Annotated in this window: 95 protein-coding genes and 1 tRNA gene (1 of these 96 only partly in view); 55 read left to right on the top strand and 41 right to left on the bottom strand. The window is 67.0% G+C overall.

Annotated elements, in window-relative coordinates:
* The 6 genes from RH91_RS18385 to RH91_RS18410 all read left to right on the top strand — a co-directional run.
* Window positions 1-937 carry the 3' portion of a type II and III secretion system protein family protein gene (locus tag RH91_RS18385; RefSeq protein ID WP_010164616.1) on the top strand. Its footprint begins 662 nt before the window's first position, so only the last 937 of its 1,599 coding nucleotides appear in the window; its start codon lies off the left edge, out of view; the stop codon is at window positions 935-937.
* A gap of 14 nt (window positions 938-951) precedes the next feature.
* Entirely contained in the window at window positions 952-1,683 is a 732-nt protein-coding gene (locus tag RH91_RS18390) for a CpaD family pilus assembly lipoprotein (protein WP_010164619.1), read from the top strand.
* The gene (locus RH91_RS18395; protein WP_010164620.1) at window positions 1,680-2,969 is read left to right on the top strand and encodes an AAA family ATPase; all 1,290 of its coding nucleotides are present in this window, start codon (window positions 1,680-1,682) and stop codon (window positions 2,967-2,969) included. The genes RH91_RS18390 and RH91_RS18395 overlap by 4 nt, the downstream gene beginning before the upstream one ends.
* A 57-nt stretch (window positions 2,970-3,026) precedes the next feature.
* The gene (locus RH91_RS18400; RefSeq protein WP_010164621.1) at window positions 3,027-4,001 is read left to right on the top strand and encodes a type II secretion system F family protein; all 975 of its coding nucleotides are present in this window, start codon (window positions 3,027-3,029) and stop codon (window positions 3,999-4,001) included.
* A 2-nt stretch (window positions 4,002-4,003) separates the two neighbouring features.
* Window positions 4,004-4,996 (top strand): type II secretion system F family protein, encoded by a 993-nt coding sequence (locus tag RH91_RS18405; RefSeq protein WP_010164622.1) that lies wholly within the window; start codon window positions 4,004-4,006, stop codon window positions 4,994-4,996.
* Between the two features lie 68 nt (window positions 4,997-5,064).
* Entirely contained in the window at window positions 5,065-5,376 is a 312-nt protein-coding gene (locus tag RH91_RS18410; RefSeq protein ID WP_010164623.1) for a hypothetical protein, read from the top strand.
* Window positions 5,377-5,476: 100 nt separating this feature from the next.
* Here RH91_RS18410 and ppdK read toward each other — a convergent pair whose 3' ends face one another.
* From ppdK to RH91_RS18430, 4 genes are all read right to left on the bottom strand, one after another.
* On the bottom strand, window positions 5,477-8,143 hold the full coding sequence (ppdK, locus tag RH91_RS18415; RefSeq protein ID WP_010164624.1) for a pyruvate, phosphate dikinase: 2,667 nt from the start codon (window positions 8,141-8,143) through the stop codon (window positions 5,477-5,479).
* 68 nt (window positions 8,144-8,211) lie between these two features.
* The gene (glyS, locus tag RH91_RS18420; protein WP_010164625.1) at window positions 8,212-10,680 is read right to left on the bottom strand and encodes a glycine--tRNA ligase subunit beta; all 2,469 of its coding nucleotides are present in this window, start codon (window positions 10,678-10,680) and stop codon (window positions 8,212-8,214) included.
* Window positions 10,677-10,949: a hypothetical protein gene (locus RH91_RS18425; protein WP_029624059.1), complete on the bottom strand. Its 273-nt coding sequence runs from the start codon at window positions 10,947-10,949 to the stop codon at window positions 10,677-10,679. The genes glyS and RH91_RS18425 overlap by 4 nt, the downstream gene beginning before the upstream one ends.
* Window positions 10,937-11,833: a glycine--tRNA ligase subunit alpha gene (locus RH91_RS18430; protein WP_010164628.1), complete on the bottom strand. Its 897-nt coding sequence runs from the start codon at window positions 11,831-11,833 to the stop codon at window positions 10,937-10,939. Before RH91_RS18430 ends, RH91_RS18425 begins: the two co-directional genes overlap by 13 nt.
* 120 nt (window positions 11,834-11,953) lie before the next feature.
* On the opposite strand from RH91_RS18430, the gene RH91_RS18435 reads away from it, so the two are divergent.
* The 4 genes from RH91_RS18435 to pth all read left to right on the top strand — a co-directional run bounded on the left by RH91_RS18435 (window position 11,954) and on the right by pth (window position 15,358).
* Window positions 11,954-12,889, top strand: coding sequence for a TraB/GumN family protein (locus RH91_RS18435; protein WP_010164630.1), 936 nt, complete (start codon window positions 11,954-11,956; stop codon window positions 12,887-12,889).
* Window positions 12,889-13,743 carry a TraB/GumN family protein gene (locus RH91_RS18440; RefSeq protein ID WP_010164632.1) on the top strand — a complete coding sequence of 285 codons (855 nt, stop codon included), beginning with the start codon at window positions 12,889-12,891 and terminating at the stop codon, window positions 13,741-13,743. The genes RH91_RS18435 and RH91_RS18440 overlap by 1 nt, the downstream gene beginning before the upstream one ends.
* A 133-nt stretch (window positions 13,744-13,876) precedes the next feature.
* Window positions 13,877-14,569 (top strand): 50S ribosomal protein L25/general stress protein Ctc, encoded by a 693-nt coding sequence (locus RH91_RS18445; RefSeq protein WP_010164634.1) that lies wholly within the window; start codon window positions 13,877-13,879, stop codon window positions 14,567-14,569.
* A gap of 219 nt (window positions 14,570-14,788) precedes the next feature.
* Window positions 14,789-15,358 carry an aminoacyl-tRNA hydrolase gene (gene pth, locus RH91_RS18450; RefSeq protein ID WP_010164636.1) on the top strand — a complete coding sequence of 190 codons (570 nt, stop codon included), beginning with the start codon at window positions 14,789-14,791 and terminating at the stop codon, window positions 15,356-15,358.
* A 156-nt stretch (window positions 15,359-15,514) separates the two neighbouring features.
* On the opposite strand, the gene RH91_RS18455 is transcribed toward pth, so the two are convergent.
* Entirely contained in the window at window positions 15,515-16,717 is a 1,203-nt protein-coding gene (locus RH91_RS18455; RefSeq protein ID WP_010164637.1) for a JmjC domain-containing protein, read from the bottom strand.
* A 65-nt stretch (window positions 16,718-16,782) separates the two neighbouring features.
* On the opposite strand from RH91_RS18455, the gene RH91_RS18460 reads away from it, so the two are divergent.
* Window positions 16,783-17,397 carry a TIGR02466 family protein gene (locus RH91_RS18460; RefSeq protein WP_010164638.1) on the top strand — a complete coding sequence of 205 codons (615 nt, stop codon included), beginning with the start codon at window positions 16,783-16,785 and terminating at the stop codon, window positions 17,395-17,397.
* Between the two features lie 165 nt (window positions 17,398-17,562).
* Here RH91_RS18460 and RH91_RS18465 read toward each other — a convergent pair whose 3' ends face one another.
* Window positions 17,563-18,231: a hypothetical protein gene (locus RH91_RS18465; protein ID WP_010164639.1), complete on the bottom strand. Its 669-nt coding sequence runs from the start codon at window positions 18,229-18,231 to the stop codon at window positions 17,563-17,565.
* Between the two features lie 187 nt (window positions 18,232-18,418).
* On the opposite strand from RH91_RS18465, the gene ychF reads away from it, so the two are divergent.
* From ychF to RH91_RS18495, 6 genes are all read left to right on the top strand, one after another.
* Window positions 18,419-19,519: a redox-regulated ATPase YchF gene (gene ychF, locus RH91_RS18470; RefSeq protein WP_010164640.1), complete on the top strand. Its 1,101-nt coding sequence runs from the start codon at window positions 18,419-18,421 to the stop codon at window positions 19,517-19,519.
* Between the two features lie 38 nt (window positions 19,520-19,557).
* Window positions 19,558-19,875: a hypothetical protein gene (locus RH91_RS18475; RefSeq protein WP_232283553.1), complete on the top strand. Its 318-nt coding sequence runs from the start codon at window positions 19,558-19,560 to the stop codon at window positions 19,873-19,875.
* A 530-nt stretch (window positions 19,876-20,405) separates the two neighbouring features.
* Window positions 20,406-21,578 carry a hypothetical protein gene (locus RH91_RS18480; protein WP_232283554.1) on the top strand — a complete coding sequence of 391 codons (1,173 nt, stop codon included), beginning with the start codon at window positions 20,406-20,408 and terminating at the stop codon, window positions 21,576-21,578.
* A gap of 42 nt (window positions 21,579-21,620) precedes the next feature.
* The gene (locus RH91_RS18485) at window positions 21,621-22,928 is read left to right on the top strand and encodes a nucleotide pyrophosphatase/phosphodiesterase family protein (protein WP_037478962.1); all 1,308 of its coding nucleotides are present in this window, start codon (window positions 21,621-21,623) and stop codon (window positions 22,926-22,928) included.
* A 244-nt stretch (window positions 22,929-23,172) separates the two neighbouring features.
* Window positions 23,173-23,991, top strand: a complete 819-nt coding sequence (locus RH91_RS18490) for a lectin OAA family protein (RefSeq protein WP_010164645.1) — start codon at window positions 23,173-23,175, stop codon at window positions 23,989-23,991.
* Between the two features lie 103 nt (window positions 23,992-24,094).
* Window positions 24,095-24,547 (top strand): MaoC family dehydratase, encoded by a 453-nt coding sequence (locus RH91_RS18495; RefSeq protein ID WP_010164646.1) that lies wholly within the window; start codon window positions 24,095-24,097, stop codon window positions 24,545-24,547.
* Between the two features lie 83 nt (window positions 24,548-24,630).
* Here the strand turns inward: RH91_RS18495 and RH91_RS18500 are convergent, their stop codons facing one another.
* The 5 genes from RH91_RS18500 to petA form a co-directional block, all read right to left on the bottom strand.
* A complete protein-coding gene (locus RH91_RS18500; protein WP_010164647.1) occupies window positions 24,631-25,083 on the bottom strand; it encodes a hypothetical protein in 453 nt (150 codons plus the stop codon).
* An 84-nt stretch (window positions 25,084-25,167) separates the two neighbouring features.
* On the bottom strand, window positions 25,168-25,698 hold the full coding sequence (locus RH91_RS18505; protein ID WP_029624060.1) for an adenine phosphoribosyltransferase: 531 nt from the start codon (window positions 25,696-25,698) through the stop codon (window positions 25,168-25,170).
* Between the two features lie 154 nt (window positions 25,699-25,852).
* Entirely contained in the window at window positions 25,853-26,671 is an 819-nt protein-coding gene (locus RH91_RS18510) for a cytochrome c1 (RefSeq protein ID WP_010164649.1), read from the bottom strand.
* 14 nt (window positions 26,672-26,685) lie between these two features.
* Window positions 26,686-27,990 carry a cytochrome b gene (locus RH91_RS18515; RefSeq protein ID WP_010164651.1) on the bottom strand — a complete coding sequence of 435 codons (1,305 nt, stop codon included), beginning with the start codon at window positions 27,988-27,990 and terminating at the stop codon, window positions 26,686-26,688.
* 10 nt (window positions 27,991-28,000) lie between these two features.
* Window positions 28,001-28,576, bottom strand: coding sequence for a ubiquinol-cytochrome c reductase iron-sulfur subunit (gene petA / locus RH91_RS18520; protein ID WP_026046706.1), 576 nt, complete (start codon window positions 28,574-28,576; stop codon window positions 28,001-28,003).
* 186 nt (window positions 28,577-28,762) lie between these two features.
* Here petA and RH91_RS18525 point away from each other — a divergent pair, with 186 nt between their 5' ends.
* The 3 genes from RH91_RS18525 (at window position 28,763) to RH91_RS18535 (ending at window position 30,905) form a co-directional block, all read left to right on the top strand.
* Window positions 28,763-29,218 carry a tRNA (cytidine(34)-2'-O)-methyltransferase gene (locus RH91_RS18525; RefSeq protein ID WP_010164653.1) on the top strand — a complete coding sequence of 152 codons (456 nt, stop codon included), beginning with the start codon at window positions 28,763-28,765 and terminating at the stop codon, window positions 29,216-29,218.
* A 237-nt stretch (window positions 29,219-29,455) separates the two neighbouring features.
* Window positions 29,456-30,301, top strand: a complete 846-nt coding sequence (gene hemF, locus RH91_RS18530) for an oxygen-dependent coproporphyrinogen oxidase (RefSeq protein WP_010164654.1) — start codon at window positions 29,456-29,458, stop codon at window positions 30,299-30,301.
* Between the two features lie 13 nt (window positions 30,302-30,314).
* Window positions 30,315-30,905, top strand: a complete 591-nt coding sequence (locus tag RH91_RS18535) for a GNAT family N-acetyltransferase (protein WP_010164655.1) — start codon at window positions 30,315-30,317, stop codon at window positions 30,903-30,905.
* On the opposite strand, the gene RH91_RS18540 is transcribed toward RH91_RS18535, so the two are convergent.
* Complete coding sequence (locus RH91_RS18540; protein WP_232283555.1) at window positions 30,878-31,615, bottom strand: hypothetical protein; 738 nt, start codon at window positions 31,613-31,615, stop codon at window positions 30,878-30,880. The genes RH91_RS18535 and RH91_RS18540 overlap by 28 nt on opposite strands.
* A gap of 8 nt (window positions 31,616-31,623) precedes the next feature.
* Window positions 31,624-32,457: a hypothetical protein gene (locus RH91_RS18545; protein WP_010164657.1), complete on the bottom strand. Its 834-nt coding sequence runs from the start codon at window positions 32,455-32,457 to the stop codon at window positions 31,624-31,626.
* 157 nt (window positions 32,458-32,614) lie between these two features.
* Between RH91_RS18545 and lipB the strand changes: the two genes are divergently transcribed.
* From lipB to RH91_RS18560, 3 genes are all read left to right on the top strand, one after another.
* Window positions 32,615-33,301, top strand: coding sequence for a lipoyl(octanoyl) transferase LipB (gene lipB / locus RH91_RS18550; RefSeq protein ID WP_010164659.1), 687 nt, complete (start codon window positions 32,615-32,617; stop codon window positions 33,299-33,301).
* 88 nt (window positions 33,302-33,389) lie between these two features.
* A complete protein-coding gene (locus RH91_RS18555) occupies window positions 33,390-33,656 on the top strand; it encodes a hypothetical protein (RefSeq protein WP_010164661.1) in 267 nt (88 codons plus the stop codon).
* Between the two features lie 214 nt (window positions 33,657-33,870).
* Entirely contained in the window at window positions 33,871-34,545 is a 675-nt protein-coding gene (locus RH91_RS18560; RefSeq protein ID WP_010164663.1) for a hypothetical protein, read from the top strand.
* 74 nt (window positions 34,546-34,619) lie between these two features.
* On the opposite strand, the gene queE is transcribed toward RH91_RS18560, so the two are convergent.
* From queE to RH91_RS18600, 8 genes are all read right to left on the bottom strand, one after another.
* Entirely contained in the window at window positions 34,620-35,252 is a 633-nt protein-coding gene (gene queE, locus RH91_RS18565) for a 7-carboxy-7-deazaguanine synthase (protein WP_010164664.1), read from the bottom strand.
* A gap of 4 nt (window positions 35,253-35,256) precedes the next feature.
* Window positions 35,257-35,955 carry a 7-cyano-7-deazaguanine synthase QueC gene (queC, locus tag RH91_RS18570; protein ID WP_010164665.1) on the bottom strand — a complete coding sequence of 233 codons (699 nt, stop codon included), beginning with the start codon at window positions 35,953-35,955 and terminating at the stop codon, window positions 35,257-35,259.
* Window positions 35,956-36,130: 175 nt separating this feature from the next.
* The gene (locus RH91_RS18575) at window positions 36,131-36,553 is read right to left on the bottom strand and encodes a DUF3617 domain-containing protein (protein ID WP_010164666.1); all 423 of its coding nucleotides are present in this window, start codon (window positions 36,551-36,553) and stop codon (window positions 36,131-36,133) included.
* 84 nt (window positions 36,554-36,637) lie between these two features.
* Window positions 36,638-37,585 carry an Hsp33 family molecular chaperone HslO gene (gene hslO, locus RH91_RS18580; RefSeq protein WP_010164667.1) on the bottom strand — a complete coding sequence of 316 codons (948 nt, stop codon included), beginning with the start codon at window positions 37,583-37,585 and terminating at the stop codon, window positions 36,638-36,640.
* A 291-nt stretch (window positions 37,586-37,876) separates the two neighbouring features.
* Window positions 37,877-38,794, bottom strand: coding sequence for an ornithine carbamoyltransferase (gene argF / locus RH91_RS18585; RefSeq protein ID WP_010164668.1), 918 nt, complete (start codon window positions 38,792-38,794; stop codon window positions 37,877-37,879).
* A gap of 159 nt (window positions 38,795-38,953) precedes the next feature.
* On the bottom strand, window positions 38,954-40,153 hold the full coding sequence (locus RH91_RS18590; RefSeq protein ID WP_010164669.1) for an aspartate aminotransferase family protein: 1,200 nt from the start codon (window positions 40,151-40,153) through the stop codon (window positions 38,954-38,956).
* Between the two features lie 112 nt (window positions 40,154-40,265).
* Window positions 40,266-40,532, bottom strand: coding sequence for a hypothetical protein (locus RH91_RS18595; RefSeq protein WP_157136970.1), 267 nt, complete (start codon window positions 40,530-40,532; stop codon window positions 40,266-40,268).
* The gene (locus RH91_RS18600) at window positions 40,514-41,368 is read right to left on the bottom strand and encodes an ABC transporter permease (RefSeq protein ID WP_037478966.1); all 855 of its coding nucleotides are present in this window, start codon (window positions 41,366-41,368) and stop codon (window positions 40,514-40,516) included. Before RH91_RS18600 ends, RH91_RS18595 begins: the two co-directional genes overlap by 19 nt.
* 83 nt (window positions 41,369-41,451) lie before the next feature.
* Here RH91_RS18600 and RH91_RS18605 point away from each other — a divergent pair, with 83 nt between their 5' ends.
* Complete coding sequence (locus tag RH91_RS18605; RefSeq protein WP_010164675.1) at window positions 41,452-42,195, top strand: GcrA family cell cycle regulator; 744 nt, start codon at window positions 41,452-41,454, stop codon at window positions 42,193-42,195.
* Window positions 42,196-42,373: 178 nt separating this feature from the next.
* Here the strand turns inward: RH91_RS18605 and RH91_RS18610 are convergent, their stop codons facing one another.
* Window positions 42,374-43,207, bottom strand: a complete 834-nt coding sequence (locus RH91_RS18610; RefSeq protein ID WP_010164677.1) for an outer membrane protein — start codon at window positions 43,205-43,207, stop codon at window positions 42,374-42,376.
* A 162-nt stretch (window positions 43,208-43,369) separates the two neighbouring features.
* On the opposite strand from RH91_RS18610, the gene parE reads away from it, so the two are divergent.
* Entirely contained in the window at window positions 43,370-45,352 is a 1,983-nt protein-coding gene (parE, locus tag RH91_RS18615; RefSeq protein WP_010164678.1) for a DNA topoisomerase IV subunit B, read from the top strand.
* Window positions 45,353-45,380: 28 nt separating this feature from the next.
* Window positions 45,381-46,592 carry a hypothetical protein gene (locus RH91_RS18620; RefSeq protein ID WP_010164679.1) on the top strand — a complete coding sequence of 404 codons (1,212 nt, stop codon included), beginning with the start codon at window positions 45,381-45,383 and terminating at the stop codon, window positions 46,590-46,592.
* A 3-nt stretch (window positions 46,593-46,595) separates the two neighbouring features.
* On the opposite strand, the gene RH91_RS18625 is transcribed toward RH91_RS18620, so the two are convergent.
* From RH91_RS18625 to metZ, 5 genes are read right to left on the bottom strand one after another with little or no spacing between them, the layout of a single operon-like run.
* On the bottom strand, window positions 46,596-46,859 hold the full coding sequence (locus RH91_RS18625; protein ID WP_010217859.1) for a hypothetical protein: 264 nt from the start codon (window positions 46,857-46,859) through the stop codon (window positions 46,596-46,598).
* On the bottom strand, window positions 46,856-47,386 hold the full coding sequence (locus RH91_RS18630; RefSeq protein ID WP_010164681.1) for a GNAT family N-acetyltransferase: 531 nt from the start codon (window positions 47,384-47,386) through the stop codon (window positions 46,856-46,858). The genes RH91_RS18625 and RH91_RS18630 overlap by 4 nt, the downstream gene beginning before the upstream one ends.
* Window positions 47,383-48,189, bottom strand: a complete 807-nt coding sequence (locus tag RH91_RS18635; protein ID WP_010164682.1) for a LysR family transcriptional regulator — start codon at window positions 48,187-48,189, stop codon at window positions 47,383-47,385. Before RH91_RS18635 ends, RH91_RS18630 begins: the two co-directional genes overlap by 4 nt.
* 10 nt (window positions 48,190-48,199) lie before the next feature.
* A complete protein-coding gene (gene apaG / locus RH91_RS18640; RefSeq protein WP_010164683.1) occupies window positions 48,200-48,598 on the bottom strand; it encodes a Co2+/Mg2+ efflux protein ApaG in 399 nt (132 codons plus the stop codon).
* Window positions 48,599-48,611: 13 nt separating this feature from the next.
* The gene (gene metZ / locus RH91_RS18645) at window positions 48,612-49,817 is read right to left on the bottom strand and encodes an O-succinylhomoserine sulfhydrylase (protein ID WP_010164685.1); all 1,206 of its coding nucleotides are present in this window, start codon (window positions 49,815-49,817) and stop codon (window positions 48,612-48,614) included.
* 68 nt (window positions 49,818-49,885) lie between these two features.
* Between metZ and RH91_RS18650 the strand changes: the two genes are divergently transcribed.
* Window positions 49,886-51,205, top strand: coding sequence for a phospholipid carrier-dependent glycosyltransferase (locus RH91_RS18650; RefSeq protein WP_010164686.1), 1,320 nt, complete (start codon window positions 49,886-49,888; stop codon window positions 51,203-51,205).
* Between the two features lie 285 nt (window positions 51,206-51,490).
* On the opposite strand, the gene RH91_RS18655 is transcribed toward RH91_RS18650, so the two are convergent.
* Both RH91_RS18655 and RH91_RS18660 read right to left on the bottom strand, forming a co-directional pair.
* A complete protein-coding gene (locus RH91_RS18655) occupies window positions 51,491-51,760 on the bottom strand; it encodes a hypothetical protein (RefSeq protein WP_010164687.1) in 270 nt (89 codons plus the stop codon).
* A 155-nt stretch (window positions 51,761-51,915) separates the two neighbouring features.
* Entirely contained in the window at window positions 51,916-52,917 is a 1,002-nt protein-coding gene (locus tag RH91_RS18660; protein ID WP_029624062.1) for an NAD(P)H-quinone oxidoreductase, read from the bottom strand.
* A 96-nt stretch (window positions 52,918-53,013) separates the two neighbouring features.
* Between RH91_RS18660 and RH91_RS18665 the strand changes: the two genes are divergently transcribed.
* Both RH91_RS18665 and clpA read left to right on the top strand, forming a co-directional pair.
* Window positions 53,014-53,211: a DUF1192 domain-containing protein gene (locus RH91_RS18665; RefSeq protein WP_010164689.1), complete on the top strand. Its 198-nt coding sequence runs from the start codon at window positions 53,014-53,016 to the stop codon at window positions 53,209-53,211.
* A gap of 126 nt (window positions 53,212-53,337) precedes the next feature.
* Window positions 53,338-55,653, top strand: a complete 2,316-nt coding sequence (gene clpA / locus RH91_RS18670) for an ATP-dependent Clp protease ATP-binding subunit ClpA (RefSeq protein WP_010164690.1) — start codon at window positions 53,338-53,340, stop codon at window positions 55,651-55,653.
* 78 nt (window positions 55,654-55,731) lie between these two features.
* On the opposite strand, the gene RH91_RS18675 is transcribed toward clpA, so the two are convergent.
* Entirely contained in the window at window positions 55,732-56,085 is a 354-nt protein-coding gene (locus RH91_RS18675) for a UrcA family protein (protein WP_081469562.1), read from the bottom strand.
* Between the two features lie 262 nt (window positions 56,086-56,347).
* On the opposite strand from RH91_RS18675, the gene RH91_RS18680 reads away from it, so the two are divergent.
* The 12 genes from RH91_RS18680 (at window position 56,348) to RH91_RS18735 (ending at window position 69,380) form a co-directional block, all read left to right on the top strand.
* Window positions 56,348-58,057, top strand: coding sequence for a GGDEF domain-containing protein (locus RH91_RS18680; protein ID WP_037478973.1), 1,710 nt, complete (start codon window positions 56,348-56,350; stop codon window positions 58,055-58,057).
* 30 nt (window positions 58,058-58,087) lie between these two features.
* Entirely contained in the window at window positions 58,088-58,285 is a 198-nt protein-coding gene (locus RH91_RS18685) for a hypothetical protein (RefSeq protein WP_010164694.1), read from the top strand.
* Window positions 58,286-58,351: 66 nt separating this feature from the next.
* Window positions 58,352-60,040 carry a long-chain-fatty-acid--CoA ligase gene (locus RH91_RS18690; protein WP_010164696.1) on the top strand — a complete coding sequence of 563 codons (1,689 nt, stop codon included), beginning with the start codon at window positions 58,352-58,354 and terminating at the stop codon, window positions 60,038-60,040.
* A 250-nt stretch (window positions 60,041-60,290) separates the two neighbouring features.
* Window positions 60,291-61,193, top strand: a complete 903-nt coding sequence (locus RH91_RS18695; RefSeq protein WP_010164697.1) for a UDP-2,3-diacylglucosamine diphosphatase — start codon at window positions 60,291-60,293, stop codon at window positions 61,191-61,193.
* 5 nt (window positions 61,194-61,198) lie between these two features.
* On the top strand, window positions 61,199-62,236 hold the full coding sequence (locus RH91_RS18700; protein ID WP_010164698.1) for a glycosyltransferase family 4 protein: 1,038 nt from the start codon (window positions 61,199-61,201) through the stop codon (window positions 62,234-62,236).
* A 59-nt stretch (window positions 62,237-62,295) separates the two neighbouring features.
* Entirely contained in the window at window positions 62,296-62,538 is a 243-nt protein-coding gene (locus tag RH91_RS18705; RefSeq protein ID WP_010164699.1) for a type II toxin-antitoxin system ParD family antitoxin, read from the top strand.
* Between the two features lie 14 nt (window positions 62,539-62,552).
* Window positions 62,553-62,861, top strand: a complete 309-nt coding sequence (locus tag RH91_RS18710; RefSeq protein WP_051116701.1) for a type II toxin-antitoxin system RelE/ParE family toxin — start codon at window positions 62,553-62,555, stop codon at window positions 62,859-62,861.
* A gap of 107 nt (window positions 62,862-62,968) precedes the next feature.
* Window positions 62,969-63,649 (top strand): DUF1013 domain-containing protein, encoded by a 681-nt coding sequence (locus RH91_RS18715; RefSeq protein WP_010164704.1) that lies wholly within the window; start codon window positions 62,969-62,971, stop codon window positions 63,647-63,649.
* 202 nt (window positions 63,650-63,851) lie between these two features.
* Window positions 63,852-65,003 carry a tRNA guanosine(34) transglycosylase Tgt gene (tgt, locus tag RH91_RS18720; protein ID WP_010164706.1) on the top strand — a complete coding sequence of 384 codons (1,152 nt, stop codon included), beginning with the start codon at window positions 63,852-63,854 and terminating at the stop codon, window positions 65,001-65,003.
* A 9-nt stretch (window positions 65,004-65,012) separates the two neighbouring features.
* On the top strand, window positions 65,013-65,201 hold the full coding sequence (locus tag RH91_RS18725; protein ID WP_010164707.1) for a hypothetical protein: 189 nt from the start codon (window positions 65,013-65,015) through the stop codon (window positions 65,199-65,201).
* A gap of 233 nt (window positions 65,202-65,434) precedes the next feature.
* Window positions 65,435-68,260, top strand: a complete 2,826-nt coding sequence (locus RH91_RS18730; RefSeq protein ID WP_010164708.1) for a M16 family metallopeptidase — start codon at window positions 65,435-65,437, stop codon at window positions 68,258-68,260.
* Window positions 68,261-68,417: 157 nt separating this feature from the next.
* The gene (locus RH91_RS18735) at window positions 68,418-69,380 is read left to right on the top strand and encodes a cell wall hydrolase (RefSeq protein ID WP_010164709.1); all 963 of its coding nucleotides are present in this window, start codon (window positions 68,418-68,420) and stop codon (window positions 69,378-69,380) included.
* A gap of 39 nt (window positions 69,381-69,419) precedes the next feature.
* Here RH91_RS18735 and RH91_RS18740 read toward each other — a convergent pair whose 3' ends face one another.
* From RH91_RS18740 to RH91_RS18750, 3 genes are all read right to left on the bottom strand, one after another.
* Window positions 69,420-71,330 carry a S9 family peptidase gene (locus tag RH91_RS18740; RefSeq protein ID WP_010164710.1) on the bottom strand — a complete coding sequence of 637 codons (1,911 nt, stop codon included), beginning with the start codon at window positions 71,328-71,330 and terminating at the stop codon, window positions 69,420-69,422.
* A 104-nt stretch (window positions 71,331-71,434) separates the two neighbouring features.
* Complete coding sequence (locus tag RH91_RS18745) at window positions 71,435-71,848, bottom strand: holin family protein (RefSeq protein WP_010164711.1); 414 nt, start codon at window positions 71,846-71,848, stop codon at window positions 71,435-71,437.
* 17 nt (window positions 71,849-71,865) lie between these two features.
* The gene (locus RH91_RS18750) at window positions 71,866-72,405 is read right to left on the bottom strand and encodes a glycoside hydrolase family 108 protein (RefSeq protein ID WP_010164712.1); all 540 of its coding nucleotides are present in this window, start codon (window positions 72,403-72,405) and stop codon (window positions 71,866-71,868) included.
* A 142-nt stretch (window positions 72,406-72,547) separates the two neighbouring features.
* On the opposite strand from RH91_RS18750, the gene RH91_RS18755 reads away from it, so the two are divergent.
* Window positions 72,548-76,495 (top strand): PAS domain S-box protein, encoded by a 3,948-nt coding sequence (locus RH91_RS18755; protein ID WP_010164713.1) that lies wholly within the window; start codon window positions 72,548-72,550, stop codon window positions 76,493-76,495.
* Window positions 76,496-76,499: 4 nt separating this feature from the next.
* Window positions 76,500-77,219 (top strand): response regulator, encoded by a 720-nt coding sequence (locus RH91_RS18760; protein ID WP_010164715.1) that lies wholly within the window; start codon window positions 76,500-76,502, stop codon window positions 77,217-77,219.
* Window positions 77,220-77,238: 19 nt separating this feature from the next.
* Here the strand turns inward: RH91_RS18760 and RH91_RS18765 are convergent, their stop codons facing one another.
* Entirely contained in the window at window positions 77,239-77,865 is a 627-nt protein-coding gene (locus tag RH91_RS18765; RefSeq protein ID WP_029624064.1) for a response regulator, read from the bottom strand.
* Window positions 77,866-77,998: 133 nt separating this feature from the next.
* Here RH91_RS18765 and RH91_RS18770 point away from each other — a divergent pair, with 133 nt between their 5' ends.
* Window positions 77,999-79,357, top strand: coding sequence for a hypothetical protein (locus tag RH91_RS18770; RefSeq protein WP_010164718.1), 1,359 nt, complete (start codon window positions 77,999-78,001; stop codon window positions 79,355-79,357).
* 7 nt (window positions 79,358-79,364) lie between these two features.
* Here RH91_RS18770 and RH91_RS18775 read toward each other — a convergent pair whose 3' ends face one another.
* From RH91_RS18775 to RH91_RS18790, 4 genes are all read right to left on the bottom strand, one after another.
* Window positions 79,365-79,760, bottom strand: a complete 396-nt coding sequence (locus tag RH91_RS18775) for a hypothetical protein (RefSeq protein ID WP_010164720.1) — start codon at window positions 79,758-79,760, stop codon at window positions 79,365-79,367.
* A gap of 170 nt (window positions 79,761-79,930) precedes the next feature.
* A tRNA-Pro gene (locus RH91_RS18780) sits at window positions 79,931-80,007 on the bottom strand.
* Between the two features lie 43 nt (window positions 80,008-80,050).
* Entirely contained in the window at window positions 80,051-80,746 is a 696-nt protein-coding gene (locus RH91_RS18785) for a hypothetical protein (protein ID WP_010164721.1), read from the bottom strand.
* Window positions 80,747-80,800: 54 nt separating this feature from the next.
* Window positions 80,801-81,112 carry a putative quinol monooxygenase gene (locus RH91_RS18790; RefSeq protein WP_010164723.1) on the bottom strand — a complete coding sequence of 104 codons (312 nt, stop codon included), beginning with the start codon at window positions 81,110-81,112 and terminating at the stop codon, window positions 80,801-80,803.
* Between the two features lie 138 nt (window positions 81,113-81,250).
* Between RH91_RS18790 and yajC the strand changes: the two genes are divergently transcribed.
* From yajC to RH91_RS18815, 5 genes are all read left to right on the top strand, one after another.
* The gene (yajC, locus tag RH91_RS18795; protein ID WP_010164725.1) at window positions 81,251-81,592 is read left to right on the top strand and encodes a preprotein translocase subunit YajC; all 342 of its coding nucleotides are present in this window, start codon (window positions 81,251-81,253) and stop codon (window positions 81,590-81,592) included.
* A 4-nt stretch (window positions 81,593-81,596) separates the two neighbouring features.
* Window positions 81,597-83,183 carry a protein translocase subunit SecD gene (secD, locus tag RH91_RS18800; RefSeq protein ID WP_010164726.1) on the top strand — a complete coding sequence of 529 codons (1,587 nt, stop codon included), beginning with the start codon at window positions 81,597-81,599 and terminating at the stop codon, window positions 83,181-83,183.
* 13 nt (window positions 83,184-83,196) lie between these two features.
* On the top strand, window positions 83,197-84,150 hold the full coding sequence (gene secF, locus RH91_RS18805; protein WP_010164728.1) for a protein translocase subunit SecF: 954 nt from the start codon (window positions 83,197-83,199) through the stop codon (window positions 84,148-84,150).
* Window positions 84,150-84,530 (top strand): Mth938-like domain-containing protein, encoded by a 381-nt coding sequence (locus RH91_RS18810; RefSeq protein WP_010164730.1) that lies wholly within the window; start codon window positions 84,150-84,152, stop codon window positions 84,528-84,530. The genes secF and RH91_RS18810 overlap by 1 nt, the downstream gene beginning before the upstream one ends.
* A gap of 120 nt (window positions 84,531-84,650) precedes the next feature.
* Window positions 84,651-85,832 carry a DUF3089 domain-containing protein gene (locus RH91_RS18815; RefSeq protein ID WP_010164732.1) on the top strand — a complete coding sequence of 394 codons (1,182 nt, stop codon included), beginning with the start codon at window positions 84,651-84,653 and terminating at the stop codon, window positions 85,830-85,832.
* Here RH91_RS18815 and RH91_RS18820 read toward each other — a convergent pair.
* Together RH91_RS18820 and RH91_RS18825 are read right to left on the bottom strand one after the other, a co-directional pair.
* A complete protein-coding gene (locus tag RH91_RS18820) occupies window positions 85,818-86,990 on the bottom strand; it encodes a glycosyltransferase (protein WP_010164734.1) in 1,173 nt (390 codons plus the stop codon). The two genes, RH91_RS18815 and RH91_RS18820, sit on opposite strands and share 15 nt — an antisense overlap.
* An 82-nt stretch (window positions 86,991-87,072) precedes the next feature.
* Window positions 87,073-87,897 carry a class I mannose-6-phosphate isomerase gene (locus tag RH91_RS18825; RefSeq protein WP_010164736.1) on the bottom strand — a complete coding sequence of 275 codons (825 nt, stop codon included), beginning with the start codon at window positions 87,895-87,897 and terminating at the stop codon, window positions 87,073-87,075.
* Between the two features lie 170 nt (window positions 87,898-88,067).
* Between RH91_RS18825 and RH91_RS18830 the strand changes: the two genes are divergently transcribed.
* Together RH91_RS18830 and recN are read left to right on the top strand one after the other, a co-directional pair.
* Complete coding sequence (locus RH91_RS18830) at window positions 88,068-89,012, top strand: outer membrane protein assembly factor BamD (RefSeq protein ID WP_010164738.1); 945 nt, start codon at window positions 88,068-88,070, stop codon at window positions 89,010-89,012.
* Window positions 89,013-89,094: 82 nt separating this feature from the next.
* Entirely contained in the window at window positions 89,095-90,759 is a 1,665-nt protein-coding gene (gene recN / locus RH91_RS18835; protein ID WP_010164740.1) for a DNA repair protein RecN, read from the top strand.
* Between the two features lie 158 nt (window positions 90,760-90,917).
* On the opposite strand, the gene RH91_RS18840 is transcribed toward recN, so the two are convergent.
* Entirely contained in the window at window positions 90,918-91,247 is a 330-nt protein-coding gene (locus RH91_RS18840) for a hypothetical protein (RefSeq protein ID WP_010164741.1), read from the bottom strand.
* Between the two features lie 365 nt (window positions 91,248-91,612).
* Here RH91_RS18840 and RH91_RS18845 point away from each other — a divergent pair, with 365 nt between their 5' ends.
* The 4 genes from RH91_RS18845 to RH91_RS18855 all read left to right on the top strand — a co-directional run.
* Complete coding sequence (locus RH91_RS18845) at window positions 91,613-91,819, top strand: cold-shock protein (protein ID WP_010164742.1); 207 nt, start codon at window positions 91,613-91,615, stop codon at window positions 91,817-91,819.
* Window positions 91,820-91,860: 41 nt separating this feature from the next.
* Window positions 91,861-92,121 carry a hypothetical protein gene (locus tag RH91_RS21775; RefSeq protein ID WP_037515284.1) on the top strand — a complete coding sequence of 87 codons (261 nt, stop codon included), beginning with the start codon at window positions 91,861-91,863 and terminating at the stop codon, window positions 92,119-92,121.
* Window positions 92,122-92,159: 38 nt separating this feature from the next.
* Entirely contained in the window at window positions 92,160-94,229 is a 2,070-nt protein-coding gene (ligA, locus tag RH91_RS18850; RefSeq protein ID WP_010164743.1) for an NAD-dependent DNA ligase LigA, read from the top strand.
* A gap of 165 nt (window positions 94,230-94,394) precedes the next feature.
* Window positions 94,395-94,937 (top strand): carboxypeptidase-like regulatory domain-containing protein (locus tag RH91_RS18855; RefSeq protein ID WP_029624065.1); only part of this gene is annotated, 543 nt, incomplete at its 3' end.

Genomic DNA, 94,937 nt, shown 5'->3' on the forward strand with positions numbered 1-94,937 from the left:
CCCGGGCGTGCCCGGTCTGCCGAATGCCCCGGTCGACGAGAACGGCGCGCGCCCTGGCAACTCCCTGTTCAAGTTTCCGGGCGGGACGGCCGCCGGCACGAGCTTCGGTCTGGCCGGACATCTGCTCGGCATGGATCTGCTGACGTCGCTCGACCTGGGCGAAACCGACGGCCAGGTCTCGACCCTCGCCAACCCAAATATCACCGCGATCTCGGGCGAAACCGGCTCCTTCCTCGCAGGCGGCGAAATCCCGATCCCGCTGAGCCAGGGGCTTGGCGCGGTCTCGGTCGAGTACAAGCAATATGGCGTCAGCCTCGCCTATACGCCGACGGTGCTCGCGGACGGGCGCATTTCGTTGCGGGTCCGCCCCGAGGTGTCGCAGCTGACCTCCGATGGCGCGGTGACGATCGCGGGCACGACCATACCCGCGCTGACCACCCGCCGGGCGGAAACGACGGTCGAGCTCGGCTCGGGCCAGAGCATGATGATCGCCGGCCTGCTCCAGAACAGCCACAACAACACGTTCACCAAGGCACCGGGTGCCGCCGACGTCCCGATCATCGGTGCGCTGTTCCGGTCGAACGCGTTCCAGCGGAACGAGACCGAACTGGTGATCGTGATCACGCCGTATCTGGTCAAGCCGGTCAACGCGAACGACATCGTCCTGCCGACCGACGGGATCAAGGCACCGACCGATCTCGATCGCGTGCTGTTCGGGCAGCTCGGCGGCGGGACTACCGGTGGGGAACGTCCCAAGCCCCGGATGGCGCCCGCTGCGCCGACCTATTCGGGCCCCGGCGAAATGGGCGCGGTTCCACCACCCGCCAAACCGGCGGACCCGCGTCCGGCGGCAACGGTCCCCGCCCTGCCCGCCGCGCCGACGCGCGCCCCAGCCAAGCGGGGCGAATCCGCCGCCCCCGGCTTCAACCTCAATTAAGGGCTCCCGAGATCATGATCACGGATACGCGTCCACGCGCGCTCGCAGCCGCCCTGCTACCGGCACTGCTCCCCGCACTCCTCCTCACGGGGTGCGCCGGAACGAAGAACCGCGGGCTAGAATCGGTCCACCAGCCGGTCGTGAGCCGGTCTAGCTACGCGCTCGACGTCACCACGACGCCGGACGGTCTCGCCCCCGGCGAACGCCAGCGGCTTGCGAGCTGGATGGCATCGCTCCGGCTTGGCTATGGCGATACGGTCGCGATCGAGGATCCCGGCTCCTATGGCCCCGGCGGCTATGGCGATACGGTCGCGATCGAGGATCCCGGCTCCTATGGCCCCGGCGGCTATGGCGACACCGTGCGCGATGTCGTTGCCGCCGAAACCGCGCGCTACGGCTTGATGGTGACGGGCGACACACCGCTCACTACCTCCCCGGTCCAGCCCGGCACGGCCCGCATCGTCATCAGCCGGATGACCGCGACGGTCCCGGGCTGTCCCGATTTCAGCCGCGTGCGCTCCCCCGAGTTCGAGAGCAACACCTCCTCCAACCAGGGCTGCGCGATCAATTCGAACATCGCCGCGATGGTCGCCAGCCCGGCTGATCTGGTCCGCGGCCAGACCGGCCATGCGATCACCGACCAGGCAACCGCCGGCCGCGCGATCGACCTGTATCGCAAGGCCGCGCCGACCGGTGGCGGTGGCACGATCATCAAGGCGGAAAGCAGCGGAGGCGGCAGCAAGTGAACGCACCCTTCAACCCAGCGCGCGTAGGAACGCGCGATCCGTTCGCCGCCTATGTCTGCGACGAAACCACCGCCGAGACGCTGCGCCCGGTCGCGGTCGAAATGGGCTGGCCACCCGAAAAGGTGAACAAGGGCGGCCTGCGCAACGCGGTCCAATCGCTGTCGGTCTCCGCCTCCCCGCAGATCCTGTTCGTCGACCTGTCCGAAAGCGGCGATCCGCTCAACGACATCAACGCGCTCGCCGAAGTGTGCGAGCCCGGCACGGTCGTGATCGCGGCGGGCCAGGTCAATGACGTGCGCCTGTACCGCGACCTCGTCGTCAGCGGCATCCAGGACTATCTCCTCAAGCCGCTCAGCCCCGACATGCTGCGCGACGCCTTCACGCACGCGCAGGCGATGCTCAATGCGCCCAAGACGGTCGAGGCATCGACCGAGCGCCCGCATATCTCGACGTGCTTCATCGGCGCGCGGGGCGGGGTCGGCGCATCGAGCGTCGCGACCTCGATCGCGTGGATGATGAGCGAGAAAGGCGCGCGGACGACCGCGCTGCTCGATCTCGACGTCCATTTCGGGACGGGCGCGCTCGCGCTCGACCTCGAACCCGGGCGCGGCCTGACCGACGCGATCGACAATCCGAGCCGGATCGACGGGCTGTTCATCGAACGCGCGATGGTCAAGGCGAGCGAGCGCCTGTCGGTGCTGTCCGCCGAGGCACCGATCAGCGTCCCCGTGATGACCGACGGCACGGCCTTCTACCAGTTGCAGGAGGAGATGCGCGCCGCGTTCGAATGCACGATCGTCGATCTGCCGCGCGGCATGCTCGTCCAGCATCCGCATCTGATGACCGACATCCAGGTTGCGGTGATCGTCACCGAGCTGACGCTTGCCGCCGCGCGCGACACGATCCGGCTGCTGTCGTGGCTCAAGTCGAACGCGCCGCAGACGCAGGTCGTGGTCGTCGCGAACAAGCTCCAGGTCGCCGCCCAGCTCGAGATCAGCCGGAAGGACTTCGAGGGGTCGATCGAACGCAAGATCGATTTCGCGATCCCGTTCGACCAGAAGCTCGCGGCGCAGGCCGCGAAGCTTGGAAAGCCGATGGCCGAGGTGGGGAAGAATTCGAAGACGGTCCAGCCGCTCGCCGACCTCGCGACCAAGCTGATGGCGGTCGGCGATTCCGCTGAATCGATCGACAGCGCCGGCAACGCCAAGCCCGCCGCAAAGGGCACGTCGCTGATCGGCAAGTTCGACCTGAAGGCGATGCTGTCCAAGCCGGCGAAGAAGAAATGACGCCGATCCCAGGCGCCGTAAACGCGATCGTAACGCTGCGGGGAGCTTGATAGCGCCATGCAACTGATGCCGGTCCTATCGCTGGGTATAGGTGCGATCGTCGTGCTTCTGCTGATGGCGTTCGCCCTTGCCGGGCCCAATGCGGAACGCGCGGGTTCGCGCCGCCTCGGCGCTTTGCGCGCGCGCCACAGCGGGTCGGCCAACGTCCTCGCGGATGCGCAGTTGCGGCGCATCTCGCAGGCGCGCAGCAACCGGATGGACGTCGCCGCCGCGCGGTTCCTGCCCAACCCGGCACTGCTCAAGAAGCGGCTCGCGATGACCGGCAAGACCTGGACGGTCGGCCAATATGGCATGGCGACGCTGGGCGCGGTGGTCGGGATCACGCTGCTGTTCGCGATTCTCGGCCTGCCGCTCCTGCTCGCGCTGCTGCTCGGCGTGGTGGTCGGCGCGGGCGTGCCGCACATGGTCGTCGGCTTCACGATCAAGCGGCGCATCAACAAGTTCACCTCGAAATTCCCCGACGCGATCGAATTGCTCGTCCGCGGCCTGCGCTCGGGCCTGCCGATCACCGAGACGATCTCGGTCGTCGCGAACGAGGTCGACGGCCCGGTCGGGGTCGAGTTCAAGGCGATCACCGACAAGATGAAGATCGGCCGGACGATGGACGCGGCGTTGCAGGACACCGCCGACCGGCTCGGCACGCCTGAATTCCAGTTCTTCTGCATCACCATCGCGATCCAGCGCGAGACCGGCGGCAATCTTGCCGAAACGCTCGCCAACCTCGCCACGGTGCTGCGCATGCGCGGGCAGATGAAGCTCAAGATCAAGGCGATGTCGTCGGAATCGAAGGCGTCCGCCTATATCGTCGGGTCGCTGCCGTTCATCGTCTTCACGCTGATCTGGATGATCAATCCGCCGTACATGGCGAACTTCTTCATCGACCAGAGGCTGATGGTGACCGGCGGGATCGGCATGCTGTGGATGGGAATGGGCGCGTTCATCATGAGCCGCATGGTCAGTTTCGAGATTTAACGATGAACCCAGCTTCCTCCGCCGGCCCGATGGTCCTCGGCATCGACGTCTATACCGTGGCGACGCTGCTCGCGGGGGTTGCGGCGTTCATGGTGTTGCTCGCGATCTACGCCGTCACCACCGTGCGCGACCCGATGACCAAGCGCGTCAAGGCACTCAACGACCGGCGCGAACAGCTGAAGGCGGGGATCACCGCCTCGACCAAGCGCCGCGCCAAGCTGGTCACCAAGAACGAGACGACCGACCGCATCAAGAGCGTCCTGTCGAACCTCAAGGTGCTGCAGGACAGCCAGGTCAAGGCCGCGCAGATCAAGCTGATGCAGGCCGGGATCCGCTCGAAGGAATATGCGGTCGCGGTCATTTTCGGCCGGCTGGTGCTGCCGCTGACCTGGGGCGTGCTGGTGCTGTACCTCGTCTATGGCAGCGGCATGTTAGCAAACTGGACGCCGTGGAAGATGTACGCGATCGTCGCGATCAACTTCGTCGTGTCGTACAAGGCTCCCGACCTCTATCTCGACAACAAGATCTCGAAACGCTCCAAGGCGATCCAGAAGGGCCTGCCCGACGCGCTCGACCTGCTCGTCATCTGCGCCGAGGCGGGCCTGACCGTCGACGCCGCGTTCAACCGAGTCGCGCGCGAACTGGGCAAGGCCTACCCCGAGCTCGGCGACGAGTTCACGCTGACCGCGATCGAGCTCGGCTTCCTTGCCGAGCGGCGGCAGGCGTTCGAGAACCTCGCCTCGCGCGTGAAGCTCGATGCGGTCAAGGGTGTGGTCACGACCATGGTGCAGACCGAGAAATACGGGACGCCGCTCGCCTCGGCGTTGCGCGTGCTGTCGGCCGAATTCCGCAATGAACGCATGATGCGCGCGGAGGAAAAGGCCGCGCGGCTGCCCGCGATCATGACGATCCCGCTGATCCTGTTCATCCTGCCAACGCTGTTCATCGTCATTCTCGGCCCGGCGGCCTGTTCGATCGCCGACGCGTTCAAATAGCGGCGCTTGCTCCCGGCGGCGCACGTCGTCAGGATCGTCCGCGAAACTGAACCGGGAGAGGATCCGCGATGCCCTTCACGACGCCAGAACAGTTCGTGCTGCTTGCCGTTGTCCTGCTTGCCGGCTGGCTGATCGGCTATGCGAGCGCGCCCAGCCCGCGCAAGTACAAGCGCCGGCTGCGTGAGCAGGCGGACAGCTACACCACCTATCACGACGATGCCGAGGACCGGCTGCGCGCCGCCAACCAGCGCGCGACCGACCTCGCGCGCGAGGCGGAAGTGCTGCGGCACGACCAGGCCGATGCCGAACGCACGATCGCCGCGTTGCGGGCATCTGCTGCGGCCCGCCCGGCGGCGCTGCCCCCGCACGACGGGATCTGACGGGCTTAAGAAGGCGGGGGCCGCAGGGTCTCGTCAGGAACGCCGGCAACGCGAACTATCCGGCCGGCCCCGGCCTTCACCGGGGTGACGGGAGCAAGCCTCAGTCGCGCTTCGCCAGCGCCGCCTGCGCCGCCGCCAGCCGCGCGATCGGCACGCGGTACGGCGAGGCCGAGACGTAATCGAGCCCGACCTTCTCGCAGAAGGCGATGCTCGCCGGATCGCCGCCATGCTCGCCGCAGATGCCGAGCTTGATGTCCGGCCGCGTCTTGCGCCCGCGTTCCGCCGCCATCGCGATCAATTGCCCCACACCCTCGACGTCGAGGCTGACGAACGGGTCGCGCGCGTAGATGCCCCGCTCGACATAGGTCCCGAGGAACCGCGCCGCATCGTCACGGCTGACGCCCAAGGTGGTCTGCGTCAGATCGTTGGTCCCGAACGAGAAGAATGCGCCGACCTCGGCGATCTCGTCCGCCATCAGGCAGGCGCGCGGGAGCTCGATCATCGTCCCGACGTGATAGTCGAGCGTCGTGCCGGTCTGCTCGAACACGATCTGCGCAGCCTTGTCGACGACCGCCTTCATCAGCTCGAGCTCGCGCCTTGTGCCGACCAGCGGGATCATCACCTCGGGGATCGGCGCCGCGCCCGAGCGCTGCGCGACATCGACCGCCGCCTCGAAGATCGCGCGCGCCTGCATCTCGTAGATTTCGGGATAGGTCACGCCCAGCCGGCAGCCGCGATGCCCGAGCATCGGGTTGAACTCGTGCAACTCCTGCGCGCGCCGCTTGAGCACGTCGACCGCGATCCCCGCCGCCGCCGCCACGTCGGCGAACTCGGATTCCTCGTGCGGCAGGAATTCATGCAGCGGTGGATCGAGCAGCCGGATCGTCACCGGCAACCCCGCCATCACCTCGAACAACTGGACGAAATCGGCGCGTTGCTCCGGCAACAGCTTGTCGAGCGCGGTGCGGCGGCCCGCTTCGTCCTCGGCCAGGATCATCTGGCGGACGTTGGTGATGCGCTCGGCATCGAAGAACATGTGCTCTGTCCGGCACAGGCCGATCCCTTCCGCACCGAACTCGCGCGCGACCTTGGCGTCGAGCGGGGTCTCGGCGTTGGCGCGGACCTTGAGACGGCGGACGCCGTCCGCCCAGACCATCAACGCCGCGAAATCGCCCGACAGTTCGGGCTGCACGGTCGGGACTTCGCCCGCCATCACCTCGCCGGTGGTGCCGTCGATCGTCACCATGTCGCCCGCCTTGATCATGCGCTCGCCGACCCGCATCGTGCCCGCCTTGGCATCGATCGCAATCGACCCCGCGCCCGAGACGCACGGACGCCCCATGCCGCGCGCGACGACTGCCGCGTGGCTGGTCATCCCGCCGCGCGCGGTGAGGATGCCGCGCGCAGCGTGCATTCCGTGAATGTCCTCAGGCGACGTCTCGGTACGGATCAGGATCACCGAATCGCCAGCATTCGAGCGCTTCTCGGCGGTGTCGCTGTCGAACACCGCATGGCCCGAGGCGGCACCCGGCGATGCGGGCAACCCCTTGGTCAGAACGTCGCGCGTCGCCTTGGGGTCGAGCGTCGGGTGGAGTAACTGGTCGAGCGCCATCGGGTCGATCCGCGCGACCGCTTCCTCGCGCGTGATCAGCCCCTCGTTCGCCATGTCGACCGCGATCTTGAGCGCGGCCTTGGCGGTGCGCTTGCCCGAGCGCGTCTGGAGCATCCACAGCTTGCCCTGCTGCACCGTGAACTCGATGTCCTGCATGTCGCGGTAATGCGTCTCGAGCAGGTCGAACACCTTGGCGAGCTCGCCGTACACCGTGGGCATCGCCTCTTCCATCGAAGCGGGCTTGGCACCGGCGGCCTCGCGAGCGGCGACGGTCAGATATTGCGGGGTGCGGATGCCGGCGACGACGTCCTCGCCTTGCGCGTTGATCAGGAACTCGCCGTAATAGGCGCGCGTGCCGATCGAGGGATCGCGGGTGAAGGCGACGCCGGTCGCCGAAGTCTCGCCCATGTTGCCGAACACCATCGCCTGGATGTTGACCGCGGTGCCCCAGCTTGCCGGGATGTCGTTGAGGCGGCGATAGACTTTCGCGCGTTCCGACTGCCACGAACCGAACACCGCGCCGACCGCGCCCCACAATTGGTCATGCACGTCCTGCGGGAAGGGCTTGCCCCATTGCTGCTCGACCAGGCCTTTGTACTCGGCAACGAGCGCCCGCAGGTCGTCCGCGCTGAGATCGGTGTCGAGGAAATAGCCGCGATCTTCCTTTGCGATTTCAAGCGCTTCCTCGAAGGCGCCGTGGTCGAGTTCGAGCACCACGTCCGAATACATCTGGATGAAACGGCGGTAGCTGTCCCACGCGAAACGCGCGTCGCCCGATGTCGCGGCGAGGCCCTCGACGGTCTGGTCGTTGAGCCCGAGGTTGAGCACCGTGTCCATCATCCCCGGCATCGACGCGCGCGCGCCGCTCCGGACCGAGACGAGCAGCGGGTCCGCGGCGTCGCCGAAGACCTTGCCGGTGATGCCCTCGATATGCGCGATCCCGGTCGCGACCTCGTCGCGGAGGCCCTGCGGGAACTGGCCGCCTTCATCGTAATAGACCGCGCAGAAATCGGTCGAGATGGTGAAGCCCGGCGGGACCGGCAGGCCGATCGATGCCATCTCCGCCAGATTCGCGCCCTTGCCCCCCAGCAAATTCCGGTCGCCCTTGCCACCGTCGGATACCCCGCCGCCGAAGCGGTATACGTACTGAGTCATGCGTCTTCCCTCTAACAGGTTGCATTCGCTGGGGAGGCGATTGGAAAGATAGGTCTAACGCGTTCGCATCATCCCTCGATCCGCGAAAAGTCTGCGACATTGTGCACTGCAGCGCGAACGCGTGCGAGCAGCGCGAGACGGGCCGTGCGCTTTTCAGGGACAGGGTCGTTGACGATCACGGTTTCAAAGAACGAATCGATCGGTGCCCGCAAGCTCGCGAGTGCTGCCATCGCGGCTTCGAAGACCTCGCGTTCGATCGCGGCTGTGGCAGCGGGTTCGGCGGAGTCGAGGGCGGTGGCGAGCGCGGTTTCTGCCGGTTCGGACGTGTAGGACAGCGAAACCTTCTCCCTCTCCCCTTCAGGGGAGAGGGTCGGGGAGAGGGGCTGTACTGCGTTATCGAGCGAAACGCGGGCGGATGCGTCCCCCTCTCCCCGGCCCTCTCCCCGGAGGGGAGAGGGAGAAGAAGGAACGCCCTCTTTCTTCAAGATATTCGCGGCGCGTTTGTAGCCTGCGAGGAGGTTGGTGCCATCCTCGGTGCCGATGAACTTCTGCAACGCATGCACCCGCGCGAGCAGGCGAACAAGATCATCCTCCCCACCGAGCGCGAACACCGCGTCGATCAGGTCGTGACGGACGCCGGCTTCGCGTTGCTGCACCTTGAGGCGGTCGGCAAAGAAGTCGACCGTCGCAACAACTGACTTGGCCAATCTCTCTGATACCTTGATCTCGTCCTGCTCGACCTCCTCGGCAGCCGCTTCCAATTCAGCTCTAAAAAATGCCTCAGCCGCTTTGGCATCCGGGTTCAAAAGTCGCCGAAGTTCGTCAAAACGTTGGGACGCGCGACCAACCTGGTTTCGTACACTAGCCATAGGCCACTGCCACGTAGCAGCGGCGACAGCATCGTTCAGCGAAAACCGAATATTGCCCGTAAGCAAGGTCGATATCACGCCCAATGCAGCGCGACGAAGCGCGAAAGGATCTTTGGATCCCGTCGGTTTCTCACCAACGGCGAAAAACGCTGCAATCGTATCCAGCTTGTCCGCCAGCGACACCGCCACCGTCACCGGATCGGTCGGCACGTCATCGCCCTGCCCGACCGGCTTATAGTGATCGCGGATCGCGGCGGCGACGCGGGGGTCTTCGCCTTGGGCGGCGGCGTAATAGCCGCCCATCAGGCCTTGGAGCTCGGGGAATTCGCCGACCATGCCGGTGACGAGATCCGCCTTGCAGAGCTGGGCTGCGCGGTAGGCGAGGTCTGCCAGTTCTGCCTTTAGCCCCTCCCCTTCAGGGGAGGGGTTGGGGTGGGGCAGTTCAGCAGGCATGCCGCTGGAAGAAGGCACGGCCCCACCCCCAACCCCTCCCCTGAAGGGGAGGGGCTTTACGATGCCCTCTTCAACCAGCCATCTTGCCAGTTTCGCTACTCGGGCGACCTTGTCCGCCACCGTGCCAAGCTTTTCGTGGAAGACGATATTGTCGAGCTTCGGCAAGAGCTCGTCGAGCTTTTTGCGGCGTTCCACGATCTTTCGTTCTGCGTCAGCGAAAACGAACTGATCTTCATCCCAGAAGAACTTCGCATCCGACAGTCTTGCCGCGAGCACCTTGCGGTTGCCCTCGACGATCTTCTCGCCGCCATCTACCGCATCGATATTGGCGGTACACACGAACGCATCCGCCAGCGCGCCACCGGCATCCCGGCACACGAAATACTTCTGGTTCACGCGCGCGGTCAGCTGGATCACCTCGGGCGGCACGCTCAGGAACGACGCATCGAAGCGCCCAAGCAAAGGCACCGGCCATTCGGTGAGGCCAGCATTCTCGGTCAACAGCCCCTCGTCCTGGACCAGCTCGAGCCCGGCCTTGCGCGCGGCCATCGTCGCGCCGAGCGCGATGATCTGGCGGCGTTCGGCCTGGTCGACGATCACATAGCAGGCGCGCAGCTTCTCGACGTAATCGTCCGCCGAGCCGATCGTGATAATCCCCGGATGGTGGAAACGATGCCCGACGGTGGCGGCACCGCTGGTGATGCTGGCGATCTCTACGGGCACGATCTCCTCGCCGAACAGCGCGACGATCCCCCGCAACGGGCGGACCCAGCGGAGCGATTCCATCGTGGTCGAGGCCCCGCCCCAGCGCATCGCCTTGGGCCAGGGGAAGGCGCGGATGATTGCGGGGATCGCGTCCGCGAGCACGCCGGTGGTGGCGCGGCCGGGCTTTTCGATCACCGCGAACAGCACGCCGTCCCGCTCGACCAGCTGCTCGCGCGTGAGGCCGGCCTTGCGGAGGAAGCCTTCGAGCGCCTGCGGCGGCGCGCTGGCCTTGGGGCCCTTGGTTTCCTCGGACACCGCGGCGGTCTCGGTCGGGAGCCCGCGGGCGATCAGCGCGAGGCGGCGGGGGGTGGCGTAGGTGACGAGCTCGGTCGCGGCGAGACCGGCTTTCGCCAGTTCGGCGGCGAACAGCTTGGCGAGGTCCTCGCGGGCGCAGTCCTGCATCCGGGCGGGGATTTCTTCCGAGCGGAGTTCGAGGAGGAAATCGGTCATGCGGGCACCGTTGGGAGGGGTTTGAGCAGGAAGGATTTGATCACGCAAAGGCGCAAAGACGCTAAGAGAAAGGAAAAGAAGGTTTGATAGCCTTTGGCAGGCTTGCCCGAGCGAAGCTCAACAAAACCATAGCCGGCGCGCAAAACGGCAGCTGCGAAACGCAAGCTCTTCGCGTCTTTGCGCCTTTGCGTGATCAAACCCTTCTTCTCACACAAAGCCACAAAGCCACAAAAAGAGAACATGCCTGCGGCGCGGATCACGCCGTCCACCCCGGATAGGCTTCCTGCCACGCGGGCGTGTGCTTTTCGATCCACGCCTGGCAGCTGCCCTTCGCGAGATCGCGCACGCGCCCCATATACGCCTGCCGCTCGGCGACCGAGATGACCCCGCGCGCCTGCAACAGATTGAACACGTGGCTCGCCTTGATCGCCTGCTCATAGGCCGGGATCGGCAGCCCCGCAGCGAGGCTGTTCTCGCATTCGGCGACATGCTTGCGGAACGAATCGAACAGGCCGTCGGTGTCGGCCACTTCGAAATTCCAGGTCGACATCTCGACCTCATTCTCGTGGAACACCTCGCCGTAGGTCACGCCCGCGTCGTTGAACGCGAGGTCGTAGACGCTGTCCTTGTCCTGGATGTACATCGCGAGCCGCTCGAGCCCGTAGGTCAGCTCGCCCGCGACCGGCTTCATGTCGAACCCGCCCATCTGTTGGAAATAGGTGAACTGGGTGACTTCCATCCCGTCGCACCAGACTTCCCAGCCAAGACCCCATGCGCCCAGCGTCGGCGACTCCCAGTCGTCCTCGACGAAGCGGATGTCGTGGCGGGTGAAATCGATCCCGATCGCGGCGAGCGACCCAAGGTACAGCTCCTGCAAATCGGCCGGACTCGGCTTCAGGATCACCTGATACTGGTAATAATGCTGCAGCCGGTTGGGGTTCTCGCCATAGCGGCCGTCGGTCGGGCGGCGGCATGGCTGGACGAAGGCGGCGTTCCACGGCTTAGGGCCGAGCGCGCGCAGCGTCGTGGCGGTATGGAAGGTCCCCGCCCCCATTTCCATGTCATAGGGTTGCAGGATCAGGCATCCCCTGTCGCTCCAATAGTCATGGAGCGTCAGGATCATCCGCTGGAAGCTCATCGGGCGATCGGTCATGATGCGGTGGCTTTGGCGCAGTGCCGCAAGGGGGTCAACGCCTCATCGGAGGCTGTTAACGGCTGCGCGTTTAGACGATAGCACGGCGGCCACCGCCGGACACGCATCGGGATCAACGTCATGACCATCACCCGCCCCCTTTTCGCGCTGACCGCGCTGTTGCTCGCTGGTCCCGCCGTGGCGCAGACCGCCACCGCTCCCATTACCCCGCCCGTCGCGATGCCCGCCACCCCGCACGCGGCGACGATCCCCGCCGACCCCGCCTTGTGGGTCGTGAAGGACAAGGACACCACCGTCTATTTGTTCGGGACGGTCCACGCGCTCAAGCCCCATTTGGGATGGTTCGATTCGGCGGTGAAGAAAGCGTTCGATTTGAGCGGCCAGCTGATGCTCGAGATCCCGCTGCCCGATCCGGCCACCGCGCAGCGCGTGATGCTCCCGCTCGCGACCGATACGTCGGGCGTACCGCTGACGCAGAAGCTGCCTGCGGGGGACCGCGCCGCTTATGCCGCGGCGATGACCAGGCTCGGCATTCCGCCCGCCGCGCTCGAAAAGTTCGAGCCGTGGTTCGTCGCGGTGACGCTGTCGCAGCTTGCGCTGCAAAAGGCCGGGTTCAGCGCCGCCAATGGCGCCGAGGCGGAACTCACCGCCGCCGCCGCCGCGCAGCGCAAGCCGGTCGCGGGCCTCGAAACGCTCCAGCAGCAGCTCGGCTATTTCCACAATCTCTCGCAAGGCGACCAGATCGCGTTCCTCGTGTCGAGCGTGCAGGACATCGACAAGTTCGACGGCATGATCAACGCGATGCTCGATCGCTGGAAGGCGGGCGACGCCGAGGGGCTGAGCGCGCTGATGAACGAGGACCTGACCAGCCAGCCCAACCTGTACCGCGTCCTGCTGGTCGAGCGGAACAAGCGTTGGGCGACGTGGATCGCGCAACGGATGAAGAAGCCGGGGACGGTGTTCATCGCGGTCGGCGCGGGGCATCTCGCGGGCAAGGACAGCGTGCAGACGCAACTGGCGAAATACCGGCTCAAAGCCGTGCGCATCCGCTATTGATGCGGTGGCTGCTTGCTCTGGCGCTTGCGCTGCTCGCGGGATGCGACCGCGCGCCACCCGTCGATGCACGACCGGCGCTGTGGCGGGTCTCGGATGGCGACACGACGATCTGGCTGCTCGGGACGATCCATGCGTTGCCACCCGGCGTTCGCTGGGAAACGCCCGAGGTCGCCCGCGCGATCGCCGCGGCGGATACGCTGATCCTCGAGGTCCCGCCCGCGACCGCGGACGCCCATGCGCAGTTCGAGACGATCGCGCGCCGGCCGGGCCTGCCGCCGCTGGCCGCGCGAGTCACACCGGCGGACCGACAGGTGCTCGCGCGCGGCATCGCGGCGGCGGGGCTGACGGAAGCGGACCTGCAGGGGTATAAGACCTGGGGCGCGGCGCTCGTGATCGGCGCGGCGGGCGGGCATAGCAGCGACGCCTCGGCGGATCGCGGGATCGAGCCCGTCCTCACCGCACGGTTTGCGGGCAGGACGATCGGCGCGCTCGAAACGCGCGAGGGGCAGTTGCGCCTGTTCGACCGGCTGCCCGCAGCGGCGCAGAAGGCGCTGCTGCGCGACGCGGCGCGCGACGCGCTTGATCCTGCGCGAGGATATCAGACGCTGCTGGCGGCGTGGGTGAAGGGGGATGCCGCTGCGCTGGCGGCAACGCTCGATTTGGTCCGGGGCGACCCGACGCTGGCGCAACCGCTGATCGCCCAGCGCAACAGACGCTGGGCAAGTGCGATCCTGCGGCGGATGGCGCGGCCGGGGCGCGTGCTGGTGGCGGTCGGCGCGGGGCATCTGGTGGGGCCGGGGTCGGTGATCGACCTGCTGCGCGCGCACGGCGTGCGGGTGGCGCGCGTGGAGTAACGGCACGACGCGGCACCGCCCACCCGCCATCTTGCCTTTTGCCGCGCCTTCCCCTATGCGGTCGCGCTTCGGTCAGGGTCATCCCTGGAGGCTTGGCCGGAACATACCACATCAAGTATTTCGGAGCATTGCAATGAGCGAACAGATGACGCTCGCAGCCGAGACGCGCGAACAGGTTGGCAAGGGAGCCTCCCGTTTGCTTCGTCGTGAAGGCCGCGTCCCCGCCGTAATCTACGGCAACAAGCAGGAACCCCTGTCGATCCACGTCGAGGAAAAGGCGCTGATGCGTCTGCTCAACACGGGTCACTTCATGAATTCGGTCGTCATGCTCGACGCCGGTGGCCAGCAGGTTCGCACCCTGCCCAAGGACGTCACCTTCGACGTCGTCACCGAGCGTCCGGTCCATGTCGACTTCCTGCGGATCGGCGCGCATTCGACCGTCACCGTCGCGGTTCCCGTCGTGTTCGTCGATGAAGACGACGCCCCTGGCATCAAGAAGGACGGCGGCGTGCTCAACGTCACGCGTCACGAGATCGAAGTCGTCTGCGACGCAGCCGAGATCCCCGGCGAGATCACCATCTCGCTCGCAGGCCTCGAAGTCGGCGCATCGATCCACATTTCGGACGTGAAGCTGCCCAAGGGCGTCGAGCCGTCGATCTCGGATCGCGATTTCGCGATCGCCACGATCGTGCCGCCGACGGTCCCGACCGCAGCGGACGAGGAACTGGAAGCAGCGGTTGCCGAAGCGCAGTCGGCTGAAGCCGAAGCCGAAGCTGCTGACGACGCTGCCGAGGACGACAAGTCCGCGGACGACAAGGCCGAATAAGCCTGTCTGCCCCTCCCTGCTTGCGGGGAGATGGCTGGAAATGGGGACAGTCTGCGGCGCGAGCGTCCGGCGGACTGTCCCCTTTTTTTTGAGTTTAGGATGTAGCATCTCCCTGCCCGTTCGTTTCGAGCGCAGTCGAGAAACCTGGCACTACGCGGGGTTGCTCGGCTTGGCGCGAACCGAAGGGGCGAGAGATACAGCGGGCGGACGGAACACGACATGCAACTCTGGGCCGGTCTCGGAAATCCCGGTGCGCAATATGCGCTCAACCGGCACAATGTCGGGTTCATGGCGGTCGACACGATCGCCGAGATGCACGCCTTCGGCAGCGTCAAGAAGGCGTTCCAGGGCTGGACCCAGGACGGCCGGATCGGCAGCGAGAAGATTCTGCTGCTCAAGCCCGCCACCTTCATGAACGAAAGCGGCCGCAGCATTGGCGAGGCGATGCGCTTCTACAAGCTCACCCCCGCCGACGTCACCGTCTTCTACGACGAGCTCGATCTCGACCCGTTCCGCGTCAAGGTGAAGACCGGCGGTGGTGCCGCCGGGCATAACGGCATCCGCTCGACCGCGCAGCATATCGGCGAGGAGTTCCGCCGCGTGCGGATTGGGATTGGACATCCCGGGCACAAGGACAAGGTGTCGCCCTATGTGCTCGGCAATTACGCCAAGGTCGAGATGGACCCCTTGAGCGACGTGCTCGGCGCGATCGCGGCGGAGGCGTCGTGGCTGGCGGCGGGGGATGACCAGCGGTTCATGAGCGACGTGGCGTTGCGGCTGGCGCGGTAGGCTCGCCTCTCCCGCCTCTTGCGTTCGCTCTTCCCCGGCGAAGGCCGGGGTCCAGTAACGAGCGGTTCATGGCGAGGGCAGCGCTCCGATCCGTCGACCTGCGCTGCCGGGCCCCGGCCTTCGCCGGGGAAGCGGACAGGATTTCAGCCGTTCCAGTTAAACCTGCGGCGTGTACCGCTCGAACAGTCGCTCGCGCACCAGTAGCGCAAGCAGCGCCGCATGCTCCTCCGCCGGAACATGCGCGAACCTTGCGCGCAATTCCTGCGCCGAGAAGGCCGGCCGCGTCAGCGCATAGTCCGCCACCGTCCCGAACGTGCCGAGCGCATGCGTTCCGCTCTGTGTGCGCAGGACCATACCCGCGTCGTGCCATTCGATCTGCGCCGGACGCTGCGTGCGCGCATAGCTGTCGAGCGTTAGCCGCTCGGGCAGCGTGAAGGCATAGTCCGACCGCGTCCGCGCGCGTTGCGCGTCGATCACCGCATCACGAATCAACGGGCTGGCGGCGAGCTCCCCGAGCCGCGAAGCCAGCGCCTGCAACTGCGCCGCGAGCGGCCCGCCCGCGTCGCTCCGCGCATCCGCCAGATACGCGCGGAACGCGGGCTCGCGCAGCGCCGCTTCTTCCAGTGCGCGCAGCAGCGCCATCGCGCCGAGCGGCGCCACCGCGAAACTGACGTGCAGCGACGCCCCCGCCTGCGCCAGCGCATCGTGATAGCAGCCGCGCGGCAGATACAGCACGTCGCCCGGTCGCATCCGGACTTCGGCCATCAGGTCCCCCCGCGCCGCGTCGATCTGGCGCTGGACCTCCTCGCCGCCATGCGGTGCGCTGACCGGATTCTCGGCGCGGTTGCGGTAGATCCGCCAGACCTTCTCGCCTTCGCACTGGAGCGCGAATACGTCGTGCAGGTCGTAATGCGTCGCGAACGCCTGCACGCCCTTGAACGAGCAATAGACGTTGGCGTTGGTCAGCGCCGCGAACTCCGTCCCGAGCAGCGTCGTCCAGCGCCGCAGCTCGGGCGCGATCCGCTCGACGTCGTCCGCGACGAGGCTCGCGCCCATGCCGAGGAAGACATCGACCCGCGCCGGGTCCGCGCGGCGCGTGTCGATCGGCGCGGCGGGATCGCCGTCGAGATAGAAGTCCGGCAGGATCGGCCGACTGTTGAGGATCAGCTTGAGGTTGGCCGCGGTCCAATGCCCGCCGGTGCCAAGCAGTTCGGAAAACCGGTCCCAGTTCAGCAGGCCACCCCTGCCCCCGGCAGAACTCGGCAAATGGACCGGCTGCCGGTCCCAATAGTGCGAGCGGAAGGTCTCGACGTCGAGCGGGGCGACGAGATCGGGCAAGGCGACGCGAGAAAAATCCACGCGCGAAGCCTAGGTTGCACCGCATCCCTTGGCAATTGCGGCGCGCTGGAGGATAGGCGACAGCCATGAAAACCTCCCCGGTCCGCAGCCTGTTCGCCACGCCGTTCTACGACGGCAAATTGAAGGACGCGGCGCTGGTGGCCGAACTCGACCGGTCGTGCCGGATGCTCGCGGAGGACGATCGTGCGGGGCGGACCTGGTCCAAGGCGCACGGCTATCGCGGCTACACCTCTTACGCCTCGCTCGACGACCTGCCGATGCGCGACCCCGCGTTCGGCGATCTCGTCAAATTGCTCAACAAGCATGTCGCGAAATTCGCGGAGGCATGCGCGTTCGATCTGCAGGGCGGCAAGCTCAAGCTCGACAGCCTGTGGGTCAATGTGATGAAGCCGGGCGGCACGCATTCGGGGCACGTCCACCCGCACAGCGTGATCTCGGGCACGGTCTATATCGCGGTGCCCGAGGGCGCGGGCGCGCTCAAGCTCGAGGATCCGCGGTTGCCGATGATGATGGCCGCGCCACCGCGTCTGCCCGATGCGCGCGAGGACCAGCGGACGTTCGTTTATGTCGAGCCCGAGGCAGGGAGCGTGTTCCTGTGGGAAAGCTGGCTGCGCCACGAAGTCGCGCCGGGGACGGCAAAGGCCGAGCGGATCAGCATCAGCTTCAATTATCGGTGGTGATGGTTTGGCGGAGCAGCCTTAGCGTCATTCGCGCCCTTTCCCCTCCCCCGTCCTTCCCGGTAACGCCGGAATCCAGCGATACTAGCGGTTCGTAAGGCAAGCTCAGCCAGCCAGTATGGATCCCCGCCGTCGCGGGGATGACGGATGAGGGGATGGGTGGCCGCGTCAGAACGCGTAAGTCATCACCACATCCGCAACCGGATTGCGCGCGGTCCGCTCCGCACTGCCCGCGCCCGGCATGGTCTCGTCCGCATACATGGCGGTCGAGCGACCGACCATCATACCGCCCTCGACCCCGATCTTCATCCGATCGCTGACGAACCGGTCGTATCCGGCGAGCGCGACCGGGGCATAGCCCTCGTAGCCGTCGCGCAGATTGACCGCGCTCGACCCACGCCGGGCAGCCATTCTCGACCCGGCCATCCGCGACGTGGCGCGGTAGCTCATATGGTAGCTGCTGCCGACCGACACGCGCAGGCCGCTGTCGCCGTCGAGGTATGCGTCGCGCGTGCCGGACCCACGCGGGCGAAGCCGCCGTTTGAGCGACGTTCCGAGACTGCCGTCATCGCGCTTCGCGACGCGCAGATCGTAGGGCACTTGCCGGGGCTGATGCCCAAGCGCGGTTTCACGCGCCGGGTCCGTCAGGACGGTGCGCATCGCGCCCGGCCGGACCGGCATGGTGGCCGCTTCCATTGGAGAGCCGATCCCCTCCACGGAGGGTTCCGCCTGCATCGGCAGAACGACCGCCTTGAAACGGGGCGCCGGCGCCGCACCCACTGTGGTCGACGTCAGGGCAAACCCAAGCCCGACATACCAGATCGATGGTCCCCGCATCACGCCATCCCTGTCGAAATTCCACGCCGTCCGCGTCCGGAGGACATGAACTAGCTGATGTAAATCAATCGCATGACCGGAGGGTTGGTTCCGCCACGCGGGCACTTGCGTGCGACATGCTGGCGTTTCCGTCCGCAAGGCCCTATCGCGCAGGCTTCACCTTCAAAACTGCGCTTCAAGGACCATCATGGGATTTCGCTGTGGGATCGTCGGGCTGCCCAATGTCGGCAAGTCCACCCTGTTCAATGCGCTGACGCAGACGGCGGCGGCGCAGGCTGCCAATTACCCGTTCTGCACGATCGAACCCAACGTCGGCAACGTCGGCGTCCCCGACGAACGCCTCGCCAAGCTGGCGGGGGTCGCGGGGTCGGCCAAGATCATCGAGACGCAGCTCGGGTTCGTCGACATCGCCGGGCTGGTGCGCGGCGCGTCGAAGGGCGAAGGCCTTGGCAACCAGTTCCTCGGCAACATCCGCGAGGTCGACGCAATCGTTCACGTGCTGCGTTGCTTCGAGGATGACGACGTCACGCATGTCGAGGGCAAGGTCGACCCGATCGCCGATGCTGAGACGGTCGAGACCGAGCTGATGCTGTCCGATCTGGAGAGCCTGGAGAAGCGCGTCCCCAACCTCGCCAAGAAGGCGACGCAGGGCGACAAGGAAGCCAAGATCGGCGCGGCCGTGCTCGGCCAGACGCTCGAGCTGCTGCGCGAGGGCAAGCCCGCGCGGCTGACCGTGCCGAAGGACGAGGACGAGGCCCGCGTCTTCGCGCAGGCGCAACTGCTCACCGCCAAGCCGGTGCTTTACGTCTGCAACGTCGAGGAAGCGAGCGCCGCCGAGGGCAACAGCCAGTCCGCGCGCGTGTTCGAAAAGGCCAGGGCCGAGGGCGCGCAGGCGGTCGTCGTCTCCGCCGCGATCGAGGCCGAGATCGCGACGATGGACGCCGAGGAACGCGGCGAGTTCCTGTCGGAACTGGGGCTCGCGGAAACCGGCCTCGCCCGCGTCATTCGTGCTGGATACAAGCTGCTCTCGCTGCTGACCTTCTTCACCGTCGGCCCCAAGGAAGCGCGCGCCTGGACGGTCCATGCCGGGGCCAAGGCCCCGCAGGCGGCAGGCGAGATCCACACCGATTTCGAGCGCGGCTTCATCCGTGCCGAGACGATCGCCTATGACGACTATGTCGCGCTGGGTGGCGAAACCGGCGCGCGCGACGCGGGCAAGCTGCGACAGGAAGGCAAGGAATATGTCGTCCACGACGGCGATGTGCTCAATTTCCGCTTCAACGTCTGATGGTGCCGGGTGGGCCTGGACGGCGTAGATCCGCCTCCGTGCTCGCCCGGTTGATCCTTGCGCTGTTGCTCGCCGCCTTCGCCTTTCCCGCGATGGCGAACGGGCCGTGTCATGATGCGCCCGCGATGATGCCGATGGCGCATCACGGTGCAGCAAAACACCGGATGCCCGGATCCGACGAACGTGGGTTGGCGCCGCATGTCTGCATCGGCTGCATTCCGCCCGCGACGATCGCGCCCCGCCCCGTCGCGACGCCCTTCGCCTATGCCCCGATGCGCCGCGCGATCGTTGCCAGCGCGTTCGCGCCCGGATTGCGCGCGCCCCCGATCCTGCCCCCTCCGCGACTGTCGGCCTGACTTCGCGCGGCGCGTCCTGCGCCGCGACGCCGTTACCGACACGCGAAGGACTTCCAATGAACCGACCCTTTCTGGTCACGGCCTGTACCGTGGCCGCGCTGCTGCCGTTTGCGGCACGCGCGCAATCTTCCATGCCTGGCATGGATATGCCGATGCCGAAGGCAAACGCGAAACCCGCTGGCATACAGTCAGCCCGTCGCACCACGACCACTCGCACGTCCCCCGCGAAGGCTGCGGCGCCGTTGCGCAGCGTCGTTCCTCATGCCGGGCACCCGACGCCCAAGGACACCACCACTGGGCCCCGGCCTGCGCCGGGGAAGGAAGAAGGGGAAACAACCCCGAAGCCCACGGCAATGCAAGCCATGCCGGGAGTGACGGACGCCGCCCCTTATCGCTCTTCCCCGGCGGAGGCCGGGGCCCAGTCGCGCAGCGTTGATCCTCATGCGGGGCATACGATGCCCGTGGACACGACGACTGGGCCCCGGCCTGCGACGGGGAAGGAAACGGGGGCCGGCCATGCCAGCGACGCAATGTCCGCCATGCCCGGCATGGCGATGCTCCCGATGAACGGCGCGTACGGCGAAGGTTCGGGCACCTCGCGCAACCCGGGCAACGCCGGGCAGATGCTCGGCGAGCATGTCATGGCGGGCGAGTGGGCGCTGATGCTCCACGGCTATGCCTGGGCGACCTATACCGACCAGGGCGGTCCGCGCGGCGACGCCGACCTGTTCGTCCAGTCGATGGCGATGCTGTCGGCGACCAGCGACCTTGGCACGGGCGCGCGGCTGCAATTGCGAACGATGCTGAGCCTCGAGCCGGCAATGGGCGCGAAGGGCTATCCCAACCTGTTCGCGACCGGCGAAACCGCCGACGGGGTCACCCAGTTGGTCGATCGCCAGCATCCGCACGACCTGTTCATGGAGCTGTCCGCGCGGATCGACGTCGACGCCGGCAAGGGTGCGGCGTTCCTCTACGGCGGCCCGGTCGCCGAGCCAGCGCTTGGCCCCTCGGCGTTCATGCACCGCGCGTCCGCGACCTATCAACCGATGGCGCCGATCACGCATCACTGGTTCGACAGCACGCACATCACCTATGGCGTCCTCACCGCGGGCTATGCCGCCCCGCGCTGGCAGCTGGAGGCCTCCGCATTCCGCGGCCGCGAGCCAAACCAGTATCGCTGGGGGATCGAGCGCCCGAGCCTCGATTCGTGGAGCGTCCGCGCGACCTGGACCCCCTCGCCCGCCTGGGCGCTCCAGGCGAGCCACGGTCGGCTCAAGAGCCCGGAACAGCTCGAGGCCTTCCGCGACGAGGCGCGCACCACCGCGAGCGTGCAATATGCCAGCGGGAGGATCGCGACGCTGCTCGCCTATTCCGCCAAGCACAAATTGCCCGGCCGCGTGCTCAGCGCGTGGCTGGCGGAGGCGAACTGGGATCTCGACGGGCACAACACGCTGTTCGCGCGCGGCGAGAGCGTCGCCAATGACGAGCTGTTCCCCGACCCGCGCGATCCGCTCCATGACCGCAAATTCCGGGTCAACAAGCTGGAAGGCGGCTATGCCTATCGCCTGCCGCTGGTCGGGCCGTTCGATGCGGCGCTGGGCGGCGCGGTCGGGGTCTATGCCAAGCCCAAGGCGCTCGACCGGGCTTATGGCACGTTCCCGGTCAGCCTGAGCCTGTTCGCGAAAGTGTCTCTCGCACGGTGACATTGTCATTGAAGTGACGCGGTTTTGGCGCAAGGGCGGGCGATGCGTTGGACCACCCGTATCGTCGCCGCCGCGCTCTGCGCCGCCCTGCCAGCCTGCGTCACCGCCCCGATCAATGCCCCCCGCCCCGACCAGGCCCGAGCCAACCCGGTCGTGGCGGCGGAGCAGCGCGCGCCGGTCACGATCCTGATCTCGATCGACGGCTTCCGCCCGGACTATCGCGACCGTGGGGTCACCCCGAACCTCGACGCGCTCGCGACGGGCGGGATCAGCGCGGCGATGCGGCCGAGCTTCCCGTCGATCACCTTCCCCAACCATTATACGCTCGTCACCGGCCTGCGCCCCGACCGCAGCGGGATCGTCGGCAACCGCATGGAGGACGCCCGCCGCCTGGGCGAGGTCTTCACGATGCAGACCGACGACCCGTTCTGGTGGACCGAGGCCGAGCCTTTGTGGGTGACCGCCGAAAAGGCCGGGATCCGCAGCGCGACGATGTTCTGGCCGGGCTCGAACGTCGACTGGAAGGGCGTGCGGCCCGACGACTGGCAGCAATATGCGCATGCGGTCGACGATCGCCAGCGCGTCGATGCGGTGATCGACTGGCTCCGTCGCCCGGCGGCGACACGGCCACGGTTCCTGACGCTGTATTTCGATGCGGTCGACAGCGCTGGCCACAAATACGGCCCCGCCGACGCGCATGTCACCGCGACGGTCAAGGACATCGACACCGCGATCGGCCGGTTGCGCGCGGGGCTCGCCGACCTCGGCCAGCCCGCCAATCTGGTGATCGTCGCGGATCACGGGATGGCGGCGATCAGCGCGGACCGCGTCGTGCGGATCGACCGGATGCTCCCGCCCGCGAGCTTCCATGCGATCACCGATGGCCCCTATGTCGGGCTCGACCCCATGCCCGGGCATGAGGCCGACGTCGCGCGCACGTTGCTGGGCGCGCACGATCACCTGCAATGCTGGCGCAAGCGCGAGATCCCGGCGCGCTTCCATTACGGCCAGAACGCGCGCGTCCCGGCCTTCGTCTGCCTTGCCGAGACCGGCTGGCTTACCTTGACCAAGGAGGCGCCGATCGACCACCCGACCTCCGGCGGCACGCATGGCTTCGACCCAGCGGCTCCCGAGATGGCGGCACTGTTCATCGCCAACGGACCTGCGATCAAGCCGCTCGGGGCGCTTGCGGGGTTCGACAATGTCGACGTCGCGCCGCTGTTGCGCGACCTTATCGGTTTGCCGGCAGATCCGCGGCTGGACGGCGACGACGCACCGTTCCGCGCGGCGCTCTTTTCGGCAGTCGCTGCGGACGGCAGCCGAACGGTCCGTAACGCGGCGAACATGTAAAATACGGGATACCGTATCACTACGGTATCGTTGGATTCACGTCTTATTATGGTCCGACCGCGTTGAGGCCGTGATGGTGCCGTAGTAATTTACGCCTCGCTCGAATCGGTACTCCGACGGGCCTGTACTTCGCTTTTACTGGATCGATTCCCAGCGCCCTGGCTCCACTGTCTTTGCCACTGGTGAAGGGCACTGTCGTCTGGCGCCGGCTCGATCCGTTAATCAGCAGGAGAGGCGACAAGCCATGACCGTATACAGCATCCAGAATCAATGGGGCGGCCCGTCCGCACCGTGGCATGACGGCGGAATCGTCAACATCGGCAACCGGGGCAACCAGCTTCCCGTCGCGCTGCATATCCGCTCGGGCGATGGCGGCCTGAGCTTCAGCGGCACGATGGCGTATAAAGGCGAAGGACCGATCGAGCTTCGCGCGAAGCACGTCACCGAAAACTGCTATCACGCGGAAAATCAGTGGGGCGGCAAGGACGCGCCCTGGCATGACGCCGGGCTGTTCCTGCTCGGTGCACGCGATGGCCAGAATGCGGTCGAGTTCGACCTCTCCGGGCCCGACGGCACCACCCTGGAAGGCACGATGAAATATGCGGGCGAAGGCCCGATCGGCGTCAAGGCGCGCGAGACTGCCGGCCTCGCCTTCGACGCGACCAACCAATGGGGCGGCGTCGATGCGCCCTGGCATCAGGGCGGGCAATGGGTGATCGGTTGCCGCCCGGAGCAAGCCGTCACCGCGCTCGAGATTTCGAGCCATGACAACGGCCTGACCCTGTTCGGAACGATGAATTATGCCGGAGAGGGGCCGATCGGGTTCAAGGCCACCCGAACCATGGCCAATACCTACAGCGTCGTGAACCAATGGGGCGGGTCTGACGCACCCTGGCACCCGGGCGGGACCTGGGTGCTTGGCTGCCGCGGGAAGCAGGGGATCGCCGCGCTCAGCGCGAAGGGCGACGCGCACGGCCTGCACGGGACGATGCTGTACACCGGGGAGGGGTCGATCGGCCTGAAACTCGCGCCGAGCGTGGTGAAGGTTCTCCAGCCCGCCTGAGCCGAGGCGTACCGTCGGCCGGGGGACCGGCCGACGGTATCCCTGCCCTGCCACCCCCTTAATTCGGGCTTGCCCTCCGCCTTGCGGCGTCCGACAAAAGCGCATGCAATATTTCGAAGACATCACGGTCGGCACGAAGCAGGCGTTCGGCCGGTACGAAGTTCAGCGTGACGAGGTCATCGGCTTTGCCACCGCCTATGATCCGCAGCCCTTTCACCTTTCCGACGAGGCCGCCGCCGCGACGCATTTCGGTCGGCTATCGGCGAGCGGCTGGCACACCTGCGCAATGACGATGGCGATGGTCGTCGCGAACCTGGAAGCGAACCAGCAGGCCGGCCTGGGCTCCCCGGGGATCGACGAATTGCGCTGGCTCAAGCCCGTTTATCCGGGCGACACGCTGCGGTGCGAAACCGAGATCCTCGACAAGCGCGCCTCGCGCAGTCGGCCCGAGATGGGAAGCTATCGCAGCAAGATGACGGTGCTCAACCAGGATGACGTGGTGGTGATGACGTTCGTGTCGACCGGGCTGATTCGGACGCGACCGACCGCCGCATAAATTTCTCTGACGTCCCCCCGGGACGCGCTTCGAACACCCCCGGCGCAAGGCCGGGGGCATCGAAGATCATGCCGTCGCGTTGATCACCGGTGGCCTCGGCCACCACCCGGGCGGCCGCCACCGTGACCACCGAAACCGCCGCGGCCACCGAAGCTACCCCGACCGCCGCCGCCCGGGCGTCCCTGCACCCCGTAATCGCGCCACATCGGACGAATCTCGCGGTGCGCGCCACGCCAGCCCTGCGAGCGACCCTGCCAATAGCCCCGCTGCTGGTCATTCCAGCGATACCGACGGTTCGACCGGTCGAACACGTAATAGCCGGTGCCGGGATAATAATAATCGTTGTTCCAGCCCCAATACGGATCGCCGGTGTAACCGCCGTAATAGGGGTCCCACGCAGCGCTGTTGTAGCCGAGGCCAACGCCGCCATAGCCGTACCCCTCGTTGCAGGCGGACAGACCCATCGTTGCGGTCAGCGCGGCGGCCGCCAGCGCGACCTTCGTAAAACGGGGGGAAAGCTTTGAAACGAACGACATGACGCGACTCCGGGCACGGGCCCGGCAGTGGTCGAGCTTCACCCGCATTAACCGCCGGAAACGCCGCGCGTTCCGTGGCGCGCCTCAATGCCCCTCGAACGCGACCAGCGAATCGACCACGATCCCGTCCGCGCGGAGCGCCGCCGCACCGCCAAGATCGGGCAGGTCGACCAGGAACTGCGCCTGTTCGACCACCGCGCCGGCCTTGCGCAACAGCCGGACCGCCGCGCGCGCGGTGCCGCCGGTGGCGATGAGATCGTCGACCAGCAAGACGCGCTTGCCCGGCGCGAACGCGTCCTGGTGGATCGCGATCCGGTCGGTGCCATATTCGAGCGCATAGTCTTCCGCGATGGTGACGCCGGGCAGCTTGCCGTCCTTGCGGATCAACAGCACGCCCGCCCCAAGCGGTGCCGCAAGCGCGGCTGCAAACAGGAACCCGCGCGCCTCGATCCCGGCGATCAGGTCGACCGCGCCGTGCGTCGCCGCCGCCATGCGGTCGATGCTGGTCGCGAACCCCCTTGCGTCGAGCAGCAGCGTGGTGATGTCGCGGAACATGATCCCGGGCTTGGGGAAATCCGGAATCGTGCGGATCAGCGCCTTCAAGTCATCGTTCACGGTCGGAAGCCCCTCGTCAGTCCGGCGAAGGCCGGGGCCGCCTCGTAACCGGAAGCGAACCGGCTTTCACGCAAAAACGGGCGGTCCGAGCCTTTGCCCGGACCACCCGCCGCCATTTCGGAGGCTTTCGCCCCGTGCCTCGGAGCGTCCGGCCTCAGTGCTTAATGTCGCGCCAGATATTCTGGTACGCACCGTAGGCGAGTGCGCAGAAGACCAGCAGGAACAGGATCACCGCGATCCCCGCGCCATGCCGCGCGGGCAGGTTCGGTTCCGCCGCCCAGGTCAGGAACGCCGCGACGTCCTTGGCATTCTGGTCGACCGTCGACTTGGTCCCGTCGAGATAGGTCACCTGGCCGTCCTGCGTCAGCGGGGGCGGCATCGCGATGTTAAGGTTCGCGAAATACGGGTTGTAATACAGACCGTCGGGCGTCTTCGCGTCGGGGAACTTCTTGAGCAAGTCGGCGGGCTGCGCGGCATAGCCGGTCAGCAGCGAGTAGACATAGGGCGTACCCTCATGCCGCGCCTTGGTGATCAGCGACAGGTCTGGCGGGTTGCCGAGGCCGGGGTAATAGACCGTCGGGAACGGATCCGCGGGCGTGTTGGGCCGCTCGGTCTTGTCGCCCGTCTTGGGGTCGAACACCTGCGCCTTGACCGCCCAGTCCGCCGCGAACTTCTTTACCTGGCCCGCCGAATAGCCGAGCTCGGTCAGGTCGCGGAATGCGACATGCTTGAGCGAGTGGCAGTTCGCGCAGACTTCCTTGTAGACCTGCAAGCCCCGCTGGAGCTGACGCTGGTCGTAGGTGCCGAAGAAGCCGTTCGACGCGAGTTCGAGCTCCTTCGGATGCTTGTGGAATTCCTCCGCCGCGGTCGGGGCGACGGGGTCGGTGATGAGCCCTGACACCGAGCTGAACAGCGCCAGCGCGAGGACAAAGACGAAGGCAGCGCCGACGGCCCAGGAAATAAAGCGGATCATGCTCGAAGTGCCCCTTATTCGGCCGGAAGCGGGCTACCGCTCACCGCGCTGTGCATCGGGCTGGTGCCCCCCTTGCCCGCCAGCACCGCCTCGGTGATCGAGCCCGGCAGCGGCAGCGGACGCTCGGTCCGCGCGATGATCGGCAGGATGATCAGGAAGTGCGCGAAATAATAGGCCCCGCAGATCTGGCTGAGCACCACGTACACCGGCTCGGCCGGCGAGCCCCCGCAATAGCCAAGGATCAGTACGTCGGCGACGAGCACCCAGAAGAAGGTGCGATACACCGGGCGATAGTTGGACGAGCGCACCGGCGAGCTGTCGAGCCACGGCAGGAAGAACAGCAACAGGATCGACCCGAACATCGCGAGCACCCCCCACAGCTTGGCCGGCAGGATGAAATCGACCGTGAACGCGCGCAGGATCGCGTAGAACGGCCAGAAATACCACTCCGGCACGATATGCGCGGGCGTCTGCAGCGGGTTGGCCGGGACGTAATTGTCCGGATGCCCCAGATAGTTGGGCGCAAAGAAGATCAGGCCGGCGAAGATCAGCAGGAACACGCCGAGGCCGAACCCGTCCTTCGCGGTGTAATAAGGATGGAACGGCACTGTGTCCTGCTCGCCCTTGACGTCCACCCCGGTCGGGTTGTTCGACCCCGGGATGTGGAGCGCCCAGATATGCAGGATGATGACGCCCGCGATCACGAACGGCAGGAGATAATGCAGCGAGAAGAAGCGGTTGAGCGCCGCATCATCCGGCGCATATCCGCCCAGCAGCCAGATCCGGATCGTCTCGCCGACCACGGGAATCGCCGAGAAGAAGCCGGTGATGACCTGCGCGCCCCAGAAGCTCATCTGCCCCCAGGGGAGCACATAGCCCATGAACGCGGTCGCCATCATCAGCAGGAAGATCGTGACGCCGAGCAGCCAGATCATTTCTCGCGGGGCCTTGTACGACCCGTAGAACAGTCCGCGGAAGATGTGGATGTAGACGACGATGAAGAACATCGACGCGCCGTTCGCGTGCGCATAGCGCAGGAACCAGCCGCCGTTGACGTCGCGCATGATATGCTCGACCGAATCGAACGCCACGCCACCGTTGGCGGCATAATGCATCGCGAGGACGATGCCGGTGATGATCTGGATGCCGAGCGCGGCCCCCGCGAGCACCCCGAAGTTCCAGAAGTAATTGAGGTTGCGCGGCACGGGATAGCCCGCGCCGACCGCGCCATAGACGAGGCGCGGGAGCGGCAGGCGCTCGTCGAGCCACTTGGTGAACCCGCTTTGCGGTGCGTAATGCTTGGCCCAGGGAAAACTCATCGTTCTATCCTCAACCCACCGTGACCGTCGTCGCCGACGTGAACTTATAGTCCGGGACCGCAAGGTTCTTCGGCGCCGGGCCTTTGCGGATGCGCGCCGCGGTATCGTATTGCGAACCGTGGCACGGGCAGAAATAGCCGCCATACTGGCCGCGGTTCTCGCTCGAGACGATCCCCTGCGGGATGCACCCGAGATGCGTGCAGACGCCCAGCGTGATCAGCCAGTTCTTCTTGCCCTTGGTCCGCTGCTCGAGCGTCTGCGGATCGCGCAGTTCCGACAAGGCGACCTTGTCGGCCGCGGCGATTTCCGCCGGGGTGAGGTTGCGGACGAACAACGGCTGCTTGCGGAAGGAGGTGACGATGCCCGATCCCGCCTCGATCTTCGACAGGTCGACCTCGGTCGTCGACAGCGCGAGCACGTCGGCGGAAGGGTTCATCTGGTTGATCAGCGGGACGATCGCGATCGCGCCGCCAATGCCCGCGGTCGCGACCGCGGCGATATTGAGGAAGTCGCGACGGCGCGGCACATCCTCATGAAAGGGAACGGGATCTTCCCCAAGTGGCACGGCGGAATCGACTGTTGCCATTGACTAGCCCTTGTACCTCTGCCTTCGCCCATCTGCTTCGCGGCGACAGGCGTTCGTTCATTTTGGGTGGACCCGGCGTTTTACGCCTGCCCGCCACGGTCTTCGGCGCATCGCCGCAGACGCGACTAGTTAGACGGCACGACCCGCTTTTGCCAACTGCAATTTAAGCGTGGTAGCGGGACGTCCATGCGTATTGCCCTCTACCAGCCCGATATCGCCGGAAACGTCGGCGCAATTCTCCGTCTCGGCGCGTGCCTCGGCGTTCCGGTCGATGTGATTGAACCGACAGGCTTCACCTGGAGCGACAAGGCGCTCGCGCGTTCGGGGATGGATTATGCCGACGTCGTCCAGGTGACTCGCCATGCCGATTGGGTGGCGTTCCTGCCGACCGTGCCGGGGCGGATCGTCCTCCTGACCACGCGCGGGGGGACGCGGCTCGATGCGGCGACCTTCGAGTCGTCCGACACGCTCCTGCTCGGATCGGAGGGGAGCGGGGTGCCCGATACGGTCCATGCGCTGGCGGACGTCGCGGTGCGGATCCCACTCGCGCCGGGGATGCGCTCGCTCAATATCGCGGTCGCCGCGGGGATCGGCATCGCCGAGGCACTGCGACAGACCGGCGGGTGGCCCGAGGCGGTGTGACGTTTCCGAGTCCACCCTCCCCCGCTCCGTCATTCCCGCGGAGGCGGAAATCCATTAGCGCAACCTTTGGTCTTAGCAGGCCTGGCCAGCCAGTATGGCTCCCCGCCTTCGCGGGGATGACTTAGGAAGAAAATGGCATGATCGAACGAGCCGCCCCCTAAGCACTTCTACCAATGGCTCGCCGCCGACGCCGTGACGAGTACACCTCCCTTCCCACCACAACAGGACAAGCCACCCGTGGACATCGCCCTCGACCCCGAACAAGCCCGCGCCCGCCACTGGTTCGAGGACCTGCGCGACCAGATCTGCGCCGAATTCGTCAGCATCGAACGCGAGGCCGGATCGGATGCGGACTTCGATTACACCGCGTGGGACCGCACCGATCCCGACGGCTCCCCCGGCGGTGGTGGCGTGCGCGGGGTGATGAAGGGCAAGGTGTTCGAAAAGGTCGGCGTCAACGTCTCGACCGTCGGCGGCACGTTCGAAGGGGACTTCGCCAAGTCGATCCACGGCGCCGCCGAGAACCCGCAGTTCTTCGCGACCGGAATCAGCCTGGTCGCGCACATGGCGAACCCGCATGTTCCCGCGGTCCACATGAACACTCGTTTCCTCGTCACCACCAAGCGCTGGTTCGGCGGCGGCGCGGATCTCAACCCGCCGTTGCCCTATGCCGAGGATACCGACGAATTCCACGCGGTGCTCAAGGCCGCCTGCGCCCCGCACGGCGAGGATTATTACGAGCGCTACGCCAAATGGGCGGACGATTATTTCTACATCCCGCATCGCAAGGTGCACCGTGGCGTCGGCGGAATCTTCTGCGACCATCTCGAGGGCAATTTCGAGGCGAACTTTGGGTTCATCCAGGATATCGGCCGCGCGTTCCTCGACGTGTACCCGCGGATCGTGCGGCGGCGGATGGACCTGCCCTTCACCCCGGCCGACACCGCGCAGATGCTGGAATGGCGCGGGCGCTATGCCGAGTTCAACCTCGTCTATGATCGCGGCACGCTGTTCGGGCTCAAGACCGGCGGGAACATCGACGCGATCCTGATGAGCTTGCCGCCGCTTGCGACCTGGTCCTGAGGCGCAGGGCACGATGGGGCTGATCCCGGTCCGCGACACCGACGTCGCTACCGTCGTCACCACGCTGGAGATGACGCAGCGCCCGCCGCTGCGTCCGATCCCCGCCGCGCCGCTCCGGCTGGTGCAATGGCATCAGCCGGACGCGAATAAATACCGCGCGCTGTTCCGCCGCGTCGGTGCGCCGTGGCTGTGGTTCTCGCGGCTGGTGATCGACGATGCGGCGTTGCTGCGGATTATCCACGATCCCGCGATCGGCGTGTTCGCGGCGGTCGATTCGAACGGAATCGAGGTCGGGCTGGTCGAACTCGATTTCCGGACGTCGGGCGCGTGCGAAATCTCCTATTTCGCGCTGATTCCCGAACTGGCCGGCCGCGAACTCGGGCGCTGGATGATGGCGGAGGCGCTCGCGCGCGGCTGGGCAAAGGGGATCAAGCGGGTGTGGCTCCACACCTGCTCGCTCGATCACCCATCCGCGCTCGCTTTCTATCGCAAGCAGGGGTTCGTCGCCGTCCGCCGCACGGTCGAGACCTTCGCCGATCCCCGGCTGACCGGGCATCTCCCGCCCGATGCGGCGCCTCACGTGCCGCTGTTGAGCCGCCGGTAGAGCGCGACCTGGATCAGCAGCGTGGTGACCATCCCGATCGTCACGCCCGCCGCCGCGCCGACCTGCAGGATCGCCGCGACCACCGGATTGGCGAGCGGCGCGCCCGCCAGCGCGGCACCGATGCTGCGGAACGGCAGCGCGAGGATATCCCCGAGCAGCACCGTGATGCATGCCAGCCCCATCAGGATCAGCCCATGCCCGCGCGTGAGCTTGAAGCTGCGCGTGAACGCGGTGACCACGCCGATCGACGGCGTCGCGATCAGTAAAGGCAGCGCGAGCAAAAGCCGTCCCTGCAGATAGATCCCGGGCAGGAACAGCATGAGCGTCCCGATGCTGATCGGGAACGACATCAGCAGCGACAGCAGCACGACCCGCGGCAGCAGCGCCAGCGCGTGGAGCAGCGCCGCCTGCACCGTCGGGCGCGCGCGATCGAGATACAGCAGCAGGATGCTCGCCGAACCGAACAGCAGCACGATGGTGAGCGCAATGACCGGCAGGCTGTAGAGCTGCGACCAGGCCTGCACCGCCGCGAGCCACGCCGCGGTCTGGTCCGCGTTCGCCGGCAGCGCGGGCGGCTTGGCGACGAACATCGCCAGCGCGATTTGCGGCACCAGCAGCAACAGCCCGGCCACACCCGCCAGCGCGTCGCGGTCGCGCTTCGCCATGCCCCACGCATCACGCAGCACCGCGGGGACATCGAGCCTGATCATCGTCTGTTTCATGCGACCTCGACATGGGCCGCGCGCGCATCGCGCGTGGCAAGATAAAGCTTGGCTAGGAACGCCACCGCCAGCACCGAAAAGATCGTCGATACCACGGCCACGACGGTCGACGTGAGGATCGCGGCGAGCGAGACCGGCCCGTCGTTCGACAGCAGCAGCCCGAACACGCTTCCCGCCACCATCCGTGTCGCCAGCCCGGCGACCTGCGACACGATCAGATACAGCAGGATCACCCCCATGATCCTGAGCGCGAGGCCCCGCGTCAGCGCGAACGCGCGCCCGAACGCGCCGAACCCGCGCCGTTCCGCGACGACCGCGGGGGTGATTACCGCCAGCCGCGCGACCACCCACAACAGCACCGGGAGCAATACCAGCGAATACAGCGAGGCGAACAGCACCGCCGGACCATTGATCTGGTCGAGCGACGGCTGCGCGCCGCCCGCCTGGTTCATCGGGATGCCGCTGAGCGAAAACCCGATGAACGCGGGCGCGAACAGCAGGAACAGGATGACCAGCACGAGCAGGTTGACCCCGATGACCGGGAGGAAGCGCCGGTTGGCGGTGCGGATCGCCACGCTACGCCCGGCCGCGGGTTCGAGCCCGAGTGCGGTCACCGCGATCGCGCCCCAGTTGCTCGCGAGCGAGAGCAGCACGATCAGCGCGCCGACCACCGTATTGCCGACGACCCCGGACGCCCCCATCAGCGGCATCAGATTGCCGATCAACGCGACCGGCACGAACATCCCGACCAGGACGATCGGGGTCAGTGCCGCAATATTCCCGCCGACGAACTCGGTCGTGCGGTCCCAGACCGTGCTCATCGTCACCATCACGTCGCACTCTCCCCGTCCGTTGCACCAGCGGCCCTGCACATCGCCCCCGGGGCACGACCTTCCGGCGCTGTTAGCGCATGGCTCGTCCGCTTGCCAACGCCTTGACCAAACCGCACTCTTGCGTGGAACCGCGCAGTGGCGCAATCGGCGTGGCGTGGATCATCTGCCCGACGATATCGAGTGGCGCATCGCCGCCGCCCCCGTTCCGTACGCGACCGCGCTTGCCGAAATGGAAGCACGCGCGACCGCGGTTGCCGAGGGGACCGCGCGCGAGCTCGTCTGGCTGCTCGAACACCCCCCCGTCTATACCGGCGGCACCAGCGCCGATCCGGCCGATCTGCGCGATCCGCAATTCCCGGTGGTCCAGACCGGGCGCGGCGGGCGCTATACCTATCATGGGCCCGGGCAACGGATCGGCTATGTCGTGCTCGACCTCACGCGGCGCGGGCGCGACGTCCGGCAGTTCGTCCACGCGCTCGAGGGGTGGGTGATCGATACGCTGGGGGATCTCGGGATCGCCGCCTTCCGCGCGCCGGGGCGGATCGGGATCTGGACCAGCGTGCCCGATCCGCTGTCCCCCGGCGGTACGGCGGAGGCCAAGATCGGCGCGATCGGGGTGCGCGTGCGGCGCTGGATCACGCTCCACGGCTTCTCGGTCAACCTCGCGCCCGACCTCGCGCACTTTGGCGGGATCGTCCCGTGCGGCCTCGCGGATTTCGCGGTGACGAGCGCCGCGGCGCTTGGCGCGCCGACCGACTTTGCAACTTTCGACGCCGCCCTGGCGTTGCGTTTTTCAACGTTCCTGGAAACTCATTCTTTGGGGCGGAAAAACTGGGCTTGAGGGCCGGACCATATCCGACTAATGTCCACCACGGTTTGGGTATTAAAGGTCTCGAGGCCAACCAAACATATATCTAGGGAGCTTTCCAATGCGTGCATTCATTTCCAAGGTCGCTGCTGGTTCGATGATCGCTGTTGCAGCAATCGCGATCTCGGCTTGCACTCCGAAGACCGAGACGACGACCACCGACAACACGATGGTCACCGACATGAACTCGACCGACACGATGTCGACCACGACCGCGAACGACACGATGACGTCGACCGACGGCGCGATGGCCAACGACGGTGGCATGATGGCGAACGACACCACGATGATGTCGAACACCACGACCACGACCACGAACGCGATGTAATCCTTCCCTTTCGGGAAAGAGAAGATCCAGGGCCGTCCGGGAAACCGGGCGGCCCTTTCGATTCCGGGGCCCTTCGCTTCCGTTTTGCGGGAAAAGCGATCTTTTGAATCGTCCCGCCGATTTCCGGTTGGTTTGGGACGGGCCGATTGGTTAAAAGAGTTGGGATGCTACGCGAAAAGCCGTAGGCGCTGAATCGTGATTTGAGAGGGATTGAATGACCGTGTTGCGTATTCTGGCCGCGCTGACCGCCACTTGCGGCGTCGCGCTGGCAACCCCCGCTTCGGCGCAGTTCTTTTTCCAGTCGCACGACATGACGGCCCCGCCGATCGAGGGCGATGAACCCGGCCAGCTCGCGCTGCCCGGCGCGACCCCAGCCGAAGTCCGCGCCAATCTGGTGTGGAACCTGCGCTCGGCGCTCAACGTCGCGGCGCTGCAATGCCAGTTCGAGCCGACGCTGCTCAACGTCGAGAATTACAATGTGATGATCAACAATCACAAGGACGAGCTGAAGACCGCGTTCGACACGCTGGTCAAATATTTCAACCGCACCAACAAGACCCCCAAGGCCGGCCAGGCTGCGCTCGACCGGTTCGGCACGCGGACCTATTCGTCGTTCACGACCGTCGGGGCGCAATATGGCTTCTGCCAGACCGCCGCACAGATCGGCACCAACGCGGCCTATGCCAAGCGCGGTGAGCTGTACAAGGTCGCGATCAACGACATGGGGACGCTGCGCAACTCGCTGACGCCGTGGGGCGAACAGCGCTTCGCACGCCGTCCGCGGATCGAGACACGCGTGTCGGTGCCGCGGTTCGACGCGATGTGCTGGGGCAAGAACGGCGAATGGAACCAGCGCCGCTGCGGTGCCTATACGTTGACGCCGCGCTGAGGCATTCCCGACCCTGGATCAAAAAGGGGGAGCGCAACGGCCGTTGCGCTCCCCCTTTTTGTCTGAAGATTGCTTCAGCGCAGTCCCAGCGTCTTGTGCGCCTGCAACGTCAGCCGCCATTTCGGCCGCGCCATTACCAGGTCGATCGCCGCCTGAAGGTTTGCCGCCGCCGCCGCGCTGTCGAGCGGCTGGATCAGGTGATGCCCGAAATCCCAGGTCTCGAGTTCGGCGACGTCGCTCCCCGGCTGTGGCCAGACGAGCTTGAGCTCATTCCCCGCCCGTTGCACCACCACGCTCCCCGCCTTGGGGCTGATGCAGACCCAGTCGATCCCGGGATGCGCGGGCAGCGTCCCGTTGCTCTCCATCGCGATCTCGAACCCGGCGGCATGGAGCGCATCGACCAGCGCGTCGTCGATCTGGAGCATCGGCTCGCCGCCCGTGAGCACGACGAAGCGATCGCTTTCCCCCGCCCCCCAGAAAGCCGCCGCCGCCGTCGAAAGCATCGTCGCATCCGCAAAGCGTCCACCGCCCGCGCCATCGGTGCCGACGAAATCGGTATCGCAGAACTGGCAGATCGCGCTCGCGCGGTCCTGCTCGCGTCCCGACCAAAGATTACACCCGGCAAAGCGCACGAACACCGCGCGCCGCCCCGCCTGGACTCCCTCGCCCTGGAGCGTCAGGAACATCTCCTTGACCGCGTAGCTCATCGCCTCAGACCGCGTAGCGGGTGGGGTCGGGCAGGCCGGCGTCCTCGAACCCCTTCTTGCGCAGGCGGCAACTGTCGCACGTCCCGCAATGCAGCCCCTCGGGGGTCGGATCGTAGCACGACCAGCTCATCCCGGCGTCGAGACCGAGCGCGGCGCATTCGCGGACGATATCCGCCTTGGTCATGTGCTGGAGCGGGGCGTGGATCCTGAACGGCTCGCCCTCGACCCCGGCCTTGGTGGCGAGTTCGGCAAGACCTTCGAACGCGGCGATGAATTCGGGACGGCAATCGGGATAGCCCGAATAATCGAGCGCGTTGACGCCGATGAACAGGTCCCGCGCGCCCGCCGCCTCGGCCCAGCCGAGCGCCAGACTGAGAAAGATCGTGTTGCGCGCAGGCACATAGGTGACCGGGATGCCGGGCTCGACCCCGTCCTTCGGCACCGCGATGTCCGCAGTCAGCGCGGAGCCGCCAAACGCCGAAAGGTCGAGCGGCAGGACGATATGCCGCTCCGCCCCCAGATGCGCGGAGATCCGCGCCGCGGACTCGAGCTCGAGCCGGTGGCGCTGGTTGTAATCCACCGAAAGCGCGAACAGGCGGTAGCCGTCGGCCTTGGCACGCGCGGCGGAAACCATCGAATCGAGGCCGCCCGAGACGAGCACCACGGCTGCCGGGGCGACCTGCTTGGTCGTTTGATCTGTCATGATGCGCCGTTAGGTAGGCTCCGCCTCTGCGTTACGCAAGCAGACGAAAAAATGGGCCGCCCGTAAGCGACCCAGGGGGTTGCCCATCGAAGGGCAGATCAGGAGGAAAGCCTTCCGTCACGGAATGCAGCTCCCCTCCTACCCCCCAAGTGTAAACGAACGTTTAACGATACGATCAACGGGGTTTTGCGGGCGTGCAACTGCCGATCAGGCGGGCCTCATATTCATCCTCGAACGGCGCGCCGTTGATGATGCCCTGCGTCTCGAGGTTGAACGACCGCGGCGTCGCGACCTTGACGGTGGTCTGGCCGTGGCTGCCCCGGCATGCGTAATGCAGCGTCGTCGTGTTGGTATCGTTGGTGATCACGCTATGCTGGCATTGCCCGACGTCGTGACCGTAATGGATCAGGACACGCGGGTCGGTAATGCAGAGGGTGCGCGTGGCATCGTTCGAGCCGATCGCCTTCAGCTCCCACTGCCCATGTTCGACCCGGGCCAGCGCGGTGAGCGCGGGCAGCGCTGCGATCGCCAGCCCGCCGCCCAGCGTCAGGCCGACTGCGCCAAGCGCAGCGCGCCCCCATCCCCGTTTCGTGATCATCGTCGTGCAACCCCGCCGCAGCGGACAGGCGCCCCTTGCGCCATGCTCCCGCCTCGGCTGCTTATCTGGGGCGCGCGCGCCTACTTACAATGACGGAGGCGTAACAATCTCGAGCGCCGCGGGCACCGGGAACTTGCGCGCGCAAAACGCGCAGTCGACCACGATCATCCCGTCCTCGTCCGCCATGTCGCGCTGTTCCTCGGGCGGGAATTTCGCAAGCACCGACGCAATGTAATCCGGCGAGCAACGGCAGCCGCGGACGAACCGCGTCTCGCCCTGGACGCGGACCTCGGTTTCCTCGTTGAACAACCGCCACACGAGCGTCTCCAGCGACAGCGCGGGGTCAGCGAGCTCCTCGGGCTTCATCGTGCCGCCGAGGATCGCGACATGCTCCCACTCGGGATGGTCGAGCCGGGTATGGATCCTGTCGCGCCCGTCCTCGCCCTCGGGGAGATGCTGCAGCAACAGCCCACCCGCAACGCGCCCGTCCTGCCCGAGCGCACCGGTGCCGACGCGGATCAACGTCGGGATCTGTTCGGACTGAAGGAAGTAATGCTCCGCCGCCTCGCTCAGCGAATCACCGTCGAGCGGGACGATCCCCTGATAGCGTTCGCCGGTGTCCGCCTGGTCGAAGGTGATCGCGAGATACCCCTTGCCGAACAACGCGAACAGCGTCGGATCCTCGGGCGCCTCGGCGAGCCGGTCCGCGTCGAAATCGACATAGCCGCGCAGTTCGCCGCCGCGGTAATCGCACACCAGCAGTTTGACGATCCCGCCCTCGGTCTGCGCCTGCATGGTGAGCTGGCCACCCGCCTCCTTGAGCGTCGAGCCGATCAACGCAGCAAGCGTCAGCGCCTCGGTCAGCAACGCCTCGATCGGCGCGGGATAGGCATGCGCGGCGAGGATCGTGTCGAGCACGGGCGCGAGCCGCACGATCCGACCGCGCGCGTGGCGCGCGGGGATGGTGAAGCCGATCGCGCGGTCGGTGTCGGCGGGGGTGGTGGGGACTGGACTGGTGGGAACGGGGGTCATGCTTTTCTCACTGGGCTCGGAATGCGGGCTTAATACCCCGTCGCCATTCCCCTCCCGTTCGTCCTGAGTAGCGACCGAGTAGGCGAAGCCGTATCGAGGGCGCGTATCGAAGGACAGGTCATCGCGCGGAACCTGTGCTTCGATACGAGCCCTCGCTACGCCCCAAGAGGGGCTACTCGGTCTCTACTCAGCACGAACGGGATTTGAGAACTGAGCCGGGCCAAACACTTCGACAGACCGAAGACCACCCGGACGACGGTAGCCAAGGAGATAGGAACCCCCAGCCCCCAATCAACCGATCTGCCCGAAGCACCACCGCAACACCGATTTCTGCGCATGCAACCGGTTTTCTGCCTCGGGCCAGATCAGCGACTGCGGCCCGTCGATCACGTCGGCCGTAACCTCTTCCCCGCGGTGCGCGGGGAGGCAGTGGAGGAACTTGGCGTCGGGCTTCGCGGTCGCCATCAGCGCGGCGTCGACCTGATAGGGCCACATCGCCTTCAGCTTGGTCTCGGCGTGATCCTGCCCCATCGAAATCCACGTGTCGGTGACGATCACGTCCGCGCCCTCGACCGCTTCCTTCGCAGTCCCCACGACCCGCGCGCGGCCCTTGCCGAGCGCGACGTCGCCGTCGGCGGGCATGAACCCCTGCGGACACGCCGCGACCACGTCGAACTGCATCAGCCCGGCCGCTTCCATGATCGACGCGAGCACGTTGTTGCCGTCCCCCAGCCACGCGACCTTGAGGCCAGGGAGCGGCTTGCCCGCTTCCAGCAGCGTAAGCAGGTCGGCCATGATCTGGCACGGGTGCGATGCGTCGGTCAGGCCGTTGATCACCGGGATGGTGGCGTAACGCGCCATCTCCTCCAGCTTCGCGTGATCGTCGGTGCGCAGCATGATCGCATCGCAATAGCCCGAAAGGACGCGCGCGGTATCCGCCACCGTCTCGCCGCGCCCGAGCTGGGTCGTACCCGCGTCGAGGATGATGCTGCTGCCGCCCAACTGGCGGATTGCCATGTCGAAGCTGACGCGGGTGCGGGTCGAGTTCTTCTCGAACACCATCGCAAGCGTATGGCCGGCGAGCGGAGCGTCCGCATCCGCCTTGCCCTTGGGCCAGCCCGCGCGCGCGGCCTTGCGGTCGAGCGCATCGGCGAGCATCGCGGCGACGCCGTCGGGGCCGGCATCGGACAGGCTGAGGAAGTTGCGCATCTTACAGTCTCCCCCGGGCACCGGGGGAGGTGGCGAGCGCAGCGAGACGGAGGGGGTTAGGGCTGGGCGCAACAATTGCCGTCGCGACCCCTCCACCGTTCCCTGAATGCTCACGGTCTCCCTCCCCCGCTGCGCGGGGGAGGATTGCCGAGAATGCGCTCACGCCGCCACCGCCATCGCGGTATACGCCCGTGCGCCATCGCTCAGCTTCTGGACGAACTCGGTGATGTGCGCTTCCTCGATCACCAGCGGCGGGAGCACGCGGACGACGTTCTCGCCCGCCGCGACCGTCAGCAGCTGGTGATGATCGCGCAGATGCGCGACGAAATCGCGCGCAACAGCGGCGTCCTTCAGCTTGATGCCGAACATCAGCCCCTTGCCGCGGACGCCCTCGAAGATCTGGTCGTGGTTCGGGATCATCTGCTCGACCGACGTGCGCAACCGCTCGCCCATCGCGGTGACATGCTCGAGGAAACCCGGTTCGAGCATCACGTCGAGGATCGCCTCGCCCGCCGCCATCGCGAGCGGGTTGCCGCCATAGGTCGAGCCATGCGTGCCGAACACCATGCCCTTGGCCGCTTCCTCGGTCGCGAGGCACGCGCCGAGCGGGAAGCCGCCGCCGATGCCCTTGGCCGAGGAGAGGATGTCGGGGGTGATGCCGTAATGCTCGTACGCCCACATCTTGCCGGTCCGGCCATAGCCGCACTGCACTTCGTCGAGCACCAGCAACAGGCCGTGTTCGTCGCACACCTTGCGCAACCCTTGCAGGAACTCGGTCGTCGCCGCCGAGACACCGCCCTCGCCCTGGATCGTCTCGACCATGAAACCCGCGGTCGTGTCATCGATCAGCGCGAGCGCCGCTTCGAGATCGTTGAACGGCGCGTAGGCGAAGCCCGGCAGCAACGGCTCGAACCCGTCGCGCATCTTGGGCTGGTTGGTCGCCGAGATCGCGCCCATCGTGCGCCCGTGGAACGCGTTGTTGAACGTGATCAGCGTGGTCCGCTGCGGGTTGCCGGTGACGAAGTGATAGCGCCGCGCGGCCTTGATCGCACATTCGACCGCCTCGGTGCCCGAGTTGGTGAAGAACACGGTGTCCGCGAACGAGCTTTCGACGATCCGCTGGGCAAGATGTTCGCCCTGCGGGGAACCGTAGAGGTTGGAGACGTGCATCAGCGTCGCGGCCTGATCGGCGATCGCCTTGACCAGCTTGGGGTGCCCGTGGCCGAGCGCGTTGACCGCGATCCCGGCGGCAAAGTCGAGATATTGCGCGCCGTCCTCACCGTAGAGATAGACGCCTTCGCCGCGCACCGGACGCACGCCGCAACGCGGGTATACGGGCATCAGGGCTGGGGTCGACACGACGCGTCTCCTTCAAAAAGCAAAAGGGCGCCCTGTGCGGTCGCCCGATTACGGTTTTTACGGGGATTGGAGGCGGAGCGCAACACTGTCTCTTGGCAGTTGCGCGTCGGGCTCAGGCGGGGTCTCTAGTGGGAAGTTGCAGCAGGAAGGGGTTTATCACGCAAAGACGCAAAGCCACGAAGAAAAGAAGGAGGAAGGAGGATGGTTTGACAGCCTTCGGCAGACCCATCCGAACGAAGCTCATCAAAACAGCTTTGTTCGCGCGGGCGCCCGTTCGAGCCTGCACCCCCTTCTTCTCTTCGTGGCTTTGCGTCTTTGCGTGATAAAACCCTTCTATCGCCGCCAACCCAAAACGCAGCGTCAGTTCTTCAACCGCCACCCGCTCCGCAACAGCAGATAACACAGCAGCCCGAGCACGATGTCGATCGCCAGGATGATCACCGACCCCAACAGCACCGGTGAATCCGCCGTCCCGAGGAACCCATAGCGGAACCCTGAGATGATGTAGAAAAACGGATTGGCATGGCTGAACGCGCGGAACGCCGGCGCGAGCTTGTCGACTGAGTAGAACGTCCCCGACAACAAGGCCAAAGGCGTGATCACGAAGTTGGTCACCGCCGCCGCATGATCGAACTTGTCCGCCCAGATCGACGTCAGCACGCCGAGGAACGCGAGGAACGCCGCGCCGAGGAACCCGAACCACAGGATCGCCAGCGGATGCCGCGGCGTGACGTGCACGTCCGGATAGATCGCCATCGCCAGCCACACCACGAACCCGACGATGAACGCACGCGTCATCGCGCCGCCGACCAGAGCGGTCAGCAATTCCATCGTCGACAAGGGCGGCTGGAGATAATCGACGATCGTCCCCTGGATCTTGCCGACCATCAGCGAGAAGCTCGCGTTTGCAAACGCCGGGCCCATCATCCCCTGGCTGATGATCAACCCGGGCGCGATGAAATCGGCGAACGGGATCTCGACCCCGCCGACCAGCACCGGGCGTTTCGCGCCGGTTGCGATGGTAAAGACAACCAGAAACAGCAGCGTCGTGATCGCGGGCGCCCATACGGTTTGCAACTGCACCTTGAAGAAGCGGCGAACCTCCTTGATATAGAGCGTTCGCAGACCGCCCCAATTGACGCTCCGGATGACCGGGACGCCGGGGGCGTTCATCGCCGTTGTACGAATTTCGCCGATTGGGGGCTGGCTGCTCATGGCATGGTCGCTAAAGACTGCCGCCGCCGCCTGCAACCCGGAACAGGAATTTGGCGGCCCGGGACGATTGGAAACGAGAGCAGATGAGCTGGACCGACGAACGCATCGATACGTTGCGCAAGATGTGGGAAGCAGGGCAGACCGCGAGCCAGATCGCCGAGGAACTCGGTGGCGTCAGCCGTAACGCGGTGATCGGCAAGGCGCATCGCCTTGGCCTCCAGTCGCGCCCGTCGCCGGTAAAACCCAACGACGGCTCGGCGAAGGCCGCCGCGGCAGCAGCAGCGCCCGCCGCCGCCGCCGCGCCGCCCGCGCCAGCCGAACCCAAGCCCGCCCCCGCCCCGCGCGCGCCGGTCGAGCGAGTCGCGCCGCCGGTCGTCGCCGCACCGCCCCCGCCGCCGCCCGCACCGCGCCCGGTGGTGGAAGACGCGATCGAGGAAGACACCGATGACGAGGAGGCCGAGGCCCCCGCAGCGCCGGTTCGCCCCGCGCCGCCGATCCTGCGGTCGGTCGGTCCCGGCGGCTTCCTGCGTCAGGCACCCGGCGAGCAGCAGGCCCCGATCACCCCGGCCCCGCCGCGCCGCCTCGTCCCCGCCAAGCCGTCCGCCGACATGGCGGGCAAAACGACGCTGCTCGATCTCAACGACAAGATCTGCAAGTGGCCGATCGGCCATCCCGGCGAGCCGGACTTCCACTTCTGCGGCGAGAAGGTGAACCCCGGCTTCCCCTATTGTGTCGGGCATTGCGGTCACGCCTATCAGGCGCAGCTTCCGCGCCGCGACCGTCGCCCCGCGCCACCGCTGCCGTTCGGCGGGCCGCGCGCGCGCTGAGCTTCCGCGCTACGGACACGAAAAAGGGGCCGCGTACCGGATGGTACGCGGCCCCTTTTTTGTGTTCTCGCCGTCATGCCGGGCCTGGCCCGGCATCCACCGTGCCGCACATCCTACCCACGCAGCCAGCGGAGTCCGGTGGACCCCGGCACGAGGCCGGGGTGCCGGAGCTTTATGCTCAGAAGCGGAACTGCGCGGTCGCGCGGACGCTGTGCCAGGTGAACTTGTCGTCGCTGCGGCGGAAATCGGTGCCGTTGGTATTGGGCGCGAGGACGAACGGGTTGGTCACCGGCGCGGTGCCCTGCGTCGCGCGGACGCGGAAGCCATCGTCCTTGTAGCGGTTGTACAGATATTCCAGACCGACCGAGAAGTGCTTGCCAAGCTTCTGCTCGATCCCGCCGCCGGCCACCAGGCCCCATGCGTCGTTGTCGCCGCGCGCGGTGAACGCGTTGGCGGTGTTGCTCGTCTGGAAGCTCGAGTTGATCTTGGCATAGGCGCCGCCCGCGGTGCCGTAGAACAAGGTCTTGTCGAGCGCATAGCCGGCGCGGCCACGGACGTTCGCGTTGTAGTTCACCTTGCGCGTCATCGTGTAGAAGGCAGGCGTGGTGCTGAACGCCGAGACGCTGTCGCGGACTTCGCTCTTGCCGAACTCACCGAGTGCGCCGACGACGATGTGGCCGAACTGCTTGTCGAAACCGACGCGGCCCGAATAGCTGATGTTGTCCTTGTCGTTACGGCAGTTGAGGTTCGCGTTCGAGCGCGCCGCGCCGTTGCAGAAACCGGGGGAGAAGGCGTTGCCACCCGCCGCCGTCGTCACCTGGTCGCCGAACTGGCCGTCGAGGTTGCGGTCGAACAGGATCGAGGTGTTGACGTCGTTGCGCTGCGCATCGAAACCGACCGTCCCGCCGACGTAGAGACCGTCAAAGGGCTTGTCGTCGAATTCCTGCGCGAAAGCCGGCGCGGCAAGGGTCGACAGGGCCGCAGCCGCCGTCAGTAAGTATTTGGTACGCATAGAAAACTCCCGGTTGTGCTTGAAAAGCCAAAGAGGAACGTATGCGGACGCGAATTGCCGCAGATGTGACGCGAAAATGTCGGAAGCGTTGTTTTCCCGCAACAGGTCGCCATTCTGCGATGCCGCTTGGCAGGTCTGCCCTCCGCGCCGTATAGCCACGCCATGTCCGAAGACCTGTTCGCAGCCAGCCCAAAGCACGTCCCCACCGATTACGATGCAGCGTCGATCGAGGTGCTCGAGGGGCTCGAACCGGTGCGGCGGCGGCCGGGCATGTATATCGGCGGCACCGACGAGCGCGCCTATCACCATCTTGCCGCCGAAGTGCTCGACAATGCGATGGACGAGGCGGTCGCTGGCCATGCGACGCGGATCGAGATCGAGCTCGCGCCGGGCAATCGGCTGACGGTTTCGGACAATGGCCGCGGCATCCCGGTCGACCCGCATCCCAAGTTCCCGGGCAAGTCCGCGCTCGAGGTGATCCTGTCGACGCTCCATTCGGGCGGCAAGTTCGACGGCAAGGCCTATGCGACCAGCGGCGGGCTCCACGGCGTCGGGGTCAGCGTCGTCAACGCGCTGTCGTCCGACACCGTCGTGGAGGTCGCCCGCGCCCGCGAACTGTATCGCCAGAAGTTTTCGCGCGGCGAGACGCTCGGGCCACTCGAACATGTCGGTGCCGCCCCCAACCGGCGCGGCACGACCGTCGCCTTCACCCCCGACACCGAAATCTTCGGCCCCGACATGGGGTTCAAGCCCGCGCGGCTCCACCGCCTTGCGCGCTCGAAGGCGTATCTGTTCGCGGGCGTCGAGATCCGCTGGAAATGCGCGCCCGAGCTGATCAGCGACGACACGCCCGCCGAAGCCGTGTTCCAGTTTCCCGGCGGTCTTGCCGATCATCTGCGCGAACAACTCGGCAGCCGCGAATGCGCGACGACCGAACTGTTCGTCGCGCGGCAGGATTTCCCCGGCACCGCGGGGCGCGTCGAGTGCGCGGTCGCCTGGCCGCTGTGGAGCGACGGGTCGTACAGTTGGTATTGCAACACCATCCCCACTCCGGACGGCGGCACGCACGAGCAGGGCCTGCGCGCGGCGCTGGTCAAGGGCATCCGCGCGTTCGGCGAACTGGTCGGCAACAAGAAGGCCAAGGACATCTCGGCCGAGGACGTGATGACCGGCAGCGAGCTGATGCTCAGCGTCTTCATCCGCGACCCGCAATTCCAGAGCCAGACCAAGGACCGCCTCACCTCGCCCGAAGCAGCGACCTTGGTCGAGCGCGCGGTGCGCGACCATTTCGACCATTTCCTCAGCGACAATATGGACCGCGGCAAGGCGCTGCTGACCTATGTCGTCGAGCGGATGGACGAACGCCTCGCGCGGAAGGCCGAGCGCGAGGTCAAGCGCAAGACCGCCACCTCCGCGCGCAAGCTGCGGCTGCCGGGCAAGCTGACCGACTGCTCGTCCAACGGTCCCGAGGGGACCGAGATCTTCATCGTCGAGGGTGATTCGGCCGGCGGCTCGGCCAAGCAGGCGCGCGACCGCAAGACGCAGGCGATCCTGCCCATTCGCGGCAAGATCCTCAACGTCGCCTCGGCGACCTCCGCCAAGATCCACGCAAACCAGGAAATCGCCGACCTGATCCTCGCGCTCGGGTGCGGGACGCGCAAGGACTGCAACCCGGATCACCTGCGCTATCAGCGCGTCGTCATCATGACCGACGCCGACGTCGACGGCGCGCATATCGCGACGCTGCTGATGACCTTCTTCTTCCAGGAAATGCCCGAGATCGTCCGCGCCGGGAACGTCTTCCTCGCGCAGCCGCCACTATATCGCCTGACCGCCGGGACCAAGAGCCTCTACGCGATGGACGACGCGCACCGTGCGCAGCTCGAGGCGACCGAGTTCAAGGGCAAGAAGGTCGAGATCGGGCGGTTCAAGGGCCTCGGCGAGATGAACCCGATGCAGCTCCGCGAAACCACGATGGACCCCAAGACGCGCTCGATGCTGCGGATCACGCTGCCGCAGGAATATGAGGCGCGCGCGGGCGTGAAGGATCTGGTCGACCGGCTGATGGGGACCAATCCGGCGCATCGCTATGCATTCATTCAGGAAAATGCGGCGCGGATGGACGAGGACGCGATCGACGCCTAGTCTCGACCCCGGAATCGGGAGACCAGCGATGACGACCGCTTCGTGGTGGGTATCGGTGTTGGGCGTGATCGCGGCCCCCGCCGCCGCGCAAGCAGTGCCGCAGCAACCCGCTCCCCCCACCGACCGCGATATCGTCGTCGTCGGCAACCGCATCCCGGATTACAAACGGCTGCTCGCGGCCTGTCTCGCGCAAGGGTGCCGGCCCGACAGGGACATCGCGATCACGCTCGATCTGGCGCAGGCGCAATTCGAGGCGGGGGACTATCAGGACGCGCGAACCGCGCTGCTCGCGGCGCGCCACCGCAACGCCCGCTTCGCGCAGCGCTACCCGGTCGCGGTCGCCAACCTGCATCACGCCAACAGCCAGATGGCGGCGCATCTCGGGCTGGTCGACAGCGAATGGTCGAGTGCGCTCGACACGATCAGCGCGATGAAGGCGGGGACGTCCGACACAGACCCGCGCGTCTTCCTCGAACGGGTCGAACTGGGCGATACGTATGCGGCCGATGGCAGGCTCGAGGAAAGCCAGGTGCAATATCGCGCCGTCGCGCGGCGTGCGCACAAGCTGGGGCTGCGCGAGATCGAGGCGCTGGCGCTCCTGCGGATCGCCGCACTCAACATCCGGCTCGCCGAAGTCCATTACGAATCCTATGCCAGGATCGCGTCCACCGCGATCCGCGACGTCCTCAGGATGCACGACCCCAAGCTTGCGCCCTTCGTGGCACAGGCGCGGACCCAGCAGACGCAACTCGCGCTCCTCAAGGCACGCGGGGGCGATGTCGACCGGCTGATCGCGGCGCATCCGATGATTCCGGCGGGCGAACCCGCGGTGCTGCTGTACGCGCCCTCGGTTTCGATCGGCGCGACCGGGAACGCGGCCCCGCGGCCCGACGCGCAGGGGGACAGCCAGGCACTCCAGCCCTCGCTGCAAATTCCGGTCGCCATGTCCAATTTCGACCGGCGGTGGATCGACGTGGTGTTCACCGTAGATCCCGATGGTCGCGTTCGCGATGCCCGCGTCGACCGGCATGGCGAGCGGGTGGAGACCGAGGGCAATTGGGCCGCGGTCATCGTCAGCGCAGTCGCGCAGCGGCGCTATGCCCGCCAGGCCGAGCCGACCCGGGCGCGGGAACGCTTCACCTTCACGTCGAACTGGCGCTCCGTCACCGGAACCCGCCGCCCGCAGCGCGATCCGAACCCGCGACTGGTGCGCGCGCTGCTCGATCCCGATCCCGCCTGACCGTTACTCCGGCGGCTTCATCCGCGCCTGGTGGTATTTCACCCGGATGACGACCGCCGCGATCATGTGCAGCGCCGCGACCCCGAGCAGGAACAGCGGCAGGACCATCGGGATCTGCGGCGCATAGCGCGCGCGAACGAGCGCAAGCACCGCCGCGAGGATCGCGATGCCGACGCCCAGCCACCGCACCGGCCGCGCCACCATCCGGAGCTCGCGCTGATAGGCGGCGCGTTCGGCGGGATCGTTGAGATTGGGGCGGGCGGTCATCGGGTCTTCCATTCGGTTGCGAGCAGCCCCCACAGGAAGGTGTCGCGCACGCCGATATGCGTCTCCCACTCCGCCCGCAAGCGCCCCTCAAGCGTGAAGCCGAGCGATTGGAGCAAGGCGTTCGACCGGACATTGTCGGGATCGGTATCGGCGAAGACGCGCCGCTGGCCTTCGGCGACGAACAACTGGTCGATCACGCGCGCCACCGCCTCGCGTGCGAGACCCGCGCCACCGTGCGCGCGGTCGATCATATAGCCGATCTCGGAGACCTTGCCCTCGCGCTTGTCCCCCACCGCGACGAACCCGATCGCGGTATCGCTTCCGTGGCGCGTGATCGCCCAGGCGCGCCAGGTGACGAACGGTTCGGCAAACCGCGCGCGTACCGCAGCGACCGTCTCGAACGGTGCGTGCGACCAATAGGTCATCGCCACCGGATCGGACAGCGTCGGGAACAGGGCCTCCGCGTCGTCGGCGGTCCGTACGCGCAACCGCAACCGCGCGGTCTCGAGGACCGGGATGTCCCTCATCCCGTCAGTGCGGCGACGAGCGTCTTGACCTTCTTCTGCCGCCATTGCGGGAGCGGCGCGACCAGCCAGTAGCCGAGCCGATACGCCTTGGCCTCGCCCACCGCGACGATCCGCCCGGACGCAAGATCCGCCGCCGCGAGCAGTTCGGGGACGGTCGCGCGGCCGAGCCCCTGCGCGGCGGCATCGATCGCGAGCCCCGCGTCGCCGACGCGGACCTGCGACGCGGACTCGTCGTCGACGCAGCCCGGCCACGCGATCCGCGTCTCCGCGCCGCCACCGGGGCGCTCGACGGTCACCATCCCCGCGGACTGGATCGCCTCGCCCTCATGCTCGCCCGGGCCGTCGCCCCAGCGGATCGCGAGATCGAGATTGGCCTCGGTAAAGTCGATCGCCGCGCTCGCGTTGGACGCATCGGCGGAGATCAGCACGAAGCGCAGTTCGGGATCGTCGCGCGCGATGTCGGCGAGGCGCGGCATCAGCCATTTCTCGGTGAGGTCGCGGGGTGCCGCGATCGTCAGCGACTTGCTCGTCTGTCCCGCCTGCATCGCGCGAACCGCTTCCTCGAACTGGAGGAAGCCGTGCCGCAGCGCGGCGAGCCCGCCCTCGCCCTCGGGGGTCAATTCGAGCCCCTTGGTCGTGCGGCGGAACAGCACGACGCCGAGCGTATCCTCGAGCGCGCGGATCTGCTGCCCGACCGCTGCCGGCGTCACCGCCAGTTCGTCGGCGGCGCGGGTGAAGCTCAAGTGCCGCGCGGCGGCATCGAGCACCCGGAGGCCGTTGAGCGGGAGGTGCGTGCGCTTCATGGCGAGACGCTCACGCCCCCACCGCCGGCGCGAGCAGAGTGAAGCGCGGGATATCGACGTCGAACCCCGCCCCGTCCTCGCCGAGCATGTGGTAGCTCCCGACCATCGATCCATTCGGCGTCGAGAGCGGACAGCCCGACACGTAATCGAAGCTCTCGCCCGGCTCGATCATCGGCTGCTCGCCGATCACGCCCTCGCCCTCGACCGAATGCCGCGCGCCGCGCCCGTCGGTGATGATCCAGTGCCGCGTCAGCAATTGCACCGCACCCGGCGAATCGTTCTCGATCCGGATGTGATACGCCCAGAACCAGCGACCCCGCTCGGGCTCGGACTGTTCGGGCAGGAAGCTGACCGACACGCGCACGGTAACGCCGAGCGTTTCGGCGACGTGGGGGAAGAGCGCTTTCACGATGCCACCCCGCTCACAGCCCCGCCGCCGTCAGCGCCTGGTCGATATCCGCGATCACGTCGTCCGCATCCTCGAGCCCGACGTTGATCCGCAACAACCCTTCGGTCACGCCCATTTCGAGGCGCTTGTCCTCGGCGACGCTCGAATGCGTGGTCGACGCCGGATGCGTCATCAGCGACCGCGAATCGCCGATGTTATTCGAGATGTCGACGAGTTCGAGCGCATCGAGCAGCGCATGCGCCTGCGTCCGCCCCGCGACTTCGAACGCGAAGATTGGCCCGCATGCCTCCATCTGGCGCATCGCGAGTTCGTGTTGCGGGTGGCTCGGCAGGAACGGATGGAGCATCCGCGGCACCCGCCCCTCGATAAACGTCCCGACCTTCAGCGCATTCTCCGACTGGCGGCGGATGCGGAGATCCAGCGTCTCCAGCCCCTTGAGCACGACCCACGCATTGAATGCGCTGAGCGTCGGCCCGGTGTTGCGGGTGAAGGGGAGCAGCGTGTCGTTGATGAACGCCTCGGTCCCGCACACCGCGCCCGCGAGCACGCGCCCCTGCCCGTCCATCATCTTGGTCGCGCTATAGGCGGTGACATCCGCGCCGAATTCCATCGGGCGCTGCAGCGCGGGGGTAGCGAAGGCATTGTCGACCACCGACACGATCCCGCGCGCGCGCGCGATGTCGCACACCGCCTTCAGGTCGACGATGTCCATCGTCGGGTTGGCGGGGGTCTCGAAGAAGAACACCTTGGTGTTGGGGCGGCACGCATCCTCGAACTGCTGCGGGTCGCGCGCGTCGATCGTCGTCGTCTCGATCCCGAACTTGGGCAGCAGCGTATCGACCAGCCAGCGGCACGATCCGAACGCCGCGCGCCCCGCGACGACATGGTCGCCCGCCTGGAGCTGGCACAGCAGCACCGCGGTCATCGCCGCCATGCCGGTCGCCATCGTGCGGCACGCTTCGGCACCCTCGAGCAACGCGATCCGATTCTCGAGCATCTCGACCGTCGGGTTCTGCAACCGCGAATAGGTCATGCCGGTCTGCTCGCCCGCAAACCGCGCGGCGGCATCGGCCGCGCAATCATAGGCATAGCCCGAGGTGAGGAACAGCGCCTCGGAGGTTTCCCCCCACTCGCTGCGCGCGGTGCCCCCGCGGACCGCCTGGGTCGCAGGGCGCCAGTGGCGGGTGATGCTCTGGTCTTGTCCGGTACGGCGTTTCATGCGCCTGCTTTGCCGGGTGGCGGCGGGGCGCGTCAATGCCCGTGATCCCGTCAGCCCCGCAACGCCGCTTGAAAGCGGATCCTTTCGGCGGGATAGAGGCGACCGTGAGCGACGCCCGCCCCCATCCGTACCGCGCCGCCGCCGCCCTCGCGCTGCTGTCGCAGGCGCTGTTCAGCTACCGGCTGACGATCCCGACCAAGCTGATGTTCGACGAGACGCATTACGTTCCCGCCGCGCGCACGCTGCTGTCGCTCGCGGGGCCGACCAACATCGAGCATCCGCTGCTCGCCAAGGAAATCATCGCGGGCGGGATCCTGCTGTTCGGCGATACGAGTCTCGGGTGGCGGTTCTTCTCGACTCTGGCGGGGACCGCGACCGTGCTGTCGGTGTTCGCGATCCTGTGGCTGATGCTCGGGCGGGTGCGGCCGGCGGTGCTGGGGGCGCTGTTCGCGCTGCTCAACGGCACGGTGTTCGTCCAGGCGCGGATCGGGATGCTCGACGGGTTCATGGGGGCGTTCGTGATGCTCGGGCTGGCGGCGCTGCTATGGGCGATGCGCGCGCCGGACGGTCGCGCGGCGTGGCTGCGCTGGATCCTCGGGGCCATTCTGCTCGGCCTCGCGGTCGCGGCGAAATGGGCGGCGGCACCGCTGATCGCCTGCGCGGCACTCGGCTTCGTACTGCTGCGGCTGGACGATTCGCGACGGACCGGGCGTTCCGTGTTCGCCGCGCTCAACGCGGGCGGGCATCGCCACTGGCCGGGGATGGCGGTGGTGCCCGCGCTGCTCGTGCTGGGGGCGGCGAGCGTCGCGGCCTATTGCGCGACCTTCGCGCCCGCCTTCTTCTACACGCACGATCCGATGACACTCGCCACGCTGCTCCCGTTCCAGCAGCGCATGTTCGACCGCCAGACGATGCCGCTCCCGACGCACCCCTATCAGTCGGGGTGGTGGAGCTGGCCGATCATGGTTCGCCCGATCTGGTATCTGTACGAACGCGCGGACGGTGCGCAGCGCGGGGTTATGCTGATCGGCAATCTCGCGGTGCTGTGGGGCGGGCTGGTGGCGGTGGCGGCGTGTCTTCATGCAGGGGTGCGCGAACGGTCCCCGCGCCTGCTCGCGGCGGCGGGGCTGTGGATCGGCAGCTATGCGATGTGGGTGCTGATCCCCAAGAAGATCGGCTTCTTCTATTATTACTATCTGCCGAGCATCGCGCTGTGCGTCGCGCTGGCGGTGGCGTTCGACCATTTCCCGGCGGCACGGCGGCGCGATACCGCGTTCCTGGCGGTGGTGATCGTGCTGTTCGCGGTGTTCTATCCGGTGCTGTCGGCAGCGCCGCTGCCCGGGCCGGGGGCGTTCCGCTACTGGACGTGGTCGTCGACCTGGGTATGAACCGGGTCGTCGGCTTCGGCAGCACTATCTACGCCCACGTCACCCCCACCCCGTTCGTCCTGAGTAGCGACCGAGTAGCCCCTCTTCCGGGCGTATCGAAGGACCGTCACGCGCGGTAACCTGTCCTTCGATACGCGCCCTCGATACGGCTTCGCCTACTCGGTCGCTACTCAGGACGAACGGTGGGAGGAGGAGAAACCCGCCCCCAAAATAGAAAAGGGCGCCGGGGTTTCCCCGGGCGCCCTTCCAGTTCGAACCGTGCTTGGGAACGGTCCGATCTGTTTCTTACATGCCGTTCGACAGGTTCGTGTCGGGGTCGTTGGTGCGCATGTCGGTTGCCTGATTCTGGCCAACTGCGCGCACCGAGTCCGCCTTGTTCTCGAGCATGTCCTTGCCTGCGACGGTCGACGCGTTGTCCGCTGCGTCCTCGAGGTTGTCCGCAACGGCTTCGGTGTTGGACTCGATATTGTCGGCAGCCTGCTCGCGCGGGGTCGAGTTGCAGGCGGCAAGCGAGACAAGGCCGGCAGCAGCGGCGAGAACGAACATCTTCTTCATTTGTGAATCACCCTATTTCGAACGGCCTGAAGGCCGAAGGTCAGTAATACGCAGCCCCCGGCTTTGTTCCGGAAAGTCGCCGCGCAATTTCGTATCTTTTTAATAACCGACGGAAAAGACCTAAAAGTTTAATAATACCGCAACGACTGCGTGGGTCAGTCGAGCGTCAGCACGATCTTGCCGACATGGTCGCCCGCCTCCATCCGGCGATGCGCGGCGGCGGCTTCGGCCAGCGGGAACGTCCGGTCGAGGATCGGCTTCAGCCGCCCCGCCTCGACATGCGGCCACACCGTGCGGTGCAGTTCGTCCGCGACCAGCGCCTTGAACGACGCATCGCGCGCGCGCAGCGTCGACCCGGTCAGCGTCAGGCGGCGGCGCATGATCTCGAAGATCGGGATCGTCGCCATCGCGCCGCCCTGCACCGCGATCGACACGTGCCGGCCATCGTCCGCAAGACATTGCAGGTTGCGCGCGACATAGTCACCGCCGACCATGTCGAGTACCACCGCGCAGCCCGCGCCACCGGTGATCTCCTTCACCCGCGCGACGAAGTCCTCGGTCTTGTAGTTGATCGCATGCGCCGCGCCGAGCGCCGTGGCCGCGGCGCATTTGTCGTCCGACCCTGCGGTCACGATCACGCTGAGCCCGAAGATTGCGCCGAGTGCGATCGCCATCGTCCCGATCCCGCTGGTCCCGCCGTGGACGAGGACGCTGTCGCCCTCGGTCGCATAGCCGCGCTCGAACAGATTGGTCCACACGGTGAACAGCGTTTCGGGCAGCGCCGCCGCCTCGACCATCGACAGCGCGTGCGGCACCGGGAGCACCTGCCCCGCCGCCACCGCGACATATTCGGCGTAGCCGCCGCCCGCGACCAGCGCGCAGACCGGCTGGCCGATCATCGACCCCGAGACGTCATCGCCCTGCGCGACGACCGTTCCCGAAACCTCGAGCCCGAGGATCGACGGTGCGCCCGGCGGCGGCGGATAGCCGCCCTTGCGCTGGAGCACGTCGGGCCGGTTGACCCCCGCCGCGACGACGCGGATCAGCACTTCGTCGGCGCGGACCTCCGGCACCGGTCGTTCGACGATCGTCAGCACCTCCGCCCCACCCGCGGTATCCGGATCGATCGCGCGCATCGTCGCTGGCAAGTCTTGCATCACTATCAGGCCCTGTCCTGCCAACGCTCTCGGCCAGTCCCGTTTCGTCGGCGCGCCTTATTGACATCCCCTGCGCAGGGGTCAACGATCCTCGGCATGGACAACGACGAGATTCCCCCAAGCACGGCGGGCGATCCGCTCGCTGCGGTCATCGCGCAGGACCTCGATCCGCTGTCGGTCGAGGAACTCGATCGCCGCGTTGCCGCGCTCGAGCGCGAAATCGTCCGGACCAGGGGAAAACGGGAGGCGGCGGTTAACCATCGCGCAACCGCAGATATGCTCTTTAAGTCGTAAAGATACGTATCCCGGAACACAGGTACCGGCTGAGTCGTTTTCAAGAGGTTGTTGCAAGCGTCCTGCCTACCAACATAGCGCTCACGGGCAGTGCGTCTTTCGTGGCCCGCATGGAGTAAAGTACAGATGCCATCCTTCGCCTCCGCGCTGGAAACCACGTTGCACAAGGCCCTCGAGGCTGCGTCTTCGCGCCGGCACGAATATGCTACGCTCGAGCACCTGTTGCTCGCGCTTATTGATGACGAACATGCGTCGAAGGTGATGCAGTCGTGCGGTGTCGACACCGCCGAGCTGACCGCGACCGTGAAACATTATCTCGACACCGAACTCGAGGCGTTGAAGGTCGACGCCGCGACCGATCCCTCGCCCACCTCGGGCTTCCAGCGCGTCGTCCAGCGCGCGATTCTCCACGTCCAGTCCTCGGGCCGTGACGAAGTGACCGGCGCGAACGTGCTGGTCGCCTTGTTCAGCGAGCGCGAGAGCTATGCCGTCTATTTCCTGCAGCAGCAGGACATGAGCCGTCTGGATGCGGTGAGCTTCATCAGCCACGGCGTCGGCAAGGGTGGTTCCGCGCCCGAAGCCTCCACCCCCAAGGGTGCCGAGGAGGAAAAGCCGCAGAAGCCGGGCGAAAAGGGCAAGGAAAGCGCGCTTAAGCAGTTCTGCGTCGACCTCAATGAGAAGGCCAAGAAGGGCAAGGTCGATCCGCTGATCGGTCGTGGTCCCGAGGTCGACCGCACCGTCCAGATCCTGTGCCGCCGTTCCAAGAACAACCCGCTGTATGTGGGTGACCCCGGCGTCGGCAAGACCGCGATCGCCGAGGGTCTCGCGCGCAAAATCGTCGAGGGCGACGTGCCGGAAGTTCTGCTTCCTGCCGTCATCTACTCGCTCGACATGGGCGCGTTGCTCGCAGGCACGCGCTATCGCGGTGATTTCGAGGAGCGCCTGAAGGCGGTCGTCACCGAGCTCGAGAAGATGCCCGACGCGATCCTGTTCATCGACGAGATCCACACCGTGATCGGTGCGGGCGCAACGAGCGGCGGCGCGATGGATGCGTCCAACCTGCTCAAGCCCGCGCTGTCTGGCGGCACGATCCGCTGCATCGGCTCGACGACGTACAAGGAGTTCCGCAACCACTTCGAGAAGGACCGTGCATTGCTGCGGCGCTTCCAGAAGATCGACGTCAACGAGCCGACGATCGAGGATACGATCAAGATCCTGGCGGGCTTGCGGACCGCGTTCGAGGACCATCACAACGTGAAGTACACCCCCGACGCGATCAAGTCGGCGGTGGAGCTGTCGGCGCGCTACATCAACGACCGCAAGCTGCCGGACAAGGCAATCGACGTGATCGACGAAGTCGGCGCGATGCAGATGCTGGTGCCGCTCGCCAAGCGCAAGAAGACGATAACCAGCCGCGAGATCGAGCAGGTCATCGCCACGATGGCGCGCATCCCGCCGAAGTCGGTCTCGACCGACGACACCAAGGCGCTCGAGTCGCTCGAGACCGATCTCAAGCGCGTGGTGTTCGGGCAGAATGCGGCGATCGAGAAGCTTGCGTCCGCGATCAAGCTGTCGCGCGCGGGGCTGCGCGATCCCGAGAAGCCGATCGGCAACTATCTGTTCACCGGCCCCACGGGCGTCGGCAAGACCGAAGTCGCCAAGCAGCTCGCGACGATCATGGGGATTCCGCTCCAGCGGTTCGACATGTCCGAATATATGGAACGCCACTCGGTCTCGCGGCTGATCGGTGCGCCTCCGGGCTATGTCGGGTTCGACCAGGGCGGCCTGCTCACCGATGCGATCGACCAGCAGCCGCATAGCGTGCTGTTGCTCGACGAGATCGAAAAGGCGCACCCCGATCTGTTCAACATCCTGCTGCAGGTGATGGACAACGGGCGCCTGACCGATCAGCACGGCAAGACGGTCGACTTCCGCAACGTCATCCTGATCATGACGACAAATGCGGGTGCGAGCGACATGGCGCGCGAGACTCTGGGCTTCGGCAACCTCACCCGCGAGGGCGAGGACGAGCAGGCGGTCCAGAAGATGTTCACGCCGGAGTTCCGCAACCGTCTCGATGCGATCGTGCCGTTCGGCTATCTGCCGACCGAGGTCGTGGCGCGGGTGGTGGACAAGTTCATCCTCCAGCTCGAACTGCAGCTGGCCGACCGGAACGTCCACATCAACCTCGACGACGAGGCGAAGACGTGGCTCACCACCAAAGGCTACGACAAGCTGTACGGTGCGCGCCCGATGGGCCGCTTGATCCAGGAAAAGATCAAGCAGCCGCTCGCCGAGGAACTGCTGTTCGGCAAGCTGGTCCACGGCGGCGAGGTGACGGTGAAGATGAAGGACAATGCGTTGTCGTTCGAAATCACGTCGGCCCCGCCGAAGAAGCCGCGCCGCAAGGCCGCGGGCAAGGTCGACACGACCGCGAAGTGATCGCTGCCCCCCCGGGCATGCGAGAAAACCAGAAATGCGGGTCCGGCACTGCCGGGCCCGCATTTTTGGTGAACGGGGTCAGCGCGCCGGGGTGATCCGTGCCGAGGCGAGCACGGTGGCACCGCGCCGCTGCGGGGCATCGAGCGCGGCGAGGACCTGCGGCGCGACGTCGCGGCGCGCCTTGGCCCGGCACGCCGCCTGCGTTGCCCGGATTGCGAAATCAGACTCACCATACCCCCCGCAGGCGATCCCGATCGCCCGGGTGACCCGCTGGTCGAACGTCCGCTTGCCGAGCGGGGAGCCAAGGTCGAGATCAGCGGCGCTGACCTTGACCGTACGGACGGTCATGTCCTGCGCCGTCGCCGCCGCAGGATATTGCAAGGATAGAGTGCCAAGAACCGTAAGGCACGAAGCAAGGATTGCACGCGACATGAATAGCCTCCTGAAGACTGTATGAATTGATTAGGGACACGCTGCTGCTGGTCATGCCTTTTCGGCATTTTGCTCTGCGCCGGCTTGCCGCATGGGTGCTGCGGACTCTTCCGACGCGCGGTCCTATAGCGCAGATCGATTACAGACCTGTGTCGCACCCACCAGAACTGCCCAGAACCACCGCTAAAATTTTCCCTGTTGAAAACATGGGGAAAGTCCGTTCTTTACTTCCCGTTTGCCGTCATCGGCCTAGGAAAAGACGATGCGTCTGGCGCTTCTGTCCTGTGTTGTAGCGATTCTCGCGGTGCTCGGCATGGTGCCGACGCCGGCTGCGGCGCAGGCTGGCTTGACCGGTACGGCGCTGACGACCTGCGCGCTGCGCGATCGGCCGGGGCTTTCGCCACGCCAGGTGTTTGCCGCGACGCGGGGCTTCGTTTGCCCGGCGGACCAGCGCCGGCTGGGCCCGGGAAGCTATTGGATCCGGTCGACCCCGCTGCGTCGATCCGCTCCGGTCGCGGTACGCAGCGCCAGCCTGTGGCAAGGCGTCGTCACGCTGTATGCGCTCTATGCCGACGGACGGATCGTCCCGACCGTGATCGACCAGCAGGCGGCATCCCGGCACGTCCAGCTCGGCGCGATCCTCGAGATTGCGCTGCCGCAACGCCCCGCCCCGCTCGTCCGCCTGCTGTGGCATGTCGACCACGCCGCCAACCTGCGCGGGATCGTCCGCGATCCGACGCTGGCAACGCCAACGCAGAGCATCGACTCCAATTTGCTGATGGGCGGAATGTATGCCGCCTTCGCCGGGCTGTGCATCGCGCTGCTATGCTATAATTTCGCCTTGTGGGTGGCGCTGCGGCATCCGTTCCAGCTCGCCTATTGCGCAATGGTGACCGGGTTGCTCGCCTATACGGTCACATCGTCCGGCTGGATCGCCTGGCTCTATCCGCTGATCGCCAATAATGACCGGATCCGCGCGAATTACCTGCTGCTCGGCCTGTCGACGATCGCCGCCTTCCAGTTCGCGCGCACCTTTTTCGAAGCGCGCGTGTTCGCGGGGACGATCGGGCGGCTCGTGACGCTCACCTGCGCGATCACCGCGGCGGCATCGCTCGGCTTCTGCCTGTTCGCGCCGTTGAACGTGTGGCTGTTCGACCGGTTCTATTCGCTCGCCTTCGCGCTGCAGATGGCGATGGTCGTGCCGTTGCTGTGGCGCGCCTGGGTGTTGCGCAGCAATTACCTGTGGGTGTTCGCGCTGGCCTGGGCGTCGCCGATCGTGATGGCGTCGTTCCGGATCGCGAGTTCGCTCGGGATGATCGGCTGGAACTTCTGGCTCGACAATTCGACGATCATGACGATGACGATCGAAGCGCTGCTGTCGAGCATCGCGATCGCCTATCGCATGCGCCTGCTCAGCAACGAACGCGACGAGGCGCGCGAACGCGAGATCGCGGCACGGCTGCTCGCGGATACCGACCCGCTGACCGGGCTGCTCAACCGCCGCGCCTTCCTCCACAACGCGATCGGGCGGAGCGGCGAGCAGATCCTGATGATCGCGGATCTCGACCATTTCAAACAGGTCAACGAGACGATCGGCCATGACGGTGGCGACGAGGTCCTGCGGGTCTTCGCGCGGACATTGCGCCAGGCGGTCCCGCCCGAAGCGCTGGTCGCGCGGATTGGCGGGGAGGAATTCGCGATCGTCGTGCCGGCTGAATCGGTGGTCGACCCCGACGATATCCTCACCGGTCTTCGCGCCGGGCGGATGCCGTATGACGTGACCGTCACGGCGAGCATCGGCATGTGCAGTGGGCCGCTCGAACGCGAAACCGACTGGAAGGCGCTCTACGCCTGTGCGGACCGGGCGCTGTTCGAGGCCAAGTCCGCCGGACGCGACCGGGCGCGCAGCCGTGACCTCCCCGACAGTGCGCACGGGCGACCCGCCCCCACGCTTGCCGTGCGCAGCCGTTAAGGATATAACGCAAGCGTAAGGAGATGGGCTTTGCGCAATCGTCGGATCATCATCGGGTTTTGCGCCTGCGTCGCCCTGCTCGCTGTCGCGCGCCATCCGACCGCGGATGTCCAGATCCTGACGCATGACGCCACGGACCGGATGCCGCATCAGGTCAAGGCGGCGGTCGACCTGGGACTCGTCGGCATCTCGGTGCTCTATACCTGGACCGCACGCCCGATCGGGTAAGCCGCACCTGCGGCGCGCATGCGCAATGCCTTGCGACCCGTCGTCGGCTTGCTTACACCTATGTCAATGAACACGCCCGAAGCCATCTGGCACGAATCCTATCGTCATCCTGCCCCGTGGGACAGCGCGTTCCCGCCCTCCTCGATGGCGGATTTCTTCGATGCCGCGGTCGCGCGCGCGGGCGATGCACCGTTGATCGATTTCCTCGGCCGGCATTATAGCTTCACCGAAACGCACGATGGCGCGAACCGCGTCGCGGCGGGGCTCGCGGCGCTCGGCTATGGCCCGGGCGACCGGATCGGTTTATTCCTCCCCAACGTACCGCATTATGTCGCGGCCTATTACGGGATCCTCAAACTCGGCGCGACGGTCGTCAATTTCTCGCCGCTCTACACCGCCGCCGAACTCGCGCATCAGGTCGCGGATTCGGGCACCAGGCTGTTGTTCACGCTGTCCGCAAGCCAGTTGCTGCCAACCGCGCTCGAAGTGCTCGAGACGAGCACGCTCGAGCGGCTCGTCGTCGGGTCGATCGCGGGCGCATTGCCGACCGCCAAGTCGCTGCTGTACCGCATGTTCAAGGGCGGCGAAGTGACCAGGCGGCCGGACGATCCGCGCATCCTCGCCTTCTCGAAGCTGATCGCCAACGACGGCAGCTACCCCCGCCCGACGATCGCCCCCGAGAGCGACGTCGCGCTGATCCAATATACCGGTGGCACCACCGGCACCCCCAAGGGCGCGATGCTCACCCACCAGAACCTCTCCGCCAACGCGCGGCAGGTGATGGCGATCGATCCCAACCCGGAGGCCCCCGACCGCATCCTCGGCGTGCTGCCGATGTTCCATGTCTTCGCCAACACCTGCGTGCTCAACCGCACCGTGCTCAACGGCGGCTGTATCGTGATGCTCCCGCGGTTCGAGGCAGGCGCGGTGCTCGCCGCGATCACGCGGACCAAGGCGACCGCGCTCCCCGGCGTCCCCACGATGTATCAGGCGCTGCTCGACCATCCCAGGATCGGCGCGACCGATTTCGCGTCGCTCCGCATCTGCATCTCGGGCGGCGCACCACTTGCGCCCGAACTGAAGGCGAAGTTCGAGAAGATCACCGGCGGGACCGTGGTCGAGGGCTATGGCCTGTCGGAGAGTTCGGGCGTGCTCTCCGCCAACCCCTATGAGGCGGAGGGCAAGACCGGGACGATCGGCCAGCCGCTTCCCGCGACCTGCCTCCGCCTCGTCGACAAGGCCGACCCGACGCAGGACGTCGCCGAGGGCGAACCCGGCGAGATCGTCGCACGCGGCCCGCAGATCATGAAGGGCTATTGGAACCGCCCCGATGCCGATGACGAGGTCTTCCTCATCAACGCCGACGGCAAATGGCTGCGCACCGGCGACGTCGGCACGATCGACGCGGATGGCTTCGTCAAGATCGTCGACCGGCTCAAGGACATGATCTCGGTCTCGGGGTTCAAGGTCTTCCCGAGCCAGATCGAGGCGGTGCTGTACCACCACCCCGCGATCAAGGAGGCGCTCGTCGTCGGCCTGCCCGATCCGTACCGCGGCGAGCATCCGCGCGCCTATGTCACGCTCAACGAGGATGCCGACGTCTCGGGCGAGGCTTTGCGCGACTGGCTCAACCCGCAGATTGGCCGACACGAGCGCGTCGACAACGTTGTGGTGCGGCTCACCATGCCCAAGACGATGATCGGCAAGCTCAGCCGCAAGGACCTGATCGCCGAAGTGATGGCGGAAGAAGCGTAAGGTGTGCGCGCGCACGGCTTCTTCTTAATCCCCTCCCCTTCAGGGGAGGGGTTTGGGGTGGGGCCGTCCAGCAGAACCAACCTCTCTGCGAGGCACCGCCCCACCCCCAACCCCTCCCCTGAAGGGGAGGGGCTTTAAAGGTGCAACCCACCCCACCCACGTGACAGTTGGATGAACCCCCATCCCTCCGATTGTAACAATAGCTTGTCATAGACCGAGGTCATCCAGAGGCTTTCCGGGATGCCAGACGATGGACGCAGTAACGAAAATCGCGCTCGAGGGTCTGGCCGGCCAGGGCACGATCGCCGACTTCGCCGATTTCGCCAATTCGCATCCGGTCATTCCCGAGCGGCCGATCGACGCGCGCCGCAAGTATCGCACGATCTGGATTTCGGACATTCATCTCGGCACGCGCGGCTGCAATGCCGAGATGCTGATCGACTTCCTCGACCACGTCGACAGCGAGCGGATGTACCTGGTCGGCGACATCATCGACGGCTGGCGGCTCAAGAAGAAATTCTACTGGCCCGCCGCGCACAACGACGTGGTGTGGCGGCTCCTCAAGCGCGCCAAGCGCGGGACCGAGGTGATCTATATCCCCGGCAACCATGACGAAGTGATGCGCCAGTTCACCGGGCTCGACTTCGGCGGTGTCGCGATCCGCCGCAATGCGATCCACGAGACCGCGGACGGACGCCGCCTGCTCGTCCTGCACGGCGACGAATTCGACGCGATCACGCTCGCACACCGCTGGCTGGCGCACGTCGGCGACGTAGCGTACAATATGCTGATGGCGCTCAATCGATGGGTCAATGCGTATCGACGCTATTTCAACATGCCCTATTGGTCGCTCTCCAAGCATGCGAAGGCGAAAGTGAAAAACGCAGTCGAGTTCATTTCGAATTACGAAGAGGTGATCGCGCAGGCCGCGGGGTCGCGCGGGGTCGATGGAGTCGTCTGCGGCCATATTCACACCGCCGAATTTCGCGATATCAACGGAATCGCTTATTATAACGATGGCGACTGGGTGGAAGGCTGTACCGCCCTGGTCGAACATTTCGACGGTCGTATGGAGCTGCTGCATTGGGCGGACGAGATTGCTGCACGGGAAACGGCCCGCCCAAGCGCGAAGATCGCGCAGCTGGCAGCCTGACGCCGGTGCGCATCGCGATCGTCACCGATGCGTGGAGCCCGCAGGTCAATGGCGTGGTGCGCACGCTGCAGGCGGTCCGCGCAGAACTCGTCAAGCAGGGGCATGACGTGCTGATCGTCTCGCCCGACCTGTTCTATTCGATGCCCTGCCCGACCTACCCCGAGATCCGCCTCGCCTTCGCGCGCACTGCCGCGGTCGGCAAGATGCTCGCCGATTTTGCGCCGAATGCGATCCATCTCGCGACCGAGGGGCCAGTGTGTCTTGCGGCGCGGCGCTGGTGCCTGTCGCGCGGGTTTCCGTTCACCACCGCCTATCACACGCAATTCCCGGACTATGTCTCGGCGCGCACGGGGGTGAACCCCGAATGGGTGTGGCGCTACATCCGCTGGTTCCACTGGCCCGCGCAGTCGATCCTCGCCTCCACCCCGTCGATCGCCGCGACGCTCAAGGCACATGACCTGACGCGCGTGCGGCACTGGGGTCGCGGAGTCGATCTGTCGACCTTCGGCAGCGACGTCGCGCCCGATCCCGCGATCCGCGCGCTAGCGGAGGGCAGCAAGGGTCCGATCCAGCTGTATGTCGGGCGCGTCGCGGTCGAGAAGAACATCGAGGCGTTCCTCACCGCCGCGCATCCGGGCGTGAAGGTGATCGTCGGCGACGGCCCGGCGCGCGCGACGCTTGCCGCGAAATACCCGGACGCGCATTTCCTGGGCCCGCGCTTCGGGCACGACCTCGCCGCCTCTTATGCCGCCGCCGACGTCTTCGTCTTCCCGAGCAAGACCGACACCTTCGGCCTCGTGATGATCGAGGCAATGGCGTGCGGCGTGCCGATCGCCGCCTATCCGGTGACCGGGCCGATCGACGTGCTCAAGCCCACGGTCGGTGCGATGGACGACGATCTCGACGTCGCGATCGCCAGGGCGCTGACCCTGAGCCGGGCCGATTGCGCTGCCTACGGGCAGAGCTTCACCTGGGCGGCAAGCGCGCGGCAGTTCCTGAACGCGCTGGTCCCGGTCAACCACCCGGAGGCGATCGCGGCTTGAGGCGATCCCGCCGATAGCTTAAATTGCGACAGCGCCGACACCGACGGGAAGGAAGACACGTGAACGTATCGATCGGCCCACGCTGGGAATCCTTCATCGAATCGATCGTCGCGGAAGGCCGCTATGCCTCGGCCGACGCGGTGATGCGCGAAGGCCTGCGGCTGGTCGAAGAACGCGAACAGAAGATGAAGGCGCTGCGCGAAACGATCGAGGCGTCGATCGCCCGGGGCGGATCCCATAGTGCGGAGGAGGTGATGGCACGGATCGACGCGGTGATCGCCGATCGCGCAGCCGTCCGCTGAACACCGACCGCAAACTGGAGGTTTCCGCCGCTGCGTCCGACGACGTCGAGCGTATCTTTTTGTACATCGCCGAAGCCGGGACGGACGCTACTACCAGGAGCTTCGTGGCGGCGCTCCTCGATCACTGCCGACGGGTCGCCGCACTGCCGGGAACGCTCGGCACCGCGCGCCCGGACCTCGCGCCGGACCTCCGCAGCACGCCGCACAAACGGTACATCGTCTACTTCCGATACAGCGGGGACACGGTCCAGATCGTCAATATCCTCGATGCAAGCCGCGACGCGGTCGCGCACTTCGCCGACAGTTCCACCCCCACGCAATAGCCCGCAACCGCGCTTGCCACTCCCGCGCAACCGGCGTACATGCAACGTCAGCACAAGTGGCCGCTCCGAAAGGGGCGGCCCTTTCCGTTTCTGAAGGAGTTCGCCGCATGGCCCAGCCGCTCATGCCCCATGCCACCGCATCGTGGCTCGTCGACAATACCGCGCTCAGTTTCGAGCAGATCGCGGACTTCTGCGGTCTCCACATCCTCGAGATCCAGGCGATCGCGGACGATACCGCCGCCACCAAGCTGACCGGCCGCGACCCGATCCGCGCGCACGAGCTGACGCAGGTCGAGATCGACAAGGGCCAGGCGAATGCCGACTATCGTCTGCAGATCCTCAAGGGCCCCGAGCAGGTCCGCCGCACCAAGGGCCCGCGCTACACGCCGGTGTCGAAGCGCTCGGACAAGCCCGACGGCATTTCGTGGATCATCCGCAACCACCCGGAAATCACCGACGGCGCGATCAGCACCCTGATCGGCACGACCCGCACGACGATCGCGGCAATCCGCGACCGCAGCCACTGGAACATCGCCAACATCACCCCGAAGGATCCGGTGACGCTCGGCCTGACGACGCAGCGCGAGCTCGACGCGGCAGTCGGCAAGGCCGCCAAGGCCGCCGGGATCGAGGCACCGGTCGACACACGGCTCGAGGGGGATCGCGAGGCGCTCATCTCCGAACTGCGCGCCAACCGCGATCAGCTTGCGCGCGATACCGAAGCCGCCGAGCACGGCGAAGTCCCGACCCGCGCCGAGCCGACCGCCGAGACGCTGTTCAAGCGGTAAGGACCGGACCACTGCCGTTGGGCGGGCCCGCCACACAATAGGCCGTCATCCCCGCGTAGGCGGGGATCCATACTGGCTGGCCTCACCCGTGACGACAGACGGTAGCCAGTATGGATTCCCGCCTTCGCGGGAATGACGGAATGGGGAAGGTGCGGCGCGGGGGATTTTGGCCCGCCACCGCCGCCACCCGGCAGGAACTCGAATGACCACTTCCCCCCGTTTCGCCTTCACCATCGCCGCGACCGACGGCAAGGCGCGCACCGGCGAAATCGCGATGCGCCGCGGCACGATCCGCACGCCAGCCTTCATGCCGGTCGGCACCGCCGCCACCGTCAAGGCGGTCAAACCCGCCGACGTCCGTGCAGCAGGCGCCGACATCATCCTCGGCAACACCTATCACCTCATGCTCCGCCCCGGCGCGGAACGCGTCGCGCGGCTCGGTGGCCTGCACGACTTCATGGGCTGGGACCGCCCGATCCTCACCGACAGCGGCGGCTATCAGGTGATGAGCCTCAGCGACCTGACCAAGCGCGACGAAAACGGCGTGACCTTCAAGTCGCACCTCGACGGCACGCGCCACACCCTCAGCCCCGAACGCTCGATCGAGATCCAGCGGCTGCTCGGCTCGGACATCGTGATGGCGTTCGACGAACTCGTCCCCACCACCTCCACGCCCGAAGTCCAGGCCGCCGCGATGGCGCGCTCGATGCGCTGGGCGAAGCGGTCGCGCGATGCGTTCGACGGCGGCGGCGCACATGCCGAGGGCGCGGCGATCTTCGGCATCCAGCAGGGCGCGCTCGACCAGACGCTCCGCGCCGACAGCGCGGGCGCGCTGATCGACATTGGGTTCGATGGCTATGCGGTCGGCGGGCTCGCGGTCGGCGAAGGACAGGAAGCGATGTTCGGCTGCCTCGACTTCGCGCCGGACCAACTCCCGGTCGACAAGCCGCGCTACCTGATGGGCGTCGGCAAGCCAGACGACATCGTCGGCGCGGTCGAGCGCGGGATCGACATGTTCGATTGCGTGATGCCGACCCGCTCGGGCCGCACCGGCCAGGCGTTCACGCGTCAGGGCCCGATCAACCTGCGCAACGCGAAGTTCGCCGAGGACCAGGGTCCGCTCGATCCGGCCTGTGGCTGTCCGGTCTGCGGCACGTGGTCGCGCGCGTACATCCATCATCTCGTGCGGTCGCAGGAGATCCTCGGCGCGATGCTGATGACCGAACATAATCTGTGGTTCTATCAGGGGTTGATGGCGGACCTTCGCGCAGCGATAACGGACGGACGGCTCAAGGGCTTTGCCGACGCTTTTCGGGAGGCATACCGGTCTTCGCAGGGACCGACGTCGGAGTGAGAGGGAATCATGGCTGAAATCAACGAAATCGAAGCGGCAGCTCGCGACCACAAGCGAGTCCGCGATGCCGCCGAAGCGGCGAAGAGCGCAGTCAAGGACAGCTGGCCGCTGGTGCCGATCGCAATCGGCGTGGGCGTAGGCTCGGCCGCGCTGGCGGCGGTGCTGATGTATACCAACCGGGATCGCAGCAAACCCTGACGGGGTGGCGTAACGATCGCTTTCCATTACACCGCTTCCCCGGCGAAGGCCGGGGCCCAGTAGTGAAACCTGAGGTGTCGGGCGCCGCGCCCGTTTGCAAAAACCTCCGCTCTTGGGCCCCGGCCTTCGCCGGGGAAGCGGAAGAGGAAGAAGCGACGCACGCCCGTACGATTGACACACCACACCCCCCGGCAACACAGTAGTGCATTGATCTGCCCGCCGGAGTTTCCCCCATGCGTCTGTCCCGTGCCGCCCTCCTGCTGGGCGCCGCCCTGCTCCCCGCAACGCTCGCGCAGGCGCAATCAACCGCCCCTGCCCCCGCGGTCAAGCCGATCGCCTTCACCGAGCGCACGCTCGCCAATGGCCTGCGCGTCTATGCGATCCGCGACACCAGCACCCCCAACGTGTCGGTCCAGATGTGGTATGACGTCGGCTCGAAGGACGACCCCGCCGGCCGCTCGGGTTTCGCGCACATGTTCGAACATCTCATGTTCAAGGCGACGCGCAACCTCGTGTCCGAACAGATGGACCGGCTGACCGAGGACGTCGGCGGCAACAACAACGCCTCGACCAACGACGACTACACCGAATATCACGAGACGATCCCCGCCAACCACCTCCAGCGGCTGCTGTTCGCCGAGGCCGACCGGATGGCGAGCCTGGTGGTCGAGCCCAAGAGCTTCGCCTCCGAGCGCGACGTGGTGAAGGAGGAACTCCGCCAGAACACCAACGCGCGGCCGTACGGCAAGCTGTTCTCGCTGTATTTCCCCGCGATCAGCTACACCCGCCACCCCTATGCGCGCGGGACGATCGGCAGCATCGACAATCTCGACAGCGCGCAGATCGATGACGTTCGCGCGTTCCACGCAACCTTCTACCGCCCCGACAATGCAGTGCTGGTGGTGTCGGGCAATTTCGACCCCGCGCAGCTCAACCAGTGGGTCGACCAGTATTTCGCGAAGATCAAACGCCCGACCCGCGCGATCCCGCGCGTCACCACGACCGAACCGCCGCGCACGCAAGCCGTCAGCCGCACGGTCTATGAGGCGAACACCCCGCTCCCCGCGGTCCTGATCAGCTACCCGATCCCCGCCGATCGCGACCCCGACAGCGCCCCGCTCGCGGTGCTCAACACGATCCTGTCGCAGGGCGAAAGCTCGCGGCTGTACGAGAGCCTCGTCTACCGCGACCAGCTCGCGCAATCGGCGGAGACCTATCTCGACGTCAAGCAAGGCCCGGGCAACCTCGCGGTGATCGCGATCATGGCGGGCGGCAAGGACGTCGCGACCGGCGAGGCCGCGCTGCGCCGCGAGATCGCGCGGATGCGTGACACCGCGGTCACCCCGGCGGAACTCGCCAAGGCCAAGAACCAGATCGTCACCGCCGAACTGCTCGGGCGCGAGACCGCCGAGGGCAAGGGCCGCACGATCGCGCAGGCGACGATCATCGACGGCGACCCGCACGCTGCCGACCGGCAGCTTGCCGAGATCGACCGCGTCACCGCCGCCGACGTCCAGCGCGTCGCGCGCAAGTATCTGCAGGACAGTCGCGCCGCGACGATTCACTACCTCCCCGCCGAAAGCGCGAACGGCGCCAAGGGCGACACGATCGCAGTCGCGCCTACGGTCGTCGCGCAACAGCTCGTCACCCCGCCCGACGTCCAGATCGTCACGCCGGCGAGCGCCGCCGAGCGGATCGCACCCCCCGCGCCTGCTGCAACGATCCCGGCGACCACCCCAAGACCGGTCGAATTCGCGCTCGCCAACGGCCTGCGCGTCGTCGTCGTCGAAAAGCACGATCTGCCGCTGATGACCGCCTTGCTCGTCGGCCAGGGCGGCGGCGCAAACGATCCCGCCGCGCTCCCCGGCGTCAACAGCCTCGCGGCGACGCTGCTGACCAAGGGCACCGCGACCCGCAGCGCGACCGACATCGCGCAGCAGATCGAGACGCTCGGCGGCGCGATCTCGAGCGATGCGAGCTGGGACGGCTCGACGATCGACATCACGGTCAAGGCGGATCAGGCCGCGCCCGCGCTCGGCATCCTCGCCGACGTCGCGCGCAACCCTGCGTTCAAGCCAGACGAGATCGAGCGCGCCCGCGCGCAGGCGATCGACGGCGTTCAGGTCGCGCAGAAGAACCCGAGCCAGCTCGCCGGCCTCGTCGCCGCGCGCACCGCGCTGGGATCGTCGGCCTATGGCCATCCGCTCGAGGGCACGCCCGCGTCACTCAAGGCGATTGGCGAGAAGGACATTCGCGCCGCCTATGCCGCGACCTGGGCCCCGAAACAGGCCGCCCTCGTGCTCGTCGGCGACATCACCCCGGCGCAGGCCAAGCCGCTCGCGGAAGCCGCGTTCGGCACGTGGCGGACGGTCGCGACGAAACCCGCCACCGTCCCGACCCAGAGCTATCCCAAGCCGCGCGTCGTCGTCGTCGACATGCCGGGCGCGGGGCAAGCGGGCGTGGTCGTCGCACGCCCCGGCCTCGCGCGGAGCGATGCGCGATATTATCCGACCGCAGTCGCCAACACGATCCTCGGCGGCGGCTTCTCGTCACGGCTCAACCAGGAAATCCGCATCAAGCGCGGCCTTGCCTATGGCGCGGGCAGTTCGCTCCAGGCGGGCCGGCAGCCCGGTCTGGTCGCGGGCCGTACCTCGACCAAGAACCCGTCCGCACCCGAGACGGTCTCGATCATCCTGTCCGAAATGAAACGTCTCGGCGCGGAAGCGGTCACGCCCGCCGAACTGGAAACGCGCAAGGCGGTGCTCGTCGGCAACTTCGGCCGCGCGACCGAGACGACCGGCGGGATCGCAGGGACGGTCGGCGGCTATGTCGTGCAGGGCGTGCCGCTCAGCGAACTCGGTGCCTATGTCGCCAAGGTCGCGGCGGTCGACCCGGCGGCCGTGCAGGCCGCGGCGGCGGCGGAACTCGACCCGGCGCGCGCGAGCGTCGTTGTGGTCGGTGATGCGAAGGACTTCATCGATCCGCTGCGCAAGGCGTATCCGCAAGTCGAGGTGATCCCGGCGGGCGCGCTCAAGCTGGAAAGCGCGGCGCTCCGCTGATCGCCCCGCCCGCCGTCACCCGGGCCGGAAGTGGGTGACGGCGGGCAGCGATCCCGGCAATACGGGTTGCACACACCGCCCCTTTACGGGGGAGATTGAAACGAACCGATGGTGTCTGTCAGCACCCTGGTAACCCGGTTGCGTTACTAGCCAGCCGGTGACCCCACGTGCCTTCCTGACCCGCCACAAGCTCTGGCCGCGTCCGCGCGAGGTTCTCGTTGCGCTCGCGGTGGTCGCCGTCCTGCTCTGCCTGTACCCGGCGGTACAAGCGATCCTCGACCAGGCGCGCAAGGCGGCGCTCTCCGACCCCGCGCCGGGCGGCTTCGACCGAGAGGATCATTTTCCCGGTGCCGCCTATTTCTACGCGGAAGATGCACCCGGTGCGATCCCGCCCCCCACGCTGCCGCTGCTCGCGCGCCTGCTCGGGACCGACGCCTCGGTCCACCCCGCTGCGCCCTTCTCGCTGGCGCACGCGACCGCGACCGACCGCGGGCGGGCGCTGCAATGCCTCACTGCCGCGATCTATTACGAAGCGGGCGGCGAACCCGTCGCGGGGCAGCGTGCGGTCGCGCAGGTGATCCTCAACCGCGTCCGCCATCCCGCCTTCCCGGCCACGGTGTGCGGCGTCGTCTATCAGGGGTCGGACGTCGCGCATTGCCAGTTCAGCTTCGCCTGCGACGGGGCGCTTGCGCGGGGGATGCCCGATCAGGCGGCATGGTCGCGCGCGCTCGGCGTGGCGGCGGGGGCGCTCAACGGGGTGGTGATGCGCGATGTCGGGCTGGCGACGCATTATCACAGCTATGCGGTCACCCCGACCTGGAACCGCAGCCTCGTGCTAACCGCGGCGGTCGGCGCGCATCTGTTCCATCGCTGGCAGGGGGCTGGCGGGACGGCGGCGGCGTTCCACCAGCGCTATGCCGGCGGAGAGCCCGTGCCGGGGCCGCTGCAACCGGCTGCACCGTTGGCCGCGATCGCCCTTCCCGCGCCGCGCCCCGCTGCCGCCCCTGTCGCGGCACCTGAAAAACCTGCGCAGCATAGCGCACCCGAACCCGAATACGGCCTGCCTGAAGCATCCGATATTCTCGATAAGTGGAAGGACTCGGGCAAACCGTTGCGGTAGCGGCCCGCCCCGGGGAGGGGCCGGGTGCCTACGCCTGCGTTATTGTGCCGGCTTCAGATACCGGTCGAACCACGCCACCGTCCGCTTGCGCAGATCCGCATAGTTCACGGGCGCGCGGATGCCGTGGCCTTCCTCGGGGTAGATCACCAGCGACGTCGGCACACCCTGGTCCTTCAACCCGTGCCAATATTCGATCGACTGGGTCGGCGGCACCTCGATGTCGCGCTCGCCGACATAGATGAAGGTCGGCGTCTTCGCGCGGTTGATGAAATTGACCGCGGAGACGTCCTCATACGCCTTTCGGTCCTGGTACAGCGTCTTGCCGAAGAACGGCAGCATCCACTGGTCGATCCCGTTGGTGCCGTAATAGCTGACCCAGTTGGACAGCCCCGCCCCCGCGACGATCGCCTTGAAGCGGTTGGTCTGCGTGTTCGCCCACATCGCCATGAACCCGCCATAGCTCCCGCCGGTCAGCCCGAGCCGCGAATCGTCCACCGGCGCGACCTTCTCGACCGCGTCGATCCCGGTCAGGATGTCGCGCAGATCGCCGCCGCCGAAGTCACGCTTGTTGGCGGCGGTGAACGCCTCGCCCTGGCCGTAGCTGCCGCGCGGATTGGGCAGGAACACATAATAGCCCGCGTCGAGCAGGTCGCCATAGCCGCCGCCGAACGACGGCGTGTTCGCCGCCGACGGACCGCCGTGGACGATCGTGACCATCGGTGCCTTCTTCGCCGGATCCGCGCCGATCGGCGCGAGCAGCCAGCCCTGCGCGGTGAAGCCCTCGTTCTTCCAGCTGATCGACCGCGCGGTCATGACCGCGGGGATCGCGTCATTGTCATGCGTGATCTGCACCGGCGCAGCGACTGGCCCCGCGAAGATCGCGGGCGCATGCGTGAAATCCTGCGCGACGGTCGCGACGGTGCGGCCATCCGCGCTCCACGCCGCCTTGGCGTCCCCCGCCGACAGGCTCGCCGGTCGCGACCAGCCGAACCCGTCGCCGCGTTCGCCCACCGTCACCAGCCCGGCCTGGTCGCCGCGAAGCGCCGTTCCGCGGATCGTGCCCGCGGTCCACGCGAGCGAGGTCACCGTCAGACGCGCGGTCGGGGTGATATTGCGCGGCGTGCCCCCCGCGAACGGCACGGTCCACACATCCCCGCCGACCGAGCCGAAATCGCTCATCAGCCCCCCGATAAAGGCGACCGTCTTGCCGTCCGGCGACACGCGCGGGAAATTGAGCTGTGTCGTCGGCTTGGCGATCGTGCGCACCGTGCCCGTCGTCGCATCGACCGCATCCAGCGTCGCGACCCACCAATTGTTGTCGCCATTGCCGAGCGCCGAGGTGACGACGAACCCCGTCCCGTCCGGCGTCCAGTCATATTCGTAGATATAGCGATCCGCCGGCGACACCGGCTTGACCGCGTCCGCCGCCACTGGCGCGCCACCAAGGTCGAACACCGCGAGCCGCTGCTCGTCGCTCTTCTCGCCGATCTCTCCGATCTGGCGAACCCCCGCCTGCGCCGCGCCGGCTTCCTTGGCCGCGCCGATCGTCACCAGCACCGCGATCCGCTTGCCGTCAGGCGCGAACCGGGGCGTCTGCGCGATGCCCTTGATCGTCGCGATCGTCCGCGCTTTCCCATTCTGGTCGACCGCGAGCGTCACCGTCCCCGCCGCGCGGTCGCGCGCGAGCCAGGCGAGCGTCCCGTCGGGCGCGAAGGTCAGGCCGGACAGCGAACACGCCTTCGCGCACGGATCGAAACTGCGTAGCACCTTGCCGTCGCGGACGCTGCGCAGCGTGATCGTACCCTTGCCGAACGGGCTGGTGCTCTCGACCGTCGCGACCCGGTCGCCCTGCGCGGAAATCGCCAGGCTGCCATAGCCATGCACCGGCGGCGGGGCCGCGAGCGCTGGGGTGGCGGTGGCGGCAAGCAACAGGGCAAGGACAAGGCGCATCGGGCAACTCCAGGCGTGTGATGGAGTTGGATAGCACACTGAAGTCCCTAGGCAATCCGTCACCCGGGCGACCGCCCCGTGCGCGCGGGTGCGCGCTCGAACGCCTATTTGTCCGTGCCCCGCGCCTTTCCCCAGGATCGGGCGGCGGTATAGCCTAGATACCCCGTCCCGAAGAGCGCGTAGAGCGGCTCGGGAATTCCGGCGAGATAGGCGTTCATCCCCGCTGCGATATCCTTGGCCATCTGCGGTTGCACCGCCGCGATCAACCCCATCGGAATCGCCCACAGCAGCAGCGCATACATCACGTACAGGAAGCTCGGCCGCGCGCGGCTCGTCCACGGGTCGGGGCTTTGCGCCTCGGCGAGGATCGCCGCCATCTGCGCCTTTACCTGATCGAGGTCCTGGCTCCCCTGCAGCTCGAGCAGTTTCAGCTTTGCCTCGTCGCGCGTCTTGGGGTCTGGGATGATCTTGTCGATGATCCCCGCGATCGGGCCGATGATACCGTCCAGCAATCCCATTGTTCCGCTCCCGTTTGTTAACCGATCCGGTTGTCGAGCCAACCGTACAGAAAGGCCTCGTCGGCGGGTCGTCGCTCCGCCAGCGCGACATAGCGTTCGCCGCGCAGCGCCTCGATCGCCTTGCCCAGCACCGCCTCCCCCGCCGCCCCGCGCCTGGCGAGAAACCCCGTCACCGCGGCGAGCGTCGCCGCGCCGATCACCCCGTCCAGCGCGACGTCGGCATAGTCGCGCGCACCGCGATTGAGCGCGTTCAACGCACGCTGGAGAAACCCGGTCGCGACCGCCGGCCCCATGTTCACCGCCGTGTCGAACAGGATCGCCGCAACCGTCGGGGCAAGCCGATCCACCGCGCCGAACCGTGGCTGTTCCCAATACAGCCGCCGGTAAATCTCCCGCGCCTTCGCGACCGGAAAGGCACGCATCGCGCCGTCATAGCCATTCGCACGCGCCACCGCCGCGGTGATGCCGAACCGCGTCTCGCCGCCGCGGTCCGCCGGGTGATCGACATAGCCGCCCTCACGCGCCAGCACCGCATCGATCAGCGTCTCGACCGTCATCCCAGCCCTCCCGTTCCTGACGAATCGGGTAACCTATACGGTTCGTGTAGGACAGGTGTTTCGCTACCCCATCTGGTCCACGACAGCGCGATCGGGATTTGCTAGTAACGCGGGATTAAACAACCTCCCTCAGCATGGGACGATGATCGTACACCCGCCGCAGACCGAAACGCTTCCCTTGTCCGCGCGCTGGTCAGCACGCGCCGGCTCGATCGTGGGATATGCGGCCTTTGCCGCCGCGATCTTCCTGCTCGGTTATGTCGGGATCACGCTGACCCGCGGAAGCGGGACGATCGCAGCGCTGTGGGTGCCCAACGCCTTGCTGTCCGCCGCCATCCTGCATGGGGGCTGGCGCCGCTCGGGCGGGTGGATCGCGGCGGCCTTGGTGGGCTTCGCCGCCGCCAATTATGCCGTGTTCGATCCCAGCCGGACCAGCCTGTTCTTCCCGCTCGTCAACATCGGCGAGGCGGTGCTCGGTTGCTGGCTATATACGCGCGGCCGCCGGGGCGCGCATGACGCCGCGCGCCCGGACATGCACAAGATCAACGACGTCGCGCGTTACGTAGTGTGCTGCTCGATGATCGCACCGGCCGTGTCGGGGCTGATCGTCGCCGTCCAGCTTGCACCACCCGGGGAATGGCTCGATCTGCCGACTTGGGGAAGCTGGTCGCTTGCCGACGGTCTCGGCATGCTGATCACCGGCCCGGTCGCGCTGATCGCGATCGAGGCGTGGCCGCGCCGGCGCCAGATCGATCGGGCGCGCATCCCTGAAATTGTCGCGATCCTGCTCGGGACTGCGGCGATCGCGCTGATCGTCTTCGGCCAGACCCGCTACCCGCTTGCCTTCTTCTGCCTGCCGATGATGATCATCGCCGCGCTTCGCCTCGGCATCACCGGGACCGCTGCCGCGATCTTCATCGTCTCGGTGATCGCAACGGCGGATACGCTGCTCGGATCGGGGCCGATGTGGCTGCTCAACGTCACGCTCAGCACGCGGATTCACGTGCTGCAACTGCTGCTGGCGACCGCCTTCGGGATCGGGCTGCCGTTCGCCTCGATCCTGAGCACGCGCGACCGGACTCGCGCCGAACTCAAATACGCCCGCGATTTCTCCGACACGTTGCTCGCCGCGATGCAGGAAGCGGTGTTCCGCACCGATGCCGAAGGGCGCTGGATCTTCCTCAACCGCGCCTGGGAAACGCTTACCGGCTATACGGTCGAGGAGAGCCTCGGCTGGAGTACCGCGCGGCTGCTCCATCCCGAGGATCGCAGCCATGCGGTGACGCATTATCCCCGGATCGTCTCGGGCGAGATCGAGGAAACCAGCCTCAAACAGCGTTTCTTCACCGCCGGCGGCGAATGTCGCCACATCGAGGTGACGCTGCGCCGCCTCAGCACGCCCGACGGCCGCTTCGACGGAACGATCGGCACGATCCGCGACATCACCGCCGCGGTGGCGACCCAGCGCGCGCTCGAGGACAGTGAGGTCCGGTTCCGCCGCCTCGCCGAAGCCGCGCCGGTCGGCATCTTCCGCGCCGGTCCGGATGGCCGGCTGACCTATGTCAATCGCGCCTGGGCGATGAAGATTGGCCTGTCGGTCGAGGAATCGCTGGGCACGGGCTGGATGAAGACGCTGGTCGATCCCGACACCTTCACCCGCGAACCCGCATGGCACGGTCTCAAACCGGGGATGGTCAAGGTCCGCGACTTCGCCTTCCACGGGTCCGACGGCGGCGAATTATGGGTGCAGAGCGTCAACAGCGCCGAGTTCAACAGCGACGGCGTATTGACCGGCTATGTCGGGGCGGTCGTCGACATAACCGAACAACGCCGCGCGCGGATCGCGCTCGCGGAAAGCAAGCGGCTGTTCGAGACGCTTGCCGACCTTTCTCCCGCCGGGATCTACCGGTCGAACGCGACGGGCGGCATCACCTATGCCAACCGCGCCTGGCTCGATGTTGCCGGCCTGACGTTCGAACAGGCGCTGGGCGAGGGCTGGATACCGGCGGTCCATCCGGACGACCTCCAGCGCTTGCGCGAGGAATGGCGCGCCACCGTTCTCGACGAACGGGAATTGCGGACGGAATTCCGCTTTGTCCGGTCGGACGGATCGGTCCGCTGGGTCGAGACGATCACCACCAGCGAGCACGATGACTCCGGCCGACAGGTCGGCTTCATCGGCGTCAACGTCGACATCACCGAGCGCAAGGCGACCGAGGCGGCGCTACGCGAAAGCTCCGAACAACTGAAGCTGCTTGCCGAAAACGCGACCGATGCGGTGTTCCGGATGAGCATCGACGGGGTCTGTCTCTACGTTTCCCCTTCGGTGGTGGACGTGATCGGGCTCACCCCGCGCCAGCTCGTCGGGCGCAACCTGCTGCGCGGCTTCCACCCGGATGACGCCGAGATGGTGATTCGCCTGCACCGCGAACTCGGCGCCGGGATCGCCGAACGGCGGGTGCTTGCCTATCGGCTCGAGCGGATCGATCGCCCGGGTACCTGGACGTGGCTCGAATCGAACAGCGGGCTAGTGCGCGATCCGGTCACCGGCGAGCCGCGCGAGATCATCTCGTCGGTGCGCGACATCACCGAACGCAAGCGGCTCGAACTCGAGCTCGATTCCGCGCGCCGCCATGCCGAGGTCGCCGCGCAGGCCAAGTCGAGCTTCCTCGCGAACATGAGCCACGAGATCCGCACCCCGATGAACGGCGTGCTCGGCTTTACCGAATTGCTGCTCGCGGAGGATCCCCGCGACGACCAGCGCCAGAAGCTCCAGATGATCGCGGATTCGGGCAAGGCGATGATGCGCCTGCTCAACGACATCCTCGATCTGTCCAAGATCGAGGCGGGGCATGTCACGCTCGCGAGTGACCGGGTCGACTGGCACCATCTGGCGCGAAGCTGCGCACGGCTGATCAAGCCGCTGACGACGACCGCGGGGATTGCGCTCGAGGTCGAGGTCGCGCCGGAGGTTCCGCCCGCGGTGATCGGCGACGGGCTGCGCTTGCGACAGATCGTCCTCAACCTGCTCGGGAATGCCGCGAAGTTCACCGAGCGCGGGTCGATCCGGCTCAGCGTCGGGATCGACGGCGAGACGATCGTCGTCGCGATCGCGGACACCGGGGTCGGGATCGCCGAGGACCGGCAGGGCGCGATTTTCCACGAATTCGTCCAGGAGGACACCAGCACCTCGCGGCGCCACGGCGGCACCGGGCTCGGCCTTGCGATCTCGAACGAACTCGCGCGCCTGATGGCGGGGACGATCACGCTGACCAGCAAGGTCGGCGTCGGCACGACGGTGACGCTGCGCGTGCCGCTGATCGTCGCGCCCTCGGCGGCGCCGCCCGTCCTGTCGCCCGGGCCAGCGTGCGTCCTCCCCGCGGTTCCGGGGGCACGCGTCCTCGTGGCGGAGGATCATGATGTCAATCAGGCACTCATTAAGGCAATGCTAACGCGGCTTGGCTACGCTCCTGCCATTGCCCGTTCGGGGCTCGAAGCGATCGCGATGGTGGAGCGGACTCGCGGGACGGGCGCTCCGTTCGCGCTGGTGTTGATGGACATGCAAATGCCGGAACTCGACGGAATTGAAGCCACCAGGCACATTCGCGCCAGCGGCGTGACGGCGGACGATCTGCCGATCATCGCGCTGACCGCAAACGCCTATGCAAGCGATGTCGAGAGTTGTCTCGACGCAGGGATGCAGGGGCATATCGCCAAGCCGGTGCAGATGGGCCAACTCGACGAGACGGTGCGCCGCTGGGCGGTCGGCACGCGCGCCCCCGCGATCGCCACCGCGCCCGCGACCAGCGCTGACGCCGAATTGCACAGGCAATTCGATACGCGGGTGCGCAACCTGTTCGCGCTGTACGACGCCACGGTCGCGCGCGAGTCCTGGGATACGGCCGCGATCGACGCGTTGCGCCACGCGCTGCATCAGGTCGCCGGGACCGCCGCCTTCTTCGGGCGCGGCGACCTCGGCACGCTCGCCAGCCGGATCGACGACGCACTCGATATCCCCGCCGGAACAGAACGCGATGCCGTGGTGCGCTCCGGCCACGCCCAGTTGCAATGCTTGAAGCAGGCAGGATGAAACAATGGCCCGGATCGTAATCGTCGACGACGACGAACTGGTCTGCGCGATCGTCGCGCGGACGTTGACCCCGCTCGGCCATGTCGTGCTGCCCGTGCGCGACGGCGACGACGCGCTGGACAGCCTGTGGGAATCGAGCCCCGACCTGGTGATCCTCGATTGCGCGCTGCCCGGAAAGACCGGGCTCGCGATCCTTGGCGAGATGCGGACCTCGGCGATGTTTCGCGGGCTGCCGGTGCTGATCCTGACCGCGCGGCGCAGCGACTGGCACGTCAAGATGGCGCTGGAAGCCGGCGCGAACGCCTATATCCGCAAGCCGTTCGAACCCGCCGACCTGATCGCGCAGGTCGCCGCTTTGCTCTCCCCGCCCGCCCCCGCCAGCACTGCGGCGGACACGTTGCTCGACTGCGACCGGCTCGCCGACCTGCGCGGTGCGGTGGGCGTCGACGATGCCAACCGGTTGCTCGGGATGATGCTGCGCGACATCGCGGCGCGGACCGAGGCGATCACCGGCGCGCTGTCGCAAGGCGACTTCGTCCGCGCCGAGCGCGAGGCGCATGCGCTGCGCGGCGCAAGCAACGGGATCGGCGCGCTCGATCTCGCGCTGGTCTGCCTGACGATCGAACGCGGCGAATGCCGGTCGAGCGAACGGCTCGAGGGCTGCGCGCTCCGCACGATCGCCGCGATCGAGCAGGCGCGCACCGCCCCCAGCGCGGCGGGCTGACGCTCAGCCGTTCAACCGCTCAGGCGGTGACGTCGAGCGCCTGCAACGCGAGGATCGCCTGAGTTCGGTTGGTAACGCCCAGCTTGCGGAAGATCTGCGCGAAATGCGTCTTCACGGTCGTTTCGGCGATCCCCAGTTCATAGGCGATCTGCTTGTTCTGGCTGCCATCCGCCGCGGCGCGCAGGACGCGGAACTGCGCCGGCGACAATTCGCCGATCCGTGACGGCGTGATCGCCGCCTCGTCCTCGGGCTCGGTCATCTCGGGCGGGAACGCATTTCCCCCGCCGAGCAAGGTGCGGATCGATGCGACCATTTCGCTCATCGGCGCGCTCTTGGGGATATAGCCGCTCGCTCCCTCGCGCGCGGCACGGCGCATCACCACTGGCTCGTCGGTGCTGCTGACGATCGCGATCGTCGCGCGGGGCTGCAGGCGGCGCAGCATCAGCAACCCGGCGAACCCCTGGACGTCGGGCAGCATTAGATCGAGCAGGATCAAGTCGAACCGCCGCTGTTCGGCGACCGCCACCGCTTCGGCAATGGTCCCGACCTTCACGGTATCGGCACCGGGCGCGACCTGTTCGGTCGCCATGCCAAGCGCAGCGGCACACATTGGATGGTCGTCCGCGATCAATACGGTCTGGGTCAAAGCGATACTCCCCCGGAAATATCCCATTTATAGTCGATCCTCGGCCCAGATATCACGTTTTTTCGTAATTCCTGTGTGACGATCGATGGGTTTGTCATGCTACCCCCAAAAAGTGACAAGAGCTACACTTTCGATGCGGGCCGTAGCGGTCGTTCTGCCGCTGGCGCTCGCGGTCCACCTCGCGGCGTTCTGGCCCGGGATCATGACCTGGGACGCGATCCGCCAATATGGCCAGGCGGTCAGCGGCCAATATGACGACTGGCACCCGCCCGCGATGAACTGGCTGTGGCACCAATTGCGCCACGTCGCGAACGGACCGGCGCCGATGCTGGTGCTGCAGGCCTCGCTGTACTGGGGCGGAACGCTGCTGTTGCTGCTCGCCGCGCTGCGTCGCGGCCGGCGGGGTGCCGCGGTGACGATCGCGGTGCTCGCCCTGTCGCCGATCGCGCTCGTGCTGGTCGGCACGATCCTCAAGGACAGCCTGTTCGCCGGCGCGCTGCTCCTCGCCGCCGGGCTGCTTGCGATCGCGCGGCCCGGCGCGCGCTGGCCCCGCATCGTGGCAGCGCTGGTGCTGGTGGCGGCGGCGACGCTGCGCTTCAACGCGGTGCCCGCGTGCCTGCCGCTGCTCGTCGCGCTCTGCCCGACGGCGTGGCGCGCGACCCTGCCCCGGCTTGCCGCGACCAGCGTGCTCGCCGCCGTCCCCCTCGTCCTCGCGCTGCCGCTCGCCAACGCCGCGCTGCACGCAGAGCGGAGCGGGGTCGAACTGTCGCTGGTGATCTACGATCTCGCCGGGACCGGCCGGTTCAGCCATGCCGACACCTTCCCGCCGCTCGCCGCGCGCGATCCGGTCGCGGTCAATCGCGGCTGTTATTCACCGATTTCGTGGGACAGCTATGCCTGGTGGGGCCCCGCCCCCTGCCCGATCGGCTTCGCCGCCTTGCGCGCGCCGCTCGCGGAGAAGCCCGGCCCCTATGGCTGGTGGCTCGCGGCGCTGGCGGCGCACCCGGTCGCCTATCTCGAGCATCGGCTGACCCATTTCGACCGCAACACGCGCTTTCTCGTCCACGATGCCGACCTGCCCGGCCTGTCGCTCGAGTCCGACCCGAACCGCTGGGGCTATGCGGTCGCCCCCAACCCGGTTCGCACGTCGATTTCGTCGCTGGCAGTGGCGAGCGTCGCCACGCCGCTCGGCTGGCCGGCGTGCTGGATCGCGCTTGCATTCGGGCTGGTCGTGCTGCGCCCGTCGCTGCGTGATGGCGGGGTCGCCCCCGCGCTGGCGTGGTCGGCGCTGCTCTATGCGCTGAGCTATCTGCCGCTCAGCGTCGCCTCCGAAGTCCGCTATCACTTCTGGACGATCGCCGCGACCGGCGTGGCGGCGGCGCTGCAGCTCGGCCAGCGCGCGACATGGGCGGTGCCACGCTGGCGGCAAGCGCTCGCGGTCGTGCCGTTCGCCGCGATCCTGCTGGGCAGCATCGCGGCGCGGCTGGTCTGACGCTAAATCAGCGCCCCTTGGCGGGGGTTGCGGCGGCGGCGGGTGCCTGGCTCTTGGCGATGCCCTGCATCATCTCGGCGGTCGCGACCTGCTTCGTTTGAAGCGCACGCGCGCAATTGGTCATCGTCGTCGCGATGTCCTTGCCCAGCGGCTCCTTGCCGACGGCAACCACCGCGGTGCGGAACTTTTCGGGCGACAGCTTGGCATCGACCCGTCCGAGATAATAGGTCACCGTCAGGATCGCGACCTGCTTCTTTTTCGCATCCGGCTCCTTCTCGGCGAAGACGTTGCTGACCAGCAGGCAGCGCACGTCGGGATCGGCGGTCGGCGTCTGCGCCGGTGCGGCCGCCGGGAGCAGCGCGAGCGAGAGAACCAGCGAGAGAGGGGCAATGTGGCGGCGCAAGGGAATTCTCCGAACAGACACATGGAGCAAACGCCATGCTGGACGCGCCCTTAGCCCGGTTTCCGCGTCGACGGCAATGCGGACCACCCCGCGCCCGGTGCGTCCTGGCGAGACCGCCGGTCGCCGACTGACAGCCGAGGACTGCCGTGTCTGATGGGGTGTGAAATCTCTGGTCGGGGCGACAGGATTCGAACCTGCGACCCCCACACCCCCAGTGTGATGCGCTACCAGGCTGCGCTACGCCCCGACCGAGGGAGGCGCGTCTAGGCCGAGAATGCGGCGGATGCAAGTCACTTGAATTGCCCCAATGGCAATAAGCGGTTGGCAAGCGCCTGGACCACGCGCGGATCGCCCGATTTGAGCGGCGAGATGAGCAGCGCCGCGCGCCGCTGGAGGATTCGGTCGAGCGCGGTCGGAGTCGCGCCGCGCGCGGCGGTTTCGGCGAGCGTCGCGCCGACCGGGTCCTTCGGGTCGATCGCAAGCCGCAGCAACGCCGCCAGCCCGGGGAACAGCGCGCGCTGTCCGCCGAGCGCCACTGCCCGGTCGAGCGCTTCGAGCCCCGACGCCTTGCGCGCGCCCAGCGCGCCGCGCGCCATCAACTGGCCGAGCGACTTGACCGCGCTGAGGTGCCACGCCCCGAGCGCCGCCTGCGCCTCGGCGTCGCGCGGGTTGCGCGCGGTGATCGCCTCGAACTGCGCCTTGGCGGACAGCGCATCGGCGCGGCTGTTGGTCAGCTTCGCGCGGTAGCTCGTCGCCATCGCACGCGTGAGCTGCGCCTCGGCATCGCCCGGCGCGTGCGCGAGCGTCGCCGCGGCAGTCGCCTCGACATTGGCGATCTGCCGCAGCGCGCTCGGCTTGTCCTGCGCGACGAAGGCGGTCTGCGTCAGCGTCTCCCGGCTGGTCTCGGCGAACGCAGCAGTGAAGGGTGCTGCCGCCGCGGCGCACACGAGAACGCCGCCGAGGCACGCAACTGACTGTTTCTTCATACGATTCGCTACGCCTTTTGACTCACCATCGCACCATCATGGCAAGCTAACGAATCATTCACCAGTCAGGGTGCGCCAGAAAGTCCCGTCCCACGCCTTGACGCTCATCTCGACCACGCCGAGATCGCGGATCGCGCGGCCGAACACTTTCGAATGCTCCGCCGCGCCATGCGCCGCAAGCGCCTCGGGCGAGGCCCAGCGTTCCGCGATGCGGATCACGTCCGGGTCGGCGACGTCGAACGCGAAGCTATAGGCCTCGCACCCGTCTTCTTCGTTCACGCGCGCAACATGCGCGGCGAGCAGGTCGGTGATTTTCGCCGCATCGCCGGGCGCGGTGCGAATGTGTCCGAGAACGAGGATTGTCATGGTCGCGTCTCCAAAAGTCATGATCCGTTGCACCGAAGCGCATGAGATGATAGCGCGCGCCGCTTGTAGCGGGGTGTCTTCATCCCGCAATCCCGCTTGCCGATTGGCGCTGGCGGGCCAGTTTTACCAAGGTAGCCCATGTTCGCCACCCCCGCCTTCGCCCAGACTACAGGTGCCGCCTCCGGCTCCGACGGCTTTCTGTCGCTGCTCGTCAATTTCGGCCCGCTGCTGCTGGTCTTCGTCGCCTTCTACTTCATGATCCTGCGCCCGCAGCAGTTGCGCGCGCGCAACCAGGCGGCGGCGATCAATGCGGTCAAGAAGGGCGATTCGGTCGTCACCGCGGGCGGTATCGTCGGCAAGGTGACCAAGGTCGAGGATCGCTTCGTCGAGGTCGAGATCGCGCCCACCACGCGCATCCGCGTCGTCAAGGCGACCCTCGCCGAAGTGACGCCGCTCGGCTCCAAGCCCGCGAACGACTGATCCGATGCTCGATTTTCCCCGCTGGAAGGTCATTTCGATCTTCGCTTTCCTCGCCGCGCTGATGGCGCTGGCGATCCCGAGCTTCCTGCCCGAGTCGGTCACCGATCGCTGGGGCGCGTTCCCGCATCCGCGGGTCAACAAGGGGCTCGATCTGGCGGGGGGCAGCTATCTGCTGCTCGAGGCGAATACCGACGAGCTGGTCAAGAACCGGCTCGAGGCGATGCGCGAGCAGATCGTCTCGCAAATGGCGCTCAGTCCCGCGATTCCGATCGGCGACATCGCGACCGACAACGGCAAGCTCAGCTTCATGCTGCGCAACGTCACCCAGCTCGATGCCGCGCGCGAGCGCCTCAACAAGCTGACCGGCGGGGTCGGCTTGACCGGACAACGCGACTGGGACCTGCAGGTGGTCGATTCGTCGCGCGTCGTGATGACCCCGACCGAAGCGGGCATCAACGCCTCGATCAAGGAAGCGATGGCGACCGCGACCGACGTCGTGCGGACCCGCATCGACAAGCTCGGCACCAAGGAGCCGACGATTGTCGGCCAGGGCACCAGCCGGATCGTCGTTCAGGTGCCGGGCCTCAAGGACCCGCGCGCGCTGCGCGAGCTGATCGGCAAGACCGCCAAGCTCGAATTCAAGATGGTCGCTGACCAGCCCTACACCCCGGGCGGGATCATCCCGGCGGGCACGCAGGCGCTCCCCTATCCGGAGGGCGGCCCCGGCGCGAAGATCCTCGTCAAGCGTCAGGCGATCCTGACCGGCGACCAGCTGCTGACCGCCAAACAGGCGTTCAAGCAGGAGGACAACGCCCCGATCGTCGACTTCAGCTTCAACTCGGAAGGCGGGCGCAAGTTCGCCGAAGTGACGCAGGCGAATACTGGCAAGCGCTTTGCTGTGATTGTCGACGATGCGGTCATCTCCGCCCCGCGCATCAACACGCCGATCCTCGGCGGTGCGGGCTATATCGAGGGTTCGTTCACGGTCGAATCCGCGAACAACCTCGCGATCGCGCTCAGCTCGGGCAAATTGCCGATCTCGCTCAAGATCGTCGAGGAACGCACCGTCGGCCCCGATCTCGGGCAGGAGTCGATCAACGCGGGCATCCGCGCTTCGGCGATCGCGGTCATCCTCGTGATCGTGTTCATGATCGCGACCTACGGCCGCTTCGGTTTCTATGCGGACTATGCGGTCATCATCAACGTGGTGGTCATCATGGGGGTGCTGGCGCTGCTCAACGGCACGCTCACCCTTCCGGGGATCGCCGGCTTCGTGCTCACGATCGGCACCGCGGTCGACGCGAACGTGCTGATCAACGAGCGTATCCGCGAGGAACGCCGGCGCGGCCGCAGCGTGATCCAGTCGGTCGAGCTGGGCTATAAGGAAGCGAGCCGGACGATCTTCGAGGCGAACGCGACGCACGCGATCTCGGGCGTCATCATGCTGATGCTCGGATCGGGTCCGGTGAAGGGCTTCGCGGTCGTGCTGCTGATCGGCATCATCACCTCGGTGTTCACCTCGGTGACGTTCACCCGGATGCTCGTGGTGTTGTGGATTCGCCGCAACCGCCCGACCGAAATCAACATTTGATCGGCCAGACACCATGCGCCTCCTGAAAATCGTTCCCGACAACACCAACCTCCCCTTCGTCTCGCTGCGCAAATGGGCGTTCGGGCTGACCATGCTGCTGTCGATCGCCGCGATCGGCCTCGTCTTCGCGCGCGGGCTCAACCTCGGCGTCGATTTCGTCGGCGGCCTGATGATCGAGGAGAAGTTCGCCTCGCCGCCGTCGCTCGACAAGCTGCGCAGCACGATCGACCGGCTCGAGCTGGGCGAGGCACGGCTCCAGACGGTCGGCAACGACAACACCATCTCGATCAAGCTGCCCCCGCCGCAGAGCAGCGACGAGGGTGCCGCCAACCGCATCGTCCAGCAGGTCCAGTCCGCGATCACGCGCGACTTCCCCGATGCGCGCTTCTCGCGGCAGGATTCGGTCAGCGGCAAGGTCTCGGGCGAGCTGATCTGGAAGGGCATCCTGGCGGTCGTGCTCGCGGTCGTCGGGATCGGCCTGTTCGCGATCTTCCGGTTCGAATGGCAGTTCGGTGTCTCGACCGTTGTCGCGATCGTCCACGACGTGCTGATGACGCTCGGCTTCTTCGCGCTGACGCGGTTCGAGTTCGACCTCAACATCGTCGCCGCGGTGCTGACGATCATCGGTTACTCGATCAACGACAAGATCGTCATCGACGATCGCATCCGCGAGAACATGCGCCGCTATCGCAAGATGGACATGTCGGGGATCGTCGATCTCTCGGTCAACGAGACGCTCCCGCGCACCGTGATGACCTCGGTCACGATCCTGCTCGCGCTGTTCGCGCTGCTGATCTTCGGTGGCCCGGTGCTGCGCGGCTTCACCGCGGCGATGATCCTCGGCATCTTCGTCGGGACCTATTCGTCGATCTACGTGTCGTCGTCGCTGCTGATCACACTGGGCCTCCGCCCCGATCCGAGCCTCGCCGAGCCGGTTGCGACGCCAAAGCCGGCCAAGCCGCGCTGATGCAGATCGAAAGCGCGAGCGGGACCGGCCCGGCGATCACCGGCTTTTCGGCCAAGGGCTATAAAGTCGAGGCTGGGTCGTTCCGCGGTGTGTATCGCGCGCTGACGATCACGCCCGACGCGGTCGCCGAATGGGACGCGCCCGCGCTCGAGACGCTTTCGCCCGAGTCGTTCGCCGACCTGCTCGCGATCGATCCGCGCCCCGAGTTCCTCCTCCTCGGCACCGGCGCGACGATGCAGCGCCCCGCCCCCGCCTTCGTCCGCGCGCTCGAGGCGCGGGGGATCGGGGTCGAGGCGATGGACAGCCGTGCGGCGGCCCGTGCCTGGGCCGTGCTGCGTGGAGAGGGCCGCTGGGTCGTCGGCGCGCTCTATCCGCTTTGATCGGCTGACGCGGCGCGCTATTGCTTTGCGGAACATGCGCCTGCGTCTGCGTCTGATATGGTGCTTCCCCGGCGAAGGCCACTAGCAGAAGCGCAACGCGAACAGGTCGGGACCGTATCAATGAAATCGCTTGCCGCCATCCTGCTGGCCACCGCCGCCCCGACCATTGCGACGGCGCAGGTGCCATCCCCGCCCCCACCGCAGGCTGCGCTCAAATACGTCAGCCCCGACGAATGGCTCTGCCGCCCCGGCCGCAGCGATGCGTGCTCAGCCAACCAGGACGCGACGATCGTCCGGGCCGATGGATCGCGGTCGATCGAGCGGTTCGACCGCGACGAGAACCCGAAGTTCGATTGCTTCTACGTCTATCCGACCGTCTCGGCCGACCCCGCCCCCAATAGCGACATGACCGCCGGCCCCGAGGAAATCGCGGTCGCGGGCAGCCAGGCGGCGCGCTTCACCAAGCATTGCCGCGTGTTCGCCCCGCTGTACCGGCAGGTCACGCTGCTCGCGCTGCGCGAGGCGATGCGCGGCAAGCCGATGCCCGACGTCCGCGCGCGCGCCTATGCCGACGTGAAGGCGGCGTGGGACGAATATCTCGCCTATGACAATCACGGTCGCGGCGTCGTGCTGATCGGCCACAGCCAGGGCGCGGGGCTGCTGAAGGACCTGATGGCGCGCGAGATCGAGGGGAAACCGGTCCAGCGCCAGATCATCTCGCTGATCATCCCCGGCACCAACGTGGCGGTCCCGGTCGGCAAGGACGTCGGCGGCGATCTCAAGTCGACGCCGTTGTGCCGTAGCAACAAGCAGAGCGGTTGCGTCGTCAGCTACGTCAGCTTCCGCGCCGAAACACCGCCGCCCGAGTTCAGCCGCTTCGGGTCGGTCGACCAGCCCGGCATGACCGCCGCCTGCGTCGATCCCGCCGCGCTCGACGGCCAGCCCAAGCCGACCGACGCGTATCTCGGCGCAAGCGGCGCCGGGATGGGCAGCGCGCCGCAACCCGCGTGGAGCCGCGACGGCGCGCCCGTCACCACGCGCTTCGTCAAGGTCCCGGGCCTGATCAGCACGCGCTGCGCCACGTCGGGCCGGTTCAGCTATCTCGCGGTAACGACCAACGCCAATCCGGACGACAAGCGCACCGACACGATCGTCGGCGAGATCCTGCGCGACGGGCACCCGCTCGCGGCGTGGGGGCTTCACCTGATCGACCTGCCGATCGAGATGGGGGATCTGGTCGAACTGACCGAGGATCAGGCGAAGGCGTGGCTCGCGAAGAACCCGCCCTCACCCGTGGGCTGATACCAGTCCGGCGAGATGCGCGTAGAGCGCGGCGGTGTTGGCGGGCCAGGTGTATCGCGCCGCCCCCCGCCGCACCGCAATCGGATCGGCCGCCTGCGCCAGCACCGCGCGGATCCCCGTCGCGAACGCTTCGGGGGTCCGCGCGACGATGCGCCCGTACGCGGGGTCACTCACGACCTCGCAAGCGCCACCGGCGTCCGCGATCACGATCGGCGTCCCGCAGCCGAGCGCCTCGACCCAGGCGTTGGCAAGCCCCTCGGAATCGGACGCAAGCGCCATCGCGTCGGCGGCCGCGAGCAGCGCGGGCAGATCGGCATGTGGCACTGATCCGAGCAGCGTCACCCGCCCCGCGACCCCGCGTGCTTCCGCCTGCGCCTGAAGCGCGGCGCGTTCCGGCCCCTCGCCTGCGATGATCAGCGTCGCATTGGGAAGCGCGGCGAGCGCGTCGATCACCACGTCATGGCGCTTGCGCCGGATCAACGCGCCGAGCGAGACGATCAGCGGACCGACCACCCCGAGCGCGGCCTTGGCACCGCTACGGTCGCCGGGCGCGAACCGGTCGAGGTCGACCCCGGTGTGGTGCAGCCGGATCCGCTCCCCAGACATGCCGAGCGCCATCATGTCGGCGCGCATCGCCTGCGACACCGCGAGCATCCCGCCCGCCGCCTGCCCCGCAGCGATCACCTGCCGCGCGGTCGCAGGCGCGCGGCCCCAATGGTGGATGTCCGCGCCACGCGCCTTGATCGACACCGGCACGCCGAAATGCCGGCCGAGCGCGATCGCAGCAGGGCCGTCGGGGAAGAAGAATTCGGCATCGATCACATCGAACGCAAAGTCGCGCCGCAGCGCGGTCAGCAGCGGGATCAGCGCGCGCGTCAGTGCCCGCGCATGGAACCGCCCGCCGGTCCCGGGAAGCGTAAGAAATCGCGGTCGGCGGACGTCGAGCCCCTTCCAGCGCTCCTGCCGTGGCACGCCCGCGAGGCCCGCGAAGCGCGCATGGCGCGAGAGCGGCCACGGCGGCAGGCCGACCGGCGCGACGACGCGCAAATCGACGTCCGGGTGCGCCGCAAGCCCGCGCGTCTGGCGTTCGACGAACACCCCGAAATTGGGCCGCGTCGCATCGGGAAACAGGGTGGCCAGGGTCAGGACGCGGAGCATGCCGCCCCGCTACCGGGTTTCCGCCAAAACGAAAAGCGGTGCCGTCACCCCGGCGAAACGCGGGGTGACGGCCACCGGGGAATCAGATCCGCTTCGATCCCGGATACGCCAGTGCCAGATCGCTCCCCGCATCCGCCTTGATCTCGCAGCGCCCCTCGAGCGTCAGGCATTCGCCCGCCTTGAACGCAACGCCATCTGCGACCCCCGCGCCGGTCAGCGGCACCAGCCACCCGGTCAGCCCCGCGGGGAGATCGACGACGCGCTCGCCCCCGGCGAAGCGCTCGATCACGAACTTCGGCCCCTCGGCGAGGACCTGATGATCCTTGCCGTCCTTCGGCGGGGTCGGCAGCGGTACGAACGGCTCGGGATCGGACACCTTGACCCCGGCATCGAGATGCAATTCGCGGTCGCTGCCGTAATCGTACAGCCGGTACGTCAGGTCGACATTCTGCTGGATCTCGACCACCGTGATCCCCGCGCCGATCGCATGGACCGTGCCCGCCTCGGAATAATAGAAATCGCCCGCCTTCACCGGCTTCCAGTCGAGCAGATGCTCGATCGAGCCGTCGAGCGACGCCGCGCGCAGTTCCTCCGAGGTCATCGGCTTGAGCGTGCCGAGCGCGATCGTCGAATCGGGTTCCGCCGCGAGGATAATCCACGCCTCGTCCTTGCCGCGCGGATAGCCCGCCGCCTGTGCCGCGGCATCGTCAGGATGGACCTGGACCGACAGTTTTTCGCTCGTGAACAGATACTTTACGAGCAGGTCGGGCTCGCTCGCATGCGGAGTCTGGAACCACACCTCGCCGATCTTCTCGCCGTCCGCCGCCGGATCGGGAAAACCGGGCCACAGCGTGTGGCGTCCCCAAGGCTTTTCAACGCGTTTGGTGGCGAGCAAGGTGGCGGTCACGGGTTTGTGTCTCCTGAAGCGATTCATGTCGCAAACGCAGCATTCGCGCGAAGTGATCCGCGCCTGCCGAGAAACGATCAAGCAAAAAGCGCCGGGCGGAAGCCGCGCCGGGGGAAACCCCTCCGAAAAACATTGTTCGCGCCTCCACGCTTCGGCTAAGACCGGCCCCGATGCGTACCCCACATGCCCGCTCGCCCCTGTTTCGTGCCACAGCGCTCGCGCTGATCGCCGCCACCGCCTTCACCACCGCAGGCTGCGCGAAGCGTGGCAAGTCCGATATCCCGTATATCGCGCGCGACGTCGGCACGCTGTACACGACCGCGCGGCAGCGGCTCGACAATGGCGATTACAAGATCGCGGCGGCGCTGTTCGACGAGGTCGAGCGCCAGCACCCTTATTCGGTGTGGGCCCGCCGCGCGCAGTTGATGAGCGCGTTCAGCTATTATCTCGCGCATGATTACACCGCCTCGATCCAGTCGGCGCAGCGCTTCCTGTCGGTCCACCCGGGAAACCGCGACGCGCCTTATGCCTATTACCTCGTCTCGCTCGGCTATTACGAGCAGATCAGCGACGTCACGCGCGACCAGAAGATCACGCAGCAGGCGCTCGATTCGCTCGGCGAACTGACGCGGCGCTATCCCAACACCAAATATGCCGCCGACGCGCGGCTCAAGATCGATCTCGTCCGGGATCACCTCGCGGGCAAGGAAATGGAAATCGGCCGCTTCTACGAGCGTCGCGGCCTGTGGCTCGCCGCCGACGGCCGGTTCCGTCATGTGGTCGAGGATTATCAGACCACCACGCACGCGCCCGAGGCGCTGATGCGGCTGACCGAAACGTCGCTCGCGCTCGGCGTGCCGGACGAGGCGCGCAAGGCCGCCGCGGTGCTCGGCGCGAACTATCCCGGCACGCAATGGTATGAGCGCGCGTACAAGCTGTCGCAGGAACATCCCCCCGTCGCGGTCGCCGCGATTGCGCCGGGTCAGCCGATCGTTCCGCTCAACAGCACGCTCAGCATCCCGACCAAGTCGAAGGAGATCAACCGCGACACGCGCGCGGCGCCGGTCACCAACGGATCGTCGACCAACCCGGGCAACCCCAACCCGGGCCAGTAGGCCCGGTGCAGCGCGTTCCGCCGCGGCCGGATGCAAAGAACAATTCCGGAACGGCGCGGGATAGGCTAGAGGCGACGGCACGATGCTGATTTCGCTGTCCATTCGCGACGTCGTCCTGATCGAAGCGCTCGATTTGCACTTCGCCGAAGGGCTTGGCGTGCTCACCGGGGAAACCGGCGCGGGCAAGTCGATCCTGCTCGATGCGCTCGGTCTCGCGCTCGGCGGGCGCGGCGAGGCGGGCCTCGTCCGGCAGGGCGCGACACAGGCGGTCGTCACCGCGACCTTCGACACCCCCGCCCCCGATGGCCCGATCGCGGCGGCGCTTGCCGAGAACGGGTTCGACAGCGATCCCGGCGAACCGCTGTTGATCCGCCGCATCGTCAAGGCCGATGGCGGCAGCCGCGCGTTCGTCAACGATCAGCCCGCCTCCGCCGGTCTGCTGCGCGAGATGGCGCAGCATCTGGTCGAGATCCACGGCCAGCATGACGACCGCGGCCTGCTCAACGCGCGCGGGCATCGCGCCTTGCTCGATTCGTTCGGCCGCGTCGATACCGCCGCCACCGCAACCGCCTACAAGGCATGGCGCGCCGCCGAAGGCGCGCTCGCGACCGCGCATGCGACGATCGAGACCGCCGCACGCGACCGCGAATGGCTCGAGCACAGCGTCGCCGAACTGCGCGCGCTCTCCCCCGAACCGGGCGAGGAGGAAACGCTCGCCGAACGCCGCCGCTCGATGCAGCGTTCGGAGAAGATCGCCGACGATCTGTCCGCGATCGAGAACTGGCTCGAGGGGTCGGATGGCGGACTTGCGCAGCTCCGCCAAGCCGCACGCGTGCTCGAACGCGTCGCCGAGGATCATGCGTCGCTGGCCGAAGCGCTCGCCGCGATCGATCGCGCGGTGATCGAGGGTGCGGTCGCCGAGGAACAGTTGCGGATCGCGAAGACCGACCTGTGGTTCGATCCGTCCGCGCTCGAGGATGACGAGACGCGGCTGTTCGAACTGCGCGGGATGGCGCGCAAGCACCGCGTCCAGCCCGACGAGCTGGCGGATCTCGCCGCGGACCTCGAGGCGAAACTCGCCGCGCTCGATGCGGGCGAGGAAGGCATCGCCGCGCTCGAACGCAAGCTCGCGACCGCGCGCGCGGAGTTCGACCGCGCCGCCACCACGCTGACCAAGGCGCGCACCGCCGCCGCCGAGCGACTCGACGCCGCGGTTCGGGGCGAGCTCGCACCGCTCAAGCTGGATGCCGCACAGTTCCGCACCGTCGTCGCCCCGGCGTCTGCGGACGCATGGTCGAGCGCGGGCAAGGACCGGGTCGAGTTCGAGATTTCGACCAACCCCGGTGCGCCGTTCGCGCCGCTCGTAAAGATCGCCAGCGGCGGCGAATTGTCGCGCTTCATCCTCGCGCTCAAGGTCGCGCTTGCCGAACAGGGCAGTGCGGCGACGATGATCTTCGACGAGATCGACCGCGGCGTCGGCGGCGCGGTGGCGAGCGCGATCGGCGACCGACTCGCGCGGCTTGCGGGGGGCACGCAGGTCCTCGTCGTCACGCACAGCCCGCAGGTCGCGGCACGCGGCGCGCAGCATCTGCTGATCGCCAAGCGGCATGACGGCGTGGTCACCCGCACGGGCGTCACCGCGCTCGACGATGCCGACCGCCGCGAGGAAATCGCGCGGATGCTGTCGGGCGCGGAGATCACCCCCGAAGCGCGCGCACAGGCGGACCGGTTGCTCGAGACGGTATAGCGCGGGGGAGCTGCCACGTCGCCTGATCCCACCGTTCGTTTCGAGCGAAGTCGAGAAACCTGCGCTGTGCCGGGTTTCTCGACTTCGCTCGAAACGAACGGGAGGAGCGGTACAATCCCCGTCCACCCCCGTCAGAACGGCCCCGTCAGCCCCCCCCGTCAGAACGGTATCGTCACCGTCACCATCACGCGTTTGTCGTTCAGCCGACCGGGCGTGGTGTACAGATTTCCCCGCACCCCCTTTCCCAGATCGACCCCGATCCCCGGGCCGCCCACCCCCGCATAGCGTTCGGGTAGCGTCTTCAGCCGGTATTTCTCGGCGGCGTCGCGCGTGCCGCACACCACGATGTCGCTCCCGGGCTCCCCCGCGGGACAGGTGGAGGGCCGCCACGGCGGTGGCAAATCGACCGTCTTGCGGGAGTCCGCCGCCGGTACGGGCGGGGCCGCCAGTTGCAGGACGGCAACGATCGGAAGGATCGGAAGCATCATAAACCGTTCTCCGCGCGGCCAATCGTGCCGAGGCTATGGTAGATCGCGTGGTCCCGCAATCGCCGACCAAGCAAAAGCCGCGACAAGCCCGTAATAACCTGCTACACCACCCAAATCGCGCGACACCGCTCCCAAGCATCGCGCGGCTGAGAGACGTACCGCGCTCCCGCTTGTTACCCCGGACGCGCTTCGTGTTTCTCGACTTTTCTCTTTCAGGTCAGCCTGTTCGCAGCGGTTTTTCCGCGCACGGTTGATCAAACGCCATCGGGTGCGCCGGCCGGGGCCGGACGACGCACTCGTCTTCGATCTCGGCCCCATCCGGATGCTGCCCAAGAGGGGTACCGTCCGGGCTTAAGGAATACGTTATGGCTATCGGCACAGTTAAGTTCTTCAACGCCGACAAGGGTTATGGTTTCATCGCGCCTGAGGGCGGCGGTGGTGATGCGTTCGTCCACATCAGCGCAGTGGAAGCTGCCGGTATGGCAACGCTCGATCGCGACCAGCGCGTCTCGTACGAGCTGGAAGAAGATCGTCGCGGCAAGGTCTCGGCTGTAAAGCTCGCCCAGGCCTGATCGGTTTACGATCCGGGGGTGTCGCCGTCACGGCGGCACCCTTGCTCGCTTCACGGTGGGCTCGTTCCTTTCATGCGTGGAGACCTCCGACGAACACTACAGCCCTGTTCTATCGCGATCGTGCCCGCCAGGCCGAAACCGATGCATCCGCCGCCACGCTCGACAATGTCCGCAGCCGCTGGTTGCGCGCCGCCAAGGCATGGGACGAAATGGCCTCCCGCGCGGAAAAGACCGCCGAGCGCCGATCGACCAACGAAGAAGCCAAGCATCTCGCCGAAATGGACGCGAGCGAAGACGATTGACTTGAACTGCGCCGTGGCCCTCCGCTAGCGCAGGGGCCATGGTCGCCCCCCTCCCCACCACAGATTCCGCCGCCGCCACCGAACTCGCGCAGCTTGCCGACGAGATCGCGCGCCACAACCGGCTTTATCATACCGACGACGCACCCGAAATTTCGGATGCCGCCTATGACCTGCTGGTCCGCCGCAACGCCGCGCTCGAAGCCGCCTTCCCACACCTGATCCGCAGCGACTCGCCGAGCGTTCAGGTCGGCGCCCCCCCCGCCGCGCATCTCGCCAAGGTCGCGCACGCGCGACCGATGATGAGCCTCGAGAACGCCTTCGCCCCCGACGAGGCGATCGAATTCGTCGCGCGCGTCCGCCGCTTCCTCAACCTGCCCGAAGACGCCGCCGTCGCGTTCACCGCCGAACCAAAGATCGACGGGCTGTCCTGCTCGCTCCGCTACGAGAACGGCACGCTCGTCCAGGCACTCACTCGCGGCGATGGCACGGTCGGCGAGGACGTTACCGCCAATGTCGCCACGATCCCCGACATCGTCGCGACGCTTCACGGCGACGCCCCCGCGGTGTTCGAGATCCGCGGCGAGGTCTATATGGCCAAGGCCGATTTCGCCGCGCTCAACGCCCACCTGCTCGCCGAGGCGGAGACACCCGAGAAGGCGCGCCAGTTCGCCAACCCGCGCAACGCCGCCGCCGGCTCGCTCCGCCAGAAGGACGCCGCGGTGACCGCCAGCCGCCCGCTGCGCTTCCTCGCGCACGGCTGGGGCGAGACGACCGCGCTCCCCGCCGACACGCAATATGGCGTGATGCAGGCGATCGCCGGCTGGGGGCTCCCGGTCAGCGACCTGCTGATCGCCGCCCCCGACATGCCCGCCGCACTCGACCATTATGCCCAGATCGAGCACGTCCGCGCCGACCTGCCGTTCGATATCGACGGGGTCGTCTACAAGGTCGACCGGCTCGACTGGCAGGCGCGACTCGGCGCGGTGGCGAAGGCCCCGCGCTGGGCGCTCGCGCACAAGTTTCCCGCCGAGCGTGCCGAGACGGTGCTCGAGCGGATCGACATCCAGGTCGGTCGCACCGGCAAGCTGACCCCCGTCGCGCGGCTGACCCCGGTGACGGTCGGCGGCGTCGTCGTCACCAACGCGACGCTCCACAACAAGGACGAAGTCGAACGGCTCGGCGTCCGCCCGGGCGACCGAGTCGTGCTGCAGCGCGCGGGCGACGTCATCCCGCAGATCGTCGAGAATCTGACGCGTGAGGAGGACCGCGCGGCGTGGGTCTTCCCGACGCAATGCCCTGAATGCCAGTCCGACGCGGTGCGCGAAGAGGGCGAAGTCGATATCCGCTGCACCGGCGGGCTGATCTGCCCCGCGCAACGGATCGAGCGGCTGCGCCACTTCGTCAGCCGTGGCGCGCTCGATATCGAGGGGCTGGGGCTCAAGCAGATCGAGGACTTCTTCCGCGACGGGCTGCTCCATCACCCCGCCGACATCTTCCGGCTGACCGAGGCGCAACTGCTCGCGCGCAAGAAGGACGGGCGGGTGTGGGCGCGGAACCTGCTCGCGGCGATCGCGGCGAAGCGCGCGCCCGATCCCGCACGCTTCCTGTTCGGGCTCGGCATCCGCCATGTCGGCGCGGTCACCGCGCGCGATCTGGTCAAGGCGTTCGGCACGGTCCAGCGAATCGCCGAGCTCGCCACCGCCGCGCCCGACACCCCCGAGGCGCGACTCGAACTCGAGTCGGTCGACGGTGTCGGCCCGGTCGTCGCCGAGGCGCTGGTCGATTTCTTCGCCGAACCGCATAACCGCGAGACCTGGGCGGATTTATTGTCGGAGGTGTCGCCACCGGCGTTCGTCTCCACCCTGCGGGAATCCCCGGTGACGGGAAAGACGGTGGTCTTCACCGGCAGCCTGGAGACGATGAGTCGCGACGAGGCAAAGGCGCAGGCGGAGACGCTGGGTGCCCGCGTCGCGGGGTCGGTGTCGGCCAAGACCGATCTCGTGGTGGCCGGCCCGGGCGCGGGATCGAAACTGAAAAAGGCCGCGGAACTAGGGATTTCCGTCCTAGACGAAGCCGGCTGGGCGGCGCTCGTCCGCGACTTTGGGTGATGCTTTTTTGCAACGCACCATGAACGGATTGTAATCTTCCATTAAGTTCCCTCGAAACTGTCATCCAACCGAAATATTTCCCGTGCAGGGGCACGGACAAGACGATGCGGACAGGGTCACAGGCCCGCCGCGATCGCTTTTTCCGAGATCCTGTAGGGGGACATTATGCGACACAATCTTCTTCTTGGCGTGGCCGTAGCGGCGCTGATCCTTCCCGCGGCGGCAAGCGCGCAGGAAACCACGAGCCAGATCCGCGGTGTCGTCACCACCGGCGGCACCCCCGTTTCCGGGGCTACCGTCGACGTGATCGACGTCAATTCGGGGACCAAGTCGCAGTCGACGACCGGCGTGGACGGCGCCTTCAGCTTCAACGGTCTGCGCGCCGGTGGTCCCTACACCGTCAGCGTGACCAGCACGACCGGCAACAAGACCGTCACCGACATCTACACGGTCGTGCAACAGGTCTTCAACCTGCCGATCGACCTTGCCGCAGCCGCCACGGCCGCTGAAGGCGGCACCGAAGGCGCCGACATCGTCGTGACCGCATCGCGCGTCCGCGGGGCCGGCACCCGCACCGACGGCCCGCAGACGATCCTGACCCAGGCGGACATCGCCAAGGTCGCGTCGGTCAACCGCGACATCCGTGACGTCGAGCGCCGCGATCCGTTCGCCACGCTCGACCGCGGCAGCAGCGGCGATCGCGGCGGT

This window comes from Sphingomonas sp. PAMC 26617 (assembly GCF_000242835.1).
GTDB lineage: Bacteria > Pseudomonadota > Alphaproteobacteria > Sphingomonadales > Sphingomonadaceae > Sphingomonas.

Bases quoted from the DNA above. Each gene is read 5' to 3' on its own strand.
- RH91_RS18785 (WP_010164721.1), bottom strand. From the start codon at position 80,746: ATGAAGAAACAGTCAGTTGCGTGCCTCGGCGGCGTTCTCGTGTGCGCC.
- petA (WP_026046706.1), bottom strand. From the start codon at position 28,576: ATGGCAACAGTCGATTCCGCCGTGCCACTTGGGGAAGATCCCGTTCCC.
- RH91_RS18605 (WP_010164675.1), top strand. From the start codon at position 41,452: ATGAGCTGGACCGACGAACGCATCGATACGTTGCGCAAGATGTGGGAA.
- ligA (WP_010164743.1), top strand. From the start codon at position 92,160: ATGGTCGCCCCCCTCCCCACCACAGATTCCGCCGCCGCCACCGAACTC.
- glyS (WP_010164625.1), bottom strand. From the start codon at position 10,680: ATGACCGATTTCCTCCTCGAACTCCGCTCGGAAGAAATCCCCGCCCGG.
- RH91_RS18460 (WP_010164638.1), top strand. From the start codon at position 16,783: ATGAAAACCTCCCCGGTCCGCAGCCTGTTCGCCACGCCGTTCTACGAC.
- RH91_RS18405 (WP_010164622.1), top strand. From the start codon at position 4,004: ATGAACCCAGCTTCCTCCGCCGGCCCGATGGTCCTCGGCATCGACGTC.
- argF (WP_010164668.1), bottom strand. From the start codon at position 38,794: ATGCGCAACTTCCTCAGCCTGTCCGATGCCGGCCCCGACGGCGTCGCC.
- RH91_RS18410 (WP_010164623.1), top strand. From the start codon at position 5,065: ATGCCCTTCACGACGCCAGAACAGTTCGTGCTGCTTGCCGTTGTCCTG.
- RH91_RS18545 (WP_010164657.1), bottom strand. From the start codon at position 32,457: ATGGTGACGATGAGCACGGTCTGGGACCGCACGACCGAGTTCGTCGGC.
- RH91_RS18745 (WP_010164711.1), bottom strand. From the start codon at position 71,848: ATGGGATTGCTGGACGGTATCATCGGCCCGATCGCGGGGATCATCGAC.
- metZ (WP_010164685.1), bottom strand. From the start codon at position 49,817: ATGAAACGCCGTACCGGACAAGACCAGAGCATCACCCGCCACTGGCGC.
- RH91_RS18400 (WP_010164621.1), top strand. From the start codon at position 3,027: ATGCAACTGATGCCGGTCCTATCGCTGGGTATAGGTGCGATCGTCGTG.
- pth (WP_010164636.1), top strand. From the start codon at position 14,789: ATGCAACTCTGGGCCGGTCTCGGAAATCCCGGTGCGCAATATGCGCTC.
- RH91_RS18810 (WP_010164730.1), top strand. From the start codon at position 84,150: ATGCAGATCGAAAGCGCGAGCGGGACCGGCCCGGCGATCACCGGCTTT.
- RH91_RS18740 (WP_010164710.1), bottom strand. From the start codon at position 71,330: ATGCGCCTTGTCCTTGCCCTGTTGCTTGCCGCCACCGCCACCCCAGCG.
- secD (WP_010164726.1), top strand. From the start codon at position 81,597: ATGCTCGATTTTCCCCGCTGGAAGGTCATTTCGATCTTCGCTTTCCTC.
- tgt (WP_010164706.1), top strand. From the start codon at position 63,852: ATGACCACTTCCCCCCGTTTCGCCTTCACCATCGCCGCGACCGACGGC.
- RH91_RS18535 (WP_010164655.1), top strand. From the start codon at position 30,315: ATGGGGCTGATCCCGGTCCGCGACACCGACGTCGCTACCGTCGTCACC.
- RH91_RS18760 (WP_010164715.1), top strand. From the start codon at position 76,500: ATGGCCCGGATCGTAATCGTCGACGACGACGAACTGGTCTGCGCGATC.
- RH91_RS18560 (WP_010164663.1), top strand. From the start codon at position 33,871: ATGACCGTGTTGCGTATTCTGGCCGCGCTGACCGCCACTTGCGGCGTC.
- RH91_RS18655 (WP_010164687.1), bottom strand. From the start codon at position 51,760: ATGAAGAAGATGTTCGTTCTCGCCGCTGCTGCCGGCCTTGTCTCGCTT.
- RH91_RS18690 (WP_010164696.1), top strand. From the start codon at position 58,352: ATGAACACGCCCGAAGCCATCTGGCACGAATCCTATCGTCATCCTGCC.
- RH91_RS18815 (WP_010164732.1), top strand. From the start codon at position 84,651: ATGAAATCGCTTGCCGCCATCCTGCTGGCCACCGCCGCCCCGACCATT.
- RH91_RS18725 (WP_010164707.1), top strand. From the start codon at position 65,013: ATGGCTGAAATCAACGAAATCGAAGCGGCAGCTCGCGACCACAAGCGA.
- RH91_RS18495 (WP_010164646.1), top strand. From the start codon at position 24,095: ATGCAATATTTCGAAGACATCACGGTCGGCACGAAGCAGGCGTTCGGC.
- RH91_RS18840 (WP_010164741.1), bottom strand. From the start codon at position 91,247: ATGATGCTTCCGATCCTTCCGATCGTTGCCGTCCTGCAACTGGCGGCC.
- RH91_RS18555 (WP_010164661.1), top strand. From the start codon at position 33,390: ATGCGTGCATTCATTTCCAAGGTCGCTGCTGGTTCGATGATCGCTGTT.
- RH91_RS18430 (WP_010164628.1), bottom strand. From the start codon at position 11,833: ATGACCGATCGCCCGATGAGCTTCCAGCGGATGATCCTGACGCTCCAT.
- RH91_RS18480 (WP_232283554.1), top strand. From the start codon at position 20,406: ATGTCCGCCATGCCCGGCATGGCGATGCTCCCGATGAACGGCGCGTAC.
- RH91_RS18675 (WP_081469562.1), bottom strand. From the start codon at position 56,085: ATGTCGCGTGCAATCCTTGCTTCGTGCCTTACGGTTCTTGGCACTCTA.
- RH91_RS18695 (WP_010164697.1), top strand. From the start codon at position 60,291: ATGGACGCAGTAACGAAAATCGCGCTCGAGGGTCTGGCCGGCCAGGGC.
- RH91_RS18790 (WP_010164723.1), bottom strand. From the start codon at position 81,112: ATGACAATCCTCGTTCTCGGACACATTCGCACCGCGCCCGGCGATGCG.
- RH91_RS18390 (WP_010164619.1), top strand. From the start codon at position 952: ATGATCACGGATACGCGTCCACGCGCGCTCGCAGCCGCCCTGCTACCG.
- RH91_RS18755 (WP_010164713.1), top strand. From the start codon at position 72,548: ATGATCGTACACCCGCCGCAGACCGAAACGCTTCCCTTGTCCGCGCGC.
- secF (WP_010164728.1), top strand. From the start codon at position 83,197: ATGCGCCTCCTGAAAATCGTTCCCGACAACACCAACCTCCCCTTCGTC.
- RH91_RS18540 (WP_232283555.1), bottom strand. From the start codon at position 31,615: ATGATCAGGCTCGATGTCCCCGCGGTGCTGCGTGATGCGTGGGGCATG.
- RH91_RS18620 (WP_010164679.1), top strand. From the start codon at position 45,381: ATGACGACCGCTTCGTGGTGGGTATCGGTGTTGGGCGTGATCGCGGCC.
- RH91_RS18750 (WP_010164712.1), bottom strand. From the start codon at position 72,405: ATGACGGTCGAGACGCTGATCGATGCGGTGCTGGCGCGTGAGGGCGGC.
- RH91_RS18440 (WP_010164632.1), top strand. From the start codon at position 12,889: ATGCGGTGGCTGCTTGCTCTGGCGCTTGCGCTGCTCGCGGGATGCGAC.
- RH91_RS18510 (WP_010164649.1), bottom strand. From the start codon at position 26,671: ATGATCCGCTTTATTTCCTGGGCCGTCGGCGCTGCCTTCGTCTTTGTC.
- RH91_RS18635 (WP_010164682.1), bottom strand. From the start codon at position 48,189: ATGAAGCGCACGCACCTCCCGCTCAACGGCCTCCGGGTGCTCGATGCC.
- RH91_RS18625 (WP_010217859.1), bottom strand. From the start codon at position 46,859: ATGACCGCCCGCCCCAATCTCAACGATCCCGCCGAACGCGCCGCCTAT.
- RH91_RS18600 (WP_037478966.1), bottom strand. From the start codon at position 41,368: ATGAGCAGCCAGCCCCCAATCGGCGAAATTCGTACAACGGCGATGAAC.
- RH91_RS18490 (WP_010164645.1), top strand. From the start codon at position 23,173: ATGACCGTATACAGCATCCAGAATCAATGGGGCGGCCCGTCCGCACCG.
- RH91_RS18665 (WP_010164689.1), top strand. From the start codon at position 53,014: ATGGACAACGACGAGATTCCCCCAAGCACGGCGGGCGATCCGCTCGCT.
- RH91_RS18630 (WP_010164681.1), bottom strand. From the start codon at position 47,386: ATGAGGGACATCCCGGTCCTCGAGACCGCGCGGTTGCGGTTGCGCGTA.
- RH91_RS18500 (WP_010164647.1), bottom strand. From the start codon at position 25,083: ATGTCGTTCGTTTCAAAGCTTTCCCCCCGTTTTACGAAGGTCGCGCTG.
- hslO (WP_010164667.1), bottom strand. From the start codon at position 37,585: ATGACCCCCGTTCCCACCAGTCCAGTCCCCACCACCCCCGCCGACACC.
- RH91_RS18770 (WP_010164718.1), top strand. From the start codon at position 77,999: ATGCGGGCCGTAGCGGTCGTTCTGCCGCTGGCGCTCGCGGTCCACCTC.
- RH91_RS18680 (WP_037478973.1), top strand. From the start codon at position 56,348: ATGCGTCTGGCGCTTCTGTCCTGTGTTGTAGCGATTCTCGCGGTGCTC.
- RH91_RS18845 (WP_010164742.1), top strand. From the start codon at position 91,613: ATGGCTATCGGCACAGTTAAGTTCTTCAACGCCGACAAGGGTTATGGT.
- RH91_RS18730 (WP_010164708.1), top strand. From the start codon at position 65,435: ATGCGTCTGTCCCGTGCCGCCCTCCTGCTGGGCGCCGCCCTGCTCCCC.
- RH91_RS18445 (WP_010164634.1), top strand. From the start codon at position 13,877: ATGAGCGAACAGATGACGCTCGCAGCCGAGACGCGCGAACAGGTTGGC.
- RH91_RS18515 (WP_010164651.1), bottom strand. From the start codon at position 27,990: ATGAGTTTTCCCTGGGCCAAGCATTACGCACCGCAAAGCGGGTTCACC.
- RH91_RS18820 (WP_010164734.1), bottom strand. From the start codon at position 86,990: ATGCTCCGCGTCCTGACCCTGGCCACCCTGTTTCCCGATGCGACGCGG.
- queE (WP_010164664.1), bottom strand. From the start codon at position 35,252: ATGAGCTACGCGGTCAAGGAGATGTTCCTGACGCTCCAGGGCGAGGGA.
- RH91_RS18465 (WP_010164639.1), bottom strand. From the start codon at position 18,231: ATGCGGGGACCATCGATCTGGTATGTCGGGCTTGGGTTTGCCCTGACG.
- recN (WP_010164740.1), top strand. From the start codon at position 89,095: ATGCTGATTTCGCTGTCCATTCGCGACGTCGTCCTGATCGAAGCGCTC.
- RH91_RS18575 (WP_010164666.1), bottom strand. From the start codon at position 36,553: ATGATCACGAAACGGGGATGGGGGCGCGCTGCGCTTGGCGCAGTCGGC.
- queC (WP_010164665.1), bottom strand. From the start codon at position 35,955: ATGACAGATCAAACGACCAAGCAGGTCGCCCCGGCAGCCGTGGTGCTC.
- yajC (WP_010164725.1), top strand. From the start codon at position 81,251: ATGTTCGCCACCCCCGCCTTCGCCCAGACTACAGGTGCCGCCTCCGGC.
- parE (WP_010164678.1), top strand. From the start codon at position 43,370: ATGTCCGAAGACCTGTTCGCAGCCAGCCCAAAGCACGTCCCCACCGAT.
- RH91_RS18485 (WP_037478962.1), top strand. From the start codon at position 21,621: ATGCGTTGGACCACCCGTATCGTCGCCGCCGCGCTCTGCGCCGCCCTG.
- ychF (WP_010164640.1), top strand. From the start codon at position 18,419: ATGGGATTTCGCTGTGGGATCGTCGGGCTGCCCAATGTCGGCAAGTCC.
- ppdK (WP_010164624.1), bottom strand. From the start codon at position 8,143: ATGACTCAGTACGTATACCGCTTCGGCGGCGGGGTATCCGACGGTGGC.
- RH91_RS18830 (WP_010164738.1), top strand. From the start codon at position 88,068: ATGCGTACCCCACATGCCCGCTCGCCCCTGTTTCGTGCCACAGCGCTC.
- clpA (WP_010164690.1), top strand. From the start codon at position 53,338: ATGCCATCCTTCGCCTCCGCGCTGGAAACCACGTTGCACAAGGCCCTC.
- RH91_RS18610 (WP_010164677.1), bottom strand. From the start codon at position 43,207: ATGCGTACCAAATACTTACTGACGGCGGCTGCGGCCCTGTCGACCCTT.
- RH91_RS18715 (WP_010164704.1), top strand. From the start codon at position 62,969: ATGGCCCAGCCGCTCATGCCCCATGCCACCGCATCGTGGCTCGTCGAC.
- RH91_RS18435 (WP_010164630.1), top strand. From the start codon at position 11,954: ATGACCATCACCCGCCCCCTTTTCGCGCTGACCGCGCTGTTGCTCGCT.
- RH91_RS18525 (WP_010164653.1), top strand. From the start codon at position 28,763: ATGCGTATTGCCCTCTACCAGCCCGATATCGCCGGAAACGTCGGCGCA.
- RH91_RS18660 (WP_029624062.1), bottom strand. From the start codon at position 52,917: ATGCAAGACTTGCCAGCGACGATGCGCGCGATCGATCCGGATACCGCG.